Raw genomic sequence first — 115343 nt, forward strand, 5'->3', positions numbered from 1 at the left:
TCAGCCAAAGGCTCAACTAAACTTTCATCATAAACCCCCATAAGCTCCATATTTGCACCAGCTGGATTTGATAAAGGACCTAATATATTAAATATTGTTTTTATGCCCAATTCTTTTCTAACAGGAGCAACATACTTCATAGCCGAATGATAATTTTGAGCAAATAAAAAACATATATTAATATCGTCTAAAAGTTTTTTGCTCTCTTCAGGCGTCAGATTGATATTAACCCCCAAAGCCTCAAGAACATCTGCACATCCGCACTTTGAAGATGCAGCCCTATTTCCATGCTTTGCTACCGACACGCCGGCAGATGATATTATAATAGCAGAGGCTGTTGATATATTAAAAGAATTAGAAAAATCTCCGCCAGTTCCTACTATTTCAAGTATATCCATGTCATTTAATAATTTTTTAGAATGCTCTCTCATTACATAAGCTGATGCTGTTATCTCATCTATAGTTTCTCCTTTTAATGTGAGGGCTGTTAGATATGATGATATTTGTACTGAACTTGCATTGCCGGACATTATTTGCTTCATTGAATATTCTGCTTCATCATAAGATAAATTTTCTTTTTTTGATAATTTTAAAATAGATTTCTTAATCATTTTTTATATTCCTTTTTTATTTATTGTTTTTTATTTTTATTTTATTGGGTTTTATTTATTGAATTAATTATTTTTTGATAATATTTAACAGACGGGGATTAACCCCAAAAAGAAGTTTTATTATTTATGAATTCTATATAATATGATATAAGATTAAACGATTTCATTTTTCTATACACCTAAATAAATTTCTAATAATATCAATACCATTTTCTGTCATAACAGACTCAGGGTGAAACTGCACTCCAAATACAGGATAATCTTTATGCTCTATAGCCATAATCTCATCATCATCTGATAAAGCAGAAATCTTTAAACAATCTGAAACTGTATCTTTTTTTGCTGATAAAGAATGATATCTAGCAACTTTAATATTGTTTGGCAAATCTCTAAATATTAAAGAATTACTATCTATATTTATAATAGAAGTTTTACCATGCATAACTTTAGAAGCATGTACAACTTTAACTCCGAATGCCTCGCATATAGCCTGATGTCCAAGACATACTCCGAATATTGGTATTTTATTATAGAAGTTTTTTATAATATCAATACATAAACCAGCATCGCTTGGCTTACCGGGTCCGGGAGATATTACTATTAATTTTGGATTTAAATGTTCTATTTCTTCTAAAGTTAATTCATCATTTTTTACAACTTTTATATCTTCTATATTGCTGCAAAACTTTCCAATCAATTGATAAAGATTATAAGAAAAGCTGTCATAATTATCTATTAAAAGTATCATTAAAAAACCTCCTTTGATATTTCTATTGCCTTTACAACTGCTTTAGCTTTATTTATGCATTCTAAAAACTCTTTTTTAGGATTACTATCATAAACTATTCCCGCACCGGACCTTATGCAAATATTATCCTTTTTTTTATATACAAGCCTTATGGCAATACATACGTCCATATTACCAGAAAAATCTATATAACCTATAGCACCTCCGTAAAGCTCTCTGTCAATAGTTTCTAATTCATTTATTATCTCTAAAGCTCTGATTTTAGGAGCACCTGATAAAGTACCTGCAGGTAATATACTGTCTATAGCATCTATAGCATCTTTATCATCTCTGATAATTCCTGTAACAGTGGAACTTATATGCATAATATGAGAATAACGTTCTACACTCATATAATCTTCTACATTTACAGTGCCTATTTTACTTATCTTTCCTATATCATTTCTGGCTAAATCTACAAGCATATTATGTTCTGCTAATTCTTTCTCATCTGATAGCAAATCTTTTTCATTATTTAAATCTTCTTTTTGAGTTTTACCTCTAGGTCTGCTTCCAGCCAGTGGATAGGTATAAAGTTTATCATTTTCTAATTTTACTAAAGTCTCTGGAGAAGCACCTGCTATTTCTATATTATTATTTAAAATATAAAACATATAAGGAGAAGCATTTATAGTTCTTAATACTCTGTAAACATTAAATAAACTTCCGCTTGCTTTGGCTCTTAAAGTATTTGAAAGCACAACTTGAAATATATCACCATCTTTAATATATCCCTTTGCTTTATTGACTATATTAGAATAAGCATATTCATCAAACTCATATTCAAAATAAGACTCTATTTTTAAATCTTCAAAATTATGCTTTTTATCACTTCTTATTATACTCTCCATCTCATCTAATTTATTTAATGCCTCTTTATACGAAGCATCTAAATCATCAACTTTTACATTAGTTATTAAAATTATCTTCTGCTTAAAATTATCGAAGCATATAATACTTTCAAAAAGCATTAAATCTAAATCAATTATATCTTCTTTCTTACTTTCAAAATCAAGCCTTTTTTCACTATATCTGACATAATCATAAGAAAAATATCCTACTAAACCTCCTGTAAAAGGCGGCATATTTTCTAGTTTCGGACTTTTATAATCTTTTAAAATCTCTCTTATAATCACTTTTGGATTTTCTCTTTTATAGAACTCTCCGTTTATATACACATCATATCTTTTACATGTTATATTAAGTATTGGCTCATAACCTAAAAATGTATATCTGCCCCAATTATATTTATCATTAATGCTTTCAAGTAAAAATACTTTATCGCTATTATTTCTTAATATTCTCATTAACTCTATTGGCGTTATAAAGTCAGAGTAAATTTCTTTTGATATTGCTGCTCTCTTATAACTAAATAAATTATCTATCTTTTTTACATCATCTATTGAGGTGTACATACATTAAACCTTTATATTACTATTAATAATAATACTATTATAAGTAATATATTGCCGGTTGTCAATAATAATTTTAAATTTTTTATAAAAAATTTAAAATTATCTATAAAAATAGTATATTTTCAGGAATTATAATAAACATAAAGATTGATTTTTAATGATATTAATAAATATTTCAAAATCTTATCTACGCATGCAAATAGAAATAAAAAATATAGTTAAATTACTAATTCAATTTAAATCATATATAAAATACATTATAATATAATTGACTTGTTAGAATTTTTAAACTTTATACAATAGTATATTTAAAAATAATTTATTTGAGCATATACTTTTATAGAGAATAAGAAATAATATAGTTTTTAAAAATGTATTATATTAATTTCCGAATTTCATTCCTAAATTAAAAGCTATTTCAAAACTAGAAAAACCATATTTTTTAATATTATAATTGTCATAATAACCAACAGGACCGCCTCCAACACTTGGATATTCGCTATATATTTTTTTATAATCTTCATAAGACATATTGGCAATATCATAGAATATATCAAAATTATATATTAAACTTATGCCAAATAAAAATGCTATTTTTTCATTAAAATAAAAATAATCATCTATCTGAAGTTTTATATATGGTATAAACGGATAATCAAATTTTCTTTTTATATCTTTGAATGAATATTTTTCAGCTAAATGACTTTTATAATTTTCATCAGCATTATTATTTATTGTATTATAATATTCCCCAGCTAATGCTATTTTCATTCCAAAACCTATGCCTATATTAAGCTCCATTTTACCTTTATAGTTTGGATTAATATTTTTTAGTAAAGATGTAAGATTAACAGCATATTTGGGCATTAATCCTATATTTAATGTGTGAAAAACTAAGTTCTGACTTGCATTATATATTTTATTACCATAATCATAACCTGTTTTTGCTTTAAATGTAGAAGCAAAATCAAGTCTTGAATATCCTATTTCAGTTAATATACTTATACCATTATTTTCATTTATATTAAATCTGTATCCGAAATTACCTGTAACTCCAATATTAAAACTCATATCTGATTTTGTTGTGTCTATACAAATATTTCTTACAAAGTTCCGTTTAGGATCTACTATATTAGGAAATGTAGAAGTAATGCCTATAGGTACATATATACTAGCTTCAAATTCTGTAAATGCGGATTTAGTAAATAGTGAAATAAATATTAAAACTGATAACACTATTTTTTTCATATAAACTCCTTTAATTTAGTCTTATTCTGAATTTATTTCCAGCTCTATTATTTATTTTAATATTATTATCACTAAATGTAAATACAAGATATATTTCTTTATCATCTCTTTCTTCTGTTATGTTGTTCAATTTTCTTATAGTGAATAATTTAGATGATTTTTCATCTATATTTATATTGCATATACCATAGTTACTATTTACTACATTTTCTGAACCATCATGATCAAATACAAAATATTTTCTTATACTTGCATAATAGTTATTATTTTTATCATTAACTTCAATTGATATTAATCCATTGCATATAGAATTTTGTATAGCTTGTATATTTAAATTTAATATATTATATGAAGTATCAGCATCTAATTTAATAAAATCATCATATTGAATTAAATTGTTATTATCATTATTAACTATATTAATAATTGATTGCTGATTTATTAATTGAGTATTTTCATCTTTTTTTTCTTCTATTTTTTGATCGGTGTGATAAATTAGTTCATTCGCTACAGTTACTGCTGCTGCAGCTGTTCCAGCCATACCAATACCAACAACTGATACAGCTGCAGCTCCTCCAATAGCAGCAACAGCAGGTATAACTACCGGTATAAATACTGCTATAGCTATTGCAACAATTCCTATAAATGCCCCTATTAATTTATCTAGCCATCCTCTTGTCATTATACTATATGTATTTGGTGAAGATGAACTATTATATTTATCTATAGATTGCCATATTAATAAACTATTTTTTATTGTGTCTACTTGATATTTTAACTTTGTATCTAAATTTGAAAAGTTATTAGATGTATTTATATCTTTTGATAAACTAATATCTGAAAAAGTTTCTACTTGATTATCCATATACCATATTATATCATAAGTCTGAGTTTTTTCTCTATATGGAGTAATAGTTCCAACAGCAAGTTGTCCGTCTTTAAAAACCCTTATCTCACTTGGAAACATGGAGCCATTTTTGTATACCATAGAAATAACAGAACCATTTTCATTTTCTGTTAGATAAGAAGTGTATTCATTTTCAGCTGTTTTTTTTGAATACATATAGAATCCTTCTGCATTATCCTTCAATTTCATAACTATAGAATCTGTTTTTTCTTCTACTATATTATTAGAGGTATCCAAATAAGAGATTTGTAATTCATCTATTTTTTGAGATGTTGGAGATGTAATACTTGCTTTAGAGCATGAATAAAAATTAAATAATACTAAAAGTATCATTAAGTAAGTAAGTAAATTTTCCTTTTTTCATATAAAAACTCCTAAATAATTTTTAGTAAAAAATTAATGATAAACAATATATTGTATAATTTTTTATAGAATCACTATTTATTTTAATTTTAATATAAAAGCAATAAAAAAACAACTATATTTTTTACATTCCCCGCCCTTTATACCTTCTTGTTTAATTTAAATTTTCAATTTTATTTATATTTGATACTAATATATAAAAAGCATACCCGCCCAAGCTCTTTTAAATTTATGGATTTATACATGAAAAAAGGAGACATAAAAATGCCTCCTTTGAAATTTTTTTATTTATTATATTAAGAATCAAGAAAATCTTTTAACTCTTTTTTCTTTGACTGAGCTCTTAAACGCCTTATAGCTTTAGCCTCTATCTGACGAATACGCTCTCTTGTAACCTTAAATACATATCCCACCTCTTCAAGAGTATGAGAATATCCGTCAACAAGTCCGAAACGCATTCTTATAACTTTTTGCTCTCTATCTGGAAGACTATCTAGTATGGAGTCAATTTGCTTTCTTAAGATTTTGAAAGTAGTGATATTTTGAGGACTTTCAAATTCTTTGTCTTCTATAAGTTCTCCTAATATAGTGTCCTCTTCATCGCCTATAGGAGCATTTAAAGATACAGGGTCTTTAGCTACATTTCTTACGCTTTTTACTCTGCTTTCAGGCCAGCCTAATGCCTTTGCTATCTCCTGAATAGAAGGCTCTCTTCCATGCTGCTGCATATACTGTCTTAATACTCTTTGAACTTTATTAATCTGCTCTATCATATGAACAGGTACTCTTATAGTTCTAGCCTGATCGCTTATAGAACGTGTAATAGCCTGACGTATCCACCAAGTGGCATATGTAGAAAATTTATATCCTTTTTTATATTCAAATTTATCTACAGCCTTTATAAGACCAATATTTCCTTCCTGAACCAAATCAAAGAAATGAAGACCTCTATTAACATATTTTTTGGCTATAGCGATAACAAGTCTTAAATTAGCTTTAACTATATGATCTTTAGCCTGAGCTATCTTTCTTCTAGCAGAATCTATTTTACGTACCCATTCCACCAAAGTTTCTTTATCAATACGTACTTCATCATAAATATCGGCCATACGTACTTGAGCTTTATGAAAACTTGTTATAACAGCTTCTATAGCTTCCGGAGTAATATTAAACTCATCTACAAGCCTTATATATATATCCTTATTTCCAGATTCTATTTCTTTATAGTAGTTTTCAAAGTCAGATATTTCTTTATAGTATCTTTTTTTAAGTTTTTCAAAATATTCTTCTATTTGATTTATTCTATGAAGATAGAACTTTAGCTTTTCGGCTATTCTGTCTATTTCCATTCTGTTTAATCTTACTTTTGTTAGAAGTTTAACAATATTTTCTTTAACCTCTTCCTGTTCTTTGGTAAGAGCTTTAATGGTTTTCTGAGTAGTAATCTTTTTAATTCTCTTATCCAAAGCAAGATACTTTTCAGCTAATGCTGTATACTCTTTTTCAAAGTTTTTGTATTTTCTTTCTAATTTTCTTTTTTCCTGAGTAGAAACATTGTAAATTCTAGGCGGCTCTAATATTTCATGTATAGAAACCTTTCCCGTCTGAACATTTTTAATGGTATTAAGCACTTCTCCTACAACAAGATGAGTATTAAGTATAATATTTTCAATTTCAGATTCTCCGGATTCGATTTTTTTGGAGTAATCTACTTCATCATCATGAGTAAGAAGGCTTACCTTTCCTATTTCTTTAAGATAAAGTCTTATAGGATCATCATTATTTCCGACTTTATCTTCTACATGTATAAACTTAGCAGTATCATCAATTTTATTCTGATTTTTGGAAAGGCTTTCAAACTCCCTTTTGTCTTCAACAATTACAATCTTTCTTGCATTTAATAATTGAAAAAGTATATCCATTACATCAGTATCCATATTGTCTATGGCACCATTAATCTCTTTGAAGGTAAGATATTTGTTGGCATTACCTTTTTCAAGTAATTTTCTAATCTTTTCATTGTTTTTAATCAAAAGATCGCAATCTTCTTCTGTCATCATAAATCACTTCCTTGATGTAATTTTTCTTTTTGCTTATTAAGTAAATGTATTTCGCGTGCTTTTTCACAAATAGCCTCAAACCCATCATTTAATGAATGATTATTTATTATTTCCATTCTCTTAGAGTCTATATCGCCGCTTTTAATTTTAATAATAAGCTCCTCCAATTTTTCATATATGTTTTCGCTGTATAGTTTCTTCCTGCTTAAAATCTGATTGGCTATATGCTCATTTCCAAGTATATTAAGAGCATCTTCTACGCTTGCTTCTTTATTAAGAGTTAAGAGTCTTATATAAAATTCCCTTGTTATATCTTTCTTAATAAGATCTACACTAATTTCTCTTTCAGCCTCTTTAATTAAAGAAGGATTCAAAGCAAGTAAGTATATTAAACTATTTTCATAGTAAAATTTATTGTCTGTATTATTTTTTATTATTTTTCTGTTATCATTATAGGAAACATTATGATTTGTTTTCTGCGTGCGTAAATAATCCTTGTTAAGAGCCTCCCTATCTACAGAAAGTTTAGAAGCTATATGAGAAATTATCATCTGCTTCTCTGTTTCGCTTTTTACAACGTCCAAATATCTATAAAAGCTGTTAATAATCATTAGCTTTTCTTCTATAGAAAGAGAAGAGATTTCTTTTTTTACTTCTGTTTCTATAATATAATCGTACCAATGCAATCTATTATTATATAGTATATCAAACCGCTTTTTATCATAAACTGTAAAAAATTCATCTAAATCTTTGGTTTCTTTTATAGAAAGTATAGTCAATTTTAAATCAAACTTCAATAGTGTAAGTATAGCCGCTTTGGCCGCCTTTATACCAGCCTCATCACTGTCCAAAGCTAGTACTACATTACTAGTATATCTTTTTATTTCTTTGGCATGCTCTTCTGTTATAGCTGTTCCAAGAGTACCAACTACATTTTTTATACCCATTTTGTGGCAGGCTATAGTATCCATATACCCCTCTACAAGCATAATTTCGTCCTGCTTCATTATATAGGATTTTGCTATATTTATACCGTACAGAGAGGATTTCTTTTTGAATATTAAACTTTCCTTTGAGTTTAGATATTTTGGTTCTTTTCCATCTATACTTCTTCCTCCAAAACCTATTACTTCTTCTCTTTCATTAATAATAGGGAACATTATTCTATTAACAAATGTATCATAATAGTGATTAGGATTATTTTTGCTTACACTAGCAAGACCTAATATATGCATATTGTTAATAGTAATTTTATTTTCAGATAATGCATCAATAAGGGCATTCCAGCTTGGAGGGGCATATCCTATTTTAAACTCTTTTATAATGCTGAATGGTATTTTTCTTTTTTTAAGGTATTTTTCAGCTTCTTTATAAAAATAATTGCCGTTTTTATCTTTTAAAAGCAGAGTTTTACCGAAAAAATTGCAGGCTATTCTGTTAATTCTTCTGCTTTCTAAGTATATTTTGTCCTTTTTTGAGGATTTAGCCGAGAAGAAATCGGTAACATCTACAGAGAACCTCTTTCCAAGATACTCTATAGCCTCTTTAAAAGACATATTTTCTTTTTCTTTTAGGTATGTTATAACATTGCCCTTAGCTCCGCAGGTGAAACATTTATACACACCTTTATCATCATCAACAGACATAGAAGGATTAGTTTCCTGTCCGTCTTTATGAAAAGGACATTGAACTGTATATTTGTTTCCGCCTCTTGAAACTACTTTATATTTATCTCTCAAAATATCAATAAGAGATACCCTAGACAATAAATTATTTAATTTTCCTATAAATAAATTATCCACAGCACATAAACTCAAAATATTATCTATATATTAATCGGATATAGATATTAAAAAATACATGTTATACCCATAAATAAATATAGACAAATATAAAAATATTTTAAAAAAAGTCAAGCAATTATACTTTAAAAAAATAAAAAAAATGTAATTACAATTCAATTTATTTTACATATTTATTGCTTGACAAAATTATTTTTTTTATTATTATAATGAGAACATCTTTTTTGGGGAAATATTGTGATTAATTATTTTGAAAAGAGCGAGAGAAGAAGAAGGATCTTAAACAATATAAAATCAAAGAGGATTATTATAGATAAATTTCATATACCTCTTGGCATAGTTCCAAGTGAATATGCTTACCCCATGGAAGGGACAAAGATAGAATTAAAAAATACTAATAATGGAGATATCTATACATATAGAATATCAGTATCAGCAGAGAAAATCTATTCTCTTTATTTAAAGCTTCTGAAACTTTTTCCGTCATATGGAACTATTGTTATAGAACGTATAAGCGAGGATATAAACAGAAATTTTGATGTTCTTATGAGCGATCCTGATATTTCATTAAATGAGATAAGAAAAGTATTTAAAAAGTATAATGAGCTTTGGGTTGAATGCGGTTTTGTAGGGTTTGGTGTTATAGATGAGCTTACCGAATTTGAGATTTTTATAAATTTGGATAAAGAAATAGAGATTAACACTACATATAAAAACATGAGAAAGATTAACCGCATACTTGATTCTTATAAACTTCTTAATGACGATGTTTCATTTATGAGCGATTATGAGCATCTTCATTATTCATTATCTTCTATAGCAGCAGATTACGGCTGTTCTGAAACTGATGAATATATATTTGATTACTATGATATTATAAATAATCTTAAATCAATATATGGCTTTACAACTATTAACTTAAATGAGAATGATAAGATAATTAAAGCTCCTAAATGGTGGAATGTTACTGTTAAGGGACTTGGTAAATGTCAGAAAAGAACTTTTATATCTACATATTATATAGTTGCAAATACAATAGAAGAGATGGAAACTTTAATAGATGAAAAGATGAAAGATATAAATGTGGATTATTATTATATTTATGATTTTTATAATGTTGATCCTAAAAATTATAATTATGAAAGTGTGAATGTTACAAATATACATAATATATCTTTTGAGAAAGCTCCGTTTGGAATATGGGCTCAGTCTGATGTATTTATATGTAAGGTAAAAAATATAGCATCATATTATATTAATAAGAATTATGCAAGAACATATTGATAATAATTTTCAAAAAGCGTTAAAATTGAAAGAACATATTAAATATCAATTTAAATATTGCCCTTACTGTGGAGCAAAAGATTCTTTTATTTTTAATGATATAAAGATTTTTAAATGCTCAAAATGCCAAAGAACTTACTTTGTTAATCCTGCATCTGCTGTAGGGGTTATAATAGAAACTCCTATAGGCATAGTGTTTGTTGAAAGAGGAATTGAACCTAAAAAAGGTTATATAGATATGCCGGGCGGATTCTGCGAGCCTTATGAAAGAGTGGAAGATACTGCCATTAGAGAAATATTTGAAGAGACTAGTATTAAATTAGATAATATACATTTTCTTATGAGCGGCTCAAATGAATATATATACGAAGGGATTATGTATGTTACTTCTGATTTATTTTTTTATTCAAAATTAGATTATGTGCCTGAAGTTATGGCTAATGATGATGCTGTTAATGTTGCATTTATTAAAAGAGAAGATATTGACATGAAAAAGATAGCATTTGAATCGGCTAAAGAGGCTTTACTCTATTATATAAAAAATTATTAAATATTTAAAAAATAGTTTTGATTATAAGAATTGATTAATATTATAAAAATATGATAAATAAGAAACAGATTTTAGAATTAATACTTGCTTCATTTACAGCTGTTTTTTTGGCGGCATTTATTAGAATATTTTTTTTTGATACTTATATAGTTACAAATAAATCTATGGAGCCTACTTTTTTTGAAGGGGATCAGATACTGCTTTTAAAAAAGAATTTTATATTTAATAAAGTGAAAAATTTTGATGTAATTGTATTTGAATATAATAACAGCAATTTGGTAAAAAGAGTTATAGGAAAAGAAGGAGATAAGGTAGAAATTAGAGACGGAGGGCTTTATTTGAATGATAATCTTATAGAGCATGAATATTATATATTTTCAGATGATGATGACGGGCTTTATATTGTAGGAAGTAATCAGTATTTTGTTTTGGGGGATAATATTAAATTAAGTGAAGACAGCAGATATTTTGGTTTTATAGATGAAAATACTATAAAAGGTCAGGTTATATTAATATTCAGCCCTAAAAGCAGATTTCAATTATTCAGTAATATATTCCATAAATATAATGAGTGATACTATAATATTTATATAATAAAGTCATTCTAATAACTTGATACTTTTTTGGCAATTATACAAATACTACCTGAACCAAGAACATATAAATTATAGTACCTGCTCCTATACTTATCAGCACATTTCTCTTTATTATATGCAAAATTATTATAATTGTTATTGATATTAATTCTGGTAAGGCATAAGGAAATTTTATAATATTTATTTCTTTCAAACAATATATTACAAGAAGTGATATCATAGAGTAGGGCAGCATCTTTCCTAAGAACTTTATATATTTACTTTCAGATAATGATTTATTTATTATAATAAAGGGAAGAAACCTTAAAGAAGCGGTTCCTATTACAATCATCAAAGCTGTTATAAATATTTCTTTATTATTCATATATTATTTCCGTCTTCATTATATTTGTAAATAATACTTATAGCGATAAATATTAATATCATAGCAAGTATTATAAATATATTAGTTTTAAATATTAAAATAGGTACAGAACATAAAAGTCCAACCAAAGCACCTCTATGATCTTTACTTTCAAGCCATTGTTCTGTAAATATTACAACAAATAAAGCAGTCAAAACAAAATCAAACCCTTTAGTATTGAAAGTTATAAATGATCCTATCAAACAGCCAAGCAATGTTCCTATATTCCAGTAACAGTAATTCATAAATGATACAAAAAAGAAAAATGCTTTTTTATTAATGTTTTCAGGTATATTATGCGAGCAAACTATAGAAAAAGTTTCATCGCTTAATGAAAATATTAGAAACGGCTTTAATATTCCTATAGATTTATATTTAGAAGCCATAGATATGCCGTAGAACGCCACTCTTGAATTAACCATTAATGTTAGCACTAATGCATATAATGGATTAAATGGTGCTAAAAATAGATAATTAATAGCCGTATACTGCATACTTCCGCAATATGCAAACAAACTTAAAAATACAGCAAGAGAAGTATCAAATCCCTTTGACTTCATAAGTATTCCATAAGCCATACCTAAAAATATATATCCTATAAGTACAGGTATTGTTATTGGAAATGCGTATTTTAATGCTGAAATTAAATTATGTTTTTTAGTATTCATATTTTTTATAGTCTTAGTATTTTATGTTATATCAAAAAAATAATAGGATAATAAAAAAAATATTTATGTCAATATTATTTTTATAATTTTGATTTTATATTTTTTACCTTTTCTTCATCTGTATATTTTATACTAAACTCTGAAGCCCTTAAAGGAGTACCCATAAATACATTTTCGTTCCTATACTGCATAATACTTGCTGCTGTTTTATTTGCTGTCATATGATATTCATTAGCTTTTAGAGTGTCTTTTATATATTCAATATTTCTTTCATTTATTCCGCTTCCGGGCATTATTATTATTTTATCATTATATTTTGAAATTAATTCTTTTAATTTGATTATACCGCTCATAACATTAGCCTCACCTCCAGAAGTGAGTATTCTCTCAAAACCAATGGATATTATATCTTCACATGATTTATTTAAATCACAGCTTACATCTATTGCCCTATGAAAAGTAGCTTTACCGCTTCCCCATAACTCTAATAATTTAGAGCATCTTTCTTTATCAACATTTCCTTCTTTTGTAAGTATGCCGAATACTATGCCGTCAATTTTTAATTCTTTTATGAGTTTTATTTCTCTTTTCATTATTTCAAACTCTGTATCATCATAGCAGAAATCTCCGCCTCTAGGACGCACCATTGCATATATTGGTATATTTACTTTTTCTCTTGCTAATTCCAAAACACCATAACTAGGAGTTGTGCCTCCTTCAAACATATTTACGCAAAGCTCAAGTCTATTAGCCCCTCCTTTTTCAGCATTTATACATGACTCTACAGAATCGACGCATATTTCTATTTTGGTATTCATAATAATGCTCTTTATAAATTAATTAAAACATATAGATTATACTAGAAATTTGCTAATTGTCAAAATATATTATATAATACCCCACATCTATTTTATAATAAGGATTAGGTTTATGAAAAAAATATTTATAATGTTATTACTTAATATAATATACATATCTGCTTTTGCTGATACCACTAATATAACAAAGCATTTATTTTTTACTCTTGAAGGAAGCATTGATAAATATCCTATTACAATAAATATACATATTACAAATCCTGATAATATTACAGAAAATAAAAAGTCTAATATATACGGATATTATAAATACAATAATGTTAATACTCCAATACCTATAATCGGAGAAATGGATAAAAATACTATTAAATTTACTGCCTTTGATTATGATAATTCTAATAAAAAAGAAGAATTCAGCTTTAAAATAAATAGTAGTCAGTTAAATAATATTATTAATTTAGGAAACGGCAAAAAGAATATTAATTTAAAAGGAAGCTGGCAAAATAACAATAAAAAATTAAGCTGTAATATAGAAACTGTAAAACCTTTAGGAGATAAAATACATACTGTTTATGATATATCTGTTTCTAAAGAATTTAAAGATAATACTTATGGTTTATCTGCACTTTATATAGAAAATTTAAAATCATCTATATATGAAGGTAAAATCATAAACAAAATAAACAATACCAATGAAATGATAAAAAAAATTAATGATGATATTGCTAAAGTAAATCTTAATGATGAAGAAATTTTTTACGAAGTTAATTTTTATAATTTTTATAACAATTTTTTTAATGATAATATTTTATGTTTTACAAGCAGTACAGAATACTATTATGGAGGAGCATATCCTGATACTGCAATATCACATTTTACATTAGATATTAATAAATTAGAAATAAAAATATTAACTTTATCAGATTTCGTAAATGACAGCGATAAATTTAGAAAAGCTTTGCAAAGCGAAATAGATAAATATTATAAAGAAATTGGAGAAGATGATTTTACTGTTGATGTGATAAATAAATCTGATAGTTATTATGCAGAAAATTTAATGTCAAGAAATATTTCAATTAGTAGATATTTTGAAGGTATTAGTTTACATATAAGATTTGAACTTTCTCATGCTGTTAGAGCACTTGATGATTTTAAAATATCTTTTGAAAAATTAAAGCCTTATTTAAAAAATAATATTTACTGATTATTATTGCTATTTTAATAATAAATAATCAAAACTTTACTTTTATAGTTATTTTTTGTATAATAGTATTATGAGCAGAAGAGATATTAATGTTTTAAATGATTATTTTGTGAGGTATTTATTTTCATCACCAGACAGTAATCCTATACTGCTTGATTTTATCAATTCAATAATGCTTGACTCTAACATGAAAACTTTTAGATCAGTAGAGATACTTACTCCATTTAATTATAAAGAAAATTATGAAGATAAGGAAACAATAGCAGATGTAAAGTGTATAACTCAAAATGGTACTGTTGTTATAATAGAGATTCAGCTTCAAGGCAATTCAAGATTTCCAGAACGCATATTATATTATTGGGCTTCTAATTATAGCAAATTATTAAAACACGGAGAAAAGTATGATGCTTTAACTCCAGTAATTAGTATAAATTTACTCAATTTTAATTTAGATGATTCAAATAATATTCATTCATGCTATATGATTTATGATACCAATAATAAAAGATTACTCACTGATCATTTGCAAATTCATATAATTGAACTCAAAAAATTTAAATATAATTTATTACAATCAGATTTAAACTGTTGGCTTAAATTTTTTACAATGAAAGAAAAAGATAATAAGGAGGTTATTATGTCAGAATTAGTAAAAGAAAAAACTATAATGGAAGAAGTACAAAAAAGATACAATAACTTTGTTAAAGACAGACTGATGATGAACGAATATGATAAAAGACAGGCATATTTATATGGTAATCAAATAATGCTTGAAGAAGAAAGAAGATTAGGAATAGAAGAAGGTATAGAACAAGGTAAAAGGCAGCAGCAAATATCTATAGCTAAAAACTTCAAAAATGCAGGAATAGATATAAAAATTATAAGTGAAAATACAGGATTAAGTATAGAAGAAATAAAAAATTTGTGAACATCTGGCAAGTTTACTTGTCAGATACTGTTAGTGAATAAATTTTTTATATATAAATAAAGAAATAAAAAATTTGTGAACATCTGGCAAGTTTACTTGTCAGATACTGTTAGTGAATAAATTTTTTATATATAAATAAAGAAATAAAAAATTTGTGAACATCTGGCAAGTTTACTTGTCAGATACTTTTAGTGAACAAATTTTTTATATATAAATAAAGAAATAAAAAATTTGTGAACATCTGGCAAGTTTACTTGTCAGATACTGTTAGTGAACAAATTTTTTATATATAAATAAAGAAATAAAAAATTTGTGAACATCTGGCAAGTTTACTTGTCAGATACTGTTAGTGAATAAATTTTTTATATATAAATAAAGAAATAAAAAATTTGTGAACATCTGGCAAGTTTACTTGTCAGATACTTTTAGTGAACAAATTTTTTATATATAAAATAAAGAAATAAAAAATTTGTGAACATCTGGCAAGCTTACTTGTCAGATACTTTTAGTGAACAAATTTTTTATATATAAATAAAGAAATAGAAAAACGATAATAAATATAGATCTGAATTTATTAAAAAAATAAAAAGAGCTTCTATATACAACAATATATAAAAGCTCTTAATTTTTATTTATTATTTTTTAAGAAGTTCGCCTACTATCTCATCAAGCTCTTCAGGTTTTACTCTAGGATCATAACGTCCAACTATATTTCCTTGTCTGTCTATTAAGAACTTACCGAAGTTCCATCTTATCTTTTCAACGCCTTCTTCAGTTGGTTTTTCAGTTCTTAAATAAGTAAATAAAGGATCAGCATTTTTACTATTAACTTTTACTTTGTCAAATAGTTTGAATGTTATGCCGTATTTTTCTTTTCTAAACTCGGCAATCTCTTCTATAGGTTCTTTTGCCTGACCTCCGAATTGATTGCAAGGAAAGTCTAATATTTCAAAACCTTCTTTTTGATATTTAGTGTATAAATTCTGCAACTCAGAATATTGTTTGGTAAATCCTCATTTAGTTGCGGTATTAACTATTAGTAAAACTTTACCTTCATATTCTTTTAGGCTTATATCTTTACCTTCAGCATCTTTTACTGTGTAATCATAAATGCTCATAATTTCCTCCATTTATTAATTATATATTATAAAAATTATAAATTATTTTTCTATATATGCAAATAAAAAGGCATACCCTATATAAGAATATGCCTTGAAATACTCTAATTATAAATTATAAAAGAGCTTTAGCAGCATTTAAAGCGGCATCATAATCTGGTTCATTAGTAATTTCTGGAACATATTGTACATATTTAACAACATTGTCTTTATCAAGAACAAATACAGCACGAGTTAAAAGCTGTAATTCTTTTAATAAAGTACCGAATTTTCTTCCGAAATCTTTTTGATTGTAGTCAGAAGCTACGATATGAGAAGAAACATTAGCAGCACCGCACCATCTAGCCTGAGCAAATGGTAAGTCAACAGAAATTGTTACAACTGTTACTCCTTTAAGGTTAGCAGCTTCTTTGTTAAATCTTCTAGTTTGTACATCGCATACTGGTGTATCTAAAGATGGTACAGATGAAATGATTTTTACTGTATCACCAGCATCTTTTAAAGACCATGGGCTTAAATCTGTTTTTAATACTGTAAAGTCTAATGCTTTTGCTCCAACTGATAATTGAGCACCTTCTAAAGTTTGTGTAGCACCTTGAAATGTAACTGTCATTTTTTACTCCTTCTATTATTAATTTATCTTTGATAATAAAAATAAAATATAATCTTTTATTATTTAAGAAACTATATAATTATTAAAAAAAAAGTCAATAATAAAAATGAATAATTTTATTTTTTAGGTATTTCTAGTAGTTTTAGCCTAATTAAAAACTCTTTATTATATTTTATTTTTATTTCAATGTTTTTTTTTGTGATAGGGTGAACAAAATTAATCTCTTTTGCTATCAATGCAAATCCTTTCATTTTGTAAATACCAGCATTTTTTGAGTATATTTTATCACCTATTATTGGGTGCCCTATATATGAAAGATGCACACGTATCTGATGAGTTCTGCCTGTTACTGGTTTAAGCTCAAGTAAAGTGTGTTCATTAAGTTTTTTTAATACTTTATAATAAGTTACAGCACTTTCTCCGCCTTCTTTTACTGAGAGCGGTATTCTTTTATTAGGATTTTTTTTATCAATGCCTATGGATATGTTTATTACACCGCTATTATTTTTTAAGTATCCTTCTGATATAGCATGATAAACTTTACTTATAGTTTTGTTTTTAAAAGATTCTTCAAAGTATTTTTTTGTATTTTCGTCTCTTGCAAGTATCACTATTCCAGAAGTAAACTTATCTATTCTATGAACTAAATACAGATTATTAATATGATTATGTTTTTCTTTTATTTTTTTTATTAAATTATCGTCAACTTCTATTCCAGCCTCTTTATTGACAGCAATAAAATAATCATCTTCATAAATAATATTCATATTTGTTTCGCTTATAGTTTTTTTATTATTAGAGATATTCTAGTAAAGAAGTAATTAACATTTCTTAAACTCTCCATAAGAAGAAATATTAATTTTTCTTTTTTTTCTCTTTCGCCTCTTTCGCACATTATAATAGTTGCAGATAATATAGTTTTTAATATGCTTACCTTATTTTGATATTCTTTTATTGTATTTATAGTTTTATCATATATATTGTCTATATTTTCTAAATTATTATTTATATTATTATATGTATCTGTGAGAATATTTCTAAAGTCTTCTAATGTATTTTTTAATTTTTCATATGCTTCTTTTATACTTTCATTACTATCTTTTTTATATATATTATTAGCTATATTCAATGCTTTTTGTCTTAAATTATTTTCATAGAAATCATTTATATTTCCTTCTTCTATGGATTCCATTTTTACAGCTTCTTTAGTTATTCTTTTTATTTTCATTTTGTTATATTTATTTTTAAACTCATTAAAATATTCTATTTGGCTTTCAAATACAAACTCAGTTGGAGGATAATTATTTATATTGGTATTATTTTTTATAGCATTAAAATAATATGATTCATAAGTTTTTAATTTATTTATTTTATTGACCATATATTCATAAGATAGAGCATGTTTAATATGTCTTTCATAAAAAGGATAGCTATTGTCAAAACCTATTAAAAGCACTTCATCTAAACCTATATAGTATGCAAAATCTATCATAGCAGTAGCCACAGTATTTGAAGCCTTAAGAGATGATAATTTTGTGAAGTTTTCTATGTATTCTATAAGCCCTAAATTTTCTATAGAAGTAAATCTTATAAGATTAGTTTTGCAGCATGTATTTTTAGGTATAATTTTATTGCATGACATATCCATAATTAAATATGGAAAATGTGAGTTTTCATAAACAAAATCAAGAGAATTAAAAAAACCTCCGTCAACAGTAATAACAAAATCAGGTATTATACCATGTTTACATAATACACTATAGCTAGTATCAACACATATTATAAATAGATTTTCTCTATTTTCTTTTATATATTGTATGCTATGTTTTAATGTGGGACCTGGGCATATTAATAATGCTTTTAACCCTTTAAATGAATCTTTAAAAATTGCAATATCTGCGGAATCTTTTATATATTCGCTGTTAAATATAATATTTTTTGTCCATATATTTTCAAAATACATATTAGTGAATATATTAGATACTTCTTTTTCCATTATATTAAGTATTTGAGTATATAGAGTATTTGCATTATCTTTTTCTTCTTTTGTTAGAGAAGGCAAGATTACAAGATTAACACCATTTATATTTTTATAGTCTATAAGTTCATTAATATAATTTATAGAATCATCTTTATGAATGAAAAATATATTTTCACTGTCTGGACTATATATATTGTAGTACGAATATTTAAATAATACGGCATCTTCAACTACGGCAATAATTTTTAAAGTTTTGATAGTATTTTTATTGAAGTAGTTATCAATATTTTCTATTAAATATTTTAATATATATCCCAAGCCGTAACCGTACATTATGAGAAGATTTTTATTTTTATTAATATTTTCCAAAGCTCTTTTACATTCATTATTAATATTATATTTGCTGTGCACCGCTCTTGAATTTTTTGATGCTGTTATAATGCCGTCTTTATTTTTTTCTATATTGTATGAAGCGTCTGGTTCGCCTGATAAATCTTTCATTAAAGAATGTAGTTTTAAAGATATTTTCATTTATCTATGATAACAAAAAAAATATAAAAATCAAATATATAATAATTTTTTTCTTTTTTTACAAAAAATTATTGACATTATTGATAATTTTTATAAATTTACAATTATTAAATGTTTAGGGGTATATAATTATGAGTAGTTCACCATTAGGGATTAATACCAAAACAGGCAAGTCCTACAAAGTTATGGTTATAGATGATTCTAGTACAATACGTATAGCAGAAAAGAAAATTTTATTATCAGAACAGTTTGAGGTAACAATGGAATCAGACGGTGCAATGGATGCATTAAATAAATTGAGAGATGCAGCAGATAAACCAGATATAATAATGATAGATTTTGAAATGCCGCAGATGAATGGTATAGATTTGCTTAAAAGAATAAGAGCTTTAAATATAGATTCTAAAATAATTGTGGTAACATCTTATTCCAATAAGGGCGTATTGATGGAATTTTTAAAACTTAAAGTTGACGGATATGTTGTAAAGCCTATACAGCGTCAGACAGTTATTGAGCATTTAGCCAAAGTACTAGGAAGAGAAGATTATATAAAATAATTTCTTTTTATAATACATTTTAGACTAATTTTTCTATAATTTAATAATTTTCTTCTATTATTTATTGTTTGATTTTTATATATTAAAATGTTATAATATACGATATTTTTTTAAGGATAATAATATATGGCAGTAAAAAAAAATAAAACTGATAATTCTGAAGAAAGACAATATTCCACACTGACAAAAGATATATTAAAAAGAGTAGATCATATTTCAATAGAAAATGAATTAAGAGAATCCTATTTAACTTATGCCATGAGCGTTATAGTATCAAGGGCTTTACCTGATGTTAGGGACGGATTAAAGCCCGTTCATAGAAGAATACTATATGCTATGTATGATGCTAATCTTACACATGACAAACCATATAAGAAGTCGGCAGCCACAGTAGGTGAAGTTTTGGCACGCTATCACCCGCACGGAGATGCTGCAGTTTACGGCACTATGGTAAGAATGGCACAGGATTTTTCTATGCGTTATTTACTTGTAGACGGACAGGGTAACTTCGGTTCTATAGATGATGACCCGCCTGCCGCTATGCGTTATACTGAAGCAAGAATGACTCGTTTTGCAGAAGAAATGCTCAATGATATAGAAAAAGAAACTGTTAAATTTGTTCCTAACTTTGATGATTCCAGAACTGAGCCTTCTGTACTTCCAGCTACAGTTCCTCAGCTTCTTGTAAATGGAAGTATGGGTATTGCTATTGGTATGGCTACTAATATGCCTACTCATAATTTAAGAGAAGTAGTTAATGCTGTTGTTTATTATATAGATCATCAGGACGCTGAAATTAAAGACCTTATGCGTTATATACAAGGTCCAGACTTCCCTACTGCTGGTATTATATACGGTAAAGAGGGCATTAAAGAGGCTTATACTACTGGTAAGGGAAGAATCAAATTAAGAGCAAGACTTGAAATAGAAGAAACTAAAAAAGATAGAGAGGCTATAGTAGTAAAAGAACTTCCTTACGGGGTTGTAAAAACTACTCTTCATGAGAAGATAGCTGAGTTAGTAAAACAAGGTAAAATTGAAGGTGTTGCTGATATTAGAGATGAGTCTAGTAATAGAGCTGGTATTCGTCTTATAATAGAACTTAAAAAAGGTGTTGCTACTCAGATAGTATTAAATCAGTTATTTAAACATACCGATTTAGAAACTACTTTTGGTATAATTAATCTTGCCTTAGTTAATGGCGAGCCTAAAGTATTAAATTTAAAAGAACTTATAAAATATTTTGTTGACCATAGAGTTGAAGTTATTACTAAAAGAACAGAATATGATTTGAATCAAGCTAAGGCTAAAGCTCATATATTAGAAGGCTTACTCATAGCACAGGCTAATATTGAAGAGGTTATAAGAATAATAAGAGAAAGCGAAAATACTGATGCGGCAAGAACAACTCTTATGAACAGATTCAAACTTTCAGAAAAACAAGCTCAGGCTATACTTGATATGCCTCTTAAAAGATTAACAGCCTTAGAAAAATTAAAAATAGAACAGGAATTGCAGCAATTAAGAGAGTTTATAGCTTATTGTGAAGACTTACTTGCACACCCAGAAAAGATACTTGCAGTTATTAAAGATGAGCTTAAAAAAATAGCAGAAAAATACGGTGATGACAGAAGAAGCGAAATAATAGGAAAAACTAATGATACAGAGATAGATGAAGAAGATTTGATACATGATGAAGATGTGGCAGTATCAATCACTACTCAGGGATTTATTAAGAGAGTACCTGCTTCGAGCTACCGTACACAGGGCAGAGGCGGAGTAGGAGTTCAAGGCGGAAAATCTCAGGGCGAGCATTATATAGAGCATTTATTTGTTGCTTCTACCAAAGATTATTTATTTATATTTACAGACAGAGGTAAGGCTTTCTGGATGAAAGTTCATGAAATACCTGCCTTAACTAAAATTTCTCAGGGAAAAAGTATTAAATTTATTCTTAATTTAGCACCGGAAGAGAAAATAACAAGCTACTTTACAGTATCTGAGTTTGATCCTAAACAGTCTATTATTATGGTTACAAAAATGGGTACTATAAAGAAAATGGAATTAAAACATCTTGAAAATGCTAAAAAAAGAGGAATATTAGCTTTAACATTAGAAAATAATGATGAGCTTGTAGCTGTTTCTGCTGTTCAGAGTGGAGATGACTTTATTATGACTACAGCTACTGGTCTTGCTTTGAGAATAACTGAAGAGAAAATCAGAAAGATGGGAAGAGCAGCTGCTGGAGTTAAAGGTATTGCTTTAGATGATGATGACATTTGTGTATCTGGAAATGCTATACATAAGGGTGAATCATTAATAGTTATTACAGAAAATGGTATAGGTAAAAGACTTTCTTCTAAACAGTTTAATGTTAAAGGAAGAGGGGGCAAGGGTCAAATTTATATTAAACCAGATAATAAAACTGGTAAAGTTGTCAGTGTAAAAACAGTAGGAGACAAAGATGAGATAATGGTTGTTACTACTGATGATATGACTATAAAAATAAAGGCTGATTCTATACCAGAGCTTGGAAGAAATGCTAAGGGTGTAAAAATCGTTAATATTTCTGACGGAGCTAGAGTTAGTGATTTGGCTGTTGTGCCTTGTGATAATGAGGAGAAAAAGTAAGAAAAATAAAGCCTGTATTCAAATTAAGAATATGGGCTTTTTTATTAAAAAAATTACATATTTTTTATGAAGTTTTGTTATATTAAAAATATAAAAGATATGTTGTTTAGAAATATTTGAGATAAGAGTTGTTTTATTTTTTTAATCTTCAATTTTATTATTATATTTTTTCTGTATCTTTTTCTTTAATCGTGGTAAATGCAGAAAAATTACTTATTAAAAACATAAAAATATAGATAATGTTAATATAATATTAGAGGTTGTATTATGGATAGAAAATTAGAATTACCTTATAAGGCGGAAATATTTATAAAGAGTAAATTTCTTAAAGCAGAAATAGTAGAACTGGAAAAAACTGATAATATTTTTAAAGTAGAACTTGATAACGAAATATTTATCACATTTGACGAAAATGGTAATTGGCTTTCTATAAATAGTGAAAAAAGACTTCCAGAGCATATTATTCCAGAAGTAGTAAAGGAAAAAGTAGATAAATTAAAAAGATTAGAAATAGAATACAAAAATGAAAATTTAGATATTAATGAGATAAGGCGAATCATTAATTCATATAGAGTAATACTAGATCATTATTTAGAGATGCATATATACAGCAGATAATCTTATTTTAAGCATCTTACAATTTTCCCATTAGACATTTCATAAACATTATTTGCATAAGCTGCAATATTATGAGCATGAGTAACCATAATGATGCTTGTCCCCTGTTTATTTATTGCTGTAAGTATTTCCATTAATGTTTTTGTAGTAGCAGGGTCCAAGTCGCTTGTAGGCTCATCGGCTATTAGGCATTTACATCCGTATGCCAATGCTCTTAATATAGCTACCTTTTTCATTTCGCCGCCGGATAAATTAGCAGCTTTAGAGTTCATTTTATCTTTAAGAGAAAATAGTTCTATATTTTCTTTTGTCTGCTTAATTTTATCTTCTGTTATTTTATGTTTAAAAGCTAAAGGCATTAATATATTATCTATAACACTTATAGTTGGTATTATAACAGGGTACTGAAATATATACGAAAAATATTCTCTTCTAAAGCTGGCAAGCACGTCTTCTGAGGCACCGTTTAATTTGAAAGAGTCATAATATATAGTTCCGCTTGTAGGTTTAAGTATAGCACCTATAATGCTGAGCAATGTACTTTTACCGCTTCCAGTATGCCCTACAAAGCTGATAAAATCTCCCTGATTTATATCCAAACTAATATCTTCGCATGCATTAAATTGTGCAACGCCTAAAGGAAAAACTTTTGATATACTAATAATTTTTATGTTCATAGTGTTCCTCTTAAATCCTCATAAGGATCTTTATGCAAAAGTATTGAATTTGATATAAATGCACCTATCATAAAGGCTATTATCAAAACAGCATTGGCTAAAAGCATCATATAAGCTCCGTTAATAACATCAGCAAATTCTATTAAAGTTAATATATAAGAACTGTATCTTAAATATAAAATTCCCACTTCTATTATACATATACCAAAAGATATAAGGGGGTATAATAAACTTATAAGCATTGCCAGTTTTTTTATAGCTAATTTAGTAGCTCCGAATATACGCAAAGTAGAAAACATTCTGCTGTTTTTTGAGAATATGTATGAACTTGTTATTGCAGAATAAAGCACTCCTACAATAAATATTCCTATAAATAGGGAGTATATAGAAAACTCTCTGAAAAAAGGTATATTTTCATTTAATAAAATCTCGTATTTCCATACCAAACTAAATATTGAAGTTATGGTCATAATTTGTGATAATGAAATAAATATCACTATAGAAAATACCATACTTCCTTTAATAAGTTTGGAAGCGTATCCAATAGTAGAATTATACACGGCAAACCTTCTATTTATAATAATAATATTTAAACTGTTTACAAATACCTTTGTAAAATAAAAATATATACACTATGCTATATATAGTATCGATATTATTGTATATTACTTAAATAATAATTTTTTATTTTAATTTGAATGCTGCAATAGTAAAATCATCATCAGGGGACATATAAGAAAGATATTCATAAAAATCTTTTTCAATACTTTCCATTATTCTTTCTATTTTGTCATTTCTATTATCATAAAGCACTTTTTTTAATCTGTCTATACCGTATAAATCATACTTATTTTTTGATTTTGAAGCCTCTGTTACTCCGTCGGTATAGAAAAATAATATATCATTTGTTTTTATATCAATAGTTTCTTCTTCATATTTTGCTTTTGGAAAAAGACCTATTATAGTGCCTCCTTTAGTGAATTCTTTTATTCCATTTTCTCTTACTAAAAGCATTGGTGTATGAGAAGCATTTGAATATGTAAGTTTTTTATTTTTTAAGTCTATTTCTGCTATAATCATAGTAAGATAATAGTTGATTGGAAGTATCTGCAGCAGATAATTATTTATATCATACAAAAAAGAACTTACAGATTTGAAAGAAGAGGCTAAATTTCTAAAAGCTGTCTTAAACATAGCTGTGATAATTGCTGCCTCTACACCATGACCGCTTATATCTGACATAATAAACAGTATTCTGTCATTGTCTATATTTACATAATCAAAAAAATCTCCGCCTATTACTTCAAAAGGTTTGTATAATGATGCTGAAGTGATATAATTGCTGTTAGGCATTTTATTTGGAATCATATATTCCTGAAGCTTTCTTGCTTTTTTCATATCTTTTTTATATTGTTTTTTTATATTGTCAAGTACATCGTATCTTCCTAAAATATAGCTGTTTTTTTCTTTTAAGTCAATTATTGCTTTTTGATAATCATTTATTGTGGAGCTGTTTATTTTTGAAAATCTGTATATTTTTCCGTCTGATGTTTTCTCTTGTATTTCTTTATAATCTTTAATTAAATACATTTTTGTTAAATGTCTGTAAAATATAAATGATGGAATCAAAAATAATAGAAATAATATAAATAATAGTATAAATATAAATTTATTTTCATAATATGAGATAGAAGCTATATTAAGAAGTATAAATAGCACTAGAAATACTACAGAAATAAATTTTAAAAACATTAAAATACGTTCATCTTTCATGTTTATATACAAAACTTTATATTACAATAATGAATTATAACAAAAAGATTATAGTTTGCAAATATTTTTTATAAAATAAAGAGTATAGATATTGCAAAAAATAGACTTACTTTATACAATATAGATATATTAAGCATACATAAACGCTTAATAAATTTTTTTTAAGGAGAAGTAATATGAATAGATGTGAAGGTATATTATCAGCTCTAATGACCCCATTTACCAAAGAAGGTAAATTGGACGAAAACGTTTTAAGGAAGTATGTAAGACATAATATAGACCACATGAAAGTAGACGGTTTATATGTAGGAGGTTCTACAGGAGAGGGACTTCTTATGTCTAAAGAAGAAAGAATGGCAGTTTTTGAAATAACAAAAGAAGAGGTAGCCGGCAAAATTCCTCTTATTGCTCATGTAGGTACGTTAAATCTTAATGAAGCATGTGAAATGGCAAATAAAGCTGAAGAATTAGGTTATGATTTGATTTCTGCTGTTACTCCATACTATTATCCATTTTCTTTTGCTGATATAAGCAAATATTATAATACTATATTAAACTCTACAAGTAAAACTCCTATTGTAATATATTTCTTGCCTACGCTTTCAAACAATAGTATATCATTAGACGATTTCGGAAAATTATTTGAAAATGACAGAGTAATGGGTATAAAATACACTTCATCTGATTTGTTTTTACTTGAAAGATTAAAACAAAAATTCCCTACAAAAATGATGTGGGCCGGTTTTGATGAATTATTAATAGCTTATGCTTCTTATGGTTTAAGATCTGGTATTGGTTCTACTTACAATATTCAGGCTCCGTTGGCTAAAAAAGTTATAGAAGCTGTTGAAAAAAAAGATATGGAAGAAGCTTTAAAAATTCAGCATGATATGAATGATGTAATATCAACTTTATTAAAAGTAGGCATATATCCGGCTCTTAAAGAGTGCATTACTTTCTACGATCCTTCTGCCGTTTCTTACTGCAGAGCTCCTATGGGTTCAAAACCTCTTGGCGACAGTGAAAAATCTTTATTAAAGGATATGTTTGAGAAATATTTGTCTAAACTATAATTGGATTTTATTTTATACATTTGTGTTCGCGTGTGCATAACTGTATTTTTTAATTATTATAAAAGGATTTATTTATGATACTAAAACCAATAAAAAGTGAATTTAATCAGTATTTTCATGACACTATATGGAAAGCAAAAAACTATATCAGAGAGCATTATAATGAATTAAAAAAACTTCCTAACGGCAGACATTCTTTAGATAAAGAAATTTGCGAAGGTGCTTTTGTTAATGTTACAGAGTACGATAATAAAGACAATCCGCCTTGGGAATCACATTTGAAGTTTGTTGATGTTCAGATTATATTTGAAGGAGCTGAAGATTTTATAATAGCAAATACTTCTGAATTAAAGCCTAAAACTTATGATGAAAAAACAGATTACCATGATTGGGAAGGTGAGGGAACTGTACGTTTAACTTTATCTCAAGGAGAAATGCTTATACTTCTTCCTTATGATGCCCATAGAGTAGGACTTCCCCCAAAAACAGGAAAAACTCATGTTAAAAAAGCTATAGTAAAAGTTCCTTATAAAGGTTAATAAAAATTAATAAGAAAAAATTAAAGACTGATACTTTGTTTAAAGTGTCGGTCTTTTTTATTAATATATTTGTTTAATAACTTTAATATATAATGTTTTAAAGTTTAGTGTGATTTTTATTTTTATCAATCCAAGTTCTTTTAGATGCTGTACAAAATAGGAAAGCAAAAAAACTCATATTTCTATAACAAAATAATAACTTATGGAGAATATAAAACGTTTGTTTATATATAATTTATAATAAGATAACAAGGTGAAAAATTATTTGTTAATAGTTTTGAAACAAGTATAATAAATTGATATTGACAAATATTAAAATATATTGTATGCTATGTGCAAATAAGGTAGGGCTTGTATTAGTTCTTTAATATAAGATTTCCGATAAACTTCGATAATTTACTCTTTTAATATTCAAAAACGAAGACTGGCTGCCTGTCCAGTGATAATCATTTTTTATAAAAAGGAGAATTATATTTTATGAAGGTTATAGGTATAGTTGCCGGAAGACATAATGGTAATAGTGAAATTTTAGTAAAACAGGCCTTAACAGCTGTTAAAGATGCAGGCGGTGAAGCAGTACTTATTAATTTGTTTGACTACAATATAAAACCCTGCTCAGGATGCGAATCTTGTACTATAGCTATGGGTAAAATTTTTAAAGAGGGCGGTGAATATAAGGGCTGTATCTATAAAGAAAAAGATGATATGGATAAAATAGTAAGCGTTATGAATGAATGTCAGGGCATAATAGTAGGCTGTCCTACATATGATTTGCTTCCATCTTCTTTATATTTATCTTTTGCTCAGAGATTTTTAGCTTATGAATTATCATTCAGAATACAGATTGGGCAGGTAAAAGAAGACCCTCATACAGTAGCTGGACTTATAGGAGTTGGTGGTTCTAAACATGATTGGCAGACTATGAGTTTGGAAGGGCTTGCTGCTACAATGTTTACTCAGTCTATGACAGTTGTTGATATGTATTTAGCTACAAGCGTTGGAAGACCTGGTAATGTTTTGATACATAAAGACTATTTAGAAAGAGCCTATCAAATGGGTAAAAATATAGTAGAGGCAATAAACACTCCAGTTGAAGAGAGAAAATGGCTTGGGGATCCTAATTTGGGATTATGTCCTAGATGTCATTCTTCTTTAATATATCCGGGTGATGAGCATTGGGACGGAGTTAAGTTTAATTTTGAATGTGCTGTATGCGGTGCTGGGGGAGATTTAGTTAAAGATGAAGACGGAAAATATAAATTTGTTATTGCTGAAAACGGACTTATAAGAGACAGAAATATTAATGAAGCAAGGGCAGTTCATTTGCAAGAGATACTTCATACAAGAGAGAATTTTATGTCTCAAAAAAGTGAAATAGAAGAAGAATATAAAAGATTCAGAGAAATGAAATTTGAAACTATAAAATAGCCGTTAATAAAACTTTTTCAATAAATAAATAAAAATAAGCACTATGATAATATTTTTTCTTATCATAGTGCTTTTTTGTTTATAAATTATTTTGTATATTTTTCGTCAGCTTTATACTCTGTATGTAAGAAGTGATGGGCTCTCTCTCCAAGAGGTTTTCCAAGAAAATCGTCATAAAGTTTTTTAAGATTTTCATTTTCATGAGAGCATCTATGTTTAACAACCTTTTTATCTTCATCATACAGACCTTTAGCTCTATCAGTTCTAGTTTGATTTGTAGTTCCATAAGGCTGACCGCCTCCTCCTACACAGCCTCCCTGACAAGCCATAACTTCTATAAAGTTGTAAGGAGGATTTTCACCTTTTTGTTTTGCTTCTCTCATCTCCTGCATTACAGCATCAACATTATGAAGTCCATTAACAACAGCTATTTTTACATCTTTATCAAGCACTTTGACAGCAGCTCTTTTAACTCCTTCAAGTCCTCTAACCTCTTCAAAATCAACATTATCAAGATTAGTACCTGATATGATATTATAAGCGGTTCTTAAAGCAGCCTCCATAACTCCGCCAGTAGCACCGAATATAGTACCAGCTCCAGAGTATTCTCCTAATATGCTGTCAGATTCTTCAGGCTCTATTCCAGCTACATCTATACCATAGTGTTTTATCATTCTTGCAAACTCTCTTGTAGTAAGCACAACATCAACATCTTTATATCCGCTTGAATACATAGTTTCATTTTTTCTTATTTCATTTTTCTTAGCAGTACAAGGCATTATAGATACATTAAAAATAGTGAATGGGTCTACATTTGCTTTTTCAGAATAATATGTTTTAGTCATAGGTGCTAACATCATATGAGGTGATTTTGCACTTGAAACATTATCAAGTAAGTCCGGATAATATTCTTCTACGTATTTTACCCAAGCAGGACAGCAGGAGGTTGTCATAGCAGATGTTCCATTACTTTCTGTAAATCTTTTTACAAACTCATGAGCTTCTTCCATAATAGTCATATCCGCCCCGAAATTAGTATCGAATATAGCATCGAATCCCATCAAACGCATAGCAGCATATATTTTTCCAGTGATATTATCTCCGGGTTTAAGACCGAAATATTCTCCTAAGGCAACCCTTACAGAAGGAGCCATTTGAACTGTAACATAAGTATTAGGATCATCAATAGCCGCTTCAACTTCTTTAGTTTGATCTTTTTCATATATAGCAGCAACAGGACAGTGAGCAGCACATTGTCCGCAGTCTACGCAAGGAGAATCTTTTAATGAAACAGCACTAGGAGCAAAATAAGTATCAAATCCTCTATTAACAAAACCCAAAGCATGTACTCTCTGCATTTCCTGACAAACTACAACACATCTTCCGCATTTAATACATTTTTCCGGATTAAGTACAATGCTTCCTGCAGATTCATCTCTAGGGTGATTTTGTTTTATATTATCATATTTAGAGTTTCTAACCCCAAAGTCAGCAGCAGCAGTTTGAAGTTCGCATTCTCCGTTTCTTATGCAGTTTAAACAATCATTAGGGTGAGCAGACAATACTAATTCAAGTACTCCTTTTCTTACAGTATTAATTTCTGCATCATGTGTGATAATATCCATTCCTTCTTCTACAATCATAGAGCATGATCTTACATATTTATTTCCCTGATTTGCTAATTTTACAACACATATCCCGCATGCTGATGTAGGCGGTATATCAGGGTGATAACATAATGAAGGAATTTTTATTCCCAATTTTTTTGCCGCCTTTAATATAGTAAGACCTTCTTCTACTTCTATTTGTTTTCCGTTTATTTTTATTTTAACCATAATTTTTACACTCCTTTAATTTACTCTCATTAATTCTTTTTAGGAACAGGCGGAGTAAATATACCAGCTCTGTACTCATCTTCAAAATGCTTAAGTGTAGACATTACAGGATTGGCCGCAGTAGAACCTAATGCACATAATGAAGCCTTTCTCATAGTTAAAGCAATATCTTTTAATTTTTGTATATCATCTTCTTTAGCTCTTTTTTTGGTAAACTTTTCTAATATTTTAAGCATCTGCATTCCTCCCACTCTGCAAGGCACACATTTTCCGCAGCTTTCATCAACACAGAAGCCAAGATAGAATTTAGCAAAATCAACCATATTGCTGTCTTCATCAATTACAATCATACCGCCAGAGCCCATCATAGAACCTAATTCCACTAAATTATCAAAATCTATATGAGTTCCAAATAATGATTCCGGAAGTATTCCTCCGGAAGGTCCTCCAGTTTGAACACCTTTAACAAACTTATCATTAGGTATTCCGCCTCCTATATCAAATACTATCTCTCTGATAGTAGTACCCATAGGCACCTCTACAAGCCCGGATACATTAACGTTGCCTGTTAAAGCAAATACTTTAGTTCCTTTAGAGTTTTCTGTACCGATAGATGCAAACCAGTTTCCGCCGTTATTAATAATGGCTGTAACATTAGCAAATGTTTCTACATTATTAATTACAGTAGGATATTCAAACAAACCTTTTATGGCAGGGAAAGGAGGTCTTGGTCTTGGAGTTCCTCTGTTTCCTTCTATAGAAGCAAGAAGTGCTGTTTCCTCTCCGCATACAAAAGCACCTGCTCCAAGTCTTATATCCAAATCAAATGAGAAATTACTTCCTAGTATATTTTGACCTAATAAGCCGTAATTATAAGCCTGTTCTAATGCTATTTTCACTCTGTCTACAGCAAGTCCGTATTCTGCTCTTATATACAAATATCCTTTGCTTGCTCCTACGGTATATCCTGCTATAGTCATAGCTTCTATTACAGAATGAGGGTCTCCTTCAAGTATGCTTCTGTCCATATAAGCACCGGGGTCTCCTTCATCTGCATTGCATACTATGTATTTCTGCTCTGCTTCTACACCTTTAGTAAAGCTCCATTTCTTCCAAGTAGGAAATCCAGCTCCGCCGCGTCCTCTAAGACCTGAAATCTGCATTTCTTTTAGAACTTCATCTGGAGTCATTTCAAATAGTGCTTTGGATAATGCTTTATAACCGTCATTGCCTATATATTCATCTATATTTTCTGGGTCTATCATACCGCAGTTTTTTAATACTATTCTTCTTTGTTTCTGATAGAAGTTAATCTCTTTTGAGAAATCTCTATGTTCTCTTTGTTCTTTATAAAGTATTCTTAAAAGAAGTTCTCCTTTCATTATATGTTTTTCTATAATATCTTTTGCATGTGCTGGTTCTACATGCGTATAAAAAACTCTTCCCGGCATTATTTTTACAACAGGACCCTGACTGCAGAAACCAAAGCATCCTGTTTTTACAACTAATACATCATTTTCTATACCATTTTTTTCTGCATACTCTTTTAATAGTCTTACTATTTCATCGCTTTTATTAGACTCGCATGCAGTACCTCCGCATACAAGTATATGATATTTATGAGATTCAGATGATTCTGTACCTTTTCTTAAAGCTATTTCTTTAGCCTTGTTAATTCTATGTTCTTCTAACTTTTTTCTGTCTAATTTTTCTGTCATTTTTTTCTCCATTAATCTTTTTTATCTTCTATAAACTTTGATATATCATCAACAACTACTCTTCCAGATACATCTCCATTAAATGTAATAACTGGAGCCAAACCGCAGCAGCCTATACATCTAACTTCTTCTAATTTGTATTTTCTATCAGCTGAGTATTTTTGATCGCCTTTAAGATTTAATTTTCTTTTGATTTCTTCTACTAATTGTCCGCCCCCTTTTAAATAGCATGCTGTACCCATACATACAGCTATATTATTTTCTGCAGGCGGTTCCATTGTAAAGTAGTTATAAAATGTAAGAATTTCATAGATTCTTGCTAGCGGAATATTTATTTGTTCAGATACATATTTAGCAACATTTCTAGGAACATAGCCGTAATGTTTTTGAATGCCATGACAAATCATTATAAGATTACCTTCAGCATCTTTCCATTTTTCAACTAAAGCCTTTATTTCATCAGCAATGGATTCTTCGGTCAACAAAGATACATCTTCACTCATTATATTATACCTCCATTATACAATATAAATGTAATTTAAAACTATACTTAAATAGTATAGGAAAAAATAATTTCAAATTCAATAAAATTATTTCCTATAGAATATTTTTTTTCATTTTTTTAGTATATTAATGACGTTTTTAGTATGATTTATTAACTATTTTATATTAAATACTATTCTTTTGTGGTTTTTATAATTGTAATAATATTAAATAATAATGTGTTAATTGATAATATTGTACTAATAAGTATTTAGTATAGAAAATTATCTTTTTCCAGAAGCGTATTCTAAAGTATTGATATCCAAAATCTCTCTGTGCGGTTTAAGTAAAGATTTTTCATATTGGCATTTCCACTGTACATTTTCAAATATGCTTTGTATAGTGTCGCCGCTTTTTATAATATCTCCCTTATCAAATATATAAGCTGCTATATTTAAAGCATGTGATATAACTTCATTTACATTTAAATCATGGAAATGATATTGTATATCTGGAAGTCCTATAGCATACATTCCTAAAGTATCAACTATAATATCATTAGAGTTTTGTACATTAAAAAGCCTTATATTTACACCTGAAAGTAAAAATCTAAAATCTTTTGGATAATTATTATTAAGTATCTGTTCTGGTAAAAGAAGTTTTCCGCTTTGTTCATTATATACAGCTATGCATTTATCAAAAAGCTGTAATGATACATAAAGCCAATTATTTAAAAGTGATGCTCTATCTTTATAATCAAGACCAGCTGCCAGAAAATCGCTAAGCATTATTTCGTAATTACAGTTTTTTATTAATTCTTTAGGCTCTTTTATATCCCACATCTGACTATAATAATAGTCGCTTATTGAAGTATAATCAAATTCCATAGCATTAGGCATCAATATCTGTGCTGGAACTTCTTTATCATCTTTATATTTTACTTTCAAATCATTTATTGCTATACTGTAAATTCCATTATCAGATGATACAATATCAATATCTTCATAATACTTTTTTATTTTTTGTTTTACAAGTTCTATATTAGGAAGAGTTGGCTTTTCTTCAAATAAAAGTTTATAAAAATACACATGCGAAAAACTAGCTTCATCATGGTTTACGCTTTTATGATTAGTATTAGGATTAACTTCTTTTTTATCTTTCATATATGAATACTCCTACTAATATATTACTATATTTTTTAATAAAAGCAATTTATTATTTTTTTACTGGTACAAGATAAGTGAAATCAAATTTTAGCGTCTGATCATATCTTATCCCTATTTCATTTTTTTCATTAAGGAACAGACCATTAACAAAACCAAGTCCCAAAACTATACCATTATCAAATACAAAGTCTTTTCTTATGTTAAGCCCAAAATAAAAAGGAACTCTGTAAAAAGGATCTCCTTCTACACTTATAAACTTATGTTTTTTATTTATATACCAGCCTGAAACAAATATTATAGGCTCTATTTCAAACCAAGTTTTTACAGGTATTGTTCCTCTTAAAAAAATCCCATGACCAAATACTCCGGGCTCATTATCTCTGTCTGCTAAATTATAAGAAGCCATATAAAGTACAGATACATAATAGCTGTTAATACCTATAGCTCCTACATAGTTTTCAGTAATAGCAGGGCTTCCGGGAACAAATGGGTATTCATGTCCTCCATTATGCCAATAATGTATACCTATATAAGGAGTTGCTATATCATGAGCAAAATCCATAGCATAGGTAACTCCAACATCAAATCTTTCTCTATGTTTGGCATTATGCTGTATCTGCCAATTCATATATATTTCGCCTTTACCGCCTTTAAACCATTCAAAAGAAGCTCCATATTCATAATAACCATGAGTGAATGGTTCATTATATTTGTACTCTTCTGGTCCTTTTGCTATTAATGTATTATCTGGAGTCGAACGTACAACCGGCGTCATATCCATTAAAGGATCTCTTATAGGTGCCGGCAGATTATGTCCGCCTGTCATAGTTCCTATTCTAAGAGAAATATATTCATTAGATAATTGCGTAGTAACTATTGGAAAAACTCTTATACCCTGAGGAAATTCAAAAGTAAATGGGAAAAATATTGAAGCTCCTACTCTTAAGCTAATAAAATCATTAAACTTTATATCAAAGGCTCCTTCTGTGAAATTTTCAAAATATGTTAATGTTGTTCTTGTATCCTGCCATAAGGTGTTTTCAGCATTATATGCATATGAACTTGTAAATAATCTGAAATCTACTGTTGTTTCTGCATATATATTAAAAAATATCATCATAAATGATACTAAACTAAAAGAAATAAAACGTTTCATAAGCTGCCTCTGATTTTTCATAAATAATATGAGAAATGATTATATCATAGTTAACATAAAATTACAATTATGATAACTATATATAAGTGCTTTCGCAGAAAAAATTTTAGGAGTACGGAATTAAGTATTGATGTTTGCTATAAAAATGTATATTTATTTTATGATATATCTATTATCTAAACAAAATTTAATAAATTCATGCATATTAGAAATATTTTTTACTTTTAAAAGTTTTTCATAAAATTCTTCTATTTGAATAGTATCACTTTTTATATATTTATCATCCGTTGGAAATATCTTTATATAATTCTTTTTATCTTTTTTATTTTTTATAGTATTTTTATCAATAACTTTAGATTTAACCAATACATCTTCTAGCTTTGTAATATTATATATAGGACTATATAATCATAAGCCCAATAATTCTTAAACATATTTTTATTGATAAAATTATTTTTTTCTTCCTCATTTTTGCAGTCATCTGTATCCATTATTATAAAAATTTTAAAATCTTTGTCTATTATTGTTTTATTATCTTTAATTTCTAAATTATCTTTATATGTATTTTTAAAATGATCCAGTGTATTAATATCTTTGCCTTTTAATCTTTTCATTATACTTTAAATTTGTATAGAATGTTTTCCATTATCTTTAGATATAATATCAATTTTTAATTTTAAATTATTTTTTATAAAATCACACATTTGTAATTCAGATTTTCCATGAACAATAACTATAGCTTTAAGATAATTTCCTTTATAGGACATATAGTTATTCCTCCAATATATCTTTGAAATCTATATCAGAAACAATTGGAATTCCGTAGTAGATACCTTTCAAATACCTTTTTCTAAAGTTTATATTTGGGTGTTCTTTTTCATAATCTGTTATAGGAACTAGTATTTTTTTTCCTTCACTGTCTATATTAAAAATATATATACATTCTTTTTTTATATCTGACTCTAAAATAGTTGTATTATGTGTTGTTAATATAAATTGTCCTTTAATATTACTAAATAATGATTCTAATAATGATGCAGTTAAAAGATCATGTATACCACTGTCTAATTCATCTATTGCTACTATACTATTTTTTTTCGTAGATGATATTATTAATTGAAATAAATCAAGCAGTTTTTGTGTACCTGTTGATTCTAATTTAAATTTTATATCTATGATCTTACCATATATTTGTTTTTTTATAAATAAATTATAATTAATTTTATTATCTTTTATCTCTCTTTTGTAATATACTTTTTTTATATCACTATATATAGAAGTAAAAAAGTTATTTAATACGTTTTCTGTATGATTGAGTTTTTCTTCTTCATCTATTTTAATAGCTCCGTTATTCATAATAGAAATAAATTTTTTATCTATACTTATTTTTCTTTTTTCTGTATTGCTTCCATTTTTTATATAAATAGACATTGATAAAAAATATTTAATAATATCAAATATATTATTATTTATATTTTTTGATATATATTTTTTTGTTTTGTCTTCCTGTTCAAATAATAGAATAGATAAAAATGAATGCTTACCCCAAAATTTATCTACTAAATCTTTTATTTCATTTAAATATTTATCAGATTTAAATAATGATTGATTTATATAATTATCTTTACTATTAGGATATAATTCAAAATATTTTGTTTTATTTTTTTCTAAAACATATTCTAATTTTTCTTTAACAATACTTTCATTATTAGTCTCTATATAATATACTCCATTTTTGCCATTTAGTTTAAAACCAAATTCTAAAATCATATTGTCTTTAGAACAAATAGTTTTATTTTCTTTTATTATACTATCAAGTGTTTTAAATTTTTCTTTCAATAAATTAATTATTATTTTTAAAGATTTATTATTTTCATTATTATTTATCATTTTATCAAAATCAGATATTCGGGTATTAAATTCATCTACATTAATTTTTGTATTTAATGTTTCAAATAATGTAAAAAATGCATTTATAAAATTACTTTTACCAGCACCATTTTCTCCATAAATTATAATCATTTTTTTAGGATTATTCTTTGATGATGTTAAATCTACTTCAAAATCAACTAATGATTTATAATTTTTAAGTTTTACATAAGTAAACATTGTATTTCAGCCTTTATTTTTTTAGTTTTTATGACATTTTATAATAAATTTGGCAAAAATCAAGTATAAAATAAAATTACTCTTTACAATAACGCATTTTGTATTATAATGTATTATTGTTTTTATTTTTTTGGAACAATAAAAACTATTAAAAAACTATTATTAGGAGTTGCTGTAATGATTAAAAGAGCATTGATATCCGTATTTTATAAAGACGGAATATTAGAGTTTGCTAAGTTTTTAGCTTCAAAAAATGTGGAAATAGTTTCCACAGGGGGAACTTATAAATATTTAAAAGAGAATGGTATAAATGTTATAGAGGTTGCTGAAGTTACAGGTGCTAAAGAAATGCTTGACGGCAGAGTAAAAACTTTAGACCCTAAAATACATGGAGCAATACTTGCTATAAGAGATAATCCAACTCATATGGAAACTATTAAAGAAAGAGGAATCACTCCTATAGATATGGTAATAGTTAATCTTTATCCTTTCTTTGAAAAGGTACAAGATGACGGTTTGAAGTTTGAGGAAAAAATAGAGTTTATAGATATAGGCGGACCTACAATGCTTCGTTCTGCTGCTAAATCTTTCAAAGATGTTGTTGTTATAAGCGATGTTAAAGATTACGATTTGGTTAAAAATGAGATGGAAAAAGGAGAAGTGAGTTTTGAAACTAAAAAATATTTAGCTTCTAAAGTATTTAATTTAACTTCTGCTTATGATGCTGCAGTGTCTGAGTTTATGTTTAATTCATTAGAAAATAAAGAAGATAAAAAACTTAATTATCTAAATATGTCTTATGCATTAGAGGAAAAATTAAGATACGGAGAGAATCCTCATCAGGGAGCAAGCTACTATGTATCAACTACAGATAAAGGCTCTATGAAAGGTTTTGAACAATTAAATGGAAAAGAGCTTTCATTTAATAATATTAGAGATATGGATATAGCTTTAAAAATAGTGCTTGAATTTGATGAAGCTAAAAATGAATATGCTTGTTCTGCAATAAAACATTCTACTCCTTGCGGTGCTGCTTTAGGTTCTAATGTGCTTGAGGCTTATACTAGAACTTATAACTGCGATCCTACTTCTATATTCGGAGGTATTGTTGCTTTTAATACTACAGTAGATGAGGCAACAGCAAAAGAGCTTGTTAAAATATTTTTGGAAATTGTTATTGCTAAAGACTTTACTAAAGAGGCTTTGGAAGTATTAAAAACAAAAAATAATTTAAGAGTTATAAAATATAAAACTAATACAAGTGATAAAATCAATCTTGTTAAAGTAGACGGAGGATTACTTGTTCAAGATGAGGATAGTGTTTTAGTAGAAGATTATAAAGTTGTAACTGAGAAAAAACCTACCGAAGAAGAGATGAAAAATTTAATATTCGGAATGAAGGTTGTAAAATATGCTAAATCAAATGCTATAGTGGTAATAAAAGACTTTATGGCTAAAGGTATAGGAAGCGGACAGACTAATAGAATATGGGCATGCGAAGATGCTTTGGAACGTGCTGGAGACGGAGTTGTAATGGCATCTGATGCATTTTTCCCATTCAGAGACGTTGTTGATGCTTGTGCTAAATACAATATTAAGGCTATAATTCAGCCGGGCGGATCTATTAGAGATAAAGAATCAATAGAAGCATGCAATGAACATGGTATTGCTATGGTATTTACTGGTATAAGACATTTTAAACATTAATTAATTTTATAATGTTAATTTGATTAGAAAAATAAGAGTGAAGTTAATTTTTTAATTAACTTCACTCTTTTATATCATAGGAATTTATTATAAAGATAAATACGTATTTTCTTTTATTAGACTTGTTTCAAAAGTACTTGACAAAATTATATATAAAATTTTAATAATTTATAAGTTATCAAAGCAATGTTTTATATGTTGTATAATTTATTTTTTTAGTATATAAATATGCAGTCTTTCGCGACTGCGGGCTGTGCCTGCTTCTTTGGGTCACCACCGAGTAGGTGCCTAGGCGGCAAAAGAAGTGGGGTCTGGGGCAAAGCCCCAGTTATAAAAATAAAAATACTAAAAATTGAAATAGTATAAATATTTATTAATTTAGTTTTGAAACAAGTCTAATTTTAATTTGATTAGAAAAATAAGAGTGAAGTTAATTTTTTAATTAACTTCACTCTTTCATATCATAGGAATTTATTATAAAGATAAAAATGTATTTTCTTTTATTGTATTTTGTTTTAAATTATTTTAAAACTGATGAAAGCTGAAAATATCCTGCCCCTCTAAGATTATTAATATTAGTAAAACCTAATTTATACATACGCATAGAAGCCATTCCAGAACGGCTACCGCTTGCACAGTACACTATATATTCTTTGTTTTTATCGAGTTTAGACATTTTTTCATTAAATTTGCTGTCATCTAATGGTATGTTTACACTGTTTTTTATATATCCGCTTTGCTGTACTTCTGCGTAGCTTCTTACATCTATTAAGCCTATGTTTTTGTTATTTTTGTATAATGATGCTGCTTCATTTATATTTATATTTTTAAACTTGCCCTTGCTCATTATATTAAATATAATTTTTCTCACAAAGCTTAATACTATAAATGTTATTACTAATCCTATTATTAAAGTTAAAGTATTATTCATTATATACCCCCTGTATGTATAATAATATTATATCATAGAGGGAATTAAATTTCAATTAGTTAGCTTAATTTATTTAAATAAATTTCACACATTATAAAAATCATCTAAATTATAAGCATCATTCCAAAATCTGTACTCCCAAACAAATGCTATATCAAAAGAAACTATCATTTTTTCTTTAACATAATTGGAAGCATTATTATATAAATCATCAATAATTTTAATCATATTCTCTGTTGATTTTGAAAACTCTTCATCTGCATAAGCATCAATCCAAGTTTTGTATGGATTATTTTCAATTTTCGCATTTTCTTTTATGTATTTTCCTATTTCATTATATATCCAAAAACATGGTAGTATAGAAGCAGCAGAAGCCTCAAAAGCTTCAGTATGTGCTGTATTTATTAAAAAACTTGTATAACCTAGATTGGCAGTTGTAATTTTATTCGTATTTTTTAATTTAAAAGTGTCTCTGAAATATTTATGTACAATTTCTTCTTCTACTATATAGGCATTCATAGATGATTTTAAAAAAGCAATAGCATAATCTGCATTATTATTTATTTTTGAAGAGATTGTTGCTAATACTTTAGAGTAGTATTTTAAATATAGGCTGTCTTGTTCTATATAGTAGGCAAATTTTTCTTTATTTAAAGTACCTTCCATAAGTTCTTTATTAAATGGCATATCAATTATTTTTTTATATAGCCCTTCATTTTTTTTCCATACCATTTCTGAAAATTTCATTTTACTCTCCTTTTTATTTTGTTTGATTATTAGTTTTTATTTTATCAAGTATTATTTTATTATTATGCTATTTTTCTATATACGCATAGTTAAACTTATATCTGCCCAAAGGCTCATCAATATAATTTTTTAATTTTGGGTTAACTACCAAAAAGTCAGTCCTGTATATAAAAGGTATAATAGGTACTTCTTCAAAAAGTATAGATTCCGCTTCTTTTAATGCTTCCATTCGCTTATTGGCATTTGTTGCGGTAATGGCAAAATCTATTAAAGAATCGTATCTTGCATTAGAAAATCCTCCATAATTTATATCGCTATCGCTTGTCATAATCTGAAGCATAGTAAGAGGATCATTATAATCACCTGTCCAGCTTGTTCTAGCCATTTGATAATTTCCAGATTCTCTAAAAGGCAAAGTTATTTTTGATTCTTCTGTTCTTACAGCTACTTCTATATTAAGTGATTCTTTCCACATTTGCTGTACTGCTTCCATTACTGTAGTATAAAATCCTGATGATACTTTTAACTCTAAAATAGGAAAGTTTTCTCCGTTTGGGTATCCTGCTTCGGCTAATAATTTTCTTGCCTCTTCAACATTTTGATTATAATTATTAGCTATAATATAATTACTACTTTCTTCTCTGAATGATTTTTCAAGTCCTCTTACTGCAGGCGGTACGAATGCTTCTGCTGCTATTAATTTACCATATCCTATATTTGATACTATATAGTTTCTGTCTATTGCTAATGATAATGCTTTTCTCGCTCTTTTATCAGATAGTATTTTATCTTTAGTATTTAAGTCTATATAATAAGTGCCTATGATATCGCTTACTGCCATTAGATTTTCTTTTATAAGATTTTCTATCTCTCCTATAGGGGGAGCATTTATAGAAAAATCAACATCTCCTGTTCTTACAGCATTAAGTGAAATATATTCATCAGCTATCAAAACAAAATTAATTTTTTTAGCAACTTGATTTGTATAATTCCAATAATTAGTATTAATTTCAAAAACTATTTTTTCATCAGGTTTTCTTTCTGTCATTTTATAAGCACCGTTTCCAATATATGTTTCAGGTTTCCAAGTCCAATCATCACCGTATTTTCCTATTATATCTTCTCTTACAGGCATATATACGCCTCCCGATGCAAGTAAATCAGTAAAATATATCGTAGGCTCTTCAAGTTCTATCACTAATGTATTTTCATTTATTGCCTTAACTCCTAGATTTTCTACGTTTTGTTTGCCTCTTATTATGTCTTTGGCATTTTTTATATATTCCATTAAATAGCTTAATGGAGAAGCTGTTTTTGGATCCGCTGCTCTTCTATAAGAATATACAAAATCATCAGCTGTTACTTTTTGTCCATCGCTCCATTTGGCATTATCTCTTAAATGGAATGTATATGTTAATTTATCATCACTTATATCCCATCTTTCAGCAACGCCTCCTACAATATTGCCGTTTGTATCTTTATTAAGAAGTCCCTCAAATGCATGATTAATATAAATATATCCGTAGGTTTCATCATTTAAAGCTGGGTCTATAGTATTAAGTTCATAACCCAAATTTACAGTGATTTCATCTTTGATATTTTTTGTTTGTTTTCTACAAGATATTAATGATAGAAATATTAATAATATAATGATAAATTTTTTTTTTGAAGTCATAAAAAGCTCCTTACATTAAAAATAGAGATTTTTATAACGCCGTTTGTTTTGTTTTATTGAAATTTTTAGTCTTGCTTGATATTTTTAATAAAACAAGACCAACTTTAGAAAAGTTCTCATTTTATTAATAATTTTAGAAAAGTAAAAATTAACAAAAGAGATAATTCCCTACGCTGGCATTACCCAAACAGGTTATAAGGGTCGAAGTTTTATGATGTAAAAATACAAACTTCCTCTCAGCCTTTTCAAGCTCCCCGATTTTATACTAAAAATGATATAGTATTTTTGTTTTTTTATCAATACTTATAGGGTAATAATTTATTAAATTAATCTAAAATAATTATATAGTGAGAAATATATAAATATTTGTATTATGATTAATAAAGATGCTGATACTAAAACAAGTTTATTTTCTTTTACTATCCAAATTCCATAAAATAAAAATATAGAAAATAAATATATTATAAGTGCGTATAAATATATTATTTCTTTTATTTTGAGAGTATATTTTATATTATCAATTTTTTCTGTATCTATAGCTTTATCAGTTATTAAAGTACCAAAAGGACTTCCTTTTTTATTCATTTTAATATCTTTAATAAAGTTATTATCATTAATAGTTTTTTTAGTATCTAAATATACATCATAAATATCACTGTTTCTAAAAACTTTATCATAATAGCTTATTCTAAAATGATAAGTATTATTTTCAATTAATTTTATTTCATTTAAATATCCTGTTCTAGCAATACTGCCTAGTATAATTAAAGCTAATAATAAGATTATAAATACAAATGATATTACTAATACAGGCATTGAAATTTTTTTATTTATTTTTATAAAGTTAATAAAGATTTTAAATACATTTTTTATGTTTTTAAAAAAATATAAACATATAAAAATTAAAATATATATTATAAAAGCATAAAAATATATTATATTTTTTATTTTTAGAGTATATTTTATATTATCGATTTTTTTATTTATGTCTATTGCTTTGTTAGTTGTTAAAGTACCGAAAGGACTTCCTTTTTTATCCATCTTTATATTTTTGATAAAGCTATTATCATTAATAGTATTTTTAGTATCTAAATATACATCGTAAATATCGCTGTTTCTAAAAACTTTATCATAATAGCTTATTCTAAAACGATAAGTATTATTTTCAATTAATTTTATTTCATTTAAATATCCTGTTCTATAAATACTTCCTAGAACTGAAAAAATTATTAATAATACTGCTATAAAAGCTAGAGGAAATATACAGATAAAGAAAGTTTTTTTATTTTTCATAAATAAATCCTTATAGATATTGAACCATAATTTACATGATAAATAAAAAAAATCAAGTATTTTTAATTGATTTATATATATTTGTATATTTTTCATGTTATTGATTATTGATTTTTATTTGTTATGCTATATAATGCTTTTCCATGATGAGTATTTGTTTATTTAAACCAAACCAAACCAAACCAAACCAAACCAAACCAAACCAAACCAAACCAAACCAATAGAATAGAATACCTTCGCATTTTTTTCTGGGAGTTAAATAATGTTATTTAATTCCACAGAGTTTATGATATTTTTTCCTATAACATTAATATTGTATTGGATATTTCCAAAGAAATACAGATATATTTGTTTATTCATAGCAAGCTATACATTTTATATGTTTTGGAATCCTAAATATGCTCTGCTTATGGGTACTTCTACTGTTGTAACTTTTTTAAGCGGTGTATTAATAGAAAAACTAGAATATAAAAGAACTGTTGTAGCATTTAGTTTTATTATCAATTTAGCAATTCTAATATTCTTCAAATATTTTGATTTTCTGCTTCAGAATATAAATATAGTTTTGTCAGCACTAAATATTCAGTTAATAAATAAGCCTTTTGATGTAATACTCCCAGTGGGAATATCTTTTTATACATTTCAGGCATTAAGCTACACAATAGATGTTTACAGAGGTGAAATAAAGTCTGAGAAAAATATTATTAAGTATGCATTATTTGTATCGTTCTTTCCGCAATTGGTGGCTGGTCCTATAGAGCGTTCTAAAAATTTGCTTATTCAAATAGAGAATTTAGAAAAAGTAAAGCGATTTGATTATGATAGAATAACAGAAGGATTTACTTTAATGCTTTTTGGTTATTTTCAGAAGATGGTAATAGCGGACAGAGCAGCAATATTAGTAGATACTGTTTTTAATGGATACTATGAATACAACAGTATGGCTTTGATTTTATCAGCAGTATTTTTTGCCGTACAGATATACTGCGACTTTGGAAGCTACTCACTTATAGCAATAGGTACAGCTAAAGTTATGGGTATTAATTTGATGGAGAATTTCAATACCCCGTATTTTTCTAGAAGCGTAAAAGAATTTTGGGGAAGATGGCATATATCATTATCCACTTGGTTTAGAGATTATCTTTATATTCCATTAGGCGGAAACAGATGCTCAAACATAAGAAAAAGTTTTAATATATTAGTAACATTTTTAGTAAGCGGACTTTGGCATGGAGCTAATTTTACCTTCATAGCTTGGGGTGCTATTCATGGAATATTTCACATAATAGAAGAACAATTAAAACCTATCAAAGAAAAATATTTAAATAAATTCAAAATAAAAACAAATGCTTTTAGTTTTGCCCTCATAGAAATAATAATTACTTTCATAATAGTAGATTTAGCTTGGATATTTTTCAGGGCAGAGACTATACATGATGCCATTCATTATATACAGCGAATATTTACAAGAATAGATTTGTGGACATTATTTGACGGTACTTTATATGGCTTAGGCTTAAACATATTTGAGATGAATATTTTAATCATAGCGTTATTTATACTTATATCTTTTGATTTAGTAAAGTATATAAGAAAAGAGAGTATATTTGAATTCTTAAATAAACAGAATTTATATTTCAGATGGTTTGTGATGTTATTTTTGATTTTTTACATAATTGTTTACGGTAAATACGGAGCAGGATTTGACCCTAAGCAGTTTATATATTTTCAATTCTAATATGAGAGTTATTTATGAAAATAAAAGCTATAAAGATAATTTGTTTTGTATTAATATTTTGCGTATTGCTTCATTCTGTAAGCAGAGTATTAAGATTTAAATATAATGATGGTATTCATCAATTAGATTCTTTTTATAAATTAGAAAATAATTCTATAGATGTTTTATTATTAGGCAGCAGTCACTCTTTTATGAATATTAATTCTTTTTATTTATATAAATTATATGGCATATCTTCATTTAATTTAGCAGGCAGTATTCAGCCTTTGTGGAATACATATTTTTATTTAAAAGAAACTTTAAATACTCAAGAACCTAAATTAATAGTTTTAGAGGCTTATTTAACTTTAGCAAATTATGATTATATAGATGATTCTAGAATTATAAAAAATAATTATGGACTTAAATGTTCTATTGATAAAATAAATAGCATAATGGTAAGTTCTCCTAAAAATAGATGGTATGAATTTCTTAATCCTTTTTACCAATATCATAATAGATATTCCTCACTTACTTTTGAAGACTTTCTTAATTATAAAGGTAAAGAAAAATATAAATATGATAAAGGTTGTGTAATTTCATATAGTGTTTATAGTAATATGAAGCCTAAAGTTATTTATATTACTAATGAAATAGCTTTATATCCGAAGGTAGATAAATATTATAGAATGATAATAGAGTTGGCAAAAAATAATAATATACCTATTTTAATTGTGAAAGCACCATATTCTATTTATAATGAAAATGATCAAAAAAAGTATAATGTGGCAGAAAGGATAGCCAAAGAATATAATATTCCTTTTATTAATTTTAATTTGTATTATGATGATTATAATTTAGATTTTTCTAAAGATTTTGCTGATATTGTTCATTTAAATTATTTAGGGGCTGAAAAAGTTGCAAAATATTTGGGAAAGTATTTAAAAGATAATTATGATTTGCCAGATAGAAGAGGCGACCATAAATATTATTCTTGGGAAATGAATGCTAAATATCAGGATAAAGAGATTTATAATTTTGAATTAAAGCAATCAGCAAATTTAAATGAGTATTTAGAAAAAGTAAAAAATTCTGATGACTATGTTATAGGTATTACTATGCTTGGTAATTATCAAAATAATGATGCTGTAGTTCAAATTATATCAAAAAATTTTAATATTAATAATATATACTTACAAAATGCTTCTTATGTTATAGACAATAATAAAGTTATATACTCTTCGGAAGGCTCTAATCAGTATCTATTTCATAAAGAGATGGGAAGTTATACCGATTTGGTTGTTCAAAATGGGCAAAAATTATCTATTAATAGAGTAAATTATATTAAAACTCAAAATGGTATAAACATGGTAATTTATGATAAGTTCACAGAAGAGATAGTTGATAATATATATTTGGAATATATAGATACTGCTATTGATAGCACAATTAAAAGATAGATGTAATTCATAAAAATGATTATTATGCATACCGAAATTTATAAAAAGTTAATAATAATTTAAATTTATATTATTTAATTAATATTTTTGTTTTAATAGAATCTAAACTCAATAGTATAATAAGCGATAGCATCATCAGGCATTGAATAATCAGGATTTAACATCATCATACTAAGCATGTCTGCCTGAGCTTTACAGTACATAGCATTATAATAATCTCCAATTGAATAATAATTTCTGTATTCATACATTAATTCATCAACAGCACCTTGCTGAAGTGTTGTTCTTGCTCTAATATTTGAGTAGTCTACTAATTGTATTATTTTTCCGTTTGCATTAAAAAGCATATCATCTTTTCCAAACTGCCAAACCATAGAGTTTTCATCATAATTTACAGGTGTTAATAATGTCCAATCCTCTTCTTTTGCAGTATCAGGATTTTTATCAGTAACCATAAATATATTTTTTCCAGCATTTTTTATATGTTCTGGTTTTATAGTAAATGTTCTTTCTCCTCTATCAAATGCCTCTTTTATTTCATTTACAGGAGGTATTGGTATATAATATTTAACCATAGTAGAATCTATTATGTAATCATTATAAGTTTTATAGTAAACATTGTTATCAGATTTAACCCATTTAGGAGGTGTAGGCGTTTTTTCTCTTTTTTTTACAAGTCCAAAATCTCCGTAAAAATCAGTTGATGTAAAGTCTTTTTTTTCAAATTCAGATTTATCTATAGTATACCAGTCTCTAAAATTCTTAGTAACCCAAGTATATGGAATAGAAGAATATTTTTCAACCCAAGAACTATTTTCTTGTTTTAAAGTAACCTGACTTCCATTTCCCAAAAAAAATTCACCGCTTTTATTTGTTCTTAACTGCAATTTTGAATAATATCCCCAAGGAGTTTCTCCTAAATCTTCCCAATTATTAGCATCAGACATATCTTTTGATCTATGTATTCTATAGTATTTATTTTTACTTAAATAATAATCCGGCTGATTAAAATATCTAATACCTTCTGGATTTTCTTCGTAAAACATCTCTTCAAGCCCATATACATATATATAATCGTCTACAAGTGCCATTTGAGCTTCGCTTACCCCAAATCTTCCCTGCCAGCTTTTTGGTTTGCTTGCGTCTAATTGTGTAGGTTTTGGTAAATACATATATACATTATCAGATCTTCCATATTTAGCCCAAGTGAGTATGTCTGTGCTTCTATAGTATAAATCTGTATATATTACTTTATTATAATAATATATTTGTACATCTTTATTTAAATAATTATCTTTATACTGATAGCTTGATTTTGAAAGAGAATAGTCCCCATAGTTATAAGGTTCATATATTATTTCATTATCATTTATAACATTTGCTAAATTTAAGTAACTCCATGCACTTTCAGCATTATTACCTAAATTTTCTGCTACTATTTTTATTTCAGCATTTTCAGTTATTTCAAGTATTAATGTAGTAGAATTAATTTTTAAACTCTTATTTACAGTATCATATTTATATGAATGTTCAGCTAGTACATACCATTTTCCTCTGAAAAAAAACTTCTTTCTAAATCCTCCAAATACTAAAGTATCTGAATATTTATTTTCTTCTATGGATATTTCTATTGGTTTTAATTTGTCTGGTATTCTAAAATCAGTTGGCGGAGGAATAGTATTTGGAGATAGTATATTTATTTTTTTGCATGAAATAGCAAATAAAAAAATAGATAAAACAATTACAAGAGATTGTAAGTATATTTTTTTATTTTTCATAATACATTTCATATATGCATATTATAAATTATAAAAATAAATAATCAAATAAAATTTTATGATAAAAAATATTATAAATTATATATTACTATTAACTATTTTTTATAGTTATAATTGTATAATTTAGTATATTATTATGAGTTATATAAATGCTTTTTAATTCTACAGATTTTTTAATATTTTTTCCTATAACGCTTATTTTATATTGGATATTTCCAAAAAAATTAAGATATATATGTCTTTTTATAGCTAGTTATATATTTTATATGTTTTGGAATCCTAAATATGCATTGTTAATGGGGACATCTACTGTAGTAACTTTTTTAAGCGGTATATTAATAGAAAAATTAAAATATAAAAGAATAGTTGTAGCTTTCAGCTTTATAATAAATATTGCAATACTCGTATTTTTTAAGTATTTTGATTTTTTACTATTAAATATAAATATGATTTTATCAGCATTTAATATAAAATTAATAGAAAAACCTTTTGATATAATTTTACCAGTAGGAATATCATTTTATACATTTCAGGCATTAAGCTATACTATAGATGTTTACAGAGGCGAGATAAAATCTGAGAAAAACATTATAAAGTATGCATTGTTTGTATCATTTTTCCCGCAGTTGGTAGCAGGTCCTATAGAGCGTTCAAAACATCTGCTTGGACAGATTCAAAACATGGATAAAATAAAAAGATTCGATTATCAAAGAATAACAGAAGGACTTATTTTAATGCTTTTCGGTTATTTTCAAAAAATGGTAATAGCAGATAGGGCATCGATATTAGTAGATACTGTTTTTAATAGATATTATATTTATAACTCATCAGAATTATTATTATCAGCATTACTTTTCGCCGTGCAGATATACTGTGATTTTGCAAGCTACTCTCTTATAGCAATAGGAACCGCTAAAGTTATGGGAATAGATTTGATGGAGAACTTTAATACGCCTTACTTTGCTAGAAGTATAAAAGAGTTTTGGGGAAGATGGCATATATCATTATCTACTTGGTTTAGAGATTATCTTTATATACCTTTAGGCGGAAACAGATGCTCAAAATTAAGAAGAAGTTTTAATATATTAGTAACTTTTCTTGTAAGCGGTTTATGGCATGGAGCTAATTTTACATTTATAGCTTGGGGTGCTATTCATGGTATATGCTATTTAATAGAAGATATTACTTCAAAGTTTAGAAATAATGTTTTAAATAAATTTGGAGTGAAGGTGAAAAGTTTCAGTTTTAAACTTCTTGAAGTGATTATTACATTTATAATAGTAGATTTAGCTTGGATATTTTTTAGGGCAGAAACTATACATGACGCATTTTATTATATAAAGAGAATGTTTACTAAAATAGATTTATGGCGTTTGTTTGACGGCTCTTTATATAAATTGGGACTAGACAGTTTTGAAATGAATATACTTATAATATCTTTGATAGTGTTATTTTTAGCTGATGTTATTAAGTATATAAAGAAAGAAACTATTTATGAGTTTTTAAAAAATCAATGCTTGTATTTCAGATGGGCTGTAATATTTTTCTTGTTATTTTTTATAATCATATACGGCAAATATGGTGCAGGCTTTGATCCTAAGCAGTTTATATATTTTCAGTTTTAGGAGGCATTATATATAGTATAAGAGTTTTATTAATTATTTATATAGAATTTTGATATAAAGTTGCGATATATTTATAAACTTAAACATTTTTAGTATATATATAAACAAGTACAGTTTGTCAAAAAATTAATTTTTTAAATTTATTATTTGTGGGGACTAGCCCCCACACCCCCAGTTCTTTTGTTGACACAAAGAACCATACGCTGTACACCTTCGGTGAAAGAACTGCATTTTTAGACTAAATTTAGTATATATACTGTATTTAATACATATATCTAAAATATAAAGTTCTATCAATTCCATTTTTATTAACTTTTTTGTGCTGCAAAAAAGTTTTTTGCCAAAGGCACGTAGAGAGAGGTGGACTTTGTAAAATGCAATTCTTCGCGAAGCGTATCGAGTTTATAGAGAATATAAGGTTCTTTTTATAACACGCCATAGCTAACGGTCGCAGGCGGACAGACGTCATAAAAGAACTCTACACGTACGTGTGGGACTATTAAAAACAAAATATGATTTTATTTTTGATAAACTATGTTTGTTTATATATATATTGAGTTTAAATATAAAAAAATAATAGGCTATTTAAAATATGATAAAAAACACATTAAAAATTATTTGCTTTATAGCTGTATTTATTGCATTACTCTGGACTTTAAGCAGAGTATTAAGATTTAAAAATGAGAATGGTATATATCAAGGCGACAGTTTTTATGAACAGAAAACTAACAGCATAGATTTACTTATTCTTGGAAGCAGTCATGTACACTATAATATTAATCCGGCTGCTTTATATAATGAGTATGGAATTGCCGCTTATAATTTTACATCTGGAAGCCAGCCTATATGGAGTACTTATCATTATTTAATAGAAGCTTTAAAATATCAAAAACCTAAATTAATAGCATTAGAGTCTTATATTATAGCAGCAAGCAGAACTAATGTTGTGGATTATCAAATAGTAGCAGCTACTTATGCATTAAGATGGTCTCAAAATAGAATAAACTCTTTAAAAATTACTGCTGCAGATAGATTTGATGAGTTTATTAACCCAATGTATAGATACCATAACAGATATAAAGATTTAAAAGATGAAGACTTTATTCCTTATGCTAATAATTATAATCATTATAAATATTTCAAAGGCTATTCTTTTCATAATAAAACATTTCCTGTTAAAGAGCCTAATATAAGAAATATAAAAGATACTCTGCCTTTACTTGAAGAGCAGGAAACTTATTACAGAAAAATATTAGAGCTTGCTAAAACTAATAATATACCTATAGTGGTTATAGCTTCACCTTTTCCTATGACTGATGATGAGGCTAGACATTTTAACATGGTAGGTGAGATTGCAAAAGAATATGATGTTCCTTTTATGAATTTTAATCATTATTATGATGATTATAATTTGGATTTTTGGACTGATTATAATGATGCTGGACATTTGAATTATAAGGGAGTAGAAAAATATACTTCGTTTTTAGGAAAATATTTAAAAGATAATTTTGATTTGCCGGATAGAAGAGGAGACAGCAATTATAATACTTGGGAGAAAAATGCTTTATATGAATACAATAGAGTTTATGATATGAATCTTAGAGACATAGATAATATTCATAATTACATAACAAAAATAACTAATCTTAATGATTATACCATAGTAATAAATATGCTTGGAGAATACAATACCAATGATAAAGTTGTAAGGAGTTTATATTCTAATTTTAATATAACCAATGAAATGTATACCAACAATATTTCTTATGTTATAGATAAAAATAAGTTAGTATTTTCTTCAATGGGTGAAACTAATTATCTTTATCATAAAGAGCTTAATAAATATAATGATTTAGTAGTTGAAAATGGAAACAGAATAATGATAAGCAGGAGCAATTTAAGAAAAACCACTAATGGAGTTAACATAATAGTGTATGACAATATAACTTCAGAAGTAGTTGATTTCTTTGGTCTTCCTTATACTAATGATATGATAAGAGAAGTAATAGAGAGAGATTATTAATAAATCAATATTTTTATCGTATATTTAGTAAATTTATTTTTACAAATCAAGCATATTATGTTTTCGGTTGCATATTTTGTTTTAATGCCAACTATATATAGTTTACATAATATATATACTCTTTATAATCTTAAATAATTAATTAAGAATAAATTTAAGGAGTTTTTTTATGATGCTAGGAAGTTTTGAAATAAATGTAAAACAAAAAAATGACATACCAGAAGACATTGAAGATATTTTTAAAAAGGCAACGAATTTATTAGGAGTACGCAGAGAATTAATGCTTTATCTAGGAAAACAGGTAGTTCATGGTATAAATCATGCATATATATCCAGAAATGAGCCTTCTGTACTTAATCCCAGACCTTATTATGAATTAATAATAATAAATATTAATGAAACAGGTAAAACTTGTATTGTAAGAAGAGAAACTATATTAGAAAGTTCAGCTTCTCCAATCGGGGGTATAATATGTTCCAGAGAAGATGAAGCTCCTATAAGAATAATTGATTCTATAGATGCTAATAATATGCTTAAATTATTTAAAAAAGGCATGCATAATGTTTTAGGTCTTGATTATGAACCTGAGCTTTACTTAGGACACCAAATAGTTAAAGGCTGCAGCTATTATTATTTGGCACAAGCTTCAAATATAGAAACTAAAACAAACAGCATTAAATTGGTAGTAATCAATCAATTTATGGATGATATTAAAGCTGCAGAGATAAAAGATATATTATAATTATCATACGGCAAAAATAATTAACTTATACTGTTTTAATTAAATAATGCAGTATAAGTTTTTTTATTTATTTAACAATTTTCATAATTTTCTTTCACAAAAAAATATATAGTTTATTCAAAGTATATATGATAAAACTTTATGTAGTTTTTTATAATATAAAGAATAAATAATATAAAACTATATATAATATCATAATTTATATTTTTTTTATTTTTTTAAACTAAAGTATATTTTTTCTAATTTTTGTTATTATTATAAAATGATATTAATTTATATTATAAGTTGAGGATAAACATTGATTAAAAATATTTTATTGATATTGCTGTCGGTATTAGTATTTGTATCGTGTTCAGCGGAAATTATATCGCCAAGCAGCAATTCTTCTATAAATGGCGGCGGCGGCATTGTACCAACAGAAGAAGAGTTAATAGCAAAATATGGCATAGATATAGGTCTTGAAGATTCGATAATAAGCCGAAAGATAGAAGAAAATTTAAAATCCTATTATGAAGAGATGGGTTCTTATAGAGTGATATTTACAGGAACTCCTAAAGATTATATGGGCGGGGCGGAATCTATTTCTATTTTAATAGTAAAATCAGCTGTAAAAATAAATAATGCAAAAAATATAGATGTTGATATACGAAATATTGATTTCAAAAATGGAAGCATAAATGAAATGATGTTTTCTGGCGAAACAATTTCAGATGATATAATTTTAAATTTTATATTTCAAAATAACCAAATAAAAATTATAGAAAGCATGGCTTTTATGAATTTAGGGAATATAAAACAAATTACAATACCAAATTCTGTAACGATGATAGGAGAATATGGCTTTGCATACTGCTATCAATTGGAAAGATTAGAATTTGAAAGCGGTATACAAACAATATGGGCTAGTTCATTTCTTGTAGCTGAAAAATTAAAAGAATTGATAATACCAGATACAGTAAAATCAATAGAAGCAGAATCACTTGGAAATTGCGGATTAACTGAATTGATTATACCAGCATCTGTAACTTCAATAGGGGATTATTCATTTGTTAGTTCTATTAATTTAACCGCACTTATTTATTTAGGAAAAACTCCTAATGATGTAACAACTGTAGGTAAAAATATATTTTATGGATGTGATAAACTTACTACTTTAATAATACCTAATGCTGATAATCCTAATGATCCTGCTTGGAAAACATTTTTGGGTGCTAATTTTACAACTGTAAAAAAACAGTAATATATCATTTTATAATATTAACTTTTGGCTTTATTTTTTATTAAATTAAAGTCAGAAGTTTTTTATTATGTAAAACTTATTTGTTGATTTTTTGTATTCTTACTGGTATTATAATAGAATAAGGAATATATATGCTTAGAAAAACTATAATAATTATTATTATTTCATTAATATTACTGATTTCATGTTCTGATTTTAATTCCCCTATAGAGATTCTTGATAAAGAGGTAATAAAATATGGTATAGATATAGGACTTGAGGATTCTGTTATAAGCAGTCAGATAAGAGATAGACTGCAGGAATATTATAAAGATAATGGATATTATAAACTCATATTTATAGGTGTGCCTAAGTCAATATATTCTCAGAAAAATTCTATATCTTGTTTGGTTCTTGATGAGGCAGAAAAAATGAGAGTATTTGATATAACTATGGATATAAGAAATATTGAGTTTCAAAATGGTATTATAAATAGTTCTATGTTTATGGGAAAGCCTTCTGAAAATATAGTTCTTAATTTTGTATTTCCATAAAACACTATTACAATTATAGAAGATTTCGCTTTCAATGGACTTCATAAAAATTTGAAAGAAGTAAAAATACCTGATTCTGTTATAACTATAAATGATAATGCCTTTGCATTGAACTACTCATTGGAAAAATTAACATTAGGAAATAATATTTATACTATAGAAAAAAATGCATTTCATTATTCTACGGCATTGACGGAATTAACAATACCAGCTTCTGTTATGGTGATAAAAAGCGGAGCATTTTCAGGTTCAAGCGGTTCTCAATTAAAGGCTGTTACATATTTAGGTACATCTCCAAATAATATAACTTTTGATGGGAAAATTTTTTCAAGCACTCAGTTAAAAACTCTAAAAATACCTAATGCCTCTAATCCTAATGACCCTGCTTGGAAAACTTTTCTTGGATATAATTTTGAAATTGTTACAAGATGAAGATAATAAAAAAACTATATATGAAGTAATTAAAATATTATATTTATTAAAAATTATTAGTTTTAAGCATATTAGATTGTTTTAGCATAAGAATTTTAATAATATCTTTATATTGCAATTAATTAAGATGTTATGTAAACTTAAAGTAAAAATATTCTAACTCAATTAACATAACAATGCAGGTTTATGATATCCATAACCGATAATCATTTATAGAGGGTATCAACTATGAGAAACATAAGATATAAATATTTATTTGTTATTTTATCGGTAGTATTTATTACTACTTTAGAAAATTTATATAGCCAAAGTTATGCGTTACGCGTTACAGAAGATGATGTAGCTGTAACACATTTAATAAACGGCTATCAAATCTATATAAGAAGAAAACCTAATGTAGCTGGGTACAGACTTCTTTTAAGACTTCCAAACGGTGAAACTTCTTATCTTTATATTAATAATACAGGCAGCAGCAATGCTGTAATTAATATAAGAAATACAGATTTTCACAATACACTTGGTAAAGTATTTCAGGCATTTATTCCAGATACGCTTTATTTAAACAGCAGAAATGCCAATTCTGTGTTTATTTTAAGAGATAATATTAATGTAATATTAGAATCTTATGATGCTAATAATAATAAATTATTAGATAGTGAAATAGTATTAAGAATAAATGATGAACATCAATCTTCAGCTACTATCACATTAAGAAATGTAGAGAAAGAGGGTGATTTATATGCATTTTATCTTTACTATTCAGGCGGAGATAATGGAAAATATGCTTTTTATGTAAGAGAAGGAAAAACTAATAATTCTTATAAATTAATAAATACTTCTTTTGGAAGTACTGTTAATGATGATAATAGTGCTGTAGTATTAGAAGATACTTTTAACAGAGAATTAGGAAAAAAACTTTATATTAAAGCGTATTTCAAGCAATTACCAGAAGACAGATATTTGTCTTTTAATGTGTTTAATACTAAAGGAGAAAGTTTTACTTATCCTATAGACTATTGTTTGGAAACTACAAATGTAAAAAAAGAAACATTGCCTCCTCAAATGCCTAGCGGAGGAAGGGAGGGACCTGTACAAATAAGACCTGCTGATAACAGTAATAGAGTTATAGAACAGTCTACAAATACAATGATAGTAAAAAAAGATGCACCTATAAGTAATGATGAAGAGATAAAAATATTATCTTCTGCAAACGTTATTAAAAAAGAGGAACCTAAAAAAAATCATTATTATGACGGTGAGGCTATGGAGACATTAATTAATGCAAGCAAAGCATTTAATACTCCTAATAATTATGCTGATGATACAGATGCACTTACTAAGAGTATAAAAAATGTTATAAGCAAATATGAAGGCAGTATTGATTTGGTTATAGTACTTGATACAACTGAAAGTATGCATCCGTATTTAAAAGCTGTTAAAAGAGATATCAGAGGTGTGGTGAGAGATTTATTTGATAATAATAAAGGTTCAAGAATAGGCTTTTTACTTTACAGAGATGTTAAAGATACGTATTTTACAAAAAGAATAGAATTAAGTGATAATATTAATACTATAAACAGAGAAGTAAATTATTTTTATGCTGCAGGCGGCGGTGATAAAGCAGAACCTATGTATGAGGCTATACAGGAGGCATTGGAAAAGTTTGATTATATCAATGAGAAAAAATTGTTAATAGTTGTAACAGATGCTCCTGCAAAAGTAATAGGGAGAGCAGACTTGGCATTAAATACTAAAACAGCAAAAGAAAAAGGAATAATTATAGAGTTTATTCTAACCTCAGAAATAGAAGAGGAAGAAGATACTTCAGATGATTATTTATATTATTTTAGTTTTTAGTCATAAATTATTATAAATAAAAAGCCCTTGTTATTAAGATAAGGGTTTTTTATTTACTAGAGATTAAAATTTCAAAATAACTATAAAATATCATTGTTTTAATATATACTGAAAATTTTTAAGCCACCGTATAGTATTTTTTATTCTTATCAAATGATGCAGCTTATTACCTATTATTATACCAAATAAGTAATTTACTATACAGCTTAAAACATATTTTATTGATTGATAAAAAGATATTATATTATAAATAACTAAAGTATTTTTGAATACGTATTATTTTATATTTATCATTTTGTCTAATTATTTAGTATGATTAAGTAATATATTTCGTTTAAGTATAATTCATTAGTTATATAAAATAAATAACATCAAATATTTTTAATAATTGCAAAATGTATTTATAATTGTATACCATATTTAGGTATATAAAATATAGAATTTTAAATGTTTATTCATTTTATCATTTTCAGGATTTTTAACTTTACATTATTAATGGAGTTTTATTGCTGGAGTATAACAACTAACAAGTGAGTTGAAGCTGGATTATTGCTAATAATATTAGCAGTTTAATAATATATTTTTTTTAATGATAATAAAGAGATTGTAGGCATTATAATTATTATAGCGGGAGTGATATCTTTAGTAGTTATTAATACGCAGAAAAATAATGTTAAAAAGAACACTGTAAGATTTTGGAAAAGTTATTTTTTATGCTTAAAGATAAAGTAAACAATGTATATGTTTATGCTTCTAAATAATATTGAAAGCTATAATTCTTTATATTTACCTTCATATAATGCACCTTACTATAAGGAAGAATATATATAAATAATGATAATGACTTTATTATAAATGATGTTGTTTTTTTAATCTGAAAAAATATCAGTTCTATAAGAGTTAAAAGTTTTAATATATTTTATTATGATGATAAGACAATATATTTATATAAAAGACTTTCAAAAAATATAAGAGATTAAGATAATATATTTATAACATTTGAGCCAGAAAGTCAAAGATTAATAAGCACTTATCTTAAAGATTTAGTAAATAATAGTGAAGAATTATTAAAAAATATAATGCTCCTAGTAATTTTTTATTCTGATATAGATAATTTAGTTTTTGTAGTAACTGATTCTTTTATCATAATCAATGAAAGAAAAAGGATTCGGAAAAATGTTTATTGATAGTAAGAATATAAAGCAGAGATTATTATTTAGTTTATCTGTTTAATTAATTTTTGTATATAGATAAACAATGATATTGTATCATTTTTAGATTTTTAATTTTATTATTTGTATAGTTAACCATACAAGTAATAAAATTAATATGTTATTTATCAATAAAATAAATCACTTAAGAACTTACCGACTCCATCTTCTTCATTAGAAAGCGTAATATAATAAGCCTCTTGTTTTACAATCTCTTCAGCATTTCCCATAGCAACGCCAATACCAGCATATTTTATCATCTCTATATCGTTAAAATTATCTCCAAATGCAATAGTATCTTTTATATCTATTTTTTTTATTTCACATATTCGTTTTAAAGCATTGCCTTTATTTGAGGCTTTATTTACTGCTTCTAAAAATAAGTCCCCAGAAAAACAAGTGTGAACGCAGTTTAATGAATCAATTTCTTTTTTTAATTTTTCTAAAATATCTCTTTGACCTAATATAAGTATTTTATCAAAATTATAATCGTCCGTATTTTCAAGTCCAACTATTACATTAACAGTTTTTTCAATTTGTACATATGATTTTATAGGAAAGTTTTCTTTTGATATTATATATTTACCATTATTATAAACATGCATACATACATCATATTTTTTTGATAATTCTATTATTTGTTTAGAAGACTCTTCTTCAATAGTTTGCTGAAATATTATTTTTCCGTTATTATCAGCAATAGAAGCTCCGTTAAAAATAATGGATAAATTATTATTTTCTAAAAGTTTGTTATAATTTTTTATCCCCTCAAAAGGTCTTCCGCTTGATAATATGAAGTCTATATTATATTCATTAATAAGTTTCTTAATTATTTTTTGATTGTACTTTGAAATTTCTTTATTGCTGTTAAGTAGAGTTCCGTCCAAATCAGCAGCTATTAATTTTATTTTTTCTTTTGAGATGTTCATAAATATATCCTTAAAAAATATAAACAAGCATAGTTAAAATATTTACATATGCTTGTTTATAATATTATTTATTTTATTAGAAAAATTTTATTTAAAATAGTTTACACCATTTTCAAAAATATTATAAATATCTTTTGTAATGATGTTTTTGTATAAATTATTTGCGTATCTCTCACTGTGCCCCATTTTACCTAATACTTTTCCGTCTTCTGAAATTATACCTTCTATAGCATAGGCTGAACCATTAGGATTAAATCTAAACTCATTAGTAGGTTCTGATTTGAAGTTAACATACTGAGTAGCAACTTGTCCTTTTTTGATTAGCTCTTTTATAATGTTTTCATCTGCAAAGAATCTGCCCTCACCATGTGAAACAGGAACAACTAATTCGCTTCCAACAGGTATATTGTAAAGCCAAGGAGAATTGTTTGATACTACCTTTGTTGTTACCATTTGAGAAATATGCCTTCCTATTTTATTGAATGTAAGAGTAGGGGAGTTCTCTGTAATGTTTCCTATTTTTCCATAAGGAAGAAGTCCGGATTTTATTAAAGCCTGAAAACCATTGCATATACCTAAAACAAGTCCGTCTCTTTCTAATAATTTATGTATAGAAGTTTTTATTTTTTCATTTGTCAGTATTGCCGAAATAAACTTTCCAGAACCGTCTGGCTCATCAGCAGCACTAAATCCTCCCGGTATCATAAATATTTGAGAGTTATCTATTTTTTTTGACATATCTTCAATGGATTCTTTTATATACTCTGGTTTTATATTTCTAAATACAAAGATGTCGGTTGAAGCTCCTGCATCAGAAAACGCTTTTTGAGTATCATATTCGCAGTTTGTACCTAAGAATGAAGCTATTAAAACATTAGGTTTAGCTTTTTTATTTTTGCATATAAAAGGAGTTTTCCTCTCATAAATAGCTAGCGGATAAGTTTCTATTTCTTCATTAGTTTTATATGGGAATACTGATGATAATTTGTCAAGCCATGATTTTTCTATTTCTTCTAAATCTATAATTTCTCCGCATACTTTTATTTTGTATTCATTGATAGTTTTTCCTATTAGAATAGCATTTTTATAATTAATCTCTTCTTTAGTTTCTGCTATAAATGAAGCAGGCATAAGGTTAAAGAAGTAAAGCTCATCTTTTATATCAATACCTATTCTGTTGCCGAAAGACATTTTTGTTAAAGCCTCAGCAATACCTCCGAATTTAATTGTATAAGCTGATAATATTTTCTTGTCTTTTATATTTTGATGTAGAAAATCAAAGTTTTCTTTTATCTCTTTTATATTAGGCATATAATTTTCTTTCATATTATGCTTTATTAAGTAAACATAATTATTAGAAGATTTGAACTCTGGAGATATAACATCATTGCTGTTAATAGCTGCTACTGCAAATGATATTAAAGTAGAAGGCACAGATATATTATTAAAAGTTCCGCTCATAGAATCTTTTCCGCCTATAGCTGGTATATCAAACTCTGTCTGAGCATATATTGTACCTAAAAGTGCCGAATAAACCTTTCCCCATTTTTTAGCATCATTGCCTAACTTTTCAAAATATTCTTGGAAAGATAATCTTATATTTTTATAATCTGCTCCAACAGAAACGAGTTTTGACATAGATTCTATTACAGAGTATATTCCTCCATGAAATTCTGACCATTTCATAATAGAAGGATTGTACCCCCAAGTAATAGCAGAAGCCGTATTAATTTCTTTTGCATTGTTGTCAAATATTGGTATTTTTTGAATGCTTACATCACTTGGAGTCATTTGATATTTACCTCCGAAAGGCATTAACACAGTGGAAGCTCCTATTGATGAGTCAAACATTTCAACTAAACCTTTTTGAGAAGCAACATTCAAATCTTCTGCCATATTAAACCAATGCGATTTTAAAGAGCATGCATTTTTTGTACTGAAAGGATTATTTTCAAAGTCAATATCTTTTAATACTGCATTAGTTTCCTGTTTAGCTCCGTTGGTGTCTAAAAACTTACGGCTTATATCTACAATTTTTTTGCCTTTCAAATACATTACCAGTCTGTTAGTGTCAGTTATAACAGCAACCTTTGTAGCTTCGATATTTTCATCATTGGCTAATTTTATAAACTCATCAGCATCTTTACTTTCAACTACAACAGCCATTCTCTCCTGAGATTCTGATATTGCTAGTTCAGTACCATTTAGTCCTAAATATTTTACTGGAAGCACATCAAGATTAATATCTATTCCATCAGACAATTCGCCAATAGCAACGGAAACACCGCCTGCACCAAAATCATTACATTTTTTTATTAATTTTGTAACTTCTTTATTTCTAAACAGTCTCTGTATTTTTCTCTCTTCTGGGGCATTACCCTTTTGTACTTCAGCACCGCAAAGCCTTAAAGATGTGTCAGTATGGCTTTTTGATGAACCTGTAGCTCCTCCGCATCCGTCTCTTCCTGTTCTTCCGCCAAGCACTATAACAATATCGCCTGCTTTTGGTTTTTCTCTTCTCACATAGCTTACTGGAACAGCTCCTACAACTGCACCTACTTCGAGTCTTTTTGCTTTATATCCTTCATCATATATTTCATTAACCAAACAAGTTGTAAGTCCTATTTGGTTGCCGTAAGAGGAATATCCAGCAGCTGCAGTAGTTGTAATTTTCTTTTGAGGAAGTTTTCCAGCCAAAGTATCTTCTAATTTTTCAAGCGGGTTTGCACTTCCTGTAACTCTTATAGCCTGATATACATAGCTTCTTCCAGAGAGAGGATCTCTTATAGCTCCACCCAAACAAGTAGAAGCTCCTCCGAAAGGTTCAATCTCTGTTGGGTGATTGTGGGTTTCATTTTTAAACATTAATAAATATTTTTCTTTTTTATTATTGCCGTTTTCATCTACAGCATCAGCATCTATATATATGGAACATGCATTTATCTCATCTGAAATCTCTAAATCTTCAAGTTTGCCTTTTTTCTTTATATATTTCGCTGATACTGTAGCCATATCCATTAAGTTAATATCTCTTTTACTGTCAACATCTTCACCGTAAAGCTCTTTTCTCATATCATAGTATCTATTAATAGCGTTAAGTACAACTTCTGCAAAATTATTTTTATTTTCTTTTAATGTGTCTTCTAACTGCACATCATTAATTTTTGTCATAAATGTTGTGTGTCGGCAGTGATCTGACCAATATGTATCAAGAACTTTTATTTCTGTTTCTGTTGGGTTTCTTTTCTCTTCATTTTTGAAATAATTTTGTACGAACTCTATATCTTTATATGTCATAGCCAAATCAAGATTATTTCTGTACTCTGCTAATTCTTCACTGTTGAAATTAATAAAGTTTTCTACGTCCTTTATATCATCAGCTTTTTGAGATTCTTCTATTTCTAATTTGCTTAAATCTTTTTCTCTGCTTTCAACTGGGTTAATATAGAATTTTTTTATTTTTTCTATAGTGCTTTCATCAATATCGCCTTCAAAAACTATAACCTTACCGCTTACTATAGAAACATTTTCAATATTGTTATATATTAGTTTAAGGCATTGAACTGCTGAATCTGCCCTTTGGTCAAACTGACCTGGTAAATACTCCACTGCAAAATGTTTTAAGTGTTCAAAATCTTTTTTTTCAACTATTTTATCAGTAGGGGGTTCTGAAAATATTACTTTAATAGAGTTTTGTAACTGACTTTCTTCTATATTAAATATATCATAAACATTGAGAAGTCTTACACTAGATTTTATTTTAAAATTTTCTTTTAATTGATTTTCTAATCTTTTAGCTTCCAAATTAAAGCCGTCTTTTTTTTCGATGAAAATGCGATAGTTCATTGATATAATTTCCTAATTTTAAATTTATAATATAATGATTATATATGCAATGCTTATTATATCAATAGTTTTGAAAAGTGATTTTTGTTATAATTATTTTTATTAATAAAAAATTCTATATAATTTTTAATCAATAGTTCATTATTTTTGCTGTAATTACTCATATAAAAAGAAAATAACTATTTTTAATTTTGATATTAATGTTATAATAATATAAGAATTTTGTTATGAGGCTATAACATGAAAATATCTCATATTGCTGTTTGGGTTAAAGATTTAGAGAGTATTAAAAATTTTTATATTAAGTATTTTAATTGTAAATGCAATGATAAATATGTTAATGAAAAAAAAGGTTTTGAATCATATTTTCTTACATTTGAAGATAACTGCCGATTGGAAATAATGACTAGAAAGGATATAAAAGAAAGAAACACTAATGATGATATATACGGTTTTGCTCATATTGCTTTGTCTGTCGGAAGCAAAGAAAAAGTTGACAGCCTCACAAAAGAATTAGAAAGTGACGGATTTAAAATTTCATCATATCCAAGAACCACAGGCGACGGGTATTATGAGAGCGTAATACTTGATAATGAAAATAATAAAATAGAAATAACAATATAAGGAGATAAAAATGAAAAATATATACTTCTTTGTCTTTTGCTTACTAATAGGCTTTATTATTAACTCATGCTATGATAAAACATCGCATAAAATAAAAGTTTATCATAATGGAAACATACTCACTATGAAAGGAGAAGAACCTTCTTATGCTAGGGCTATTGAAGTGAGAGATAATACTATCATGAAAGTAGCCTATACAGAAGAAGATGAAAAGAGTTTAGTAAATAATGTTTATGCTGAAATAGTAGACTTAAAAGGAAAAACTTTAATGCCTTCTTTTATAGATGCCCATAGTCATATGGTGAGATTTGCTCAGTCGCTTACTACAGTAGATTTGACAGGCTCTACTAATATGCTTGAAATAGCTCAAAGAATTACTAATTATATAGAAGTTAATAAATTAAAACCAGATGCTTGGGTAGTTGGTTTCGGATATGATAATAATTTACTTCCGGGCAAAAAAAATCCTGACAGAGATGACTTAGATAAAATTTCTACTACTCACCCAATATTTATAACTCATGCTTCCGGACATGTCGGAGCTATGAACTCAAAGGCATTAGAAGAGTTTGGAGTTAATGAAAATACTCCGGATATACCGGGCGGCGTAATAGCAAGATACCCTAATAGCAGAAAACCTACTGGATATATGGAAGAGGCAGCCTTTATGCATTATGCTCAGAGTATAAAATTTTCTTTTACAGATAAAGATTTGATGAACTTTATTAATCAGGCAGAAGATGTTTATTTGGGATACGGTATTACAACAGCACAGGATGCATTAATTTCTACGGCAGAATTTCCTCTTATAAATAATATGATAACTAATAACAGATTTAGAATTGATGTTATAGGTTTTATAGATTTGAAAAATTCTTATTCATTAGCAAAAACTAATAGCGATATGATAGGTAATTATAGTAATAGATTTAAGATAGGCGGATATAAAATATTTCTGGACGGTTCTCCTCAAGCAAAAACAGCATGGCTTGAACAGCCTTATGTAAGCGGTCCTGCAAGATACAGAGGATATGGAATATATAGTAACAGCGATGTAGAAAAATTTGTAGAAACTGCATTACATGATAAAGTGCAGCTTCAGGCTCATTGCAACGGCGATGCAGCAGCAGATCAGTATATCAATGCATTCAGTAACGTTATGATAAAAAGAAATACTACAAATAATTACAGAGCTGTTTTAGTACATAGCCAAATAATAAGAGAAGAACAGTATACTTCTATGTCTAATCTTAATATAATACCTTCTATATTTGTAGCACATGTATATTATTGGGGAGATGTTCATTTGGCAAATTTAGGTATGGAAAGAGCTTCTCAGATTAGTGCTTCAAAAACAGCATTAAATAATAATTTAGCCTTCACATATCATCAGGACACACCTGTTATAAAACCTAATATGCTTGAGACTATTTGGTGTGCTGTTAATAGGATTACAAGAGACGGAGTACTTTTAGGAGAAAATCAGAAAGTTACTCCTTATGAGGCTTTAAAGGCTATAACTATTAATGCTGCTTATCAAAACAAAGAAGAGGATATAAAAGGAACTATTGAAGAAGGTAAATTGGCAGATTTGGTGATATTAAGCGATAATCCTCTAACATGCGACCCTATGACAATAAAGGATATAGAAGTGCTTGAAACTATCAAAGAAGGGAAAACTTTGTATACAAAAAAGAAATAATTATTTAATAAAGTTAAGCTTTTTTATAAAACTATAAACTATATTTACAAATATATATAGTTATGTTATAATATCACAGCTATGTTTTACAGTGTTAGTAATTTTATATCAACAACAAATTGGCGATATTTCTTTTATGGTCTGGATATAATCTTAGTTGCGATACTGTTTTATATAATATATATGCTTATGTATAATACTAGGGCATACAGCATAGCAATAGGTTTTATTATACTTTTTTTCATTACAATAATAGCAAAAATATTCGGACTTTCTACATTATCATGGATATTTGATAAATTCTTTCAGGTAGGACTTATAGCTATAGTTGTACTTTTTCAGGCGGAAATTAAACATGGGCTTAGAATATTAGGAGGAAGGGCTTTTTTAAAAAAGTCTTTCAGATATGATGAAGATCAAATTCAAAAAATATTAAGTGCTACTTTTAATTTGTCATATAAGGGATACGGAGCATTAATAGTTTTTCAAAGAAATATATCTCTTCACTCTTTAGTAGACAGAGCAGTTAAACTCAATGCTGATATATCTATGGAGCTTGTAGAGTCTATATTTTTTAAGAATAATCCTATTCATGATGGTGCTGCCATAATAATGGAAAACAGAATAGCAGCTGCCAGTGCATATCTGCCTCTTACAGAGATAGAGCCTCAGATAAAAAACAGAAGACTTGGTACTAGGCATAGAGCAGCACTTGGTGTTTCTGAGCAGACTGATGCAGTTGTTATAGTTGTTTCAGAGGAGACGCAGTGTGTATCTATAGTACATAACGGAATACTGGAATATAATTTAAGCAGAGAAGAGCTTGACAGAAGAATAGGGGAGCTTTTAGAGATAAAAAAATGAGCGAAAAAAGAAAATCAGAGTTTAAAAAGTTTAGCTATAAAAAGGTGTTATATTATATAACAAATAGATTTTGGATAAAGCTATTATGTCTTCTTATGTCTTTTTTGCTTTTTTTATTTGTAAGGTACCAAAAAGAATACACTAAAGACTATATTACTAAAATAGAACTTAGAAATATACCTTCAAGACTTCTTATAGCAAATCAGCTGCCTGAAAATGTTACTATAACATTAAAAGGTTTTAAAGATAATGTTTATGAGCTTCCTACGGAGTTTAGTGCCTATATAGACCTTACAAACTCATCAATAGGAAGTAATATGTATGAAATTTATTTAGCCGGCGATATAGATTACAGTAAAATGAATATTACAGTATCTCCAAGCAAACTTCCTATAGTTTTAGATGAATTAGCATACAAAACAGTGCCTATAGAAGTACCTACTATAGGTGTAGCTTCTCTAGGTCTTAGTGTTGATGATATTATAGTTAATCCTTCAAATACTATTATATCAGGACCTAAAAGTTTAATATCTGCTATAGATGAAATAAAAACTTATAATCTTGATTTAACTGATAAATATTTAGACTATTCAACAATATCAAGACTTAATTTACCTAGAAATATTAAATCTGATGTATCTAGGGTTAATATTAATGTTATTTTTAATAAAGACGTTGAGAGAATGGAGTTTAATAATATTGCAGTTAATATAGATAATTTAAATAGCAGACTTAATATTAACAGCGACAGTGCATTTATTGTTAATAAGGTGGTATTAGAGGCTAATAATATTTTACTTACAAATGTATCTGTGAATGATATTGTGCTTTCTATAGATTTGAAAGATATTACAAATGCAGGTATATATTCAAATATATCTGTTGAGGCAAATATACCTATTCATACAAAATTGGTTCAGATAGAGCCTTCATATTTTGATGTAGAAATTATTGACAGAGAAGCAGGTACTAATAAATTTGAACGGGCAGAACAGTAATTGATGAAAAGTTTAAGATTCGGAGATATTATTATATTTATTTTTATAATATTATTTTCTTTTCTTTATGCAAAAACTCTTATACAAAATAAAAGCAGTAAAATAATAATAGATTCATACAGCAAATCATTAAGATATGATTTAAATACAGACAGAGAAATTATTATTGAAGGCTTGCTTGGAGAGTCTAAAATCATTATAACTAATGGTAATGTGAGGTTTTCAGATTCCTGCTGCAGAGATAAATTATGCGTAAAAGCAGGTGTTTTGAAAAATGCTCCTATAATATGCATGCCTAATGGTATATCTATAAGATTTGAAAAAAATGTTGAAAATGACATTGAAATAGATTCTATTGTTCAATAGGAATTGTTTATGAAATTTTTTAATGATATAAAAAATCATACCGGAAAAAGAAGAATATATGATATAATATTTTTTGCTTTTATATCATCATTTATAGCAGCTGTTGAAAATATGTTTCCAAGACCTATACCTTATTTTAGAATAGGTTTTTCTTTTATTGTAATATTAATGGTAATAGATGTATTTAGTTTTAAAGAACTTATTCTTCTTATACTTATAAAAAATGTATCGGTTGCTTTAGTATTTGCATATATATTTACGCCTCCTTTTTATCTTGGATTGTGCGGCGGTATTAGCTCTATTATAGTGATGAAGATTATGAGTTATTTTAAAAATGTATTTTCTATTTTTGGTATAAGTTTGGCAGGATCACTTGTTAGTAATTTATCGCAGGCATTTTTATCAAAGTATTTATTTAGTCTGCCAGATATTAGTTTTTTGATAGTACCTGTATTTATACTTTCACTTATAACTGGCAGTATAGTAGGCATTATCACCATGATATTATGCAGCGATAAGTCTGTAATTCAAGATAATTAATTTATTATTTGTCATTACTTATATAAGTATAAATATATTTTTTGCCTCTTAATATATCTTCAGATAATATTTTTTGAGCATGATTAACTATATATGAAGTGCTGTCTTTTTTTACTTCTATTTTTTTTATACTTCCATTATCATTAGTGTAAAAAGCATTATAATATCTTATAATATTATCTATTTTATCCTTATATAAAAGTGATATTATAGAGTTGGTATAATTTGCTTTTGTGTTTACTGCTGCAAACATAGGAATATTTTCTGGAGGAAATCCGTCTTCTTCAAATCTATAAGCTCCGTTTGTACCATTCCATATTAACATAGGAGATACTGTATTATCATTAAAAAAATCTTCTTTTATTTTGTTATCTATAGATGAGTTTTCTATTATCGTTTTTAAATACGGATATAAGTGATCATGTTTAAATATTATAATTGCGTCAGGATATTTTTCTAATATAGTATCTCTTGTATCTATTATATCCTTGGCTGCTAATGCAGAGTTTTCCATAGTTTCTATAAGTACTGGTATATCTTTTTTATTTATTTTATCCATCAATCTTTTATTGTTATCATATACATTTAAATCATTTTCAACATGGCTTCCAGCATGCCCCATAAATGTAAAACCTGCCAAAAATATAGGGTTATTATAATTATTAGTTTTTATATAATTTTTTATATTAGTAAGTCCTAAGCTGAAAACTACTTCTTCCATTCCAATATTTGGGAGTAATGCATCAAGATAGTAAGTTACTCCCGATTCTTCTAATGCTATTGTATGATACCCATTATCTTTCATAATATAGGGTAGAGCTGAATATATAGGAGTTTTTTGTTTTTTAGGAAATAAAGGCGAAGAAGCTATAAGACCCGATGTTCTTGCAAATAAACTTCCATGACTATCATTAGGTCCCACTCTTGTAGAATTGCTTGCCCATTCTCTATACTCTTTTGGGAAAGGGTCTTTATCCATAAGGGGAAGAAAATGTTCATAATCGTAAAATGATTCCATAAATATTATAAATACATCTCTTTTTTTATCGGTATCATATGGAAGTATTAAGTTTGATACATCTCTTTTATTTTGAATGTCTGTTAATAATTTTAAAGACTTTTCAACACTTTCTTTATCGGCTCTTGCTTCTACAGATTTATCGTATGATATTCTGTAGCTTATAGTGTTGATAATTCCGTATTTATTTGCTATATCACTATAGTCAGCATATATTGAATTAATTTTTACAGGTCTGAAAAATGATATGTAAGTTACAAGTATAACTACTATTGTCATTATGATAGCTTTTTTTATATTTGTTTTATACATTTTATAAAGCCCGTATATAAAGTATAAAGCATAAGCAAGTAATAGACCGAAATAAAGAGTTGTGGCAGTAATAGTGATTATTTGCATATATAGCGGAAGTACCTCTATAAGAGATGGATACATGTCCGGCATATCAGTAAAAAATAAAGGTTTTGCTTCTATTGTCATACCTAATGGTTCTATTGTGAAAAAAGAAAATACTGCTACTATTATAAACAAGTATGAAGTTAATTTATTTTTATTTGAAAGTATATATGATATTATTGAAAACACATATACATAAATTATATCTATAATGCTGAAATTCATTTTATTTACAGAGAACATTGGGAATATTAATTGAGTTATAGAATAGTACATTGCTGTTATCAATATTAATGATATTATAAAAAAACTATTATTTTTTAATGTATTGATTTTCATATTATTATCCGAAGTATAAAATATATTAAATTATATAATATAATTTTTTTTACACAATTTATTTTTTGTTTATTTTTGCTTAATTGTTTATATGATAATATGCATACTTGTTTGAAATGTAAAAAAATACTTGAATAATATGTTAACATATGGTAATATAACTTCATACTAAAAGAAAGGATAAAGATGAAAGCATTAAAAATATTACTAGTATTATTTGCTTTTACTTCTGTTTCGTTTGCAAAAAGCGGATTGGAATTAGGTATTTTTGTACCGCTCGGCATAGGTGTAGGGATTCATTATTATAATAAACCTCCTTCAACCTTAAACAAAGCTCAGAGCAATACATATAATAACTATATAAGCAATAATACAATGACTTCGCAGGCAGGCTTTGAAGCAGAAGTTTTGTTTCAGGCAGGCTACAGATTAGAACTTAATAGTGATATGAGTTTTAGTTTTATGGGTGAGTTTGGATATAGCAGAGATACTCTTAACTACAGAGGCAATGATATTAATACTAATTCTCTTGCTTTAAGGATGCAGAAATATAAATACTATAATTTTGATAGTATTGTTATAGGATTGCTGCCTAAATTTAATTATCAGAGATTTTCTATAGGTATAGGATTTGGTATGAAAATTATTATAGGCGGTACATTTAATGATTCCAGCTATAATAAACTTTTGGGCTATTCTACAGAAACTATTAAAATGATTAATACGAAAAATTATAAAGATTATTTTTCTTCTAATATAATACCATATTTAAAAGTAACTATTGATTACGCGGTATATACATCTGCTAAATTTGATTTTGTTGTAGGGGCATATTTGGGATATGACTTTGCTTTAAAATATCCTAGTAGTGTAGGGAAAATTAATAATACTCAGGTAGATGTTCCTATAGGAAATATGTCTAGTGTTGATTTAGGAATTCAGATAGGCACTAAAATAAGACCTATGAATTAATTTTTAAGTAAAAAAGGATATAAGTAAAAAATAATAACAGAGAAAATTATGAAAAGATTATTTTATATATTGATAATAGTATTGCTATTTGCAGCAAACAGTCTTTTTGCTAAAAGCGGTATAGAAATAGGTATATTTGTACCTTTAGGAATGGGAATAGGAATTAATAGTTATTCTCTTACTAATAAAAAAGCAACTAAGCAGCAGACAAATGATTTTAAGGCAGCTGTAAAACAGGCAGACAGACATTCGGGTGTAGGTTTTGATGCAGGAGCTTTATTTCATATAGGCTACAGGTTTGAAATAAACAAAGATATGAGTGTCAGTGTCCTCGGGGAATTGGGATATTCTCATGATGAATTTGTTTTTTATAGAAAAAGCACGGATAAGAACTATAAAAATACATATACATATATGTTTGAAAGTTTAGCTATTGGAATATATCCTAAATTTAATTGGAAAAAGTTTTCATTTGGATTAAATGTAGGTATGAAAATTCCTTTATATGCAAAATCAATATCAGCATATACCGATTATAAAGCAGAAACTATAGATAGAAATATAGAACATTATAATGTTTCTCAAATGAAAGAAGTATTTAATGTTCCTTTAATGGCTTATTTAAGATTTTCAGTAGATTATTCTATTTATACTGACAGAAAATTTGCTTTAGTATTGGGCGGATATATAGGCGGAAATTTTGGTATGTCATTAAAAAGTCCTTTAATTAATAATCAGACTATTGCTAAAATGACTAAACAGACTATATCTAGCTTTGATATAGGCTTTCAGGTAGGTGTTAAAATACTTCCTAACAATTAATTTAAGGAGAAATATATGATAAAAAAATTATTTGTATTTAGTTTGGTATTATTATCTGTTTTAGGCTGTACTAATAATGCATTAAAACCAAAAGATTTCAGTGAAGAAACTATTGATAAAAAATATCCTTATTGGCAGGTAGGAGTATCGCGTTTTGAGATTGCTAGTTCTGAGAAAACTTATACTACAATAACAGTTGAAGAGAAACGTTTTATATTATTATGTATGGCATATATGAGATTAGTTGTTAATACTGAAGAGTTTGTTGAAGAGGTATATAAAAATAAGGATCAGCTTAGATCTTCAGTAACAGATCAGTTTGCAGCAAGTGCTTATAAAATAAAACAAGGTGAATTATATGATCCGGACCGACTTATAGAAATAATAAGAACTCTCAAATATGATTTTTTATATAGAAAATCAAATTCCAATCCTGCAGGTGCAAGCGGTGCTGTAGGAGATATAAGATATGTACGTTACGGATATACCACAGTAAAAACTGGTGATTTTGTACAGTTTGTAAATGCCAACTGGATATCTTGGTCAACTTGGCCGGGCGGAAATACCATAGGAGGCTTTGCAAGTACGGCAGCATTGCTTTTTCATGAACATATGCATAATATAGGCTTTCAGCATGTTGGAAATAATCAGGTTCCATATGTACTTCAGCTTAATGTTATGCAGCCTATATTAAACAGAATATTGGCAGGAGATTTAAAAGATAAATATGCTAAACAATTAGATGAGCTTACTGCTTACTACTATACAGCATATAAAGATTTATTAACAGAAGACAGTGTTTTTGACCCTAATTTGAAATAGGAGAATATATGATAAAAAAATTATTTGTATTTAGTTTGATATTATTATCTGTTTTAGGCTGTACTAATGGTGCATTAAAACCAAAAGATTTCAGTGAAGATGAGATAAATAAAAAATATCCTTACTGGCAGGTAGGCATAGATAGTTTCGAGATAGACAGCAGATTGACAAAATATACCACTATTACAGTAGATGAAAAAAAATATATGTTAATATGTATGGCACTTATTAGACTGGCAGTTAATACTGAAGAGTTTGTAAATGGTGTAAATGCCGCTGCTTCTCAATTAGGGTCTTCTGTAAATGACAGCTATGACGGGCATGTACTAAAAATAGGAGATAAATATGATGCTCAGAAAGTTATAGACTGTGTTCGTTCTCTCAAATACGATTTTGTATACAGAAAAATGAATACTGCCGCAGGTGCTGGTACAGGTGAAATGGGAAAATCAAGATATTTGCGTTACGGACTTCAGCCAGAAAGTCAAATACCTACAGGCGGATGGGTAGGATTTAGCAGCGGTAAATGGGGCAGTTTAGACGATCCTTTGTATGGCGACTATTATACATATATGAAAAGTCAGGCATACGCCAATGTAGCAGCTTTAATGTTTCATGAACACATGCATAATATAGGTTTTCATCATGTAGGACAATATGCTGTTCCTTATACACTTGATGGTATAGTAAGAGATATTTTGAATAGAATCTTATGGAAAGATGCAATAAACTGGACTACGCCAAGTTTAAAAGATAAATATAAAAAACAGGTTGATGAACTTATAGCTTATTATCTTACAGAATATAAAGATTTATTAAATGAAGATACTATTTTTGATCCTAATGTGAAATAATTATACAATCATATAAAAAATAAAGGACTTATGAAAATAATCATAAGTCCTTTTTAGTTATTTGTTATTTAAATATTAGTCTAATTTATCGCCTACTATTTTACCGCTGTTATCAACATAAACTTCTCTGTTATTTCCTAATTTTAATTTGTAGCTTAAATATTCTTTGCTTATTTCTAGTACAACAACACCTTGATATTTTCCTTCAACAGCTTTCATTATATTGGCAGGTATAAATTTTGTAGGCAAAGGAGTGCGTTCAGAAGCTACATCAGTCCAGTCGCCGTTTCTGTCAAAGTCAATTTCTACTCCGCTTTGAAGTTCTGCCTTAAAACTGTTTCTGTCTTGTTCTGCATATACTATAGCGTCATTTGCAAAGTTAGCACTTATAAAGTCCTGAGCTTTTTTTGGAAGCTGATTTGCTTGTATAGGCATGTCTGCCGCAAATACGCTTGCAATTGATAACATCATTATAGATGCTAATAAAATAATTTGTTTTAATTTTCTTTTCATAAAAAAATCGCTCCTTTTTTGTTTTTTTATTATAACTACAGTATAGTAAAAAAATAAAGTTTTGTCAATATTTTTTACATTAAAATTAATAAAAATTTACTTTTTTATATGAAAAGTAAATAAAAAGTAAATAAATATAGTGCTAAGTAAAGATATATGTATGTATTTTGGCAATAAAAAAGCTGGTATAAAAATACCAGCTTTTTATTAGTTTTTAGTTAAGTTTATCAGTCTAGTTTATCACCTACTATTTGTCCGTTATTATTAACATAAACTTCTCTGTTGTTTCCTAGTTTTAGTTTATAGCTATTGTATTCTTTGCTTATTTCTAGTACAGGTACTTGAGGATATTTTGCTTGTACTGGATTTATGATGTTAGCGGGTATAAAGTTAATAGGCAAAGGAGTGCGTTCAGAAGTTACATCAGTCCAATCACCGTTTCTGTCAAAATCAATTTCTATTCCGCTTTGTAGTTCTGCTTTAAAACTATTTCTGTCTTGTTCAGCATATACAATATTGTCATTAGCAAAGTTAGCACTTATAAAATCCTGAGCTTTTTTGGGAAGCTGGTTTGCCTGTATAGGCATGTCTGCTGCTGTCAATATTGAAGCTTGCAAAATAGTTAGAAATAGTATAGAGATGAAAAGTTTAGTATTTTTTATCATACTTTACCTCCTTGTTATTTTTTGATAATAATAAAACATAGAGTTACATAAAAGGTAAAATTAGTATATAAAAAATATAATATATTTTACAATTTTGTGTATATTTTGTTTGTATTATGTAATTAAAAATTAAAATAAACGGATATTTATGATTTTTTTATACAAAAATGAGTATTTATGTATTATTTGATTAATATATTGATTGACTTTTTTATAAAAATTCTTAAATTCTGTTTATATTAAAAATTGGAGGAAGTATGGCTCATAACATTATAGATGGATATAGAAAAATAGAGGGAAATTACCCTACATACAGAGAGTATTTAATTCATTTTTACTGTAAAGATTGTTCAAATTTCTGGGCAGTAGATGATAAAGAAATAAATATATCCGAAGATGATGATATAACTCAAATTGATGATATAATAGAGGATTCAGTATCACATTGTCCTATATGCGGCTCTACTAATATAACAAGAAGCAATAACAATAATTAAAAAAATAAAAGAGGTGTTTATATTTAAATGCCTCTTTTATTTTGCTTTATTTTCTATAAAATCTGTAATTTCTTTATATCCTAAATCTTTGGCTATATTTAAAGCATCTTTATTATCTTCATTTTTTATGTTCAAATCTGCCCCCTTTTCTATCAGTAACTGAGAGGCTTTTATATTATTATTTTTAACAGCTATAATTAATGCACTGTCTCCTCTGACATCAGTATCATTAATATTAGCACCATTTCTTATTAAAAAGTCAATAGTATCTATAGCTCCGTCTTCTGCAGCATACATTAAAGGAGTTTTATTACTGAAATCTTTAGAATTAATATTTATTCCAGAGGCAAGAAGTCTTTTTATTTTAGACAAGTCCCCGTAAAGACAGGCTATATGTATGCTTTCAGAGTTTTCTATTTTTATGTTTTTGGTAATTTTTTTGATAATAGGCCACAATATAACAACAGCTACTATTATTACTATAATCAGAGTATTAATATTGATATTCATTTTTTATTCCAGTTATTATATTATATAATAAACAATAGACATTTGTTAATGTAAAATATGGTTTTTTATCTATTTTTTTAAATAAATAACTTTTCCTTCTTTATTTTTAGTATCTATTATTATTTCTTTACCCTTTAACTGCATAGCATATGGGTATATTATATAAGGTACATTCAATGATTTTAATAATATAGCAGCATGAGACATTGCACTTCCGTTAATAGATATAACTCCTTTTATATTTTCGCCTATTTCTGTTACTATAGAAGCATATATATTGTCTACTATAAGTATTACATCATCTTCTTCCGGTAAATTTATTTTCATATTCAATAAGTATTTTAATACCTGATAAAGTATATCCTCTACATCATATTTTCTTTCTTTTATATATCCGTCATCTAATGAATCAAAACTTTTGAATATATTTCTCATCACTTTATTGTATGAATAAGCAGCTGAATATTTTTTATCTTCTATTAAGCTGTAAACTTCTTTTAGGGCATAATCATCAAAAAGCATTGATATATATGTTTCAAATATTAAATATTCATTGTTCTGCAATTTCTTTTTTTCTATGATGCTTTTTTGTTCTAGAAGATCCTTTTTTACATTTTCAATTGCCAATTTAAATTTTTCTTTTTCAGCCTCTATATCTTTTACATATTCTTTTTTAACATTTATATCAAAGTACATATATGTAGCTTTACCGCTTACAAATCCATCGCATACAACTTTATAATTACTTTCTATATCTTTATCTTTTGACTGTTGAGTTTTGTATTTTGTTTCAAATTTTCCGTTTACCAAATATTCAAATCTTTCTAATACCTCTTCGGCATCAGCACCCTTAGCATAAATCTCCATTACATCGCCGTATTCTATATTGAGCAATGTTACTTTAGTTATACTGTCAGCAGATACAGGCGGTTTATGTTTTGTTTTATTAGAAATAAATACTTTACTTTTTGAGTTTGCTATTATATTAATAAACATAAATACTGGTCTTGCATGAAAACCGTTTTCTAAAAGTATTTTGTATTCACCTTTTACATAATCTTTAAACTCTATATCATCAAGCAAATCATTATTATTTATGGAGTAATCAAACTTATCTTTTACATATGATATTTTAGGTGTTAAACTTTCAAGCGATTCATTAATAACCTCATCAATATTTTTACCCAAAGATGATTGTATAGCTGCATTAATGCCGCCTTCTATAAAAGGAGCTGAAGTCATTCTTACATTTTTTGATTTTTCTTCATCAAGCATAGATAAAGCAAGTTCAGAACTTATCAAGGCACTTCCCAAATCGCAGAATATTATAACTCCGTCATCAGAATACACACTCTCTATAGCATTAAAAACTTCTACAGCATCAGTACCAAGCTCTTTATGATCATCTCCGCTTCCTCCAGAAAAAGCTATAGGTATATCAGTATTTGTAACTTTTTTTATATATTCAGCTGTAGTTTTAGCAAGATCATAGCTATGTGAAACAAATATTAAACTAATCACATTAATTCCTTTTAATATTTTTATTTTGTTAATATTTTTATAATATATTTATCAATTCTTTTATCATCATATAAGAGGAAGCAGCACCTGCATCCTGATGCCCTTTGCTCCTCTCTCCCAAATAACTAGCTCTTCCTTTAGTAGCTATCATATCGATTGTAGATTTCATTCCATTTTCCGCAGATATTAGCACTTCTTTTTTGAAACTTTCTAAATTATCAGCATTATTTTTCATAGCTTCTGCTGCTGGATATAAAGTATCAAGCATAGTTTTTTCGCCAGCTTTTGATTTTCCTAGTGCAGATATAGCATTTGTACCTTTATTAAATATTTCTGCTATATCATTTAATGATAATTCTTCCTTATTTGAAGATACACTTACAGCATTAAGAAAGAATGTACCATACAAAGGTCCTGAAGCTCCGCCTACATTTTTTATAAGCATAGCAGCTGTTTGCTTAAATATAGATGATATAGAAGCATTATCATCTTTATTAAGTGCCTCTCTTACAAAACCAAAACCTCTGCTTATATTTATACCATGATCAGCATCTCCTATGTCAGCATCAAGTTTTGTGAGATAATCTTTATTTTCATCATAAACTTTAGAGAGATTAATAAGCCATTCTTTTATTTTTATGCTATTGTACATCAATATCTCCTTTTTCATTTAAGATTTATTTATTTTACATACCCCATCTTAAAGCAGCAGTATGAACAGGATAATCCCATAATTTTAGTATATCATCATTAACTTTTATCAAACTTATAGAAGCTCCTGCCATATCTATAGAAGTAACATAATTTCCAATAAGATTTCTTACTATTTTTATGCCTTTTTTTTCAGCTATTTTTTGAACATCATTGTATAATATATAAAGTTCCATCAAAGGAGTAGCTCCCATACCATTAACCATACATATAACTTCATCTCCGTCTTTATATGGTATATCAGAACATATTGCCTCCATCATAGTTTCAGCAATTTTTTGAGAGCTTATTAATTTTATTCTTTCTCTTCCAGGCTCTCCATGTATTCCTATTCCCATTTCTATTTCATCATCAGATATATCAAAAGTAGGTTTTCCAACAGCAGGTACTGTGCATGAAGTTAAAGCCATACCCATAGAACGTGCATTTTCTTTGCAGTAATTAGCATATTCTAAAACTTTATCTATATTATCTCCTCTTTCAGAAGAAGCCCCGCAAATCTTTTCAAAAAATACTGTAGCACCAACTCCGCGTCTTCCAGTGGTATACAAACTATTTTTTACAGAAACATCATCATCTATAATAATACTTCTAACATCAATATTTTCAGCTTTACAGAGGTCTTCAGCCATTTGGAAGTTCATCACGTCTCCAGTATAGTTTTTTACCAAAAATACAACACCTTTTTCATAATTTACAGACTTAACAGCTTCTTCCATTTGATCTGGTGTAGGTGAAGTAAATATTTCTCCGGGACATGCAGCGTCAAGCATTCCGTATCCTACAAAGCCTGCATGCAAAGGCTCATGACCAGAACCTCCTCCTGATATTAAAGCTACTTTACTGCTTTTAGAGGTTCTTGTTACAAATATAGGGTCATAATTTACTTTTATTAAATTACTATATGCTTTTTGCATTCCCTCAAGTTCTTCTGTTATTATGCTGTTTATATTATTGATGATTTTTTTCATAATATCCTCCATATATATTTTATGAATTTTATTTTGTACATATATGTTATATTATGTATACTAATAATTATAAATGTAAAACATCTTTTTGCAAGAGATTATTAGAGATTTTATTATAAATATAATGTAAAAAGTAAAAAGAATATGTAATTTCATTTTGTATATATTGTATGCAGTAAGCTTAATAATTATTTTTTATAAATTTATTAAATTTGCTTGCAATTATTGGATAATAATAGTATTATTAATAGAACTTAATATATTAAGGGGTTGTATAATGCTCAAGAAAATATTTATCGTAACATTAATGTTTGCATTTTCTTTATCATCTGTTTTTGCTCAAGACACTACTACTACTGAAACAACAACAGAATCAGAAGGTAATAAACCAAGAGAAGAGTTGTCTCAAAACTTTGTAGATGCTTTGGCTGGTCAAGATGAAAGACTTTTAATATCTGCTATAGAGGGAGGTTCTCCTCAAGTTAAGGCTTTATGCTTCAAAGCTTTAAGTGAAAAAGGTGCTAATTCAGAAGCTTTATTAGAAGCTATCAATAGATATGTAAGCTATGGTTTGAATGCTCCTAGTACTCAAAACTCTGACTCTATGGTTCGCTATCAGGCTTTGCAGGCTGCTAAAGCTGCTAAATCAGAAACTTCTGTAGAATATATTTCTCAAATGTTGTATTCTGAACAGGAAACTTCTAATATCATAGCTGCTGCTCAGGCATTAGGTGAAATAGGAAGTGCTAAAGGCGTACCTGCTTTGCTTTTCCAGTTAAGATTAGCTAAAACTCAGGCTATTGTTTATGAAGTTACTGTTGCTTTAGGTAAAATAGGTGATCAGGCTGCTTTAAGCGATTTAATAGATTTAGCTCAAAATGATCAATACTTTGTAGTTGTTAGACAGGCTGCTGTTGATGCTATAAAAAACATTAAACCTGCTTCAGGTGATAATGGCGGTTCTTCAACTACTACTACTGATGATACTGCTGCAGCTCAATAATTAAGACATTAATTTTATTTTAATAAAAAAGCCTATCAGTAAAATGGTAGGTTTTTTTATGCTTTTTATATTTATAAATTATAAAACTAATATTTTACAATTTATTATTTTAGTATATAAAAATATATGCTTAGTTTGCCTAAGTCACCAAAGCGGGGTGTAGTTTGTATGTACCAACAATACCAAATGGTGCTTCCTTAAGTTACGAAAAAAGTTGGAGGATTTTTCTAAAAGCTAGTACTCATAATTAATGAATAGAATTAGTTTTGAAACAAGTCTGATAATTTTTTGTTATTGGAAAAATATTATTTTGCGATAATATAATAATTATAACTTGATAAATAAAAATTTAGCTGTTACAATACCGCATTAATTTTTATAATAAATATTTTAAGGATTATTGATGATAAAAGTTGATAATATAGTTAAATATTATGGAGAACATCTTGCTCTTAAAGGTGTATCTTATTCTATAAATAAGGGAGAAATAGTAGGATTTTTAGGACCTAACGGAGCTGGTAAAAGCACTATGATGCGTATAATTACTGGTTATCTTCCTGCTACAAGCGGATACGTTTATTTAGATGATTATGAAGTATATGATAACCCTATAGAAATAAAAAAAAGAATAGGATATATGCCAGAAAATGTTTCTCTATATACAGAAATGACTGTAATAGACTATTTAAGATTTTGTGCCAAACTTAAAGGCATACCTAGGAAACATATAAAAACTGCTTTGGAAAATACTATAGAAATTACAGGGCTTACAAAATATAGAAATAGAATAATAGGTCATTTATCAAAAGGGTATAAGCAGCGTACTGGAATAGCTCAGGCTATAATTCATGATCCTGAGGTTTTAATATTAGATGAGCCTACAAGCGGACTTGACCCTAATCAGTTAATAGAGGTAAGATCACTTATCAAGAGTTTGGGGGGAACTAGAACTGTTATACTTTCTACTCATATATTAAGCGAAGTAGAAGATACCTGCGAAAGGGCTTTGATTATAGACAGCGGAGAATTAATCGCTGAAGATACTATTGAAGGTTTAAAAATGGCTATGGATAGAGAGATATTGGGAGGAAATATCGAACTTAAAGTGGCTGGAAGATATAATGACGCTCTTTTATGTGTGAGAGAAGTTAATGGAGTAGTACAGGCTGAGGCTAATGCTTTCGGAGATATAATTATAGAATGTGAAAGAGGTAATGATTCTAGGGCGGCAATAGTTAAACATTTGGTTAATAATAACTTTGATGTTTTAGAAATCAGAGCTAAAGAGAGATCTTTGGAAGAGGTATTTATTTACTTCACAGATAAAAAGAAAAATGAAGATTTTGATAAATCTAAATATATAAGAGATGAAATAGTTTCTTATAATGATAATAAAGAAAAAACTGATAATTAATGTTTAAGGGGTTAAGATGAGAAATATATATGTTGTATTTTCAAGAGAGATTCAGTCCTTTTATGTATCGCCTTTGTATTATATATTAGGATTTATATATTTAGCTTTGACTGGATACTTTTTTACTATAGAAGTTTATTATAGCAGATTGGCAGTTATGGAAAACACTATGTATAATATAGGTTTTTTTACAATACTATTTCTTTCTATTCTTTGTATGAAACTTATAGCTGAAGAACGTGCTTCTGGTACATTTGAGCTCATAATGACTGCACCTATTACTTCTTTGCAGTATGTTTTGGGTAAATATTTATCAGTATTAGTTGTTTATGCTTCTCTTCTTGTTATGACTTTTGTTTATCCTATACTTCTTATGGTATTCGGAAAACCTGATATAGGAGTTATATTCAGCGGATATTTGGGATTATTTCTTTTAGGTACTGCAATACTTGGACTTGGTCTTATTGCTACAAGTATATCTAAAAGTCAATTAGTTGCAGCTATTTTGGGTGTTTCTATGGGAGTATTTGCCTACATCATAAATTGGCTTAGTGAAATGTTTACTGGAGCTAGCAAAATATTAAATGCTATTTCCATCACTACATATTTTTCGGATTTTACTAAGGGTATGATAGATATACAAAATGTAATATTCTTTTTTATTTGGGCTGTTGCTTGTATAGCAATATCTACTATGTTTGTAGAGTCATATAAATGGCAGTAATTTTATAAATCTATTAAAAAGGGCTTTGTCAAAATGTCTGATATAGTTGAGTATGTAAAAAATAATGATTTTGAAAATGTGAAAAAATGTTTGGAAGCTGACAGCAGTTTATCTGATGCAAGAGACGAAGAGACTAAGTTTACATTACTTATGATATGTGCTAAAAAAGGTTATTTTGATATAGCCAAAATTTTAGTAGAAGAAGGTGCTAATATCAATGCAAGAAGCAAAACTGGTATAACTGCATTGATGTTTGCCTGTGCAGAAAAGCAGAAAGATATTGCTGTATATTTAATAGATTCTGGTGCTGATGTCAATTTGAGAGATAAGCCATTATTTTCAGCTCTTCTTTATGCCGCTCTAACAAAAGAATATGATATAATAAAAGCATTAATTGATGCTGGTGCTGATGTTAATGCTAAAAATTTCAAACTTGTAACGCCTTTAATGTTTGCCGCTGGAATTGGAGATATTGATACTATTAAACTTTTAATAGAGAATGGTGCTGATATAGAACATAAAAATAAAGACGGCGAAAGGGCTTTAGAGTTTGCTATTCGTAAAGAGCAGAAAGAAGCAGCAGATTATTTAAAAACTCTCTGTAAATAACTTTTTATTTTTTGATATACAAAAAAATTAAATAATTATACTTTCTAATATCAAATAAAAAGTAAATATTATATTTATAAAATATGCTTAATTATCTATAAATGTATTTAAATCATAAGTATTTACATCATCTTTATAAAAATCTTTTATCTTATCAATTATAATTAATAAAAATCTTATTTGAATTTGACTAATTGTTAAATATATATTATACTAATTAGTAATTATTATTAATAAGGATATATTATGAACAATGGTAAAAAAGAAACAGTTATACTTTTTAATATGGGAGGAGCTAATAGCATAAAAGAAGTAAATACATTTTTAATCAATATGTTTAATGATTATCATATATTAAATATAAAAAATAGTTTTATGAGAAGCATTATAGCAAAGAAAATAGTAAATAAAATTAAGCCTGATGTAATAAAACATTATGAAGCAATAGGAGGAAAATCGCCAATAAATGAATATACAGAAAAACTAGTTAATAAACTAAATGAATTGGATAATTCAAAAGATTATAAATACGCTATGAATTATAGTAATCCTTTATCTTATGATATATTAAAAAAATTAAAACATGATAATGTGAGAGAAATTACATTATTTAGCATGTATCCGCAGTATTCAGAAGTTACTGTAAAATCATCATTAGAAAGTATTTATAAAGCTATGAAGAAATTAAAATATAATCCCAAAATAAATATAATAGACAGATATTATGACAATGAATATTATAATAATGCTATAGTAGAATTAATAAAAGGAAGTATGATAGGAAAAGATATTAATGAGTATATATTAATATTTTCAGCTCATTCAATACCTAAAATGTATATTGATAAAGGAGATCCTTATAAATATGAATGCAATTGCAATGCAGAGATATTAAAAGAGAAACTTTATAAAGAAGGATTACATTTTAAAGATATTGTACTTTCTTATCAATCAAAGATAGGAAAATTAGAATGGCTTTCTCCTACTACAATAGACACGATAAAAAAATACAGAGGCGAAAAATTAATAATACATCCTTTGGCATTTACTATAGATAATTCTGAGACAATTTATGAGATAGATATAGAATATAGAAAAGAAGCATTAAATAAATACGGTATCAAAGATTTTATATTATGCCCTTGTTTAAATGACAGCACATATTTTGCCAAAACTATTATTGAATTATCAAAAATGAATAAAGAACTTAATATTAGTTATAGTAAGAAAATTATTTAATAAATAGCACTTTTTTATATTTTTTTAGTTTTATATACTGATATGTAATTTTATAGTAAATAAAAAATATTAAAATATTATAATGTATAAAATATTTTTACTTTTGTAGTTTACTTTTAATTTATATATGATATAACTTTATAAAATTAAAAATATAGTTTGTCGGAGAAGTTTATGTTAAATATGTTAAAATTGAAAACTATTTATTATTCTGCTATTATGTTATTTATAATGGGGGTAAGTATGTTTGCAGCAGTTGCTATTGATAGAACAAGTCCAATAGGTGAAAATACTAGCAGATATAACTATGAGGCAATAACTGTAACATTCAATCAGCAGATGGTTGCTTTGCAGTCTATAAAAGAAGTAACTAATGAATATTTCAGTTTTAATGTAGATGTTAAGGGAAGTTATAGATGGCTTTCTATTAATACTTTAGCATTTTATCCTAGCGAGCCTTTGCCGGATAATACAGCTATTGAAGTTACGCTTAAAAAAGGAATAAAAAGCGAACTTACGGGAGAAGTATTAGAAAATGATTATACTTGGACTTTTAATACTTTAAGACCTATAATGCAGAAAAGCTCTCCTTATGACAGACAGTCAGATTTGGCTACTGATGTTAATATAGTTGTTTATTATAATATGCCTATATATCTTGAAAGTGCCAAAGAAAATATAGAATTAATTTCAAGCAATACCTACAAGAATATAGATTTTGATGTTAGATATGCAAGATTAGAAGATTTAAGAGAATGGGAAACTAATGAATACAAACTTGAACAGGTATTAGTTATAAAGCCTAAAAGTGTTTTAGATAAGAACGATAAAATAACAGTGTATATAGAAGAGGGGCTTGCTGCCATTAATGGAAATTTAGGAACAGCAGATAATGACAGTTTTACTTTTTCTACACATGATAACTTCTATTTCAATGGAGATAGTGAGCAGACAGTAACAGCGTCATACTCACCAGACGCACCTAGAATTAATTTCTCTACAAGAGTTGAATGGGCTGACTTAATAAGAAATATGGAAATCACTCCGGCAATTCAGCTTCCTACAGAAGAAGATATACAGCAAAACTCTTGGAGCTCTAAAAGTTTTTCACTTTACTCTTTAAGGTTTAATCCTAATGTTACATACAATATAAAAATAAACGGAAGTCTTAAAGATGCTTACGGTCAAACTTTAGGAGAAGAACAAAACATTACATTAAATGTTACAGACTATAATCCAAGCCTTTCTATACCTTCTGGAATGGGAGTTGTAGAATCTTATGAAGGAATAAAACTTCCAGTACAGGTAATGAATCCAAATACTATTAATATACAAAGCAGATATGTTGATAAAGAAAATATCATACCATTTTTATTTGTGAATAAAGAAGTATACAGATATGATGAAAGTGCAGAGTTTAGAAATTATACAAATCAATATAAAAACTTATTAGGCTATAATAATACTACACAATACACTCCAGATGTTGAAAGAAACAGATACATCACAACAGCACTTTATTTAACAAACTATATGAATAATAAACAATACGGACTTTTATCAATAGAGTTTAAAAGTAAGACTGGATATCAAAGTCAGTATGACTATTCATCATCTTCACAGATACAAATTACATCTATGGGAGTAACAGGAAAATTCTCAGGAGATTCAAATACAATATTCGTAACAGATTTAAAAACAGGAATGCCTATTGAAGGAGCTACTGTAGAAATAAGAGATGACTTTAACAGAGTATTAGAAAAAGCAATTACCGATGAAAACGGAATAGCTACTACTAAAGGATTTAGAACTTTAGGTATAAACAGAGTAAGCAGATGGTCATCACCAAGACAATGGGCTATAGTTACAAAAGGAGATGATGTATCTTTTATAAATAGTGATTGGGGTACTGGCGTTTCACCTTGGAGAATGGATATAAGCTATAATGATGCTCCTCCTACTAAAGATTATAACGGCTCTATGTTTACAGAAAGAGGTATTTATAAACCAGGAGAAGAGGTACATATAAAAGGTGTTATAAGGGAAAATAAAATAGGCAGTTGGCAGATACCTAATGATTTAAAAAACGGAACATTTACAATCAACAATTCAAGAGGTGAAGAGATACATAAAGGAACAATTACTTTAAATGAATATGGTTCTTATTTGATAGATTTTACACTTCCAGCCGATGCTCCTACAGGTTATTATAATGTAAATGCCGAGTTTAAAAGCGATTCTAATAATGACAGAGAAGAAAATACTTCATACAGTTTATCACAAAGTTTCAGAGTAGAAGAGTTTAAACCTTTAGAATATGAAAGCAGATTATGGGTTGAAGATAAAAATTATTATTTAGGCGATACTATGCCTATAAAAATGTCTGGCTGGTATTTATTCGGCGAGCCTATGATATCTAATCAGGTAGACTATAATATATCTATGAATGAAACTTTCTTCACTCCGCCTAATAATGCAGGATTCAGATTTACAAAATTAAGCTGGTTTGAAGATGAATATTATAATAATTATTATTCTATGATAGCAAACGGTACAGCTTCATTAGATGAAAACGGAGAATATGCCTACTCTCCTACTGTAGATGCAAGCCGTTCTATACATGCAGCTTATGTTACTATAGAATCAACTATATCAGGAGAGGATTCTCAGAGAGTAAGCACAACTAAAAGCGTATTAGTTCATGGAAGCGATTATTATATAGGTATAAAAAGACAAGGTTATTTCTTAGAAACTGACAAGCCTACACAATTAGAGTTTATAGCAGCAGACCCTGAAGGCAATAGACTTGAAGGCAAACAAATAGAAGTACAGGTTATAAGAAGACATTGGGAATCTGTAAGAAAGGCTATAACAGGCGGAAGATTTGAATGGGAATCTAAACAGATTGATGATGTTGTTGAAACTGCTACCGTTACAACAGCTAAAGACCCTGCTGCTTTTAGTTTTACTCCTACAAACTCCGGACTTTATATAGTATTGGCAAGGGCAAAAGATTCTAAAAACAGAGAGGTTGCTTCTGATGAATATATGTATGTTATAGGTAAGGATTATGCTCCTTGGGCTATGTTTGATGATGATTTGCTAGAGCTTATAACCGAAAAAGAAGAGTATCAGCCTTATGAAACAGCTAGAATAATGGTAAAATCTCCTTATGAATCTGCTACTGCTTTGGTAACAGTTGAAAGAGAATATGTAATAGATTCTTTTGTAACAAATATAGAAGGCTCTACTGCTTTAATAGAAGTACCTATAAAACCAGAATATTTACCTAATGTTTATGTAGGTGTTTCACTTGTTAAAGGAAGAGTTGAAAATGAAGCTTATACTAATTATGCTACTGATGAAGGAAAGCCGTCATTTAAAATAGGTTATGCAGGACTTTCAGTTTCTCCTCGTGAAAAAGAGCTTAATGTAAAAATAACAAAATCTGCTGACAGCCTAGAGCCTCGTGATGAGATGACAGTTGATTTGTATGTTGAAACAAAAGAAAGCAAACCTATGGAAACAGAGATAATGTTAAGCGTTGTTGATGTGGGAGTACTAAATTTAATAGGATATAAAACTCCTAATTGGTTTAATACATTCTACGGAAAAAGACCTTTGAGTGTTGCAAGTGCCGATACAAGAATACATTTGATAGGTCAGCGTAACTACGGAGAGAAAGGAGATACACCGGGCGGAGATGGTATGAGAGCTAATGCTTCACTGATGGCTAAAGCTGAAGCTATGGGTATGGACGTATTCAGCATAAGAAAAAATTTCCTTACTACTGCATTCTATCAAGGAAGAGTAAAAACTGATGCTGAGGGTAAAGCTACAGTTACATTTAATTTACCAGATAATATTACATCATTTAGAATAATGGCTTCTGCTATAAATAAAGACGGTTATTTCGGTGCTTCTGATGATGTTGTTGTAGTTAAGAAAAATATTATGCTTATGCCTACACTTCCAGAGTTTGCTTATGTTGAAGATAAATTAAAAGCTGGTACTTTAGTTTACAACTATTCTGATAAAGATTTAGAAATAGAAGTTCAGGCCGTTGCTTCTAATGCTATGATAGAAAATGATGTACAAAAAATAACAGTTCCTAAAGGCGGAAATGCTGATGTAAGATTTGATATTATAGCTACAAACAGAGGAGAGGCTAAAGTTACAATACTTGCTAAAGGTGGAGAATATACTGATGCTGTAGAGAAATCATTTGAAGTTAATGTACCTATGACTACAGAGTCAGTTGCAGTATTCTCAAGCACTACAAACAACAATACCGACTTGATGATAAGAGTACCTAATATTACAGAAGCGTATAGAGGTGCTGGAAGTTTGGAAGTTTATATGTCGCCTAGTGCATTTAGTGAACTTTCTGGAGGAATTAATTATCTTATTAATTATCCTTATCTTTGTTTAGAACAGCAGTTATCAAGAGTTTATCCTATAATAACAAGCAAAAGATTATTAGTAGATATGAAACTTACTGATATATCAGAGGCAGAATTAGATAAGACAGTAACTGATTTCTTGAAAACTATGCCGACATATCAAAGTCTTAATGGCGGATTCTCATACTGGCCTAGCAAAACTTGGATATCACCATGGCTTACTGCTTATGCTGCTGATGCTATGATTAAGGCTAAAAAAGAGGGATACTCTATTGATGAAAACTCTTTACAGTTGGCATTAGAATATATAAACAATTATGCTAAAAGCGGAAATGCTGAAAAACCTAGCTTCTGGAATGATGAATACATTAATTTATCTTCTATAGCTTATATTGCTGCAGTTCTTGCTGAAGGCGGATACAATACTAATGATGTAAAAGCTATAATAGATAGAATATACCCAGAAGTTAATAATATACCTTTCTATGGACAGGTTCAGTTAATGAGGGCTATGTATTATAACAAATACGACAATAATGCATTTACTAATGTAAGGCAGTATATACTTAATACTATTAAAGAAGACCCTACTACTGCACATTATGAACTTGAAGGAAGATATGCTAATCTTTATTGGATACACTCTTCATCAGTAAGAGATACTTCTGTTGCTTTATATGCATTAATAGAAACAGGATATGATAATGCTATTAATGAAAAAGTGGTTCGCTGGCTTGTTCAGTCAAGAAAAAACGGCAGATATTTAAATACTCAGGATAATGTTTCAGTATTTGCTGCTATGAATATGTATTATAAAAAATACGAAAATGTTAGTCCTAATTTCAAAGCAGAGTTTATATATCAGGGACAAACTTTACTTGCAGAAACATTCAGTTCAAGAACTCAGCCTAGCTTAACAAAAAATTATGCTTTAGATAAGTTTATGAATGACAGATTAAGTAATTTAAATACTAGAAGTGCTTTAGCAAGTATCAAAAGAAACGGAGACGGAAGGCTTTATTATGGAGTAAGACTTACTTATGCACCTCGTGATTTAGCTGTAAATAGAGACGCTGGAATAAAAGTTGTTAGAGAGTATCAAACTAAAGACGGTAAAGTATTAGACCTTACAAAAGATAGATTCAAACAAGGCGAAGAATATGTTGTTGTAGTGAAAGTTACAGTTCCTTATGAGAGACATTTTGTAGTAGTTGATACTCCTATTGCTTCTGGTATGAGAATATTAAACTCTTCATTTGCTACAGAAAGCAGCGAAGTTAAAAACATTACCGGCAATCAAGGTACAAGCTGGTGGGGCGGGTTTAATCATACTGAAAACTACAATGACAAAATATTATTATTTGCTGATATTCTTGACAAGGGAGAGCATGTATACAAATATGTAGTTAGAGCAGCTACTCCTGGTGAATATTTGCTTCCTGCTACTAAAGCTGAAGAGATGTACAATCCAGAAGTATTTGGTTATGACGGACAGTATAAAGTAATAATTGAGGCTAAGTAATTTAATATATTAAATCGTTAGAATAAAATTTTAAGGGCGGTATCTTTTTTTAAGGTGCTGTCCTTTTTATATTTGATATAAAATTAATTTATTAATTAATGACGCTGGTAAATTCTGATTATGCATAGTGCTGCTTGAGTACTTTTCTAGTCAAGCCCAATTATAAACTATATTTAGTTATTATAAATATCATAAAAATAGTTTTAAATAAATATATTATAATATTTTATTAAGTTTTATTATTTTTTTGTAAAATTAACATGTATTTATTTTACAAAAAATTGACAATTATTGTTTTTTGTTTATACTATTATTTGAAAAGTATGATTATTTTATAAGTTGGAGATTTTTTATGAGAAACATATTTATTTTTATGATTATTTTTAGTGTAAGTTTATTTGCCAAACAGTATGCTTCACCTTTAATGGAGGCTTTAGAGAGAAGAGATGTAAAAAAAGCAATAGAATTAATAAACTCAGGAGCTGATATTAATATTAAAGACAGAATGGGGGAAACTCCATTAATAGAAGCAGCAGAAGAGGGCTTAACAGAAGTGGTTCAGGTTTTAGTTGATAAAAAAGTTAATCTTAATGTAGGGAATGTTAGAAACAGAACAGCATTGAGCAGAGCTTCTTCCAGAGGTCATGCAGAAATAGTACGCATATTGGTAAAAGCTGGTGCAGATGTTAATATTAAAGATAAATATGGTAAGAGTGCATTAAATTATGCCTCTGAAAGAAATCATAAAGAAATAGTATCAATATTAAAGAACGCAGGAGCAAGATAAATATTATTGATTTTAATTAATTATTTAAGCGTTTTTATAAAAAAATAATAATTATTAAAAAAATATTTATATTTTAATGATTATTACTATTTATAACATTGATAATAAAATTTAATTATATTATAATATTGTCTAAAATTTTAATTTTGAGGAAAATAGAATGAAAAAATTATTATCACTAGTTCTCGCAGGTATGGGAACAATCTTTGCAGTATCATGTTCAGGAAATAAAACTGATACATCATCTAATGCACCTACTGATACAGCTATAACAGCAGCTGTAATTACAGTTGATGATTTAGTAGGTAAAGAATTTTCTCTTACTAATATGTATGAAGGAAAAGAAGTTACTATAGCTTTTCCAGCAGCTAATATGTTAGGCGGAAAATCAGCTGTTAATAGCTATACTACAGAGTTTGCTTTAGACGGAGAAAAAATTACATTAACTGCTTTAGCTTCTACTAAAATGGCAGGACCTGAAGAAGATATGGCTGTAGAAAATGAATATTTAGAAATATTAAACGGAGCTAATACTATTTCTTTAGACGGAGATGTATTAACTATAACTACAGCTTCAGGTACAAATTTAATTTATACTTTTATAGGTAATGTAGAGCTTCCTGCTGCTGATACTAACAATTAATAATTATTGAAACTTAATTGGCAGGGTAATATTTTATTATTATCCTGCTTTTTTATTTTTAAATAATTTAAATAATAGTTTTACTATAATAATATAAATTTGTAAGTAAGTATTGACTTTTACAGTTAGTAGTATAATATAAAAGTATATTATAGTTTTTTCTTATAAAAATAGTTTGGAGTAATTATGCAGTTAAAAAAATATATTTCTACAACATTATTATTTAGTTTAGTTTTTGTAATATCCTGTTCAGAAACTATGCCGTTAAAAGAATATAAAGATGCCTCTGCTTTAAGAGAGAAAGCTATTAAGTATGATTTGCAGAACTATTCCAAAGAACAGTTTGATATAGCTGAAGCAAATTTTTCAGAGGCTGTAATTCTTATAGATGAAAATAAAGAACCTGAAAAAGTAAAAGAACTTCTTACTACTGCATCAAATAGTTATCAAACAGTACTTAATGAAGGCTTGCCTCAGTATGCAGAAGTATTAAAAGAAGAAACATCTTTGGAGAGAGTTTATTCTAAAGAAATAAAAGCATACAGAGTTGATAAAGATAATTATGAGTTTGCTGAACTTAATTATATAAATGCCTTATCAGCTTTAAGCACTAATGATTATGAAGGTGCTGTGAGCTGCTTTTTAAATGCTAAAAAATATCATCATAAGGCGTACTTTACAACTAAAAAAAGATATGATGAAAGTATGAGAGGTATAAAAGAAGCATCAGAAAAAATTAAACAAGTTGATGAACTAGAGAAAACATCTGCTAAATAAAAAACAATAATATTTAGTTTTATTATAACTTATATTTTATAAAATATTTTGGAGTTTATAAAATGAAAAGAGGACTATTTTTATTTATTACTTTATCATTATCAAGTTTATTATATGCTCAGGAAGAGCTGGTACTTCCTCCTGAACTTCCTGATAATTTGCCTTTGTCTATAAAGGAAAGCGATGATTATAAATTGGCACAGAGATACAGAGAAATGGCTTTAGAAGCACATGATGCTGGTGATTATAATCAAAGTATAGAATATTCAAGACAAAGTAAAGAATATTCTGATAAAATTATATCAAGATACGGTGTTTATGAATATGTTTTAAATAGCCAGAGAGATGCTGAAAGAAAATTGAGTTTATTTAAAGGTGTAGGCGGAGATACCAATGAACTTACTATGAACTTATACAATTTATCAGTTAATGATATTAATTCAGCAAATAATATGTTTGATTCTGCTGCCAACAGTACAGATTATACAAATACTATGCTTGAATATAATAAATCTTCTGAAAAATCAGAATTGGGTTATAATGTACTTGCTATAGATTTGAGAAGAGAATATTTAATCAGCGAATCAGTATTAACTAACGGAGATGCTAATGATACTCAAATAACTAACTTAAGAGATGAATCTGCAAACTTATTAGCAAGTAATGATTATACAAACTCTCTAACAAAATCAAGAGATGCTATGAGTATACTTGACAGATTAGAAGCTCCTTTAGAATATGCAAAAGCTCAGGAAGCTATGGATAAAGCTAAAAAAGATGGTTATAATGAAAGCAAACCTAATATGTATAATGAAGCTTCAAAATCTTTATCTTCTGCCGGAGAAACTTTGATAGCTAATAATTATTCAGAATCTTTAATGCATTCAAAAAATGTTATTAGTTTAGTAAATTCAATGGGTGTTTCAGGCGATAATAATGAAGCGGTTGCAGTAACAGACGGAGCTTTCCCTAAATATTATACAGTTCAGGCAAGAAAAACTAATACTGACTCTTTATGGCGTATAGCTTCTTATGACTTTATATACGGAAACGGTAATTTATGGAATAAAATATATGAAGCTAACAAGGATAAAATTAAAGATCCTTCTGTAATAAGAGCAGGACAAGTATTAACTATACCAAGCCTTAAAGGGGAACTTAGAGAAGGTACTTATGATTCTAATCAAACTTATAGCAGTATAAAAAACTTCTCTACAAATAATCAGAGAACTTCTGAAACTACAGTTAATGAAGAAACTGCAGCAGAAGAAGAAACAGTAGGTGAGAATGTAGCAGTAGATGAAGAAGCGGTAATAGAAGAAGTTGTAACAGAAGAAGAAATGACAGAAGAAACAGCAACAGATGAAGAAACAGCAAATGAAGATATGGCAGCAGATGAAGAATTAACAGAAGAAGATACTATCACAGCAGAAGAGAGAGCCGCTGTTAAAGAGGGTGAAATTGTTGTAGAAGATGAAGAAGAAGTTCAGGAACAAGCAGAAGAGACAGAAAATTCTGTTATAGATGAACAAATAGATAACACTGCTGAAACTGAAAATCAATAAAAAAATGATATAAAAAATTACTATTATCATTATGATTGGTTAATTGATTAATAGTAAAAAATAAATTAAGAGGTACATATTTTGGGTAAAAAGTTAAAAATTATTCTTATTTCACTGGTTTGTGTTGCTGTATTTGGGGCTGTACTTATAGCACAGAAACCTAAAACTTCAAAAGAACATTTATTTATTGAAACGGATTTTGGTACTATAGAAATAGCTTTCTTTCCGGATAAAGCACCAAAACATGTAGAAGCTATAAAAAAACTTGCTAATGAAGGTTTTTATAATGGTACTCTTTTTCACAGAGTTATACCGGGTTTTATGATTCAGGGAGGAGATCCTTTGAGCAAACAGCCTAACAGAGCTTTGCATGGTACTGGAGGTCCTAATTTTGTTATACCTGCTGAGTTTAATGATGTTTCTCATAGAAGAGGAATATGCTCTATGGCTAGGAGTCAGAGCATTAACAGTGCTGGTTCTCAATTCTTTATCTGTGTAGCTGACAGTACATTTTTAGATGGTCAGTATACAGTTTGGGGTGAAGTTGTTAGCGGAATGGATGTTGCTGATAAGATAGCAGCTTTAAAAAGAGATGCTAATGATAATCCTATAGAACCTGCCAGAATGAACAGAGTTTATGTAAAAACAGTTAATTAATATTTTTTAATAAAGGAAAGTATAATGGAACATTTATTTATAGAAACAGACTATGGTACTATAGAAATAGAATTCTACGAAAAATTAGCACCAAAGCATGTAGAAGCTATAAAAAAGCTTGCTAATGAAGGTTTTTATGACGGAATTAGATTTCATAGAGTAATACCTAACTTTATGATACAAGGGGGAGATCCTGTAAGTAAAGATGCTGCAAAAAGACATTTGCATGGTACTGGAGGTCCGGGATTTAATATTCCTGCTGAGTTCAGTGATAAACCTCATAAAAGAGGAATATGCTCTATGGCTAGAAGTCAGCATCCAGACAGTGCAGGCTCTCAATTTTTTATTTGTGTTGCTGATGCTCCTCATTTAGACGGTCAGTATACAGTATGGGGTAATGTTGTTAATGGAATGGACGTTGCTGATAAGATAGTATCATTAAAAAGAGATCATAATGATAATCCTTTGGAAAACTCTGCTATGAATAAAGTTTATATTAAAGAGGTAGAATAATTTTCTTATAGAGTATTATCTAAAAATAAAGACGAAGTATATTATTTATATGCTTCGTCTTTTTTATATATTATAATTTTATGCTTTTACTTTTCTTTGAAAGAAATACACTATAAATGCAAATGCCAAATAAAGTGCTGAACTTATCACAGCAGTAATAAAATTATCAAAAGTAGAGCCTACAGCAAGTACAGTATTAAGTATTGGTACTATTAAAAGACCAGTAACTGACATAAGAGAAAATCCAAGAGAAAATTCGGTTAGAGCAGGGCTTTTATATTCTGGGTCGCATATTTTTAGAAGAGTCATTCCAGTTATAAGTACGCCTGTTAAAGTACCCCAAGAAATTATAGCTCTTTCAAATGCATAATCATTTTTAAATAGCATATTATTGAATATAAATACTATTAAGTAAGTAAATATAAACCCTGCTATACACATAACTATTATAGGAACTATATAATGCATAATAGCTTTTATAGGCAGGCTCGTTATTGCAGATACTATGGCAAAGTCGCTTAATGTACCCATTATTTTAGCCTTTACTTTTGCATCTACCATCCATGCAAGTTTTAATTTTTTTATGAGCATATTTAAAGCAAACATTATTATCATAGAGTAAGTCCATACAGGAAGAACATCCAAACCAGCTATGCCTAATTTTTTTATAAAGTTTAAAACTATGTAGGCAATACCGCATACTGCAAATATAATAGCCAAATGAAAAGTAATAGTCTCTATGGAGCTGCTTAAAAAAGTCTCGCGTCCTAAACTTGATTGAGTATTTATATCATTATTATATCCTCTTTCCATATTTCTATCTATTTTATTTATGTTTTCAGTATTTTCATTAACTATTTTTTTTATAACGCTTGTTTTATTTGTTCTAACAGCAATGTTTATAAATATAATACCAAATATCATTCCTCCTACAAGCCCTATAGTAGCAGTGGTTAAAGCAACACCCTGAGCTATTTCCCATTGAGGTATTCCAAAACCTTCAAGAAGTTTTCCGGTAGCAGCAGCAAGTCCATGACCTCCTGCAAAACCGGCAGACAGTTCGTATCCGAAAGTTCTGTACATTCCAATTTCCGGATTTATTTTTGTAAATAACATATTAGTAGCATATCCTATAGCTGACTGAAGCATACTTGCACATTGAAATATACCAAATGCTATTAATACTTTTGTTGGGTATAATGATTTAATATTTTTCTTTTCATTTAAAAACATTCCTAAAGGTACAGCTGCAAATATAGGAACAGATAAAATACCGGGTAAAAGCGAATAAGTTTTGATATATTCTTCTGATATTGATATGCTTGATAATCGTCCTAATATTTCAGGGGATATCAAAAGCCCTATAAAACCGCCTATTACAGAAGCTGGAAGATATAGTTTTTGAAATAGTTTTACTTTAGCCCTTAAAAATACCCCCAAAAGAAGAAGCACTGAAAGTAGAGATAATGCTTGAAGTAATTGTGTTAAGATTTGAGATGTCATACTTGTTTCCTTAAAAATTGAATTGTTTTTATTTTATGATTTATCGAATTTATTGCTTTTATTTATAATAGTATTTTGCTGTTCTTCTATTTTGATTATATCTCCATAAAACTTTGGAGGTCTGTTTAATAAAATATCAATAAACATTAAAGCCCTAGCTCCTACTTCTCTTGGAAATTGTCTTAATCTATATAGTTTTCGTACATTGTGTGCATTATATGCTATTGCATCAATTTTTTTCTGTCTTGCTATAAGTATTGCTCTTTCATTATGAAAAGGCTGAGAGACTATAGTAAAATTGGTAAGATCAAAAACTTTATTGGCTCTTATAATAGAATCTCTAGTTCTAAATCCTGCAAAATCAAGGAATATATGTTTTTTATTTACACCTAATTTTATCAAATCAAGACGCATTTGTCTGGGTTCATTGTATGATCTGTATCTGTTATCACCGCTTACAAGTATATACTTTACTTTTCCGCTTTTATATAATTCATAAGCAGCATCCATTCTGAATTTGAAGTACATATTTATTTTTCCGTTATGCAGATATTTGCTTGTTCCAAGTACCAATGCTACATCATTGTATGGTATGTCTTCTATAGAAGAGTATATATATTTTTTTGAGTATAATGATACTGATAAATATAATGATGATATCAATAAGAGAGAAAGTATTATAATTTCTGGTATAAATTTACATGCTGATAAAAATATAAAAATGATATAATTAATAAATTTATTAAAAAAAGATTTGTTTTTAACAGTTTCTTTTATAATATATTTATTATTTTTTATCTCTGATATTTTTTTCTTGTATCTGTTTTTTAATATCTTCATAAATCCTGCATTATTAACTTTATGATTAGTATACTAAAATAATTTATATTGTCAATTAAAAGTTAATAAAAAAGTTGTTTTTAAGTATTGCAATATTACTCAAAAATATTATAATATGTATCAAATATCGAAAGGAGAAAGAAGATGAAAATGTCACCTGCTTACAGTATGACCTACGATTCTGTTTTTATTAAACAAATCTCATCTGCAATTAATTTTAATAATTCTAGTAAATCAATAAAAAATATTATTCTCAATATTCTCCTATCTATTCTTGTCAATATCCTGTTATAATATAATCCAAAATCTAAAAATATAATACAATTTTATTTAAGTTAACATAGTTTTATAATAAAGTTTCTATGAATAGAAATACTAATGATAAAATTTAAAAAAGGCTATAAAATAATTTAAGGAGTTTGTTATGAAGTTGAATGGTTCAGAAATAATAATGGAAGTTTTGATAGAAGAAGGCGTGGACACTGTATTCGGATATCCGGGCGGTGCTGCATTGTTTATATATGATGCTATCTATAAATATAGAGATAAACTAAAACATATAATGCCTGTAGATGAAGTAGGAGCATGCCATGCTGCTGACGGTTATGCCAGAGCAAGCGGAAAAACAGGGGTTGTAATTGCTACTAGCGGACCGGGAGCTACTAATTTGGTAACGCCTTTAGCTACTGCTTATATGGATAGTGTGCCTTTAGTTGCAATAACAGCTAATGTTCCGGAAACTTTAATAGGCAAAGATTCATTTCAGGAGGTTTTTATTGCCGGTATAACAATGCCTATAACTAAACATAATTTTGTTGTCAGGGATATTAATGAACTTGCAAACACTATAAGAAAAGCATTTGTAATAGCTAATAATGGAAGAAAGGGACCTGTTTTGATAGATATACCAAAAAATTTCACATTAGCAGAAACAGAGTTTACTAAAAGAGAAAAATTTTCTCCAAAACAAATAGAGATAAGTTCAGAAGATGAAAAAACAATAGAGTTAGTTGCAAAATTAATAAATGAATCTAAAAGACCTATTATATATTTCGGAGGCGGTGCTAAGGATTCAAGTGATAAATTAAGAGAGTTTATGATTAATTCTAATATACCTTCAGTACATACATTAATGGGGGCTGGAGTATTAGGATATAATGAAAAGTTGAATATAGGGCTTTTAGGAATGCATGGTTCTGCTACTGCTAATAAGGTTATGAATGAAGCTGATTTAATCCTTGCTGTAGGTACAAGATTTAGTGATAGAGTTGCTTTAAATACTTCCAAATTCGGAGGAGCTGCTAAAAAGGTGCATATAGATATTGACAGAAGCGAGATTAATAAAAATGTTAATGTCGATTATAGTATAATTGGCGATTTGAATGATGTACTAGATAGATTTAATAAATTGGTAAAAAGAGTAGATGATGATGAATGGGTAAAATATTTATCAGATTTAAGAGCCAAAGAGATGAAAGAGGATTCTGATAGAAATACCAATAAAGACGGAATTTATCCTAGCAAAGTTATGGATATAATAGGAGAAAAAACTAAAGACGAAGCTATTTATGTTACAGATGTAGGTCAGCATCAAATGTGGGCTGTTCAATATATAAGACATACCAAGCCTAGAAGTTTTATAACAAGCGGAGGTTTGGGTACTATGGGATTCGGATATGGTGCTGCTTTAGGCTGTCAGTTTGCTAAGCCAGATAGAAGGGTAATACATATAACTGGGGACGGTTCTTTTTATATGAACTTAAACGAGGTAGCTACTGCTGTTGAATATGATCTTCCAGTTATATCTATCATACTTAATAATAGTACATTGGGTATGGTTAGACAATGGCAGACTATATTTTATGATAAAAGATATTCAAGCACTGATATAAATAAAAAAATGGATTATGTAAAAGTTGCAGAAGGTTTCGGAGCTAAAGGCTTTCATTGTGAGACTATAAAAGAGTTTGAAGAGGCTTTTGAAGAGGCTTTGAAATGTAAATGTCCAGTGTGGATAGAATGCATTATAGATAAAGATTTAAGAGTTTTGCCTATGATACCAGCTGGCGGAACTATAGACGATATAATAGTAGATTAATAAATATCAGGAGTAAAAAATGGATAAGAAAGAAAGAAGAGTTTTAGTTTTATTTGTAGATAATATTACGGGTGTATTAAATAGAATAACTTTATTATTCAGTCAAAAAGGTTTTAATATAGAAACTATTACATGTTCTGCAACTTGTGTGCCTAGTATATCAAGAATGACTATAGTTACAGAGGGAGATGATTCTCATATAAATCAAGTTATAAAACAAACTTCAAAACTAATTGAGGTTCATTCTGTACATTTAATAGATAGTTCTAACAACATAATAAGAGATTTTCTTTTGGTAAAAATAGAAATTAATGATAGTAATAGAGGTAAAGTCTGCGATATAACTAATTCTTATAACGGACTTATACTTTATATTGGAAATAAAAGCATTACAGTTGAAATAACAGCCCCAGCCTCAGTAATAGACGCATATTTAGAAGCATTAAAAGACTTTAATATTTTAGAGCTTTCAAGAACAGGGGTAACATCTATACAGCTTGGCGATGATGTTCCAGATATGAATATAATCAATAATTTTGAATATTAATAAACACAAAAAAACAAGAAAAAAAGGAGAAATTAAAATGATAAAAAAATATTATGATGCTGATTGTAATCTAGGAGTACTAGACGGTAAAACTATAGCTATAATGGGATACGGCAGTCAGGGACATGCTCATGCACAGAACTTAAAAGACAGCGGCATGAATGTTATAGTAGGACTTAGAAAAGACAGTGCTAACTGCAAAAAAGCAGAAGAAGCAGGTTTTAAGGTAATGGAAGTAGAAGAAGCTGCTAAGCTTGCAGATATAGTTATGATGCTTGTACCAGATGAAGTAGCTGCTGATATATATAATAGTCAGGTAGCTCCTCATATGAAAGAAGGAAATGTATTAATGTTTGCTCATGGATTTAATATTCATTTCCATTTTGTAATGCCTGCTGATAATATAGATGTTATTATGGTTGCACCAAAAGGACCTGGACACACTGTAAGAAGTCAGTATTTAGAAGGAAGAGGAGTACCTAGCTTGATAGCAGTTTATCAGGATAAAAGCGGAAGAGCAAAAGATTATGCTTTAGCTTATGCTTCTGGAATAGGGGCAGGACGTGCTGGTATATTAGAAACTACATTCAGAGAAGAAACAGAAACTGATTTATTCGGAGAGCAGGCTGTATTATGCGGCGGTGTTACAGAATTAATGAAAGCTGGTTTTGATACTTTAGTAGAAGCTGGATATGAACCAGAAATGGCTTATTTTGAATGTATACATGAAATGAAATTAATTGTTGATTTAATATATTCAGGCGGTTTTGCTATGATGAGATATTCTATTTCAAATACTGCTGAATACGGCGATTATAGAACAGGCAGAAGAATGATAACTGAAGAGACTAGAAAAGAAATGAAAAAAGTATTAAGAGAAATACAAGACGGTACTTTTGCTAGTGAGTTTATTCAGGAGTTTAGTGCAGGACGTAAAGCTAAATTTAATGCTACTAAAAGATTAGAAAGAGAGCATAAATTAGAAAAAGTCGGTGCAGAATTAAGAAAAATGATGAGTTGGATTAAAAAATAATAATATATACCTAAACAAATATAGTTTGTCAATTTTTAGCTATTTATAAATGTAATCATAAGTTATATATAGTATAAAGTATTATTAATCATTCATAAAATAGGTTTTAAATGTATGATAATACCTGTATTTTAGTTAAAAATGCAGTCCTTTTGCTTCTTTGGGGCACCAAAAGAAGTGGGGGGGCGGGGGCTAGTCCCCGAAAATATTAAAATATAAAAACTAATTTTTGACAAACTTAAAAATTTTCAGTATATATTATAATAAATATTTTTTATAATCCAAAGCATCTTTAGTTATAAATGATGTTTTTATTATAAGGGTTTTAACAATGAGAAAGATTAAGATTTTTGATACTACTTTAAGAGATGGAGAACAATCTCCTGGTTGTACTATGAATTTAGAAGAGAAATTAGAAATGGCAGCCGAGCTTGATAAATTAGGCGTTGATGTTATAGAGGCTGGTTTTGCTATATGTTCTGATGATGACTTCAATGCTATAAAAGAAGTAAGCAAGGTTGTAGAAAATGCTAAACTAGCTAGTTTGGCAAGATGCAATAAAAAAGATATAGACAGAGCTTATGAGGCACTTGCTGAGGCTAAACACCCGATGCTTCATACTTTTATAGCTACAAGCGATATACATTTAAAGCATAAATTGGAGATGACCAGAGAGCAGGTATTGGAAACAATAAAAGAATCTGTTTCTTATGCTAAAACAAAATTTGAGTTTATAGAGTTTTCTGCTGAAGATGCTTCAAGAAGTGATAAAGACTTTTTAGTTCAGGCATATTCAGCAGCTATAGAAAACGGAGCTACTACAATCAATGTTCCAGACACTGTAGGATATACTACTCCTTTAGAAATGGCTGAACTTATAAAATATTTAAAAGCCAATGTTAAGGGTATAGATAATGTTGATATATCAGTGCATTGTCATGACGATTTGGGACTTGGTACTGCTAATTCTTTATCTGCTGTTTTGGCGGGTGCTACTCAGGTAGAGTGTACTATTAACGGTATAGGTGAGCGTGCGGGTAATACTAGTTTGGAAGAAATTGTAATGGGTATTAAAACCAGAAAAGATTTTTATAATGCCTATACTGATGTTAATACAAAACGTATTTATAAAATTTCAAAATTATTATCTACTATATCAGGTATGGTAGTTGCTCCTAATAAAGCTATAGTTGGTGCCAATGCATTTGCTCATGAGGCCGGCATTCATCAGCATGGTGTATTAAAAGAGCGTTCTACTTATGAGATTATGAATGTTGAAGATATAGGAATACCTCAGAATAAAATGGTATTAGGCAAACATTCTGGAAAGCATGCTTTTAAAGACAGAATAGAATCTTTAGGTTATGATATTGATGATAAGACTTTAGAAGAGGCTTTTATTAAGTTTAAGAACTTAGCAGATAAGAAAAAAATAGTCACTGATACTGATATAGAGGCATTGCTAATAGGAAATAATGCTTCTGTAGAAAATCCTTTGTATACTTTAAAAAGCTTTATGGTTAATGACAGCGATTCTATATCATCTTTTGCTTCAGTATCTATACTTGACAATAAAGAGAATATTGTTGAGGCTATAGGTAAAGGAAACGGTCCTATAGATGCAGCATTCGGAGCTATAGATTCTCTTACTTCAAACAGAGCTAAATTGGTTAATTATAGTATTAATGCTATTACAGAGGGTGAAGATGCTTTGGGAGAGGTTATTGTCAGATTATCTTCTGATGATAAAACAGTTATAGGAAGAGCAGTTAGTACAGATATTATAGAGGCCAGTTTGATGGCTTATATTAACGGCTTGAATAAATTATAATAAATATATAATAGGGCTTATACAATGAATAAAAATTGTAAAAGCCCTTTTTTAATTTAAGGATAAAATTATGACTATTACTCAAAAAATTTTAGCTGCACATGCAGGTGTTGATAAAGTTGAAGCAGGCGAGCTTATTATGGTTAAAACTGATTTGGTTTTAGGCAATGATATAACAAGCCCTGTTGCAATTAATGAATTTGAAAAATATGGTTTTGATAAAGTTTTTGATAAAGAAAAAATAGCTTTGGTTATGGATCACTTTGCTCCAAACAAAGATATAAAAGCTGCAGAGCAATGCAAACAATGCAGAGATTTTGCAAATAAGTATGATATTTCAAACTACTACGATGTAGGCGATATGGGAGTAGAACATGCTCTTTTACCAGAAAAAGGCTTAGTTTCACCCGGTGAGGTTATAATAGGTGCTGATTCTCACACTTGTACTTACGGGGCTTTTGGGGCTTTTTCTACAGGTGTTGGAAGCACTGATATGGCTGCTGCTATGGCTACAGGTCAGGTTTGGTTTAAGGTGCCTTCTGCTATTAAATTTAATCTTAAAGGTAAATTAAAACCAAATGTATCTGGTAAAGATGTTATACTTCATATTATAGGTATGATAGGTGTTGACGGGGCTTTATATAAATCTATGGAGTTTAGGGGAGAAGGTGTTTCTTCCCTTACTATGGACGATAGAGCTTGTATTGCTAATATGGCTATTGAGGCAGGTGCTAAAAACGGAATATTTGAAGTAGATAATCAAACTATAGAATATTTAAAAGATATAGTAAAAAGAGATTATACTATTTATAAAGCTGATGATGATGCGGTATATGAAAAAGAATATGATATTGATTTATCTTCAATAGAACCTACAGTTGCTTGTCCGCATTTACCAGAAAATACAAAAGATGCTAAAGAATTAAAAGATATAAAAGTTGATCAAGTTGTTATTGGTTCTTGTACTAATGGAAGATTATCAGACATGGCAACTGCTGCCAACATCTTAAAAGGAAAGAAAATAGCTAAAAATGTTAGATGCATAATTATACCAGCTACTCAGAAAGTGTATAAAGAATGTATCAAACTAGGTTATATGGATATATTTATTGATGCGGGCTGTGCGGTATCTACTCCTACATGCGGACCTTGTTTGGGAGGATATATGGGAATACTTGCCCATGATGAGGTTGCTGTTACTACAACTAATAGAAACTTTGTAGGAAGAATGGGAGATAAAACTTCTAAAGTATATTTAGCTAGTCCTGCCACTGCTGCATACAGTGCTTTGACTGGATATATAACAGAGCCTAAATAATGATTATAACAAATGATTATAATAAAATAGGAGAGATTAAATAAATGAAAGCTAGAGGTTTCGTTCATAAATATGGGAATAATGTTGATACTGATGTTATTATTCCAGCAAGATATTTAAATACTGCAAATCATAAAGAGTTAGCAGCTCATTGTATGGAAGATATTGATAAAGATTTTGTAAGCAAGGTAAAGAAAGGCGATATAATGGTAGGAGGAGAGAATTTCGGATGCGGTTCTTCAAGAGAGCATGCTCCTATTGCCATTAAAGAATCTGGTATATCATGCGTTATAGCTTCTTCTTTTGCCAGAATATTTTACAGAAACTCTATTAATATAGGTCTTGCAATACTTGAATGCGAAGAGGCAAGCAAAAAAATAGACAATGGCGATGAAGTTGAAGTTGATTTTGACAGCGGCGTTATAACAAATATTACTAAAAATGAAAGCTATAAAGCAGAGCCTTTCCCAGAGTTTATTAAAAATATAATTAATTCTAATGGGCTTTTGAACTCTATAAAGAATAAGGGGTAATTATTTATGGAAAAAAATATTGTTGTTATTAAAGGAGACGGAGTAGGTCCTGAAATAGTTGACAAGGCTATTGATGTATTAAATAAAATAGCTGAAAAATATTCTCATAAGTTTAATTTAGAATATGTTGATATGGGGGGCTGTTCTATTGATAAATACGGAGTTCCTCTTACTGATGAAAATTTGGAAAAATGTATTAAGTCTGATTCTGTGCTTTTAGGTTCTGTAGGAGGTCCTAAATGGGATAAAGCAGCTCCGGAAAACAGACCAGAAAGAGGCTTATTAAAACTACGTAAAGAAATGAAGCTTTATGCCAATATAAGACCTATAAAAATATTAAAATCTTTAGAATATGCTTCTCCTCTTAAAGAAAGTATATGTAAAGATGTGGTTGATTTTGTTATTGTAAGAGAGCTTACTGGAGGAGTATATTTTGGTGAGCATAAATTTGAAGTAGTTAATGGTGTAAGACAGGCGACTGATCTTATGGTTTATAAGGAAGATGAGATATTAAGAATAGGAAAAGTAGCTTTTGATTTGGCTAGAAATCTTAAAAAACCTTTAACTTCTGTAGATAAAGCTAATGTTCTTCATACTTCTAAATTATGGCGTGAAATTATGAATACTCTCTCTAAAGAATACAGTGATGTTCCGTATAATGATATGTATGTTGATAATGCGGCTATGCAGATAACTGCTAATCCTTCTCGGTTTGGCGTTATAGTTACAGAAAATATGTTTGGGGATATACTTTCTGATGAGGCTAGTGTCATAAGCGGTTCTATAGGTATGGCACCTTCTGCCAGTCTTTCTGACGGAGCTATTGGTATGTATGAGCCTATACATGGTTCTGCTCCTGATATTGCAGGTAAGGATTTGGCTAATCCTATAGGTACTATACTTTCTCTTGCTATGATGTTCAGATATTCTTTTGGCATGTTTAATGAGGCAGAAGACATAGAAGATGCTGTTTATAAGGCTATAGATGAAGGATATAGAACAGCCGATATTATGCCTAAACATAATATGATGACTTATTTATATAAACAGGTAAGATGTTCTGAAATGGGTGATATTATAGTATCTAATATATAATAAGTCTATAAATATAAATTATTGCAGTAATTATGATTTTATTTTTAATTACTGCAATAATTATTATTCAATTATACTTGACAATCGTTTTATAATGTACATAATAGATAATATGAGATTAAATAATTGAGGACTTTAGGGAAGTGGAATACAGCGATAAAGACATAATTTTAGAATTGCAGGAAGATAATAAACTGCTTTCTTCTAAAATTGATATTTATAAAGAAGAGATAAACGAATTAAAACAAAAACTAGAGTATGCCCAAAAATTTTTTACTTTATATGAAAATATTATGGAACAATCCAGAAATGAGACTAAAGAATTAACTAATAGGGTAAAAGAATTAGAAGCTGAGATAAAAAGGCTTAAAAATGCCTGATATTTTTTATCCTTCAAAAAATGATAATATATATATAGCGGTGCTTGCTAAAGGCAGAAATATCGAAGCTAAAGATGTAACTGCCGAATGCCGAAGAAAAAAAGAAGATGAGTTTTTTAGGTATATAAATCTTGATATAAATAAATCCATTTTTATGCATCAGGTTCATCAGGTAAATATAGAAAAGATAGATGAAAATAATATTAATAAGTTTGGCGGAAGAGAAAAACTTGTTGAAAATACTGATGGATTAATAACAAATCTTAAGAATGTACCTTTAGTTGTGCAGACTGCCGACTGTGCTCCTGTTATTATATACTGTAATAAAACAAAGTCCATGGCTGCCGTTCATTCCAGTTGGAAAGGAACACGCGATAAAATAGTGCCTAAAACTATCGAATTAATGATAAAAGAATATAATGCTGAGCCTAAAGAAATGTATGTTTATATTGCTCCTTATATAGCTTTAAAGAATTATGAAGTAGGGGAGGAGGTTGCTGTATATTTTAAAAATAAAACTATGATTAATAATAGATGGCATTTTGATAATGGACTTGAGATAAGGGATCAGATAATTAATTTAGGTGTTTTGAAAGATAATATAGAAATTTCTTCACTCAATACTTATGATAAAGAGTTTTACTCGTATAGAAGAGATGGAGGGCAGCTTGGAAGAATGCTTACGGTTGGGGTTATTCTTTAGTTTTTTATTTTGCATACTGCTAACTATATTTCCATAGATTTCAGCTGTATTTTATGGAGTGTTAAAATATTAAATTAGTTTTATAAAATAAGCAGTTATTAAATTGAGAAGATTTTGAGGTTTATATATAGTATATATTTTATATACTATAATATCATAAATTTTGTATTATTAATTAGTTATTTATAATATTTTCGTATTAAATGTAGTGTAAAAATTGCGTGTAATATCAAAAATACAGTATTATATTATTGTCAGCACAAATAAAAATATATACAAAAATTTAACTTTATATTTTATTGTATACAAAAAGCCTTAGATATAATATGTATAACATTATTACAAAAAAAATGTAAATAAATATTTATTTATTTTTAATAATATAGTATAATCTATACTAAGAACAAAGCTATATTTAAAAAGGAGTTTACAAATATGGTTACAGCTATCACAACGACTGACACAACTAATACTTATGTTACGTCAATAGGCGGGGTAAATATCACTGTTAGAAATAATTTTTCTGACAATACAGCAACAGTAGAGGTAGAACCAAAGATTACAGGCGGTGCTTTAAACGTACAAGGGTAATATTTTTCCCTTATCGCATGTAATTATCGGTTCTTATTTTTTTTACTTTAATGAAAAAGTATAAAAAGTAATGGGGCTATTGGTGGGATAATAGCTCCATTTTATTTTTTATAGTCAAATCTTATATTTAGAGTTGTTTCAAAGCTACTTGATAAACAATTTTATATGCTATGAAATTATTACAACAACGAATGTTTTAATTATATATTAAAACTATGTAAATGCGGTGGTTCTTTTATACCACGGGCGGACAAATTACTAACTATAATTATAAAAATGTTAAATTAAAAAACTATATATTAACAAATTGAGTTTTGAAACAAGTCTATTAATAATTTTCAAATTTAAAAATCAATTTTATATCACCATTGCAAAAATATTTTAAAGTGATAGTATTATATATTATTAATTAATTTAAGGAAATTTTGATAAATATGATGGATATACAAAATATTAACGATATAAGAAAAAAAGTAAGAACTGTAAAAATAGGAAATATTTTAATAGGTTCTGATAATCCTATAAGTGTTCAGTCTATGACAAATACAGATACAAGAGATATAAAATCTACAGTAGAACAAATAAAATCACTTGAAAATGCAGGTGTTGATATAGTAAGGCTTGCGGTACTAGATATGGATGCGGCAAAAGCCATAAAAGAAATAAAAAAACATACTGAAGTTCCATTAATAGCAGATATACATTTTGACCATAATTTGGCATTAGAGAGTATGAAAAGCGGTATTGATGCTTTAAGATTGAATCCGGGTAATATAAAAAATAAAGAGAAGGTAAAAGAGGTTATAAAAGAGGCTAAAGAGAGGAACCTTACTATACGTGTAGGAGTTAATGGCGGAAGTTTAGATAGAAGCGTATACAAAGAAGTAACAGCTGAAAATATGGTAAAAAGTGCCGCTGAGCATATAAAATTAATGGAAGATTTAGATTTTACTAATATTAAAGTATCTTTAAAATCTTCTGATATAAAAACTACAATAGAAGCAAATATGTTATTTAGAGAAAAGTTTAATTATCCTATACATCTTGGAGTAACTGAAGCTGGTACATTGAGAAGTTCTCTTATAAAAAGTACAAGTGCCTTATCATTTTTAATAATGCAGGGAATAGGAGATACTATAAGATATTCTATAACTGGGGATCCAGTAGAAGAAGTAATGGCTGGAAAGATGCTTCTTAAATTTTTAGGACTTAGAAAAGAGCCTTCTATAGAAATAATTTCATGTCCTACTTGCGGCAGATGTCAGGTTAATGTTGAGGAGGCTGCAAGTTTCATAGAAAAGCATGTCCAGAATATAAAGAAGAATATTACCATAGCTATTATGGGCTGCGTTGTTAATGGTCCGGGTGAGGCTAGGAATGCTGATTTTGGTGTTGCTGGAACTGGTGATGGTAATTTTATTTTCTTTGAAAAAAATAATGAGCCTATAAAAGTTTTGGGTGATAATATTATAGATTTTCTTACAAAAAAAATAGAAGAGTTTTAAGTTTTTATAAGTTAGTTTTGAAATAAGTATAATATATACCTAAAACAATTATAATTTGTCAAAAAATTAATTTGTTCAATTTGTTATATATTTGTATATATTGTCATTGAAGCACAGTATATTTCGTCATTTGAATAAGCGAATACATTTAGAAAGATATAAAAATCGGCAAAATAAAATTGTTCCAGTATATACTGAAAATTTTTAAGTTTGTAATTTTTTCGTTGTTCTTTTTCTCGGCTTTGCCAAAAGAACCTTATATCATTGACAAGCTCGGATACTCTTCGCAAAACTGCAAGTATAAAATAATACTAAATTGTACTATCTGATGTTTTGTATGTAGAATAATTTATTGAATTTAACCTGAAATATAGTATTTCGCTACTGAATGCATGCAAAGCGGCTGGCTATGCCTGTTTCTTTTTGGCATACTATACCTAACAGTACTTCCTTCGGTCGCGTTGTCATTTGATAAGAACAAAGAATACAGGGCATTGATTTTTGAAAACTTCAAAATTTTAAGTATATACAGAGTATAGCGTATATAATATATATTTTGATTTATCGTGTTTAAAATATTAAAAATTAACATTATATAAACTAATAAATTTTTAGAATATATGTTATTATATTTTTTATATAATTTAGGAGATAAACTTTATGGATATAGAGATAGTAAAAAAAGAAGATTTTGAAGTGGTAGGAAAAGTAGCTTCTGGAGAAAGTGAAAAACATTCTCAGTGGGTTCTTCCTCTTTGGCAGAATTTTAATAAGAACATAAAAGAAATAATTAATTTAGTTAAAGTTGATGAAAATAATAATTTAGCTGGCATATGGGGAATAATGAACGATATGGATGAAACTTTTTCTCCTTGGGGAGAAATGGGAAAATATATGGCCGGCGTTGAGGTTAAAGAAAACTCAGCTGCTCCAAAAGGTTGGATAAAATGGAATATTAAAGGAGGTAAGTTTATTAAAGTAAAATGTAATATAGAAAATTATAGTGAAATATTTAATAATATAGTTGAAAATTATGCCCCTAAAAATGGATATACTATAATAGGAAATGTTATGGAATATTATATTCCAAACAGTAAAGATTTTTATTTATTTTTTAATATTAAGGATTAATAAAAGATTAATTAATTTAAGTATATTTAAGGATATTAATATGTTGAATAAATTGGTAATAGCTACATCAAACAAACATAAATTAAAAGAAATAGAAGATATATTCAAAGGAAGAGCAATAAAAGAAATACTTCCTATGCCTAAAGATATTGGAGAGATAATAGAAGACGGAAATACATTTATTAAAAACTCTATTATAAAGGCTAAAGCTGTATATAATTTTACTAAACTTCCATCTTTAGCAGATGATTCAGGACTTTGTGTTAATGCTTTAGAAGGACGTCCGGGTATATTTTCAGCTAGATACGGCGGGGAAAATTTAGGTTATAAAGAAAAAATGCATATGCTTTTAGAAGAACTTAAAGATAAATCTGACAGAAGTGCATATTTCATAACTTCAGCTGTATGTGTATTAGATGATAATTATTATATAGCAGTTGAAGGCAGAGTTAATGGCATAATAATAGACAATCCAAGAGGTTTTGACGGATTTGGATATGATCCTATATTTCAGCCAGACGGATATAATGTTACATATGCTGAGATGAGTTTAGAAGAGAAAAATTCTATGAGCCATAGATCTATTGCTATGAACAAAATGAAGGATATTTTATTGAGTATTTATCATAGTTAAAAAAATAGTATTTTCTTAATAAATATTGATACTATTTTATTTTTTTATGATTGGAGCTTTTCTTATATTTATGCTTGTTTATTAAAGCACATTATAATTATATATATATTGTCTTAATAAGTTTTGAATTTTAAATAGCAAATATAAAAAATGATAAATAATGATATTTTTATATACTAAAAAATAAAAAATATCGATAATGTATTGACAATATACAATATTTACTATGTACAATAATTATAAATACTATAATGCTAACTTATAATATCAATTTTATAATATTGCAAAAAATAATTTAATATCATATACTAAATAATAACCAATACTAATTAATATGTATAGAAACTTGACAATGGAAAAAATCTTTATATAATATATAGCATGGAGAAATTAATATGGCTAAACTTCACATCGATAATGAAAATGTAAAAAAATACATATTCAATGTTTCAGAGAAATTAATGAGACATTTTGATTTAGAATATGAAATTGATAAAGAAGATGAATATTTTGATCTTTATGCTTTTCATAGAAATGACTTTTTTAAATCATTTATAACAAAATCTACAGTATATGAAGGTTATTCAGTATTTGAGCATATGCTTTTAAGATTTATTAAAGAGTTGAAGAAGGAAGATATAGAGAATTTTCAGGAGATGTTAATCAGATTAACTCCTATACTTTCAAACCCTAATAAATTTCATAAAAGAAGTGTAATTACAGGCATATTAGTAACAGAAAGCCCATTAGAAAAAGAATGGGAGAAGATGACTAAAAAGTTTTTTTATAAAGTTAATTACAAACTATTATTTCATGGCTGGTCAGAGACGCAGTATGCTATAGTGTCTATGACAGATAAAAATGTATACTTACCTAAAATGCGTAAGAAAGAATTAAAAGTTCTTCTTTCGGATTTTTAGGAAGTTATAAAACAAATAAAAAAAGGAGATAAAAATGAATGCTTTCATTCTTCTATTGCTAGGTATGGTTATATTTTTCATAGCCTACATAGCTTACGGCTCATATTTAGCAAAAAAATGGGGAATAGACCCTGGTAAAAAAACACCTGCTCATACTCTTAATGACGGTAAAGACTATGTACCAACAGATGCTAAAGTATTGTTGGGACACCACTTCTCATCAATAGCCGGAGCTGGTCCTATTACAGGTCCTATTATCGCCACTATGTTCGGTTGGCTTCCTGTATATTTGTGGATTATATTCGGATGTGTATTCTTCGGCGGCGTGCATGATTATGGTTCATTGGTTGCTTCTTTAAGACATGAAGGTAAATCTATTGGAGAAGTTATAAGACACAATGTTAGTCAAAAGGGTAAAATAATGTTTACTCTTTATGCATTTATTACTATTTGTTTGGTAGTAGCTGCTTTCTTAGACATTACTGCTGGTACTTTTGCTGTAAACGTTGATAATGCCAGAGAATCTGCTGCTGCTGGTACTGCTAGCATGCTTTTCATTGTTTTAGCTTTATTATTCGGATTTTTAGTATATAGAAGAGGGGCAGGCGTTGCTGTTTCTACAATCATTGGGGTTGTATTATTAGCTGCTATTATTTTCATTTCTGATAAGTTTCCATTTTTGGCTTTAGAAAAAATACACTGGCAGATAATATTAGTTATTTACATAATATTAGCTTCTTTAATGCCTGTATGGATATTATTACAGCCTAGAGACTATTTATCATCATTCCTGCTTTATGCTATGGTAGTTGGCGGTGTTGTTGGTTTGGTAATAATGAGACCTGCTATACAAACTCCGGCTTTCACTAGCTTTATGCCTAGCGAAGGCAACTACTTATTCCCTATATTATTCATTACTGTTGCCTGCGGTGCTATATCTGGCTTCCATGCTCTTGTAAGTTCTGGTACTAGTGCTAAACAGCTTAACAGTGAAAAAGATGCAAAATTAGTAGGATACGGTGCTATGCTTATTGAAGGTATAGTTGCTATAGTTGCTTTAATGAGTGTTTCTGCTGTTGCTGGTAATGGCGAAGGTACTCCTGCTGCTAGATTTGCTACAGGTGTTGCTACTTTCATGACTTCTTTCGGAGTTCCGCTAAGTATGGGTAAAACTTTCGTTACTTTGGCATTTGCTTCTTTTGCTTTAACTTCATTAGACAGTGCTACTCGTATAGGAAGATACTTAATACAGGAATTAGGCGAATACACTTCTGCTGACGGAAGAGTACATAAAACTATACTTACAAATCCTTATGTAGCTACTGGTATTACAGTACTATTCTCTTTAGGATTTACTCTTTACGGTTATGCTAGAATTTGGCCTATATTCGGAAGTGCTAACCAATTATTAGCTGGATTGTCTTTACTTGCTGTTGCTGCTTGGATAAAAAACAGACAAAAAAGAAATTCTTGGGAAAATATTATCCCTCTAACATTCATGTTCGCTGTTACTCTTTCAGCTTTATGTTTGGTAGTATATACTAATGTTATGAAAGCTAGTTTTGATGGTTATGTATTAGCTGCTATAGCTGCTGTTATGATAATATTAGCAGTTGTTGAATTATTCATTACAGGTCAATGGGCTCGCGGATTATCTAAAGAAGCTGCTTCTAACCCTAATGATCCTATTAAAAACAAATAATTTTTAATAATATTAAATAATTTTCTCCCCCTTTCATAATATATTTATGGAAGGGGTTTTTTTAGTCTAATTAAAATTTTATCTTTGTCGATATTAATATATGTATTATATTCTAAATAAAGGTGAAATATTTTCTAATATTATGTCTAGTAAAAAATTTAAACTTAAAGAAGAAAAAGCAATATTTGCTGATATTAGGTCTGCTATATCAATAGCAATATTTGACAGTGAAATTAGTAATTATGACGGCAGCGTTGATACTGATGTAAGACGTGCTGTTATGTATAATAAAATAGTATTTGAAAATTTAGTGAAACGCTTATTTTCATATCAGGCAAGCAGAGAAGACAAAAAGGATAAATTAAAAGAACTCTCACTTATAAAAATGATAAAAAATGATACTTTATCATTATCAAAGGAAAGACTGTACTATATAGAAAATCCTGATGAAAAAACATTTGAGTTTTTAAATGATGTTTTGGATAAAAATAAAAAGGTAAGAGGATATAGTGAGTATATACTTTACTCCCTATTTAATCATTATTTTGACTATATAAAAAATTGATAGTTTTAAATATTATCCTTTAAAATAAATAAAGAGGATTATATTATTATGAAAAAACTTCTTATAATATTTAGTATTTTTATATCATTATCATCATTATTTGCACAAAATGTTGCTCCTAATGATGAAAGAAATATAGACAGAGAATTTTATAATGCTGAAAAACTTTTCTTCCAAAAAAAATATAATTTTGCAAGAGAGGCTTTTCTTTTATATTTGAAAAGAAGACCATTATCTACAAATGATATGCTTTACTACTATATAGGAGCATGCTATTTTCAAGATAAACAGTATCAAAATGCAATAGATTATTATAAATTAGCCTTTGATATAAATGATTCTTATTCATACTGCAACAATATAGCAAACTCATACTATCAATTAAAAAATTATGAGGATGCTCTTCTTTGGTATAACAGATCTATTGAGCGTCTTTATTCTCCATATACTACTAAATTAAATTATGAAGTTTTAACAAATTATACAGTTTCTCAAAATATTGTAACTAATACAGTATTTATTTTTAATGTTGATGAAGTCTCTTCAAATGAGTCAATAACAAATTTATCATTAACCAATGAACTATCAACTAATACATATTTGACTGCAGAATCTCCTACTAACGATATGACTATATTATCAACTAATTCATCAGCTGATAATATAGTATCTACTAATACTGCATCAACCAATACAATATCTTCAAACTATATATCAGATGCAATAAATAATCTTAATCAGGCAAATGAAAATATAAAAAATACTATAGATAATACATTTACAAAATTACCTTTGTTTACAAATGTTGTTATTACAAATACATACACAAATAATTATGAGTTTACTAATACAACAGTAATATTTGAAGCAAATACAAATTTTAGCATTGAAGTTGTAGACCCATTATCATCTTCAACTTCTCTTCCTCCAGACAGTGTTACTAATGAGGCAGGCGATTCAAATACTGTTACTTTAAATACAAACTCTACTGTTACGGGCTCTACATATGTTATAACAGAAGAAAATCCATATACTGTAACAAATATAGTTGTAATGACTAATGTTATGGATACAAATGGTAATATGATAGAGATAAAAACTAATGTAGCATCTGTTGATGAATATAACAGCTGGGCTTTGTATTACAGTGCATATCTTAATATGGGGCATACTTTCCTAGCACTTGGAGAGATAACCAATGCTGCTATTTCATATGAGATATTTTTAACTAATGTAGGAAATGACTATTATCAAAAAGAATCATTAGAAAGAGTTATATCTCTTATAAGAAGCAATGATACATCTATAAAATTTATGCCTTTTACAAATAATTATAGAGTAAATACTAATAATGACGGAAGCATCACTACAGAAAGTATATCTCCAAATTTTGATTATGAAAGAGAGACAATATATCCTAATGGTGTTAGAATAATTTATGAAAATGGAAAAATAGA

The 115343-nt window shown here is 28.0% G+C and carries 103 protein-coding genes and 1 riboswitch (2 of these 104 cut by a window edge); of the genes, 61 read left to right on the forward strand and 42 right to left on the reverse strand.

What is annotated here, in order from left to right:
* The 7 genes from trpD to dnaG all read right to left on the reverse strand — a co-directional run.
* Nucleotides 1-611, reverse strand: partial view of an anthranilate phosphoribosyltransferase gene (trpD, locus tag BMUR_RS10695; RefSeq protein WP_013114577.1) — the 5' portion only. 412 nt of this gene lie to the left of the window's left edge; the window shows 611 of its 1023 coding nt (coding positions 1-611); the start codon lies at nt 609-611; the stop codon falls past the left edge of the window.
* Nucleotides 612-774: 163 nt separating this feature from the next.
* Nucleotides 775-1359, reverse strand: coding sequence for an anthranilate synthase component II (locus BMUR_RS10700; protein WP_013114578.1), 585 nt, complete (start codon nt 1357-1359; stop codon nt 775-777).
* Nucleotides 1359-2813, reverse strand: coding sequence for an anthranilate synthase component I (locus BMUR_RS10705; protein ID WP_013114579.1), 1455 nt, complete (start codon nt 2811-2813; stop codon nt 1359-1361). The genes BMUR_RS10700 and BMUR_RS10705 overlap by 1 nt, the downstream gene beginning before the upstream one ends.
* A gap of 381 nt (nt 2814-3194) precedes the next feature.
* Nucleotides 3195-4061 carry a hypothetical protein gene (locus BMUR_RS10710; protein WP_013114580.1) on the reverse strand — a complete coding sequence of 289 codons (867 nt, stop codon included), beginning with the start codon at nt 4059-4061 and terminating at the stop codon, nt 3195-3197.
* Between the two features lie 10 nt (nt 4062-4071).
* Entirely contained in the window at nt 4072-5301 is a 1230-nt protein-coding gene (locus BMUR_RS10715; protein WP_013114581.1) for a hypothetical protein, read from the reverse strand.
* A 326-nt stretch (nt 5302-5627) separates the two neighbouring features.
* Complete coding sequence (rpoD, locus tag BMUR_RS10720) at nt 5628-7391, reverse strand: RNA polymerase sigma factor RpoD (protein ID WP_013114582.1); 1764 nt, start codon at nt 7389-7391, stop codon at nt 5628-5630.
* Nucleotides 7388-9193, reverse strand: coding sequence for a DNA primase (gene dnaG / locus BMUR_RS10725; protein WP_013114583.1), 1806 nt, complete (start codon nt 9191-9193; stop codon nt 7388-7390). Before dnaG ends, rpoD begins: the two co-directional genes overlap by 4 nt.
* 237 nt (nt 9194-9430) lie before the next feature.
* On the opposite strand from dnaG, the gene BMUR_RS10730 reads away from it, so the two are divergent.
* The 3 genes from BMUR_RS10730 to lepB are packed head-to-tail and all read left to right on the forward strand — an operon-like array spanning nt 9431 to nt 11602.
* Nucleotides 9431-10477, forward strand: coding sequence for a hypothetical protein (locus BMUR_RS10730; protein ID WP_013114584.1), 1047 nt, complete (start codon nt 9431-9433; stop codon nt 10475-10477).
* Nucleotides 10461-11027: an NUDIX domain-containing protein gene (locus BMUR_RS10735; RefSeq protein WP_013114585.1), complete on the forward strand. Its 567-nt coding sequence runs from the start codon at nt 10461-10463 to the stop codon at nt 11025-11027. The genes BMUR_RS10730 and BMUR_RS10735 overlap by 17 nt, the downstream gene beginning before the upstream one ends.
* 50 nt (nt 11028-11077) lie before the next feature.
* A complete protein-coding gene (lepB, locus tag BMUR_RS10740; protein ID WP_013114586.1) occupies nt 11078-11602 on the forward strand; it encodes a signal peptidase I in 525 nt (174 codons plus the stop codon).
* Nucleotides 11603-11657: 55 nt separating this feature from the next.
* Here lepB and BMUR_RS10745 read toward each other — a convergent pair whose 3' ends face one another.
* From BMUR_RS10745 to BMUR_RS10755, 3 genes are all read right to left on the reverse strand, one after another.
* Nucleotides 11658-11987 (reverse strand): branched-chain amino acid transporter permease, encoded by a 330-nt coding sequence (locus tag BMUR_RS10745; RefSeq protein WP_013114587.1) that lies wholly within the window; start codon nt 11985-11987, stop codon nt 11658-11660.
* Nucleotides 11984-12694, reverse strand: coding sequence for an AzlC family ABC transporter permease (locus BMUR_RS10750; protein ID WP_013114588.1), 711 nt, complete (start codon nt 12692-12694; stop codon nt 11984-11986). The genes BMUR_RS10745 and BMUR_RS10750 overlap by 4 nt, the downstream gene beginning before the upstream one ends.
* Nucleotides 12695-12774: 80 nt before the next feature.
* On the reverse strand, nt 12775-13512 hold the full coding sequence (locus tag BMUR_RS10755; protein WP_013114589.1) for a copper homeostasis protein CutC: 738 nt from the start codon (nt 13510-13512) through the stop codon (nt 12775-12777).
* Nucleotides 13513-13624: 112 nt separating this feature from the next.
* On the opposite strand from BMUR_RS10755, the gene BMUR_RS10760 reads away from it, so the two are divergent.
* Nucleotides 13625-14716 carry a hypothetical protein gene (locus tag BMUR_RS10760; RefSeq protein WP_013114590.1) on the forward strand — a complete coding sequence of 364 codons (1092 nt, stop codon included), beginning with the start codon at nt 13625-13627 and terminating at the stop codon, nt 14714-14716.
* 70 nt (nt 14717-14786) lie between these two features.
* Nucleotides 14787-15644 carry an Rpn family recombination-promoting nuclease/putative transposase gene (locus tag BMUR_RS10765; RefSeq protein ID WP_013114591.1) on the forward strand — a complete coding sequence of 286 codons (858 nt, stop codon included), beginning with the start codon at nt 14787-14789 and terminating at the stop codon, nt 15642-15644.
* 635 nt (nt 15645-16279) lie between these two features.
* Here BMUR_RS10765 and BMUR_RS10770 read toward each other — a convergent pair.
* The 4 genes from BMUR_RS10770 to BMUR_RS10790 form a co-directional block, all read right to left on the reverse strand.
* Nucleotides 16280-16762, reverse strand: coding sequence for a glutathione peroxidase (locus BMUR_RS10770; RefSeq protein ID WP_013114592.1), 483 nt, complete (start codon nt 16760-16762; stop codon nt 16280-16282).
* Nucleotides 16763-16877: 115 nt separating this feature from the next.
* Nucleotides 16878-17375 carry a thiol peroxidase gene (gene tpx / locus BMUR_RS10780; protein ID WP_013114593.1) on the reverse strand — a complete coding sequence of 166 codons (498 nt, stop codon included), beginning with the start codon at nt 17373-17375 and terminating at the stop codon, nt 16878-16880.
* 116 nt (nt 17376-17491) lie between these two features.
* Nucleotides 17492-18142, reverse strand: a complete 651-nt coding sequence (locus BMUR_RS10785) for an RluA family pseudouridine synthase (protein WP_013114594.1) — start codon at nt 18140-18142, stop codon at nt 17492-17494.
* Between the two features lie 11 nt (nt 18143-18153).
* Entirely contained in the window at nt 18154-19887 is a 1734-nt protein-coding gene (locus tag BMUR_RS10790) for a motility associated factor glycosyltransferase family protein (protein ID WP_013114595.1), read from the reverse strand.
* A gap of 131 nt (nt 19888-20018) precedes the next feature.
* Between BMUR_RS10790 and BMUR_RS10795 the strand changes: the two genes are divergently transcribed.
* From BMUR_RS10795 to BMUR_RS10805, 3 genes are all read left to right on the forward strand, one after another.
* On the forward strand, nt 20019-20444 hold the full coding sequence (locus BMUR_RS10795; RefSeq protein WP_013114596.1) for a response regulator: 426 nt from the start codon (nt 20019-20021) through the stop codon (nt 20442-20444).
* 126 nt (nt 20445-20570) lie between these two features.
* Nucleotides 20571-23075 carry a DNA gyrase subunit A gene (gene gyrA / locus BMUR_RS10800; RefSeq protein WP_013114597.1) on the forward strand — a complete coding sequence of 835 codons (2505 nt, stop codon included), beginning with the start codon at nt 20571-20573 and terminating at the stop codon, nt 23073-23075.
* Nucleotides 23076-23342: 267 nt separating this feature from the next.
* On the forward strand, nt 23343-23693 hold the full coding sequence (locus BMUR_RS10805; protein WP_013114598.1) for a PepSY-like domain-containing protein: 351 nt from the start codon (nt 23343-23345) through the stop codon (nt 23691-23693).
* Nucleotides 23694-23695: 2 nt separating this feature from the next.
* Here BMUR_RS10805 and BMUR_RS10810 read toward each other — a convergent pair whose 3' ends face one another.
* The 3 genes from BMUR_RS10810 to BMUR_RS10820 form a co-directional block, all read right to left on the reverse strand.
* Nucleotides 23696-24370 carry an ABC transporter ATP-binding protein gene (locus BMUR_RS10810; protein WP_013114599.1) on the reverse strand — a complete coding sequence of 225 codons (675 nt, stop codon included), beginning with the start codon at nt 24368-24370 and terminating at the stop codon, nt 23696-23698.
* Nucleotides 24367-24930: a hypothetical protein gene (locus BMUR_RS10815; RefSeq protein ID WP_013114600.1), complete on the reverse strand. Its 564-nt coding sequence runs from the start codon at nt 24928-24930 to the stop codon at nt 24367-24369. Before BMUR_RS10815 ends, BMUR_RS10810 begins: the two co-directional genes overlap by 4 nt.
* A gap of 124 nt (nt 24931-25054) precedes the next feature.
* On the reverse strand, nt 25055-26143 hold the full coding sequence (locus tag BMUR_RS10820) for a PP2C family protein-serine/threonine phosphatase (protein WP_013114601.1): 1089 nt from the start codon (nt 26141-26143) through the stop codon (nt 25055-25057).
* A gap of 176 nt (nt 26144-26319) precedes the next feature.
* Here BMUR_RS10820 and BMUR_RS10825 point away from each other — a divergent pair, with 176 nt between their 5' ends.
* From BMUR_RS10825 to BMUR_RS10835, 3 genes are all read left to right on the forward strand, one after another.
* Nucleotides 26320-27216 (forward strand): N-acetylneuraminate lyase, encoded by an 897-nt coding sequence (locus tag BMUR_RS10825; protein WP_013114602.1) that lies wholly within the window; start codon nt 26320-26322, stop codon nt 27214-27216.
* A gap of 74 nt (nt 27217-27290) precedes the next feature.
* A complete protein-coding gene (locus tag BMUR_RS10830) occupies nt 27291-27755 on the forward strand; it encodes a YhcH/YjgK/YiaL family protein (protein ID WP_013114603.1) in 465 nt (154 codons plus the stop codon).
* A gap of 477 nt (nt 27756-28232) precedes the next feature.
* Entirely contained in the window at nt 28233-29183 is a 951-nt protein-coding gene (locus tag BMUR_RS10835; protein ID WP_013114604.1) for a flavodoxin family protein, read from the forward strand.
* 86 nt (nt 29184-29269) lie between these two features.
* Here the strand turns inward: BMUR_RS10835 and BMUR_RS10840 are convergent, their stop codons facing one another.
* From BMUR_RS10840 to BMUR_RS10870, 9 genes are all read right to left on the reverse strand, one after another.
* On the reverse strand, nt 29270-31018 hold the full coding sequence (locus BMUR_RS10840) for an NADH-dependent [FeFe] hydrogenase, group A6 (protein WP_013114605.1): 1749 nt from the start codon (nt 31016-31018) through the stop codon (nt 29270-29272).
* Between the two features lie 29 nt (nt 31019-31047).
* The gene (locus BMUR_RS10845; protein ID WP_013114606.1) at nt 31048-32736 is read right to left on the reverse strand and encodes a NuoF family protein; all 1689 of its coding nucleotides are present in this window, start codon (nt 32734-32736) and stop codon (nt 31048-31050) included.
* An 11-nt stretch (nt 32737-32747) separates the two neighbouring features.
* Entirely contained in the window at nt 32748-33239 is a 492-nt protein-coding gene (locus BMUR_RS10850) for an NADH-quinone oxidoreductase subunit NuoE family protein (RefSeq protein WP_013114607.1), read from the reverse strand.
* Between the two features lie 264 nt (nt 33240-33503).
* Nucleotides 33504-34382 (reverse strand): DUF4261 domain-containing protein, encoded by an 879-nt coding sequence (locus BMUR_RS10855; protein ID WP_013114608.1) that lies wholly within the window; start codon nt 34380-34382, stop codon nt 33504-33506.
* Nucleotides 34383-34434: 52 nt separating this feature from the next.
* Nucleotides 34435-35541 (reverse strand): hypothetical protein, encoded by a 1107-nt coding sequence (locus tag BMUR_RS10860; protein ID WP_013114609.1) that lies wholly within the window; start codon nt 35539-35541, stop codon nt 34435-34437.
* A 153-nt stretch (nt 35542-35694) separates the two neighbouring features.
* Entirely contained in the window at nt 35695-35907 is a 213-nt protein-coding gene (locus BMUR_RS15050; RefSeq protein WP_013114610.1) for a hypothetical protein, read from the reverse strand.
* An 8-nt stretch (nt 35908-35915) separates the two neighbouring features.
* On the reverse strand, nt 35916-36155 hold the full coding sequence (locus BMUR_RS15055) for a hypothetical protein (protein WP_244833439.1): 240 nt from the start codon (nt 36153-36155) through the stop codon (nt 35916-35918).
* A gap of 6 nt (nt 36156-36161) precedes the next feature.
* Nucleotides 36162-36308, reverse strand: a complete 147-nt coding sequence (locus BMUR_RS15060; RefSeq protein ID WP_181039155.1) for a hypothetical protein — start codon at nt 36306-36308, stop codon at nt 36162-36164.
* Between the two features lie 4 nt (nt 36309-36312).
* Nucleotides 36313-37650, reverse strand: a complete 1338-nt coding sequence (locus tag BMUR_RS10870) for an AAA family ATPase (RefSeq protein WP_013114611.1) — start codon at nt 37648-37650, stop codon at nt 36313-36315.
* 177 nt (nt 37651-37827) lie between these two features.
* Between BMUR_RS10870 and purH the strand changes: the two genes are divergently transcribed.
* Nucleotides 37828-39357 (forward strand): bifunctional phosphoribosylaminoimidazolecarboxamide formyltransferase/IMP cyclohydrolase, encoded by a 1530-nt coding sequence (gene purH, locus BMUR_RS10875; RefSeq protein ID WP_013114612.1) that lies wholly within the window; start codon nt 37828-37830, stop codon nt 39355-39357.
* A 520-nt stretch (nt 39358-39877) separates the two neighbouring features.
* On the opposite strand, the gene BMUR_RS10880 is transcribed toward purH, so the two are convergent.
* From BMUR_RS10880 to BMUR_RS10895, 4 genes are all read right to left on the reverse strand, one after another.
* Nucleotides 39878-40288 (reverse strand): rhodanese-like domain-containing protein, encoded by a 411-nt coding sequence (locus BMUR_RS10880; RefSeq protein WP_013114613.1) that lies wholly within the window; start codon nt 40286-40288, stop codon nt 39878-39880.
* 84 nt (nt 40289-40372) lie between these two features.
* Nucleotides 40373-41035, reverse strand: coding sequence for a TenA family protein (locus tag BMUR_RS10885; protein WP_013114614.1), 663 nt, complete (start codon nt 41033-41035; stop codon nt 40373-40375).
* A gap of 67 nt (nt 41036-41102) precedes the next feature.
* On the reverse strand, nt 41103-42710 hold the full coding sequence (locus BMUR_RS10890) for a peptide ABC transporter substrate-binding protein (protein ID WP_013114615.1): 1608 nt from the start codon (nt 42708-42710) through the stop codon (nt 41103-41105).
* A 148-nt stretch (nt 42711-42858) separates the two neighbouring features.
* Nucleotides 42859-42977, reverse strand: a riboswitch (TPP riboswitch).
* A gap of 54 nt (nt 42978-43031) precedes the next feature.
* A complete protein-coding gene (locus tag BMUR_RS10895; RefSeq protein ID WP_013114616.1) occupies nt 43032-44003 on the reverse strand; it encodes a hypothetical protein in 972 nt (323 codons plus the stop codon).
* A gap of 262 nt (nt 44004-44265) precedes the next feature.
* Here BMUR_RS10895 and BMUR_RS10900 point away from each other — a divergent pair, with 262 nt between their 5' ends.
* Together BMUR_RS10900 and BMUR_RS10905 are read left to right on the forward strand one after the other, a co-directional pair.
* On the forward strand, nt 44266-45741 hold the full coding sequence (locus BMUR_RS10900; protein WP_013114617.1) for an MBOAT family O-acyltransferase: 1476 nt from the start codon (nt 44266-44268) through the stop codon (nt 45739-45741).
* A 14-nt stretch (nt 45742-45755) separates the two neighbouring features.
* Entirely contained in the window at nt 45756-47180 is a 1425-nt protein-coding gene (locus BMUR_RS10905) for a hypothetical protein (protein ID WP_013114618.1), read from the forward strand.
* A gap of 92 nt (nt 47181-47272) precedes the next feature.
* Here the strand turns inward: BMUR_RS10905 and BMUR_RS10910 are convergent, their stop codons facing one another.
* Complete coding sequence (locus BMUR_RS10910; protein WP_244833441.1) at nt 47273-48958, reverse strand: hypothetical protein; 1686 nt, start codon at nt 48956-48958, stop codon at nt 47273-47275.
* A gap of 149 nt (nt 48959-49107) precedes the next feature.
* Between BMUR_RS10910 and BMUR_RS10915 the strand changes: the two genes are divergently transcribed.
* The 7 genes from BMUR_RS10915 to BMUR_RS10940 all read left to right on the forward strand — a co-directional run bounded on the left by BMUR_RS10915 (nt 49108) and on the right by BMUR_RS10940 (nt 57410).
* Entirely contained in the window at nt 49108-50583 is a 1476-nt protein-coding gene (locus tag BMUR_RS10915) for an MBOAT family O-acyltransferase (RefSeq protein ID WP_013114620.1), read from the forward strand.
* A 592-nt stretch (nt 50584-51175) separates the two neighbouring features.
* The gene (locus BMUR_RS10920) at nt 51176-52606 is read left to right on the forward strand and encodes an SGNH/GDSL hydrolase family protein (protein ID WP_013114621.1); all 1431 of its coding nucleotides are present in this window, start codon (nt 51176-51178) and stop codon (nt 52604-52606) included.
* Between the two features lie 172 nt (nt 52607-52778).
* A complete protein-coding gene (locus BMUR_RS10925) occupies nt 52779-53348 on the forward strand; it encodes a hypothetical protein (protein WP_041750126.1) in 570 nt (189 codons plus the stop codon).
* 298 nt (nt 53349-53646) lie between these two features.
* On the forward strand, nt 53647-54588 hold the full coding sequence (locus tag BMUR_RS10930; protein ID WP_013114623.1) for a leucine-rich repeat domain-containing protein: 942 nt from the start codon (nt 53647-53649) through the stop codon (nt 54586-54588).
* A gap of 131 nt (nt 54589-54719) precedes the next feature.
* Nucleotides 54720-55121, forward strand: coding sequence for a hypothetical protein (locus tag BMUR_RS14365; RefSeq protein WP_013114624.1), 402 nt, complete (start codon nt 54720-54722; stop codon nt 55119-55121).
* Between the two features lie 12 nt (nt 55122-55133).
* A complete protein-coding gene (locus BMUR_RS14370) occupies nt 55134-55553 on the forward strand; it encodes a leucine-rich repeat protein (RefSeq protein WP_407636425.1) in 420 nt (139 codons plus the stop codon).
* A gap of 228 nt (nt 55554-55781) precedes the next feature.
* Nucleotides 55782-57410, forward strand: a complete 1629-nt coding sequence (locus BMUR_RS10940; protein ID WP_013114626.1) for a vWA domain-containing protein — start codon at nt 55782-55784, stop codon at nt 57408-57410.
* Nucleotides 57411-58749: 1339 nt separating this feature from the next.
* Here the strand turns inward: BMUR_RS10940 and BMUR_RS10945 are convergent.
* Both BMUR_RS10945 and BMUR_RS10950 read right to left on the reverse strand, forming a co-directional pair.
* Nucleotides 58750-59550, reverse strand: coding sequence for a Cof-type HAD-IIB family hydrolase (locus tag BMUR_RS10945; RefSeq protein WP_013114627.1), 801 nt, complete (start codon nt 59548-59550; stop codon nt 58750-58752).
* A gap of 87 nt (nt 59551-59637) precedes the next feature.
* Nucleotides 59638-63396, reverse strand: coding sequence for a phosphoribosylformylglycinamidine synthase (locus BMUR_RS10950; protein WP_013114628.1), 3759 nt, complete (start codon nt 63394-63396; stop codon nt 59638-59640).
* 240 nt (nt 63397-63636) lie between these two features.
* Between BMUR_RS10950 and BMUR_RS10955 the strand changes: the two genes are divergently transcribed.
* The 6 genes from BMUR_RS10955 (at nt 63637) to BMUR_RS10980 (ending at nt 68490) form a co-directional block, all read left to right on the forward strand.
* On the forward strand, nt 63637-64020 hold the full coding sequence (locus tag BMUR_RS10955) for a VOC family protein (protein WP_013114629.1): 384 nt from the start codon (nt 63637-63639) through the stop codon (nt 64018-64020).
* A 10-nt stretch (nt 64021-64030) separates the two neighbouring features.
* Nucleotides 64031-65722: an amidohydrolase gene (locus BMUR_RS10960; protein WP_013114630.1), complete on the forward strand. Its 1692-nt coding sequence runs from the start codon at nt 64031-64033 to the stop codon at nt 65720-65722.
* 81 nt (nt 65723-65803) lie between these two features.
* Nucleotides 65804-66586 (forward strand): diadenylate cyclase CdaA, encoded by a 783-nt coding sequence (cdaA, locus tag BMUR_RS10965; protein WP_013114631.1) that lies wholly within the window; start codon nt 65804-65806, stop codon nt 66584-66586.
* On the forward strand, nt 66583-67584 hold the full coding sequence (locus BMUR_RS10970) for a CdaR family protein (RefSeq protein WP_013114632.1): 1002 nt from the start codon (nt 66583-66585) through the stop codon (nt 67582-67584). Before cdaA ends, BMUR_RS10970 begins: the two co-directional genes overlap by 4 nt.
* 3 nt (nt 67585-67587) lie before the next feature.
* Entirely contained in the window at nt 67588-67950 is a 363-nt protein-coding gene (locus BMUR_RS10975; RefSeq protein ID WP_013114633.1) for a NusG domain II-containing protein, read from the forward strand.
* Between the two features lie 9 nt (nt 67951-67959).
* Nucleotides 67960-68490: a Gx transporter family protein gene (locus BMUR_RS10980; protein ID WP_013114634.1), complete on the forward strand. Its 531-nt coding sequence runs from the start codon at nt 67960-67962 to the stop codon at nt 68488-68490.
* A 4-nt stretch (nt 68491-68494) separates the two neighbouring features.
* Here the strand turns inward: BMUR_RS10980 and BMUR_RS10985 are convergent, their stop codons facing one another.
* A complete protein-coding gene (locus BMUR_RS10985; RefSeq protein ID WP_013114635.1) occupies nt 68495-70243 on the reverse strand; it encodes an LTA synthase family protein in 1749 nt (582 codons plus the stop codon).
* Between the two features lie 186 nt (nt 70244-70429).
* Here BMUR_RS10985 and BMUR_RS10990 point away from each other — a divergent pair, with 186 nt between their 5' ends.
* Genes BMUR_RS10990 through BMUR_RS11005 form a run of 4 tightly spaced genes read left to right on the forward strand, consistent with a single transcriptional unit; the run spans nt 70430 to nt 73713 of the window.
* Nucleotides 70430-71215 carry a hypothetical protein gene (locus BMUR_RS10990; protein WP_013114636.1) on the forward strand — a complete coding sequence of 262 codons (786 nt, stop codon included), beginning with the start codon at nt 70430-70432 and terminating at the stop codon, nt 71213-71215.
* 48 nt (nt 71216-71263) lie between these two features.
* Nucleotides 71264-72037, forward strand: a complete 774-nt coding sequence (locus BMUR_RS10995; RefSeq protein ID WP_013114637.1) for an outer membrane beta-barrel protein — start codon at nt 71264-71266, stop codon at nt 72035-72037.
* A gap of 15 nt (nt 72038-72052) precedes the next feature.
* The gene (locus BMUR_RS11000; RefSeq protein ID WP_013114638.1) at nt 72053-72859 is read left to right on the forward strand and encodes a hypothetical protein; all 807 of its coding nucleotides are present in this window, start codon (nt 72053-72055) and stop codon (nt 72857-72859) included.
* An 8-nt stretch (nt 72860-72867) separates the two neighbouring features.
* Nucleotides 72868-73713: a hypothetical protein gene (locus tag BMUR_RS11005; protein WP_013114639.1), complete on the forward strand. Its 846-nt coding sequence runs from the start codon at nt 72868-72870 to the stop codon at nt 73711-73713.
* A gap of 75 nt (nt 73714-73788) precedes the next feature.
* Here BMUR_RS11005 and BMUR_RS11010 read toward each other — a convergent pair whose 3' ends face one another.
* Nucleotides 73789-74226 (reverse strand): PepSY-like domain-containing protein, encoded by a 438-nt coding sequence (locus tag BMUR_RS11010; protein ID WP_013114640.1) that lies wholly within the window; start codon nt 74224-74226, stop codon nt 73789-73791.
* A gap of 227 nt (nt 74227-74453) precedes the next feature.
* Nucleotides 74454-74891, reverse strand: coding sequence for a PepSY-like domain-containing protein (locus BMUR_RS11015; protein WP_013114641.1), 438 nt, complete (start codon nt 74889-74891; stop codon nt 74454-74456).
* Between the two features lie 257 nt (nt 74892-75148).
* Here BMUR_RS11015 and BMUR_RS11020 point away from each other — a divergent pair, with 257 nt between their 5' ends.
* Nucleotides 75149-75388, forward strand: coding sequence for a hypothetical protein (locus BMUR_RS11020; RefSeq protein ID WP_013114642.1), 240 nt, complete (start codon nt 75149-75151; stop codon nt 75386-75388).
* Between the two features lie 36 nt (nt 75389-75424).
* Here the strand turns inward: BMUR_RS11020 and BMUR_RS11025 are convergent, their stop codons facing one another.
* From BMUR_RS11025 to dhaK, 4 genes are all read right to left on the reverse strand, one after another.
* The gene (locus BMUR_RS11025) at nt 75425-75898 is read right to left on the reverse strand and encodes an ankyrin repeat domain-containing protein (RefSeq protein WP_013114643.1); all 474 of its coding nucleotides are present in this window, start codon (nt 75896-75898) and stop codon (nt 75425-75427) included.
* A 69-nt stretch (nt 75899-75967) separates the two neighbouring features.
* Nucleotides 75968-77419: a dihydroxyacetone kinase phosphoryl donor subunit DhaM gene (dhaM, locus tag BMUR_RS11030; protein ID WP_013114644.1), complete on the reverse strand. Its 1452-nt coding sequence runs from the start codon at nt 77417-77419 to the stop codon at nt 75968-75970.
* 37 nt (nt 77420-77456) lie between these two features.
* Nucleotides 77457-78071 carry a dihydroxyacetone kinase subunit DhaL gene (dhaL, locus tag BMUR_RS11035; RefSeq protein WP_013114645.1) on the reverse strand — a complete coding sequence of 205 codons (615 nt, stop codon included), beginning with the start codon at nt 78069-78071 and terminating at the stop codon, nt 77457-77459.
* A gap of 34 nt (nt 78072-78105) precedes the next feature.
* Nucleotides 78106-79101, reverse strand: a complete 996-nt coding sequence (gene dhaK / locus BMUR_RS11040; protein WP_013114646.1) for a dihydroxyacetone kinase subunit DhaK — start codon at nt 79099-79101, stop codon at nt 78106-78108.
* Nucleotides 79102-79378: 277 nt separating this feature from the next.
* On the opposite strand from dhaK, the gene BMUR_RS11045 reads away from it, so the two are divergent.
* The 12 genes from BMUR_RS11045 to BMUR_RS11100 all read left to right on the forward strand — a co-directional run bounded on the left by BMUR_RS11045 (nt 79379) and on the right by BMUR_RS11100 (nt 94957).
* A complete protein-coding gene (locus BMUR_RS11045) occupies nt 79379-80104 on the forward strand; it encodes a HEAT repeat domain-containing protein (protein WP_013114647.1) in 726 nt (241 codons plus the stop codon).
* 403 nt (nt 80105-80507) lie between these two features.
* On the forward strand, nt 80508-81518 hold the full coding sequence (locus BMUR_RS11050) for an ABC transporter ATP-binding protein (RefSeq protein ID WP_013114648.1): 1011 nt from the start codon (nt 80508-80510) through the stop codon (nt 81516-81518).
* 16 nt (nt 81519-81534) lie between these two features.
* Nucleotides 81535-82242 (forward strand): ABC transporter permease, encoded by a 708-nt coding sequence (locus BMUR_RS11055; protein ID WP_013114649.1) that lies wholly within the window; start codon nt 81535-81537, stop codon nt 82240-82242.
* 33 nt (nt 82243-82275) lie between these two features.
* Nucleotides 82276-82851 (forward strand): ankyrin repeat domain-containing protein, encoded by a 576-nt coding sequence (locus BMUR_RS11060; RefSeq protein ID WP_013114650.1) that lies wholly within the window; start codon nt 82276-82278, stop codon nt 82849-82851.
* A 246-nt stretch (nt 82852-83097) separates the two neighbouring features.
* The gene (gene hemH / locus BMUR_RS11065; RefSeq protein WP_013114651.1) at nt 83098-84090 is read left to right on the forward strand and encodes a ferrochelatase; all 993 of its coding nucleotides are present in this window, start codon (nt 83098-83100) and stop codon (nt 84088-84090) included.
* A 174-nt stretch (nt 84091-84264) separates the two neighbouring features.
* On the forward strand, nt 84265-90015 hold the full coding sequence (locus BMUR_RS11070; protein WP_013114652.1) for an Ig-like domain-containing alpha-2-macroglobulin family protein: 5751 nt from the start codon (nt 84265-84267) through the stop codon (nt 90013-90015).
* A 352-nt stretch (nt 90016-90367) separates the two neighbouring features.
* On the forward strand, nt 90368-90802 hold the full coding sequence (locus BMUR_RS11075; protein WP_013114653.1) for an ankyrin repeat domain-containing protein: 435 nt from the start codon (nt 90368-90370) through the stop codon (nt 90800-90802).
* Between the two features lie 160 nt (nt 90803-90962).
* Nucleotides 90963-91445, forward strand: a complete 483-nt coding sequence (locus BMUR_RS11080) for an META domain-containing protein (protein WP_013114654.1) — start codon at nt 90963-90965, stop codon at nt 91443-91445.
* Between the two features lie 186 nt (nt 91446-91631).
* Nucleotides 91632-92222 carry a hypothetical protein gene (locus BMUR_RS11085; RefSeq protein ID WP_013114655.1) on the forward strand — a complete coding sequence of 197 codons (591 nt, stop codon included), beginning with the start codon at nt 91632-91634 and terminating at the stop codon, nt 92220-92222.
* A 62-nt stretch (nt 92223-92284) separates the two neighbouring features.
* On the forward strand, nt 92285-93787 hold the full coding sequence (locus BMUR_RS11090; RefSeq protein WP_013114656.1) for a LysM peptidoglycan-binding domain-containing protein: 1503 nt from the start codon (nt 92285-92287) through the stop codon (nt 93785-93787).
* An 81-nt stretch (nt 93788-93868) separates the two neighbouring features.
* On the forward strand, nt 93869-94444 hold the full coding sequence (locus BMUR_RS11095; protein WP_013114657.1) for a peptidylprolyl isomerase: 576 nt from the start codon (nt 93869-93871) through the stop codon (nt 94442-94444).
* A gap of 24 nt (nt 94445-94468) precedes the next feature.
* On the forward strand, nt 94469-94957 hold the full coding sequence (locus tag BMUR_RS11100) for a peptidylprolyl isomerase (protein WP_013114658.1): 489 nt from the start codon (nt 94469-94471) through the stop codon (nt 94955-94957).
* Between the two features lie 78 nt (nt 94958-95035).
* On the opposite strand, the gene BMUR_RS11105 is transcribed toward BMUR_RS11100, so the two are convergent.
* Together BMUR_RS11105 and BMUR_RS11110 are read right to left on the reverse strand one after the other, a co-directional pair.
* The gene (locus BMUR_RS11105) at nt 95036-96460 is read right to left on the reverse strand and encodes a sodium/glutamate symporter (protein ID WP_013114659.1); all 1425 of its coding nucleotides are present in this window, start codon (nt 96458-96460) and stop codon (nt 95036-95038) included.
* 33 nt (nt 96461-96493) lie between these two features.
* Entirely contained in the window at nt 96494-97300 is an 807-nt protein-coding gene (locus tag BMUR_RS11110) for a SanA/YdcF family protein (protein ID WP_013114660.1), read from the reverse strand.
* Between the two features lie 424 nt (nt 97301-97724).
* Between BMUR_RS11110 and ilvB the strand changes: the two genes are divergently transcribed.
* The 17 genes from ilvB to BMUR_RS11190 all read left to right on the forward strand — a co-directional run.
* A complete protein-coding gene (gene ilvB, locus BMUR_RS11115) occupies nt 97725-99398 on the forward strand; it encodes a biosynthetic-type acetolactate synthase large subunit (protein WP_013114661.1) in 1674 nt (557 codons plus the stop codon).
* Between the two features lie 19 nt (nt 99399-99417).
* On the forward strand, nt 99418-99945 hold the full coding sequence (ilvN, locus tag BMUR_RS11120) for an acetolactate synthase small subunit (RefSeq protein ID WP_013114662.1): 528 nt from the start codon (nt 99418-99420) through the stop codon (nt 99943-99945).
* Nucleotides 99946-99982: 37 nt separating this feature from the next.
* Nucleotides 99983-100978, forward strand: a complete 996-nt coding sequence (gene ilvC, locus BMUR_RS11125) for a ketol-acid reductoisomerase (RefSeq protein ID WP_013114663.1) — start codon at nt 99983-99985, stop codon at nt 100976-100978.
* Nucleotides 100979-101309: 331 nt separating this feature from the next.
* Complete coding sequence (locus tag BMUR_RS11130) at nt 101310-102809, forward strand: 2-isopropylmalate synthase (protein ID WP_013114664.1); 1500 nt, start codon at nt 101310-101312, stop codon at nt 102807-102809.
* Between the two features lie 70 nt (nt 102810-102879).
* Entirely contained in the window at nt 102880-104127 is a 1248-nt protein-coding gene (leuC, locus tag BMUR_RS11135) for a 3-isopropylmalate dehydratase large subunit (RefSeq protein ID WP_013114665.1), read from the forward strand.
* 44 nt (nt 104128-104171) lie between these two features.
* Complete coding sequence (leuD, locus tag BMUR_RS11140; RefSeq protein WP_008727503.1) at nt 104172-104660, forward strand: 3-isopropylmalate dehydratase small subunit; 489 nt, start codon at nt 104172-104174, stop codon at nt 104658-104660.
* Between the two features lie 6 nt (nt 104661-104666).
* Nucleotides 104667-105755, forward strand: coding sequence for a 3-isopropylmalate dehydrogenase (leuB, locus tag BMUR_RS11145; protein WP_013114666.1), 1089 nt, complete (start codon nt 104667-104669; stop codon nt 105753-105755).
* A gap of 143 nt (nt 105756-105898) precedes the next feature.
* A complete protein-coding gene (locus BMUR_RS11150) occupies nt 105899-106135 on the forward strand; it encodes a hypothetical protein (RefSeq protein ID WP_013114667.1) in 237 nt (78 codons plus the stop codon).
* Nucleotides 106128-106838, forward strand: a complete 711-nt coding sequence (gene pgeF / locus BMUR_RS11155) for a peptidoglycan editing factor PgeF (protein ID WP_013114668.1) — start codon at nt 106128-106130, stop codon at nt 106836-106838. Before BMUR_RS11150 ends, pgeF begins: the two co-directional genes overlap by 8 nt.
* Nucleotides 106839-107273: 435 nt before the next feature.
* Complete coding sequence (locus BMUR_RS14800; protein WP_008724155.1) at nt 107274-107429, forward strand: hypothetical protein; 156 nt, start codon at nt 107274-107276, stop codon at nt 107427-107429.
* Between the two features lie 437 nt (nt 107430-107866).
* Nucleotides 107867-108934: a flavodoxin-dependent (E)-4-hydroxy-3-methylbut-2-enyl-diphosphate synthase gene (gene ispG, locus BMUR_RS11160; protein ID WP_041750127.1), complete on the forward strand. Its 1068-nt coding sequence runs from the start codon at nt 107867-107869 to the stop codon at nt 108932-108934.
* A gap of 660 nt (nt 108935-109594) precedes the next feature.
* Complete coding sequence (locus BMUR_RS11165; protein WP_013114670.1) at nt 109595-110065, forward strand: GyrI-like domain-containing protein; 471 nt, start codon at nt 109595-109597, stop codon at nt 110063-110065.
* A 40-nt stretch (nt 110066-110105) separates the two neighbouring features.
* Nucleotides 110106-110699 (forward strand): RdgB/HAM1 family non-canonical purine NTP pyrophosphatase, encoded by a 594-nt coding sequence (gene rdgB / locus BMUR_RS11170; protein WP_013114671.1) that lies wholly within the window; start codon nt 110106-110108, stop codon nt 110697-110699.
* Between the two features lie 395 nt (nt 110700-111094).
* On the forward strand, nt 111095-111619 hold the full coding sequence (locus BMUR_RS11175; RefSeq protein ID WP_013114672.1) for a hypothetical protein: 525 nt from the start codon (nt 111095-111097) through the stop codon (nt 111617-111619).
* 34 nt (nt 111620-111653) lie between these two features.
* Nucleotides 111654-113321 carry a carbon starvation CstA family protein gene (locus tag BMUR_RS11180; RefSeq protein WP_013114673.1) on the forward strand — a complete coding sequence of 556 codons (1668 nt, stop codon included), beginning with the start codon at nt 111654-111656 and terminating at the stop codon, nt 113319-113321.
* 142 nt (nt 113322-113463) lie between these two features.
* Complete coding sequence (locus tag BMUR_RS11185) at nt 113464-113886, forward strand: hypothetical protein (protein WP_026364423.1); 423 nt, start codon at nt 113464-113466, stop codon at nt 113884-113886.
* Nucleotides 113887-113934: 48 nt separating this feature from the next.
* On the forward strand, nt 113935-115343 hold the 5' end (the start) of the coding sequence (locus tag BMUR_RS11190) for a tetratricopeptide repeat protein (RefSeq protein WP_013114675.1). It continues 1432 nt past the right edge of the window; 1409 of the gene's 2841 nt are visible here — the first part of the coding sequence; the start codon lies at nt 113935-113937; the stop codon falls past the right edge of the window.

The sequence above is a fragment of the Brachyspira murdochii DSM 12563 genome, from assembly GCF_000092845.1.
Lineage (GTDB): Bacteria > Spirochaetota > Brachyspiria > Brachyspirales > Brachyspiraceae > Brachyspira > Brachyspira murdochii.

Excerpts from the sequence above, each read along its gene's own strand:
- leuB (WP_013114666.1), top strand. The coding sequence starts at position 104,667 with ATGGAAAAAAATATTGTTGTTATTAAAGGAGACGGAGTAGGTCCTGAA.
- BMUR_RS14800 (WP_008724155.1), top strand. The coding sequence starts at position 107,274 with ATGGTTACAGCTATCACAACGACTGACACAACTAATACTTATGTTACG.
- BMUR_RS11050 (WP_013114648.1), top strand. The coding sequence starts at position 80,508 with ATGATAAAAGTTGATAATATAGTTAAATATTATGGAGAACATCTTGCT.
- BMUR_RS15060 (WP_181039155.1), bottom strand. The coding sequence starts at position 36,308 with ATGTCCTATAAAGGAAATTATCTTAAAGCTATAGTTATTGTTCATGGA.
- BMUR_RS10760 (WP_013114590.1), top strand. The coding sequence starts at position 13,625 with ATGAAAAAAATATTTATAATGTTATTACTTAATATAATATACATATCT.
- BMUR_RS10990 (WP_013114636.1), top strand. The coding sequence starts at position 70,430 with ATGAAAGCATTAAAAATATTACTAGTATTATTTGCTTTTACTTCTGTT.
- BMUR_RS11020 (WP_013114642.1), top strand. The coding sequence starts at position 75,149 with ATGGCTCATAACATTATAGATGGATATAGAAAAATAGAGGGAAATTAC.
- BMUR_RS10995 (WP_013114637.1), top strand. The coding sequence starts at position 71,264 with ATGAAAAGATTATTTTATATATTGATAATAGTATTGCTATTTGCAGCA.
- BMUR_RS11080 (WP_013114654.1), top strand. The coding sequence starts at position 90,963 with ATGAAAAAATTATTATCACTAGTTCTCGCAGGTATGGGAACAATCTTT.
- BMUR_RS11015 (WP_013114641.1), bottom strand. The coding sequence starts at position 74,891 with ATGATAAAAAATACTAAACTTTTCATCTCTATACTATTTCTAACTATT.
- BMUR_RS10795 (WP_013114596.1), top strand. The coding sequence starts at position 20,019 with ATGAGTAGTTCACCATTAGGGATTAATACCAAAACAGGCAAGTCCTAC.
- BMUR_RS11105 (WP_013114659.1), bottom strand. The coding sequence starts at position 96,460 with ATGACATCTCAAATCTTAACACAATTACTTCAAGCATTATCTCTACTT.
- BMUR_RS11060 (WP_013114650.1), top strand. The coding sequence starts at position 82,276 with ATGTCTGATATAGTTGAGTATGTAAAAAATAATGATTTTGAAAATGTG.
- BMUR_RS10915 (WP_013114620.1), top strand. The coding sequence starts at position 49,108 with ATGCTTTTTAATTCTACAGATTTTTTAATATTTTTTCCTATAACGCTT.
- BMUR_RS11110 (WP_013114660.1), bottom strand. The coding sequence starts at position 97,300 with ATGAAGATATTAAAAAACAGATACAAGAAAAAAATATCAGAGATAAAA.
- BMUR_RS10715 (WP_013114581.1), bottom strand. The coding sequence starts at position 5,301 with ATGATACTTTTAGTATTATTTAATTTTTATTCATGCTCTAAAGCAAGT.
- BMUR_RS10825 (WP_013114602.1), top strand. The coding sequence starts at position 26,320 with ATGAATAGATGTGAAGGTATATTATCAGCTCTAATGACCCCATTTACC.
- BMUR_RS10750 (WP_013114588.1), bottom strand. The coding sequence starts at position 12,694 with ATGAATACTAAAAAACATAATTTAATTTCAGCATTAAAATACGCATTT.
- BMUR_RS10970 (WP_013114632.1), top strand. The coding sequence starts at position 66,583 with ATGAGCGAAAAAAGAAAATCAGAGTTTAAAAAGTTTAGCTATAAAAAG.
- BMUR_RS10850 (WP_013114607.1), bottom strand. The coding sequence starts at position 33,239 with ATGAGTGAAGATGTATCTTTGTTGACCGAAGAATCCATTGCTGATGAA.
- BMUR_RS10910 (WP_244833441.1), bottom strand. The coding sequence starts at position 48,958 with ATGAAAAATAAAAAAATATACTTACAATCTCTTGTAATTGTTTTATCT.
- BMUR_RS10860 (WP_013114609.1), bottom strand. The coding sequence starts at position 35,541 with ATGAAACGTTTTATTTCTTTTAGTTTAGTATCATTTATGATGATATTT.
- BMUR_RS11180 (WP_013114673.1), top strand. The coding sequence starts at position 111,654 with ATGAATGCTTTCATTCTTCTATTGCTAGGTATGGTTATATTTTTCATA.
- dhaK (WP_013114646.1), bottom strand. The coding sequence starts at position 79,101 with ATGAAAAAAATCATCAATAATATAAACAGCATAATAACAGAAGAACTT.
- BMUR_RS10905 (WP_013114618.1), top strand. The coding sequence starts at position 45,756 with ATGAAAATAAAAGCTATAAAGATAATTTGTTTTGTATTAATATTTTGC.
- ilvB (WP_013114661.1), top strand. The coding sequence starts at position 97,725 with ATGAAGTTGAATGGTTCAGAAATAATAATGGAAGTTTTGATAGAAGAA.
- lepB (WP_013114586.1), top strand. The coding sequence starts at position 11,078 with ATGATAAATAAGAAACAGATTTTAGAATTAATACTTGCTTCATTTACA.
- BMUR_RS11010 (WP_013114640.1), bottom strand. The coding sequence starts at position 74,226 with ATGAAAAGAAAATTAAAACAAATTATTTTATTAGCATCTATAATGATG.
- BMUR_RS10870 (WP_013114611.1), bottom strand. The coding sequence starts at position 37,650 with ATGTTTACTTATGTAAAACTTAAAAATTATAAATCATTAGTTGATTTT.
- hemH (WP_013114651.1), top strand. The coding sequence starts at position 83,098 with ATGAACAATGGTAAAAAAGAAACAGTTATACTTTTTAATATGGGAGGA.
- BMUR_RS10890 (WP_013114615.1), bottom strand. The coding sequence starts at position 42,710 with ATGACTTCAAAAAAAAAATTTATCATTATATTATTAATATTTCTATCA.
- BMUR_RS10940 (WP_013114626.1), top strand. The coding sequence starts at position 55,782 with ATGAGAAACATAAGATATAAATATTTATTTGTTATTTTATCGGTAGTA.
- rpoD (WP_013114582.1), bottom strand. The coding sequence starts at position 7,391 with ATGATGACAGAAGAAGATTGCGATCTTTTGATTAAAAACAATGAAAAG.
- BMUR_RS10985 (WP_013114635.1), bottom strand. The coding sequence starts at position 70,243 with ATGAAAATCAATACATTAAAAAATAATAGTTTTTTTATAATATCATTA.
- BMUR_RS11185 (WP_026364423.1), top strand. The coding sequence starts at position 113,464 with ATGTCTAGTAAAAAATTTAAACTTAAAGAAGAAAAAGCAATATTTGCT.
- BMUR_RS10820 (WP_013114601.1), bottom strand. The coding sequence starts at position 26,143 with ATGAAAGATGAACGTATTTTAATGTTTTTAAAATTTATTTCTGTAGTA.
- BMUR_RS10790 (WP_013114595.1), bottom strand. The coding sequence starts at position 19,887 with ATGAAAATATCTTTAAAACTACATTCTTTAATGAAAGATTTATCAGGC.
- BMUR_RS10950 (WP_013114628.1), bottom strand. The coding sequence starts at position 63,396 with ATGAACTATCGCATTTTCATCGAAAAAAAAGACGGCTTTAATTTGGAA.
- BMUR_RS10880 (WP_013114613.1), bottom strand. The coding sequence starts at position 40,288 with ATGAATAATACTTTAACTTTAATAATAGGATTAGTAATAACATTTATA.
- BMUR_RS11090 (WP_013114656.1), top strand. The coding sequence starts at position 92,285 with ATGAAAAGAGGACTATTTTTATTTATTACTTTATCATTATCAAGTTTA.
- BMUR_RS10885 (WP_013114614.1), bottom strand. The coding sequence starts at position 41,035 with ATGAAATTTTCAGAAATGGTATGGAAAAAAAATGAAGGGCTATATAAA.
- dhaL (WP_013114645.1), bottom strand. The coding sequence starts at position 78,071 with ATGTACAATAGCATAAAAATAAAAGAATGGCTTATTAATCTCTCTAAA.
- BMUR_RS11005 (WP_013114639.1), top strand. The coding sequence starts at position 72,868 with ATGATAAAAAAATTATTTGTATTTAGTTTGATATTATTATCTGTTTTA.
- leuC (WP_013114665.1), top strand. The coding sequence starts at position 102,880 with ATGACTATTACTCAAAAAATTTTAGCTGCACATGCAGGTGTTGATAAA.
- purH (WP_013114612.1), top strand. The coding sequence starts at position 37,828 with ATGATTAAAAGAGCATTGATATCCGTATTTTATAAAGACGGAATATTA.
- BMUR_RS10805 (WP_013114598.1), top strand. The coding sequence starts at position 23,343 with ATGGATAGAAAATTAGAATTACCTTATAAGGCGGAAATATTTATAAAG.
- BMUR_RS10745 (WP_013114587.1), bottom strand. The coding sequence starts at position 11,987 with ATGAATAATAAAGAAATATTTATAACAGCTTTGATGATTGTAATAGGA.
- BMUR_RS10840 (WP_013114605.1), bottom strand. The coding sequence starts at position 31,018 with ATGGTTAAAATAAAAATAAACGGAAAACAAATAGAAGTAGAAGAAGGT.
- BMUR_RS10975 (WP_013114633.1), top strand. The coding sequence starts at position 67,588 with ATGAAAAGTTTAAGATTCGGAGATATTATTATATTTATTTTTATAATA.
- BMUR_RS11100 (WP_013114658.1), top strand. The coding sequence starts at position 94,469 with ATGGAACATTTATTTATAGAAACAGACTATGGTACTATAGAAATAGAA.
- BMUR_RS10980 (WP_013114634.1), top strand. The coding sequence starts at position 67,960 with ATGAAATTTTTTAATGATATAAAAAATCATACCGGAAAAAGAAGAATA.
- leuD (WP_008727503.1), top strand. The coding sequence starts at position 104,172 with ATGAAAGCTAGAGGTTTCGTTCATAAATATGGGAATAATGTTGATACT.
- BMUR_RS10765 (WP_013114591.1), top strand. The coding sequence starts at position 14,787 with ATGAGCAGAAGAGATATTAATGTTTTAAATGATTATTTTGTGAGGTAT.
- BMUR_RS10960 (WP_013114630.1), top strand. The coding sequence starts at position 64,031 with ATGAAAAATATATACTTCTTTGTCTTTTGCTTACTAATAGGCTTTATT.
- BMUR_RS11025 (WP_013114643.1), bottom strand. The coding sequence starts at position 75,898 with ATGAATATCAATATTAATACTCTGATTATAGTAATAATAGTAGCTGTT.
- BMUR_RS10835 (WP_013114604.1), top strand. The coding sequence starts at position 28,233 with ATGAAGGTTATAGGTATAGTTGCCGGAAGACATAATGGTAATAGTGAA.
- BMUR_RS10895 (WP_013114616.1), bottom strand. The coding sequence starts at position 44,003 with ATGAAAAATAAAAAAACTTTCTTTATCTGTATATTTCCTCTAGCTTTT.
- BMUR_RS11085 (WP_013114655.1), top strand. The coding sequence starts at position 91,632 with ATGCAGTTAAAAAAATATATTTCTACAACATTATTATTTAGTTTAGTT.
- BMUR_RS10920 (WP_013114621.1), top strand. The coding sequence starts at position 51,176 with ATGATAAAAAACACATTAAAAATTATTTGCTTTATAGCTGTATTTATT.
- BMUR_RS11075 (WP_013114653.1), top strand. The coding sequence starts at position 90,368 with ATGAGAAACATATTTATTTTTATGATTATTTTTAGTGTAAGTTTATTT.
- ilvN (WP_013114662.1), top strand. The coding sequence starts at position 99,418 with ATGGATAAGAAAGAAAGAAGAGTTTTAGTTTTATTTGTAGATAATATT.
- BMUR_RS10755 (WP_013114589.1), bottom strand. The coding sequence starts at position 13,512 with ATGAATACCAAAATAGAAATATGCGTCGATTCTGTAGAGTCATGTATA.
- BMUR_RS11165 (WP_013114670.1), top strand. The coding sequence starts at position 109,595 with ATGGATATAGAGATAGTAAAAAAAGAAGATTTTGAAGTGGTAGGAAAA.
- ilvC (WP_013114663.1), top strand. The coding sequence starts at position 99,983 with ATGATAAAAAAATATTATGATGCTGATTGTAATCTAGGAGTACTAGAC.
- BMUR_RS10855 (WP_013114608.1), bottom strand. The coding sequence starts at position 34,382 with ATGAAAGATAAAAAAGAAGTTAATCCTAATACTAATCATAAAAGCGTA.
- BMUR_RS11130 (WP_013114664.1), top strand. The coding sequence starts at position 101,310 with ATGAGAAAGATTAAGATTTTTGATACTACTTTAAGAGATGGAGAACAA.
- BMUR_RS11175 (WP_013114672.1), top strand. The coding sequence starts at position 111,095 with ATGGCTAAACTTCACATCGATAATGAAAATGTAAAAAAATACATATTC.
- ispG (WP_041750127.1), top strand. The coding sequence starts at position 107,867 with ATGGATATACAAAATATTAACGATATAAGAAAAAAAGTAAGAACTGTA.
- BMUR_RS10945 (WP_013114627.1), bottom strand. The coding sequence starts at position 59,550 with ATGAACATCTCAAAAGAAAAAATAAAATTAATAGCTGCTGATTTGGAC.
- gyrA (WP_013114597.1), top strand. The coding sequence starts at position 20,571 with ATGGCAGTAAAAAAAAATAAAACTGATAATTCTGAAGAAAGACAATAT.
- cdaA (WP_013114631.1), top strand. The coding sequence starts at position 65,804 with ATGTTTTACAGTGTTAGTAATTTTATATCAACAACAAATTGGCGATAT.
- BMUR_RS10785 (WP_013114594.1), bottom strand. The coding sequence starts at position 18,142 with ATGAATATTATTTATGAAGATGATTATTTTATTGCTGTCAATAAAGAG.
- BMUR_RS11055 (WP_013114649.1), top strand. The coding sequence starts at position 81,535 with ATGAGAAATATATATGTTGTATTTTCAAGAGAGATTCAGTCCTTTTAT.
- BMUR_RS10700 (WP_013114578.1), bottom strand. The coding sequence starts at position 1,359 with ATGATACTTTTAATAGATAATTATGACAGCTTTTCTTATAATCTTTAT.
- BMUR_RS10710 (WP_013114580.1), bottom strand. The coding sequence starts at position 4,061 with ATGAAAAAAATAGTGTTATCAGTTTTAATATTTATTTCACTATTTACT.
- BMUR_RS14365 (WP_013114624.1), top strand. The coding sequence starts at position 54,720 with ATGCTTAGAAAAACTATAATAATTATTATTATTTCATTAATATTACTG.
- tpx (WP_013114593.1), bottom strand. The coding sequence starts at position 17,375 with ATGACAGTTACATTTCAAGGTGCTACACAAACTTTAGAAGGTGCTCAA.
- rdgB (WP_013114671.1), top strand. The coding sequence starts at position 110,106 with ATGTTGAATAAATTGGTAATAGCTACATCAAACAAACATAAATTAAAA.
- BMUR_RS10845 (WP_013114606.1), bottom strand. The coding sequence starts at position 32,736 with ATGACAGAAAAATTAGACAGAAAAAAGTTAGAAGAACATAGAATTAAC.
- BMUR_RS15055 (WP_244833439.1), bottom strand. The coding sequence starts at position 36,155 with ATGAAAAGATTAAAAGGCAAAGATATTAATACACTGGATCATTTTAAA.
- BMUR_RS10735 (WP_013114585.1), top strand. The coding sequence starts at position 10,461 with ATGCAAGAACATATTGATAATAATTTTCAAAAAGCGTTAAAATTGAAA.
- BMUR_RS11070 (WP_013114652.1), top strand. The coding sequence starts at position 84,265 with ATGTTAAATATGTTAAAATTGAAAACTATTTATTATTCTGCTATTATG.
- pgeF (WP_013114668.1), top strand. The coding sequence starts at position 106,128 with ATGCCTGATATTTTTTATCCTTCAAAAAATGATAATATATATATAGCG.
- BMUR_RS10705 (WP_013114579.1), bottom strand. The coding sequence starts at position 2,813 with ATGTACACCTCAATAGATGATGTAAAAAAGATAGATAATTTATTTAGT.
- BMUR_RS11045 (WP_013114647.1), top strand. The coding sequence starts at position 79,379 with ATGCTCAAGAAAATATTTATCGTAACATTAATGTTTGCATTTTCTTTA.
- BMUR_RS11000 (WP_013114638.1), top strand. The coding sequence starts at position 72,053 with ATGATAAAAAAATTATTTGTATTTAGTTTGGTATTATTATCTGTTTTA.
- BMUR_RS10810 (WP_013114599.1), bottom strand. The coding sequence starts at position 24,370 with ATGAACATAAAAATTATTAGTATATCAAAAGTTTTTCCTTTAGGCGTT.
- BMUR_RS10925 (WP_041750126.1), top strand. The coding sequence starts at position 52,779 with ATGCTAGGAAGTTTTGAAATAAATGTAAAACAAAAAAATGACATACCA.
- BMUR_RS10830 (WP_013114603.1), top strand. The coding sequence starts at position 27,291 with ATGATACTAAAACCAATAAAAAGTGAATTTAATCAGTATTTTCATGAC.
- BMUR_RS10900 (WP_013114617.1), top strand. The coding sequence starts at position 44,266 with ATGTTATTTAATTCCACAGAGTTTATGATATTTTTTCCTATAACATTA.
- BMUR_RS10955 (WP_013114629.1), top strand. The coding sequence starts at position 63,637 with ATGAAAATATCTCATATTGCTGTTTGGGTTAAAGATTTAGAGAGTATT.